The organism is Enterobacter sp. RIT418 (assembly GCF_003057745.1).
Taxonomy (GTDB): Bacteria; Pseudomonadota; Gammaproteobacteria; order Enterobacterales; family Enterobacteriaceae; genus Enterobacter.
Window position 1 is genome coordinate 170,772 of sequence record NZ_QBJD02000004.1, and the last position, 115,343, is coordinate 286,114.

Sequence of the window (115,343 nt, forward strand, 5' to 3'; positions counted from 1 at the left end):
AATAAGAAAAGTAAGTGTATACGCTTACACTCATGTAATGAAATGGTGAATTTTTTGTAAATGATTCTTTCCATGCTCATCTGCTGACTCTTTCTGGACACCTTTCGGGCTTCTCTAATACTCAAGGTGAGGTCAACGTCAGAAGGACACCTGTTATGCGTACCCCCTATTGCGTCGCCGATTACCTGCTGGACCGTCTCAGAGATTGTGGTGCCGATCATCTGTTTGGCGTGCCGGGCGACTACAACCTGCAGTTTCTCGACCACGTTATCGACAGCCCGGATATCTGCTGGGTTGGCTGTGCAAACGAGCTTAACGCCTCCTACGCCGCCGATGGCTATGCCCGATGCAAAGGCTTTGCAGCCCTGCTCACCACCTTCGGCGTGGGGGAGCTCAGCGCCATGAACGGTATTGCCGGAAGCTACGCCGAGCATGTGCCGGTGTTACACATCGTTGGCGCGCCGGGCATGGCGGCGCAGCAGCGGGGTGAGTTACTGCACCACACCTTGGGCGACGGGGAGTTTCGCCATTTCTACCATATGAGTGAACCCATTACCGCGGCGCAGGCGGTGCTGACCGAGCAAAACGCCTGCTTTGAAATCGACCGGGTGCTCACGACGATGCTGCGTGAGCGACGCCCCGGCTATCTGATGCTGCCCGCGGACGTTGCCAAAAAGCCCGCGACGCCGCCCGTCGCGTCGCTCTCCGCCAAACCCCCTCATGCTGACAATGCGTGCCTGCAGGCATTTCGCGACGCCGCGCAGGCCCGGCTTGCTGCGGGCACGCGCACGGCGCTGCTGGCCGATTTTCTCGTGCTTCGCCACGGCCTAAAGCACGCGCTGCAAAAGTGGGTGAAAGAGACCCCGATGGCGCACGCCACCATGCTGATGGGCAAGGGCATTTTTAACGAACGCCAGCCGGGTTTTTACGGCACCTACAGCGGTTCAGCCAGCGTTGACGCCGCCAGGGAGGCCATTGAAGGCGCTGATACGGTGCTCTGCATCGGAACGCGCTTTACCGATACCCTAACCGCCGGGTTTACCCATCAGCTGAGCCTTTCTCAAACTATCGAAGTGCAGCCCCATGCCGCACGGGTAGGGGAGGTCTGGTTTACCGGTATTCCGATGTACCAGGCCATTGAGACGCTGGCAGAGCTGTGCAAGCAGCATGTTCACGATACGTTTATACCCTCCTCCCGGGCCGGTGTTTCGTGGACGACGCCGGACGGGACGCTGACCCAGGAAAGCTTCTGGAGCACGCTGCAGACGTTTATTCGTCCCGGCGACATCATCCTTGCGGATCAGGGTACCTCGGCTTTTGGGGCTATCGATCTTCGCCTGCCAGCGGACGTGAACTTTATCGTGCAGCCCCTATGGGGATCGATTGGCTACACGCTGGCGGCGGCCTATGGTGCGCAAACGGCGTGCCCGGAGCGCCGCACGATCGTGCTTACGGGCGACGGCGCGGCGCAGCTCACTATTCAGGAGCTCGGCTCGATGCTGCGCGATAAACAGCGCCCGATCATTCTGGTGCTGAATAACGAAGGGTATACGGTTGAGCGCGCGATACACGGAGCGGAGCAGCGTTATAACGATATAGCGCTGTGGAACTGGACGCAGATCCCGCAGGCGCTCAGCCTGGATCCGCAGGCCGAGTGCTGGCGCGTCAGTGAGGCAGAGCAGCTGGCGGAGGTGCTGGAAAAGGTGGCGCACCACGAGCGGCTGTCGCTGATAGAGGTGATGCTGCCAAAAGCCGATATTCCGCCGCTGCTCGGGGCGATAACCAAAGCGCTGGAAGCGCGCAATAACGCCTGATTACTTATCCTTCCCTGAAACCATCATCATCGGTTTGCCCGCCAGCAGGAGCCAGGCGGGCAACATCACGATGCACAGCAGTGGGATCAGCGTGGTATCAGGCACCACTGCCGCAGCCATAAACAGGCTCAGCCACGCGTCGCGCGTCACCACCAGAACCAGCCCCAGAATAGAGCAGGAAACGGTAATTGCCGCAGGGACGGCCTCCACGTGCTCGTGCAGCATCAGCCCCAGCGCTACGCCGATAAATACTGCCGGGAAGATACGTCCGCCCCGGAAGCCGCAGGCCGCGGCGACCACCACGGCGGCCAGCTTAATCAGCGCAAACAGCATATAGTCGGAAACCGTGAAGACCTGGCTGAAGGCCATCTGCTGCATTTCATCGAGCCCCTTAAACAGGGTGATATGCCCGCCGATGGCGCCAAGAATGCCTAACATGAACCCGCCCACGCCCAGCATGAGCACCGGATGCTTGAGCTTATGCATCAGGCGATGCAGGCGCGGCAGGCACCACACGGCAACCATGCCCAGCGCGATAGCGATTGCCGCCACGATTGCCCCGCTAAAAATATCCGCAATCTGCATTTGTCCGTAATGCGAGATGGGCAGCGAAAAGTGAGGATGAAAGAAAAGGCTGGTGGTTAATGCCCCCGCGGCCGCGGCCATCAGCGGGGCAAACAGGCGATCCCACAGTGGAATATCGTTATTGCTGCCGAGGGTTTGCGAGAAGATCAGCGCTGCTGCAACCGGCGTGCCGAACAGCGCGCCAATGGTGCCCGCAGAGGCCAGAATCGTCCAGTCCAGCGCCCCCACGCGCGGGAACGCCCGCCCGCCCAGATAGACCGCCAGCGCGATATTGACGGCCATGATCGGGTGTTCCGGCCCCAGGCTGACGCCGCCGGCCAGGCCAACGATTAACGCAATCAGCAGGCCCGGCAGCGCGGACGGCGCAACGGCCTCGCCGATGAGCGGCTCCTGGGCCGGGTCTGGACCGGCGTGTCCTGGGCTGAATCGAATGACAAGCCCAACCGCGAGACCGGTCAGCGTCAGCATCAGAATGGTCCACGCCGGAGAATCTAACGAGACGCCCAGCTGCGTTGGAAGGGTATTCCACAGCACCGACTGCAGAACGGCGGCCACTTTCATCACGATAATTAAAATCAGGCTGGACGCTACGCCGATAATCAGCGCGGGCGGGGCCAGTAGCAGCATGTTTCTGGCTCGCGGATGGAGCATGATGATTTCCTTGTAAAAATCGCGTGACGGTACTTTGCATATTCAGCTTAAGAGAAATGGTGCAAATGGTGCTGAAACGGTAAAGTTATTCTGTGACGAAGATCGATAATCCTGGGGCATTCACCTTCCGGCCGTTGTTGTTATCACGCCTTGAACTTACAGTGTCCCAAAGATTTATTCTGACTTTAGCGGAGCAGTAGAAGAATGACAAAGTATGCTTTAGTAGGTGATGTGGGCGGCACAAACGCGCGTCTTGCCCTGTGCGATGTGGATACAGGCGAAATTTCTCGGGCGAAAACCTATTCCGGGCTAGATTATCCAAGCCTTGAGGCCGTCGTACGCGTCTATCTTGATGAGCACAAGCTGGACGTTGAAGACGGATGTATCGCCATTGCCTGCCCAATCACCGGCGACTGGGTGGCGATGACCAACCATACATGGGCATTCTCCATTGCTGAAATGAAGAAAAACCTCGGCTTTTCCCATCTGGAAATTATCAACGACTTCACCGCGGTATCGATGGCGATCCCGATGCTCAAACCTGAGCATCTGACGCAGTTTGGCGGCACCGCGCCGGTTGAAGGCAAGCCGATTGCCGTTTACGGCGCGGGAACGGGCCTTGGCGTTGCGCATCTGGTGCATGTCGATAAGCGCTGGGTCAGCCTGCCGGGCGAGGGCGGTCACGTTGATTTCGCGCCAAACAGCGAGGAAGAAGGCATTATCCTTGAGGAGCTGCGCGCCGAAATCGGCCACGTATCCGCCGAGCGCGTGCTGTCTGGTCCAGGGCTGGTGAACCTCTACCGCGCGATTGTGAAATCAGACGGTCGTCTGCCGGAAAACCTCAAGCCAAAAGACGTGACCGAGCGCGCGCTGGCGGATAGCTGCACCGACTGCCGTCGCGCGCTGTCGCTATTCTGCGTCATCATGGGGCGCTTCGGCGGCAACCTGGCGCTGAACCTGGGCACCTTCGGCGGCGTTTATATTGCGGGCGGAATCGTGCCGCGCTTCCTCGAGTTCTTTAAAGCGTCCGGGTTCCGCGGCGGGTTTGAAGATAAAGGGCGCTTCAGAAGCTACGTGCAGGACATTCCCGTTTACCTGATCGTGCACGATAACCCGGGGCTGCTCGGCGCTGGCGCGCATCTGCGCCAGGTGCTGGGGCAAATACTCTAAGGTTATATCCCCTCTCCGGTCGGGGAGGGGCGCTGCTTACAGGTGCATGAGCTGGCGGAACTCTTTCACCCTGCTGCGGCTTACCGGCACCTGAAAATCCAGATCCTTCAGGCGCAAAATGTAGGTGTTGTTAAACCAGGGTTCGATCTCGCGGATTTTGTTCAAATTCACGCAAAACGAGCGGTGGCAGCGGAAGAAGTGCGCGGCGGGAAGCTTGCTGCAAAATTCGGTAATGTTCATCGCCATCACGTACGATTCGCGTCGCGTATAGACAAACGTCATTTTCTCGTGTGCTTCGGCGTAGTAAATGTCGTCAATGGGCGTGACGATGATCCGCTCGTCTTTGACCAGATTAATGGTGTCGTTCTCCCGCGCCGTCGGGCTGGCGCTCACCTGCGTCGTCTGCTGCTGCCAGGCCGCCTCCAGCTTTTTCAGCATGCTGATGATGCGCGATTCCTGGTAGGGCTTCAGAATGTAGTCAAAGGCCTCCAGCTCGAACGCTTCAACCGCATGCTCTTTCCAGGCGGTGACGAAAACGATGAACGGCTTATGGGCGAACTGATTAATGTTTTGCGCCAGCAGGACGCCGTCCAGGGACGGGATGTTAATATCCAGAAAAATGGCGTCGACCCGGTTGTGCTGGAGAAACTTCAGCACGTCCAGCCCGTCGTCAAACGTGCCCACAATCTCCATCTGGCTGTGCGTTTTGATAAGCCAGCTCAGCTCTTGTTGAGCCAGAATTTCATCTTCCACGATGATGACTTTCATAGATTACTCCGGCCTAAGGCAGCAGGGATGTTGGCGCAAGCGCGGATGCGCGTTCGTTCGGAACGTAAAAGGCGATCTCGGTGCCGGGCTGAAGGCGGCGAATATGCAGCCCGTCGCCGTACAACAGCTTAACGCGGTGATGCACGTTGAGCAGGCCAATTTTGTTGCCCGGCATTTCGTTTGATTCTACCCGTTCAACCACTTTAGGATCGATACCGTGCCCCGTGTCGCGCACGGAGATGCGCACGCCGTTGCCGCTTTCGGTGACGCTAATGGTGACCACGCCTTTGCCTTTGCACGGCTGAATGCCGTGGACAATCGCGTTTTCGACCAGCGGCTGGATGAGAAGGCTCGGGATCACGCAGTTAACCTCTTCATCGATATCGTAAATAACGGTGAGCTTGTCGCCAAAGCGGGCCTGCTCAATCGCGATGTAATCCTTTATCTGGTAGAGCTCTTTTTTGATGTCGATCTGCTCGTCGTCCTTCAGCTCAATGTTGTAGCGCAGGTAGCGCGACAGATTGAAAATCAGCTGGCGGGCGGTGTCCGGATTCAGGCGAATGGACGAGGAAATGGCGTTCAGCGCGTTGAACAGGAAATGGGGATTTATTTTGCTTTGCAGCGCGCGCAGCTCTGCCTTATTTGCCATCTCGCGCAGCTGCTCCGCGCGCGACACTTCGAGCTGGGTGGAGATAATCTGCGACAGGCCGATAGCCATCTCCTGCAGCGAGGAGGTGATCTGGTGGGCGTGGCAGTAGTAAATCTTCAGCGTGCCCGTCACCACGCCTTTCTCCCACAGCGGGATCACCAGCATGGAGTGGATCTCTGGCGTTCTGTGCGCTTCATCATTGTTTTTAATGATGATTTTCCCGTAGTTAATCGCCTGGCGAGTCGTCGGGCTGATGGTGTCATCGTTGTCGCGATAGTTATGTTCCCCAACGCCGACGTAGGCCAGCACGTGGTCAATGTTAGTGATGGCAACGGCATCGGCGTGAATGTCGCGGCGAATGATATCGCACACCTGGCGCAGCGATTCGGCATTCACGTGGCGGAACAGCGGCAGCGTTTTATTGGCAATGTCGAGCGCCAGCTTTGCCTGCCGCGCCGCGCTGGCCTCTTTTTCACCCTCAACGCTTTGCACCAGCAGCACGATAAAGCCGATGCAGACGCTGCCCAGGATCATCGGTATGCCGATTTTAGACACAATATCGAGGCCCAGCGCGGTGGTCGGGGCCCAGATCACCACCAGGATCATGGTCAACGTTTCGCAAAGCATGCCCGCCGCAATCCCCGCCCGCCAGTGCTGCTTTTTCGGTATTTTGCGGCTAATCCAGCCGGACAATACCCCGGCAATAATGCTGGTGATAAAGCACGGAACCGCGGTCACGCCGCCGATATCAATCAGATAGCGGTGCGTACCGGCAATAACCCCCGTGATAATGCCAACCCACGGACCAAATAAAATCCCGCCGGACATCACGGCGATAATTCGCACATTCACCAGCGAACCCTCAACCGGCACGCCGGACCAGGTGCTGAACAGGGCAAACATCGAGAAGATCGCCGTGACGGCCAGCAGCTCCTTCGGTGAATGGGCCGATTTATGCAGAAGCTCGCGAAACAGGCGGATGCGGATAAGGAAGAAAAGGCAGATCAGCATGAGCGCCGCGCGGTCAAACACGGCGAGAAGCATATTGAAAATTTCGTGCACGAGTGAACCTGGTAAAGCGGGAAAAATCTATAATAAAAAACCTGGCGCAGGATGACCAGCTATCGAGCAGGTTTATCAAATGAGGAAAAACCATAATTTACAAAGGGGATTGAAGGTGTGATGCTGATTTTTCCCCAGGTTTTATCTGTTGAGTGATTGTAGGTAAGTATAAAGATATCAGTGTGTTAATAAATGTGATATCAAAGTGCGCATGCGTGAACAGCGTACCCTTTTTAACGTCAGGTGACTTCCTCTTTTTGATGCGATAAATTTTTTTAACGGGACCACTCGACAGCAGGTTTTTATTCAGGTTACTTTCTAAACATGCCGCATCGGTGGCAGCGTCGCTCGGACGGTCCGGGCGCTAACGTTAATCTGAGGAATCTATGGCTGAGTTCAGTCCTGAACGCCGTTTTACGCGTATCGATCGTCTTCCCCCTTATGTTTTTAATATCACTGCTGAGCTGAAAATGGCTGCGCGCCGGCGCGGCGAAGACATTATTGATTTCAGCATGGGTAACCCTGACGGCCCCACGCCGCCGCACATCGTTGAAAAACTCTGTACGGTTGCCCAGCGTCCGGATACGCATGGCTACTCAACGTCTCGCGGCATTCCCCGTTTGCGCCGTGCTATCTCCCGCTGGTATCAGGACCGTTACCAGGTCGATATCGATCCAGAAAGCGAAGCCATCGTGACCATAGGCTCGAAAGAGGGGCTGGCGCACCTGATGCTGGCGACCCTCGATCACGGCGACACGGTTCTGGTGCCCAACCCAAGCTACCCCATTCATATCTACGGCGCGGTGATTGCGGGCGCGCAGGTGCGCTCCGTGCCGCTGGTGGAAGGGGTGGACTTCTTCAACGAGCTGGAGCGTGCCATCCGCGAAAGCTACCCGAAACCGAAAATGATGATCCTCGGCTTCCCGTCAAACCCGACGGCCCAGTGCGTTGAGCTCGATTTCTTCGAGAAAGTGGTAGCCCTGGCCAAGCGCTACGATGTGCTGGTGGTGCATGATTTGGCGTACGCGGACATTGTGTATGACGGCTGGAAAGCCCCGTCCATCATGCAGGTGCCGGGCGCGCGCGACGTCGCGGTTGAGTTTTTCACGCTGTCGAAAAGCTACAACATGGCCGGATGGCGCATTGGTTTTATGGTGGGGAATAAAACCCTGGTCAATGCGCTGGCGCGTATCAAAAGCTACCACGATTACGGCACTTTTACGCCGCTCCAGGTGGCCGCTATCGCCGCGCTGGAAGGCGATCAGCAGTGCGTTCATGACATTGCCGCACAGTATAAGCGCCGTCGCGACGTGCTGGTTAAAGGGCTTCATGAGGCGGGCTGGATGGTAGAGATGCCGAAAGCCTCAATGTACGTTTGGGCCAAGATCCCTGAACCGTATGCCGCAATGGGGTCGCTGGAGTTTGCCAAAAAGCTGCTACAGGACGCGAAGGTTTGCGTCTCTCCGGGGATTGGCTTTGGCGATTACGGCGACACGCACGTGCGCTTTGCGCTGATTGAAAACAGCGATCGCATTCGCCAGGCGGTGAGGGGGATTAAGAGCATGTTCAGAGCGGACGGGCTGCTTGCCTCCCGAAGCGCTGCCGAGCAACAGCCTGAGGCATAGCCGACAAACAAACAGGAGCCAGTGGCTCCTGTTGTTTTATCGATTTGCTCGGCTAGATCATCAGGGCAAAGGTGCCGGCCCAAACCAATACGATGACCGAAATGCCCATAAAGAAATATTTCACGTTTCATCACTCCGCGTAGCTTACGGTACGCATTAACTGACTAAGTCCACCTGAGTAAAGAGGGTTGAAATTACGCCTGGTCGGGAATAAAGCACGCCCGCCATATTGCTAACCTCAGCCCAGAATTCTGTACTTTCCTGTTGCCAGACGGCGCTAATGTACGCTTAAAAAAACGGGTAGGCAAGAGTGTTTTTATTTAATAATTTCCGTAACTTACGAGTGTCGTGGAACGGCGACAGTTTGATTTCAATGTGCAATAAATTTCGACTGAGCGACGTTAGAGAAATCATTATTCTGCGTGAATACAGGCGATTGAAAAGGTTAGTTTCCTGGAGAAACTAACCTTCAAAACGAAATCAAATATAGAGAGAGGCTTCGCCCGCGGGGCGCGTTTTGAAGCGGCGGTGCATCCACAGATACTGCTCCGGCGCGCGCATGATCTCTTGCTCGATAACCCGGTTGATAAAGGCGGCGGCTTCGCACTCATTTTCGGGGTAGTTTGCCATCTCCGGAGAAATATGCAGACGGTAGCCGGACTTGTCCGCCTTTCTGACCATAGTTACGGTTAACATCGTCGCGCTGGACAGGCGTGAGATGACAAAGGTGCCGTTTGTCGTCGCTACGTCTTTAACCGCGAAGAACGGCGCGAAGCTGCTGCCTTTCCGTCCGTAGTCCTGATCGGGCGCAAACCAGACGGCTTCACCTTTCTTAAGGGCTCCCACCATGCCGCGCAGGTTGTTGCGGCTGATCATGGCTTTGTTGGAGCGCATGCGGCCACGCGTTTGTACCCACTCCATCACCGGGCTGTTGTGGGGCCGGTAGGTTGCCATCATCGGCTGACACAGGCCCATTACGCGACCGCCCAGTTCGAGCGACATAAAGTGAACGCCCACTACCATTACGCCGCGATTTTGCATTTGCGCGCGCTTAAGGTTGTCTAGCCCTTCCACGTCAAACCATTTGCGGACGCGCTCGTCAGGCCAAAACCAGGCCATACCGGTCTCAAGCAGCGCCATACCGATGGATTTGAAGTTTTCAGAAATCAGTTTTTCACGCTGTGCTTCATTATAGTGTGGGAAGCAAAGCTCAATATTCTTGCGGGCAATCGATTCGCGGCGTTTAAGGAAGTGGCGGGAGGTACTGCCCAGCTTAGACCCCAGAAAACGAAGCACCGGATAAGGGAGTTGCACTAACAGCCAAAGGACGCCAAGGCCGAACCATGTAAACCAGTAGCGCGGATGCAGAAAAGCGCGCTTAAATGTGGATTGAGACAAATTAAGGAAACCTTTATGAAGCCGGTAAAAGTAGCGCAACTTTCGCGATACAACGTGCCATTTAGACCGTAAGACAAGGTCATGGTTGCAGGCTTTACCGAACTTTACGGCGTTGCCTGGCCACTTCTGACGTTGGGTGGGCGGCGTAATGTAGCACCGTTATACGCTATGTCCTAACAGATGTTTTTGATTAAAAAAGCGGCAGGTGTGGAGGGGCTTGATTTACCTGAAGATGTTAGCCGTGAAGGGAAAGAAAATCGGAATTTTGGAAGATTTGGCGTAAAAACAGACAGTTAATATCATGCGGATAAATGGTGTCCCCTGCAGGAATCGAACCTGCAACTAGCCCTTAGGAGGGGCTCGTTATATCCATTTAACTAAGGGGACGAGGCGGCAAGAGTATAGCGCTATTTGCACTTTGCGTTAAGCGTATCGCCGCCTGACTGCTCAAAGAGTCACCATTTACGCTGATTTAGCAGCGGATTTCTCCTTTTCAGCCTGTGCCTTGAGTTCAGCCTTGCGTTTATTCGACATGTCGTTGCGGATCTGCGCGTGGCTCAGCAGGGCAAAGATAAAGGTGCCGCCGCAGATGTTGCCCGCTAGGGTGGGCAGGGCAAAGGGCCAGAAGAAGTCGCTCCAGTGCAGCGTACCGTTAAAGACCAGATAAAGGATTTCCACGGTCCCGACCACGATGTGCGTGGTGTCTGCCAGGGCTATCAGCCAGGTCATCAAAATAATCACGACGATTTTTGCGCTGCCGGCTGACGGAAACATCCACACCATCGTTGCGATGATCCAGCCGGAGATAATGGCATTGGAGAACATCTCTAACGGCGTATTTTTCATGACGTCCATGCCGATTTTCACAAACGCATCCCGGGTGGGCTCGTCAAATATCGGCATATACTCAAACGCCCACGCCGCGATCCCCGTGCCGATAAGGTTACCCAGCAATACCACGCTCCACAGGCGCATCAGCAAACCAAAGTTTCCGAGCGTCGGGTTTTGCATCACGGGCAGTACCGCGGTGACCGTGTTTTCGGTAAAGAGCTGCTGGCGCGCCATAATCACAATAATAAAGCCGAAGGTGTAACCGAGATTTTCCAGCAGAAAGCCGCCGGGTATTCCCTCAAGCTGAACGTGAAATATCCCTTTTGCCAGCAGCGATGCGCCCATGGACAGCCCGGCTGCGATGGCTGACCACAGCAGCGCCATTGCGTCGCGCTCCATCTCCTTCTCGCCGTCCTGTCGGATGTGTTCATGAATCGCCATCGCGCGGGAGGGGAGTCGGTCTTCATCCATCTCTATTTTTTCGCCGCGGCTGTTCTCCTCGCTATCAACCTGTACATCTTCATTTTGTTCGTTAATTTTATCTTCACTGATTTCCTTCATAACCGCTCCGGACTAAGGGGACTTTCTTTTAAGCGTAGCGGCTTTCGGCGAAAATCCCGTGGGGTTGCTCTTAAATTGGCGGCAATGACAAGAAAGGCGACACATCGCGCGGAGAGCCATTGTAAAATTACGCGCGAAACGAATTTCAAAAGACAGGCTATGCTGAGATTAGGTGGCGTTAGTTGCTGAGCGTCATTGTGCTCATAGACATCCTGAAGCGTGCTGTTACAATCACTTGCATATTTCAGACGGAGCGGCAAACGCTCCGTTACGGGTGGCAATCGACGATGGCCATACTGAACAGGGAGATTTTTATGAAACTTCGGCTGTCGGCGCTTGCGCTTGGCACAACGATGCTTGTGGGCTGCGCAAGCTCTGGTGAGCAAACCGGACGTTCCGATCCTCTGGAAGGGTTCAACCGCTCAATGTACAACTTCAACTATAATGTGCTGGACCCGTATGTGGTCCGCCCGGTTGCGGTTGCATGGCGTGATTACGTTCCACAGCCCGCGCGTAACGGGTTAAGCAATTTCACCAGCAACCTGGAAGAGCCTGCGGTGATGGTAAACTATTTCCTTCAGGGCGATCCGTACCAGGGGATGGTGCATTTCACGCGCTTCTTCCTGAACTCCCTGTTAGGGATGGGCGGCTTTATAGACGTGGCCGGCATGGCGAACCCGAAACTGCAGCGCGAGCAGCCGCACCGCTTCGGCAGCACGCTCGGGCATTATGGCGTAGGTTACGGCCCTTACGTTCAGCTGCCGTTCTATGGCAGCTTCACGGTGCGTGAAGACGGCGGTGATATGGTGGATACGCTCTATCCGGTGCTGTCCTGGCTGACCTGGCCGCTGTCGATTGGTAAATGGACCGTCGAAGGGATTGAAACCCGCGCGCAGCTGCTTGATTCTGACGGCCTGCTGCGTCAGTCGTCCGACCCTTATATCATGGTGCGTGAAGCCTACTTCCAGAACCACGATTTCATTGCCAACGGCGGCAAGCTGAAGCCGGAAGAGAACCCGAACGCCAAAGCCATCGAGAACGAATTAAAAGATATCGACTCGGAATAAATAAAAAAGGTGAGCAATGCTCACCTTTTTTGATCCCGCCGCGATTAGAACGCGTAGTTGAAGTTGGTGCCGAACAGCCAGGCTTTACCTTCGGACGTGAATTCGTATGGGCCTTCCTGGAACGTTACTTTCTGACCGTGCATGTAAGACACGCCTACGTCGATGGACGCGTCGTCATTGAAGGCATAGGTCGTACCCGCACTTAACCAGAAGCGATCCTGATCCGGGATAGAAATGGAGCGTTTGTCAGCCGGAACCGGGCTGTCGTCAAACGCGATACCGGTACGGAACGTCCAGTTTTTATCCATGTAGTAGGTGGTACCCAGCGCGATGCGGTAAGCATCGTGGAAACTCTCGTCCTTATAGAACAGCGTCTGGCCGTTGCTGCCGGTAGCTTTCAACTCCTGGAACTGGCTCCAGCTGGTGTATGCCAGGCTATAGTGGATCGCCCACTGTGGCGCAACGCGGTTATAACCGGAGATTTCCCACATTTCTGGCAGATGCAGCGACAGTGAGCCAGGAACGGTTTGGTTAGACGTACCCCAAGGGATAGTGGTGCCCGCGCCCGGAACCAGGCCGTTAACCGGGCTCAGGATGCCGCTTTTGTAATCGCCGTCGAAGTCGATTTTAACTTCTGAACGGTAGGTCAGACCCCAGCGGTTGTTTTTATCCAGCTCATAGAGGATACCGGCGTTCCAGCCGTAGCCCCACTCGTCGCCCTTGAGGCTGGCAATTTTATTACTGTTTTTCGGCAGGGCCGCAGTTTGCTCGCCGGAATAACGCTCGATTTTTGCATCGGCATAGACCGCATCAAAGCCCAGACCAAAGCTCCAGCTGTCGTTCAGACGATAGGCGCCGCTCAGGTTCAGGTTCAGCGTGGTCAGATCGGTTTTACCGCCGTATTCGCCAGCCGGGTAGCTGTCCGAAAACTCGGTTGCCAGACCGTAGTTAGAGGTGACGGATGCGCCCCAACCGAACTGTTCATTAATAGGCGCAACGAAGTGCAGGTTTGGCACCCACGCGGTTGGCGCAATGTTGTCTGCTTTCAGGCTCGCGCCCGTGAACGGCGAGTTACCTGAAATGTTGACATCAGGATCGATATAAACGGCACCCGCAGAGAAAGTTGGGCGATCGAACATCATGATCAGCGCAGGGTTACGACTGGCGTTACCTGCGTCATCAGCGATAGCACCTTCCCCGGAATACGCACGGCCAAGGCCAGAGGAAGAAAATTCGTTTAACTGGAAGCCCGCGGACCAGGCGGACGTTGAGACGATTGCCACTGCGACTGCCAGCGCAGTCTTTTTGAACAGGGTTTTCTGGCTCATGACCATAACCTCATTGAGTTATTTTTATTCAATAATTGTTACATACCGTAACAGGAGCGCGAAGTGTAGGGTCTGCGGTATTACATACAAATCAGACCAGTGGCGTGAGTATAGGTCCGACCAGCGTGAATGTTGCAAGTTTGTTTATTAATATTTTCAAACATGTTTCTTGAAACGAGATCTGGTTGGCAAAATTGTGACCAGACCGCTTCATCCAAAAGGGCGAATTTTGTTTTAGATCATTTTTTAGTGTGATATTGGTCACTTATCCGATTTTGCGCCATTAACGGCTGGAGAGAGCTATCGTCGGGGCGTAAAATATCAGCATCGTGTTTATCTCGCGCAGGGCGCGAATACAGAGGAAATTGAGCTATGAGTAAATGCAGTGCTGATGAAACCCCGGTTTGCTGCTGTATGGATGTTGGTACCATTATGGACAACACCGATTGCACCGCGTCTTACAGCCGTGTCTTCCCAAACCGTGCAGAGGCAGACGAAACGCTGGCCGCGCTGACCCAGCGCGCGCGCGACGTGGAATCCGATCCGTGCGAAATCAAGTCCACCTTCACGGAAGTGGAAGGCGGCGTGAAGCTGGATATCGACTTCGTGTTTGCCTGCGAAGCCGAAACCCTGATTTTCCAGCTGGGCCTGCGTTAATTTCTGCTGACTGGTGCCCTCACCCCGGCCTCTCCCACAGGGAGAGGGTGCAAACTCTAAAAACGGTAACCTACGGGTTACCGTTTTGCTTTTACCTGGGGGCATTTTCTTTTTCTTCTCTGTGCCTTAGCTCCCACTTTTTCGTCTCCCCGATTGGCTCAATGTAAAAAAATGGTTAAGACTATTTATCAGGTCAGACCACTTTGGCGCTAACGCGAATTTTTTTACAGGGGAGTGTTATGAGTCAGGCATTACCGCTTACCACCCGACAGGGTGACCGCATTGCCATTGTCAGCGGATTGCGTACGCCGTTCGCCCGTCAGGCGACGGCCTTTCACGGCATACCCGCCGTCGATTTGGGCAAAATGGTCGTGGGGGAGATGCTGGCTCGCAGCGAAATACCGCCGGAGGCGATTGAACAGCTGGTTTTCGGCCAGGTCGTTCAGATGCCCGAAGCGCCAAATATCGCGCGTGAAATCGTGCTGGGTACCGGGATGAACGTCCACACCGACGCCTACAGCGTCAGCCGAGCCTGCGCCACCAGCTTTCAGGCGGTCGCCAACGTCGCGGAAAGCCTGATGGCGGGCACGATTCGCGCCGGGATCGCGGGCGGGGCGGACTCCTCTTCCGTACTGCCGATTGGCGTAAGCAAAAAGCTGGCGCGGATCCTGGTCGACGCCAACAAAGCGCGCACCGCGGGTCAAAAGCTTAAGCTTTTCTCCCGCTTACGCCTGCGCGACCTGATGCCCGTTCCGCCCGCCGTGGCCGAGTATTCCACCGGCCTGCGCATGGGTGACACCGCAGAGCAGATGGCAAAAACCTACGGCATTACCCGCGAGCAGCAGGATGCGCTGGCGCATCGTTCACACCAGCTTGCCGCAAAGGCCTGGTCCGAAGGTCGGCTTGCCGACGAGGTGATGACTGCCTACATACCTCCCTACCGCGAGCCGCTTGTCGAAGACAACAACATTCGCGGCGCGTCGACGCTGGCAGATTACGCGAAGCTGCGCCCGGCATTTGACCGCAAGCACGGGACGGTCACGGCGGCCAACAGCACACCGCTGACGGACGGCGCGGCGGCGGTCATTCTGATGACGGAATCGCGTGCAAAAGAGCTGGGCATCTCGCCGCTGGGCTATCTGCGCAGCTATGCCTTCACGGCGATCGACGTCTGGCAGGACATGCTGCTCGGTCCCGCCTGGTCCACCCCGCTGGCGCTGGAGCGCGCGGGGCTAACGCTCGCCGATCTGACCCTGATCGATATGCACGAAGCCTTCGCCGCGCAAACGCTGGCAAACCTTCAACTGCTGGCGAGCGAGCGTTTTGCCAGAGACGTGCTGGGGCGCGCCCATGCCACGGGCGAAGTCGATCAGAGCAAATTCAACGTGCTGGGCGGCTCTATTGCCTACGGTCATCCTTTTGCCGCGACGGGCGCGCGGATGATCACGCAAACTTTGCATGAATTACGCCGCCGCGGCGGGGGATTTGGACTTGTCACCGCCTGTGCGGCGGGCGGGCTCGGTGCAGCAATGGTTCTGGAGGCTGAATAATGGAACGGCAATCCGCATTTAATTTGACGGTTCGCCTCGATAACGTGGCGGTTATTACCATTGATATTCCGGATGAAAAAATGAATACCCTGAAGGCCGAATTTGGCGTTCAGGTTCGCGCGATGCTAAAGCAGATCCGCGAGAATAAAGCGATTCGCGGGCTGGTGTTTATCTCCGCCAAGCCGGATAACTTTATTGCCGGGGCGGATATCAACATGATCGCCCGTGCGCAAAGCGCTCAGGAGGCGGAAGATCTTGCCCGGCAGGGTCAGCAGGTAATGGCTGAAATTAACGCCCTGTCGATTCCGGTCATTGCGGCGATCCACGGCGCGTGCCTTGGCGGAGGGCTTGAGCTGGCGCTGGCGTGCCACGGCCGAATCTGCACGGATGATGCGAAAACCGTACTGGGCCTGCCGGAAGTGCAGCTCGGCCTGCTGCCTGGCTCCGGCGGGACGCAGCGCCTGCCGCGCCTGGTGGGCGTAAGCACGGCGCTGGAGATGATGTTAACCGGCAAGCAGCTGCGCGCGCGCCAGGCGCTGAAGGTTGGGCTGGTTGATGAGGTCGTGCCGCATTCTATTCTGCTTGAAGCGGCGGTCGAACGGGCATCGCAGGGGCGTCAGGCGAAGCGTCATCTTCCGGTGCGGGAACGCATTCTTGCCGGTCCGCTTGGCCGCGCGCTGCTCTTCAGCGCGGTGAGAAAGAAAACCGAACGCCAAACCAAGGGCAACTATCCCGCAGCGAAGCGAATTTTGGACACGATCGAAACCGGCCTGGCGCAGGGCAGCAGCAGCGGCTATGCGGCGGAAGCGAAAGCCTTTGGCGAACTGGCGATGACGCCAGCGTCGCAGGCGCTGCGCAATATTTTCTTTGCCAGCACGGAGGTGAAAAAAGATCCGGGTAGCGACGCCGAGCCAGCGCCGCTGCGGTCCGTCGGCGTGCTGGGCGGCGGGCTGATGGGCGGCGGCATTGCATTTGTCACCGCCAGCAAAGGCAAGCTGCCGGTACGTATAAAAGACATCAATCCGAAAGGGATTAACCACGCGCTACAGTACAGCTGGCAGAACCTTGATCAAAAGGTTAAGCGCCGCCATATCAAGGCCAGCGAGCGTGATAAAACGCTGGGGATGATTACCGGTACGACGGACTACAGCGGCTTTGCGCATCGCGATCTGGTGATTGAGGCGGTCTTTGAAGATCTGCCGCTCAAGCAGCAGATGGTGGCGGACGTGGAGGCACGCTGCGCGCTGCACACGATTTTTGCCTCTAATACCTCGTCGTTGCCGATTGGCGATATCGCCGCTAAGGCCGCGCGTCCGCAAAATGTCATTGGGCTGCACTTCTTCAGTCCGGTCGAGAAAATGCCGCTGGTGGAGGTCATTCCGCATGCCGAGACCAGCCCGCAAACCGTCTCAACGGTCGTGAAGCTCGCCAAAAAGCAGGGAAAAACGCCGATTGTCGTCGCCGATAAGGCGGGGTTTTACGTCAACCGTATTCTTGCGCCGTATATCAATGAGGCGATGCGCCTGCTGACGGAGGGGGAAAAGATCGAGCATGTTGATGACGCGCTGGTGAAGTTTGGCTTTCCGGTAGGACCCATCCAACTTTTGGATGAGGTGGGAATCGATACCGGCACTAAAATTATACCTGTGCTGGAGTCAGCCTATGGCGAACGTTTTAGCCCGCCTGCAAACATTGTTTCTGCGATCTTGAAGGACGATCGCAAAGGCAGAAAAAATGGCCGCGGTTTCTATCTTTACGCGGCAAAAGGGCGTAAAAGCAAGAAACAGGTCGACCCTTCGGTTTATGGGCTTATTTCGGTTGCCGGGCAGGGGAAACTTTCCGCGGTCCAGTGCGCCGAACGCTGCGTGATGATGATGCTGAACGAGGCGGCGCGCTGCTTTGGTGAGCAGGTTGTCAGAAGCGCGCGCGATGGCGACATCGGTGCCGTATTTGGTATTGGTTTTCCGCCGTTTCTTGGCGGCCCGTTCCGGTATATGGATACGCTGGGGGCGAGTGAAGTGGTTGCTATTCTGCAACGTCTGGCCGCGCAGTATGGTCCGCGATTTACGCCGTGTGACGAATTGTTGCAGAGAGCGGAGCAGGGCCAGACATTTTGGCCTGCAAAGGAAACTGACGTCGTAAACTGAAGTCAAATAAGGGTAAATCCTCGGTGAATGAACCTGTTCTGGCGAAATTGTAAACAGAGATTGACTATACTTACGCCATTGAGGTAAAAAACAGCGTTTCATTCACCGAATGGATCAGGCACAATGCCCGGCCATCGGGTTTTCTACCTCGAAGCAGTTATCGCGGGTAGTCAACGCCGGTGATTCTGGTTAACAAAAGCGGTGCAATATGCAAGTTTTTATCATGCGTCACGGCGACGCGGCACTCGATGCCGCCAGTGACTCAGTACGTCCTTTGACAGTCTGTGGCTGCGACGAATCCCGTCAGATGGCGACCTGGCTCAAAGGCCAAAAAGTGGATATCGAACGCGTTCTGGTGAGTCCGTTCCTGCGTGCAGAACAGACGCTGGATGTGGTAGGGGAATGTATGAACCTGCCCGGCAGCGTAGATGTGCTCCCAGAACTGACGCCATGCGGTGATGTCGGCCTTGTCAGCGCTTATCTTCAGGCGCTGTGCAATGAAGGTGTCGCTTCCGCACTGGTCATCTCCCACCTGCCGCTGGTTGGCTACCTGGTCTCCGAGCTGTGCCCGGGTGAAACGCCGCCGATGTTCACGACGTCTGCCATTGCCAACGTCACGCTCGACGAATCTGGCAAAGGGGTCTTCAACTGGCAGATGAGCCCGTGCAATCTGAAGATGGCGAAGGCTATCTGATGTGACGCGTGACAGGGCGGGGTGCAAAGCTGCTTCCCGCCATTCTGTCAGGGCAGCTCCGGCGGCTGCCACTCCTCAACCTCAATCAACACCAGCAATGCGGCATCTCCGCCGTACTCTTTCGGTGCCTGATGGAAAGCCATCACGTGTGGATGCTGAGCCAGCCACAGCGGCGTCTGCTGCTTAAGAATATGTTTTCCGTGCCCGTGCATGACGCACGCGCAGAAGACGTGTTCGCGACGGCAGGCGGCAATTAACGCCCCCAGCTCCTGCTTCGCCTGCATTTGCGTTAACCCGTGCAGATCGAGAAACAGCTCGGGCGAGTAATCTCCACGACGCAGCTTCTTCAGCTCAAAATGGCTGACGTCTTCGCGCACGTACTTAACGGCGCCCTGGGTGTTGAGCAGCGGCTGAAATTCATCCGAAAAATAGTGGCTGTTATCAGCCTGTTCCTGAAGCAGACGTTTGACCGGCACTTCGGTGACTTTTTTGCGTATCGGGCGATGGACAATGGTGTCCTGCTTAAGCTGACGCGTTCCCGTCATCAGCTGTCGGAAGAGAGCCTGATCCTCCTCGTTAAGCGATGTTTTCTTTTTCATTGGCCTGTCTCATCTCTTATTTCCGATAGTGTACCTGACTAAATGCATTTTTTAACCTCAAGCGGGACGCGTCAGTGCTGATTTATCGCCGTCTTCATGGCAAACTAGCCGCCGAAAATTATGCGAGCATGCCCTGGAGGGAAAAGTGGATAAAATATTTGTCGATGAAGCAGTAAACGAGCTGCATACCATACAGGACATGTTGCGCTGGTCGGTTAGCCGCTTCAGCGCCGCCAATATCTGGTACGGTCACGGTACCGATAACCCGTGGGACGAGGCCGTTCAGCTGGTGCTGCCGTCTCTTTACCTGCCCCTGGATATTCCGGAAGACATGCGCACCGCGCGCCTGACCTCTAGCGAAAAGCACCGCATCGTTGAGCGCGTGATCCGCCGCGTGAACGAGCGTATCCCGGTCGCCTATCTGACCAACAAAGCCTGGTTCTGCGGCCATGAGTTTTACGTTGATGAGCGCGTGCTGGTTCCGCGTTCACCTATTGGCGAGCTGATTAACAACCATTTTGACGGGCTGATTAACCATCAGCCGCAGCACATTCTGGATATGTGTACCGGCAGCGGCTGTATTGCGATTGCCTGCGCTTACGCCTTCCCGGATGCCGAAGTCGATGCCGTTGATATCTCCACCGACGCGCTGGCCGTGACCGAGCACAACATTGAAGAGCACGGCCTGATCCATCACGTTACGCCGATTCGTTCCGATCTTTTCCGCGACCTGCCGACCCTGCAGTACGATCTGATCGTGACCAACCCGCCGTACGTCGATGCAGAAGACATGTCCGATCTGCCGAACGAATATCGCCACGAGCCGGAGCTGGGCCTGGCGTCAGGATCTGACGGCCTGAAGCTGACCCGCCGCATCCTGGCCTGCGCGCCGGATTATCTGACCGACGACGGCGTTCTGATTTGTGAAGTGGGTAACAGCATGGTACATCTGATAGAGCAGTATCCGGATGTGCCGTTCACCTGGCTCGAGTTTGACAACGGCGGTGACGGCGTCTTTATGCTGACCAAAGCACAGCTTCTCGACGCGCGCGAGCACTTCAGCATTTATAAAGACTAATCCAGCGGGCTTCGGCCCGTTTCACAACGCTCACACACAAATAACGACATCGGAGCCGTGATGGCAGGAAACAGTATTGGACAACTCTTCCGCGTGACCACCTTTGGTGAGTCGCACGGTCTGGCACTGGGTTGCATCGTGGACGGCGTGCCGCCGGGCATCGAGCTAACCGAAGCCGATTTACAGCACGACCTTGACCGTCGTCGCCCGGGCACCTCTCGCTACACCACGCAGCGTCGCGAGCCGGACCAGGTTAAAATTCTCTCCGGTGTGTTCGAAGGCCGCACCACCGGCACCAGCATCGGCCTGTTGATTGAAAACACCGACCAGCGGTCCCAGGATTACGGCGCAATCAAAGACGTATTCCGTCCGGGCCACGCCGACTACACCTACGAACAAAAGTACGGTTTTCGCGACTATCGCGGCGGCGGACGCTCTTCGGCACGTGAAACTGCGATGCGCGTGGCGGCCGGGGCCATCGCCAAAAAATATCTGCAGCAAAAATTCGGCATCGTCATTCGCGGCTGTCTGACCCAGATGGGCGACATTCCGCTGGCGATCGGGGACTGGGATCTGGTTGAGCAAAATCCGTTCTTCTGCGCGGATGCTGACAAAATTGACGCGCTGGACGAACTGATGCGCGGCCTGAAAAAAGAGGGCGACTCCATCGGCGCGAAAGTGACCGTGGTCGCTGACGGTGTGCCCGCTGGCTGGGGCGAGCCGGTGTTCGACCGCCTCGACGCGGATATTGCCCACGCGCTGATGAGCATCAACGCGGTGAAGGGCGTGGAAATCGGCGACGGTTTTGACGTGGTTAAGCTTCGCGGCAGCCAGAACCGTGACGAAATCACGAAAGCGGGCTTCCAGAGCAACCACGCGGGCGGCATCCTGGGCGGCATCAGCAGCGGACAGCAGATTATGGCGAACATCGCGCTGAAGCCAACGTCCAGCATTACCGTACCGGGCCACACCATTAACCGCGATGGCGAAGAAGTTGAGATGATCACCAAAGGACGTCACGATCCCTGCGTGGGGATCCGCGCCGTGCCGATCGCCGAAGCGATGCTGGCGATCGTGCTGATGGATCACTTCCTGCGCCAGCGCGCGCAGAATGCGGACGTGACGACCACCATTCCACGCTGGTAAATATGAAAAAAACCGCAATTGCCCTGCTGGCGCTGCTCGCCAGCGGAGCCAGCCTGGCCGCCACGCCGTGGCAAAAAATCACCCATCCGGTGGCGGGCAGCGCGCAGTCAATTGGTGCGTTCTCGAACGGTTGTATCGTTGGAGCGCAGGAACTTCCGCTGCAGTCCGATACCTATCAGGTGATGCGCACCGATCAGCGCCGCTATTTCGGCCACCCCGATCTGGTGCTGTTTATCCAGCGCCTGGGGAATCAGGTGCATAACCTCGGGCTGGGCACGATGCTGATAGGCGATATGGGCATGCCCGCCGGCGGCCGCTTCAACGGCGGCCACGCCAGCCACCAGACCGGACTGGACGTGGATATCTTCCTGCAGCTGCCCAAAGCGCGATGGAGCTCGGCGCAGCTGCTGAAGCCGCAGGCGCTGGACCTGGTTGCGCGAGATGGCAAAAGCGTAGTGCCTTCGCTCTGGTCACAGGATGTGTCGGCGATGATTAAGCTGGCGGCCAAAGATAACGACGTGACGCGGATTTTCGTCAATCCGGCGATTAAACAGCAGCTTTGCCTGGATGCGGGAACCGATCGCGACTGGCTGCGCAAGGTGCGCCCGTGGTTCCAGCATCGCGCGCATATGCACGTGCGTCTGCGCTGTCCGGCAAACAGCCTCGAATGTGAAGATCAGCCGCTTCCACCGCCTGGCGATGGCTGCGGTTATGAGCTGCAAAGCTGGTTTGAGCCGGCCAAGCCTGGGACCACCAAGCCTGAGAAGAAGACACCGCCTCCGCTGCCGCCTTCCTGCCAGGCGCTACTGGATGAGCACGTACTGTAATGGATAATTTCGTCGATCTGTTTATGGTGTCACCGTGGATGCTGGCGGCACTGTTTTTTGTTGCGATGTTAGCCGGTTTTATCGATGCCCTGGCGGGCGGCGGCGGTTTGCTGACCGTTCCGGCGCTGCTGGCGGTAGGCATGAGTCCGGCGCAGGCGCTGGCGACCAATAAGCTGCAGGCCTGCGGCGGTTCGCTCTCGGCGTCGCTCTACTTTATCCGCCGCAAGGTGGTTAACCTCGCCGACCAAAAGCTCAATATTCTGATGACCTTTATCGGCTCCACCTCCGGTGCGCTGCTGGTTCAGCACGTTCAGTCAGACATTCTGCGCCAGATCCTGCCGATTTTGGTGATCTGCATTGGCCTGTACTTCCTGCTGATGCCAAGGCTTGGCGAAGAGGATCGACAGCGTCGTCTGCACGGCCTGCCGTTTGCGCTGATTGCCGGGGGCTGCGTCGGCTTTTACGATGGCTTTTTCGGGCCGGGGGCGGGCTCGTTTTACGCGCTGGCCTTCGTCACGCTCGCCGGTTTTAACCTCGCGAAATCAACGGCGCACGCGAAGGTTTTAAACGCTACCTCTAACGTTGGCGGCCTGCTGCTGTTTATCATCGGCGGCAAGGTTATCTGGGCAACCGGATTCGTAATGATGGCAGGACAATTTTTAGGCGCGCGCGCGGGCTCGCGCCTGGTGTTAAGCAAGGGACAGGAGCTGATCCGCCCGATGATCGTCGTGGTCTCGGCGGTGATGAGCGCCAAGCTTCTTTATGATAGCCACGGACAGGAGATCCTCCACTGGTTGGGGATGAACTAATGAACGGTACGCATAACTACGAACAGCTTATTGAGATTTTTAACGGCTGCTTTGCCGACGATTTTAATACCCGTCTGATTAAAGGCGACGATGAACCGATCTATCTTCCTGCTGATGCAGAGGTTCCGTATAACCGGATCGTGTTCGCGCACGGCTTTTACGCCAGCGGATTGCATGAGATTTCGCACTGGTGCATCGCGGGGAAAGCGCGCCGCGAGCTGGTGGACTTCGGCTACTGGTACTGCCCGGACGGCCGCGATGCGGCTACGCAAGGCCAGTTCGAAGATGTGGAAGTGAAGCCCCAGGCGTTCGACTGGCTTTTCTGCGTGGCGGCGGGTTACCCGTTCAACGTCAGCTGCGACAACCTTGAAGGCGACTTCGAACCTGACCGTATCGTTTTTCAGCGCCGCGTGCACGCGCAGGTGATGGAGTATCTTGAGAAAGGCATCCCGGAACGTCCGGCGCGCTTTATCAAAGCGTTACAAGACTATTACCACACGCCGGAGATCACGGCGGAATGCTTCCCCTGGCCGGAAGATATTTAACTGAGGAAAGAAGATGATCGCAGAATTTGAATCACGCATTCTGGCACTAATTGATGACATGGTGGAACACGCCAGCGATGACGAGCTGTTCGCCAGCGGTTATCTGCGCGGTCACCTGACGCTGGCCGTCGCCGAGCTGGAAGCAGGAGACGATCACTCTGCCGAAGCGGTGCATGGTGAAGTGACCCGCAGCCTGGAAAAGGCGATTCAGGCCGGTGAGCTGTCGCCGCGCGATCAGTCCCTGGTGCTCGGCATGTGGGAAACCTTGTTCCAGAAAGCCAGCCTGACATCATAATTTTTCCCTCTCCCAGCAGGAGAGGGGTAGGGTGAGGGCATCAGGCCGCACCCTGCTTAACCTTCTTCCCCTTCAGCAACTTCCTCACCCACAGCCTGTTCGGATTAATCCCCGCAAGCGTCGTTCTGTCCAGTGGTATCGGCTCGTCGCTCATCTGTGCGGCCAGCACTTCCGCCAGCAGCGGTGCGGTGCATAGCCCACGCGAGCCCAGCCCGCCCAGCATATACAGTTCCGGATAAGCCGGCGCGCTGACCGCGCTATCCCTGGTTTCTGCGAGGTTCTGGTAGACCTCGAGCGTGGCGTCATAGTCCGGCACGCTGCCCGCCATCGGCAGATGGTCACGCGTGGCGCAGCGCACGCCGCAGCGCGCTTCTCCCTCACTCACGTCAACCTCTTTCGCCCATGCCGCGTCCGGGAAGCAGTCGATCAGGCGCTGGCGGTTTTGCTGCTGATCGTCCTCGCTGTAGGCCACGTCAGCCTGGCCGCGATGATAGCTGGCACCGATGCAGTGGTGGCCGTTAGACGGGTTTTGCGGCGTCAGGTAGCCGTCGTAGCACAGCACCTGGCGCAGTTTTCGCAGTTCCGGCGTGGTCGGAATGTGGCTGACCTGGCCGCCGACCGGATAAACCGGCAGCGCTTCCGTCTGCGTGAACCGGCTGATGTGATGCCCGTTTGCCAGTACCACGGCGGCGTGCTGCGCCCGTTTCCCATTGGCAAAATCGAGGACCCAGCGCTCCGAGTGGTTAAGCGCTTCCACCCTGTGGCAATAGTGCACCGTCAGCCCGCGGGACTGCGCAAGGGCAATCGCAGCGGCGGTCAGTTCGGCCGGGCATAGCCAGCCGCCGAGCGGATACTGAATCCCCCCGCAGCCGGTCTTAACCCCGGCGGTTTCAGCAACCTGCTCAGCGCTCACCGCATGGGCGATGGCATCCGGCAGTCCCAGCGACAGCATCTGGTTGATTTTTTGCTGGCTCTTCTCATCCCACCCGAGCTGCGTGACGCCGCACCAGTCGTGAGCAAACGTGAGCGGCAGGGCGTCATACAGGCGACGGGCGAAGGTGAACGCCGCCGGGAAGAACTGAAACAGTGCGGGATCGTGCGCGCTCAGGAGCGGGTAAAGCGCGCCCTGGCGGTTGCCCGACGCGCCGCTTGCCGGAGCCTCGTCCGCGCAGTACAGCGTAACCTGCCAGCCGCGGTGCAGAAGGGCGTGCGAGAGCAGGGCGCTGGCAATCCCGCCGCCAACGATCGCCACCTCGCGGGACGCGCTGGCGTGACGGGCAAACCACGGCGCCTGCGCGGGGATCGCCAGGGTTTGCTCCATGACGCCGACCAGCATGTCGCGCTTGCGGCCAAAGCCCTTGGTCTTCTTCATCGTGAAGCCCGCGGCCTGCAGCCCGCGCCGCACGAATCCCGCCGAGGTAAAGGTGGCGAGCGTGGCGCCAGGGCGAGCCAGGCGCGCCATGGCGGCAAAAAGATGATCGCTCCACATGTCGGGGTTTTTGGCGGGCGCAAAGCCGTCCAGGAACCAGGCGTCCACTTTCTGGTTCATCGAATCGTCAAGCTCGTCCGTGAGCGCATTAATGTCGCCGAGCCACAGGTCCAGCATGACGCGCCCGCCGTCCAGAATAAGGCGATGGCAGCCCCCGATGGCCTGCGGCCACTGGGCCTGCAGCTGCTCCGCCCACTGTGCCAGCTCGGGCCAGCGCTGATGCGCAAGCCGCAGATCGTGCGCGGTGAGCGGAAATTTTTCGAAACTGACGAAATGTAATCTTTGCAGCGTAGCTTCAGGGTGTTGGGCTCGAAACTGGTCAAATGCCTGCCAGAGGGTCAGGAAATTGAGGCCGGTACCAAACCCGCTTTCCGCTACTACAAACAGGCTGCGGGGATGTTCAGGAAAGCGCGCGTTGAGATAATTTCCGTCGAGGAAAACATAACGGGTTTCTTCCAGTCCGTTATCATTAGAAAAATAGACGTCATCAAAATCTCGGGAAACAGGTGTACCCTCAGCGTTAAATTCGAGGTTGGCGGGTTGTATAGCGTTTTGTTTCACGTAAGTTACTCGTCCGACAGGCAGTGGCACGATCTTAACGATGTGGGCGCATTGGTGCAAATTTCCGCAGAAAATGGCTGATCGGACTTGTTCGGCGTACAAGTGTACGCTATTGTGCGACTCGAAACTTACTATAGTGCGACTGACAGAGGTATTGAATGAAACGTGCAGTGATTACTGGCCTGGGCATCGTTTCCAGCATCGGTAATAACCAGCAGGAAGTCCTGGCATCTCTGCGTGAAGGACGCTCCGGGATCACTTTCTCTGAAGAGTTTAAAGATTCTGGAATGCGTAGCCACGTATGGGGTAACGTCAAACTGGACACCACCGGTTTGATTGACCGTAAAGTGGTTCGTTTCATGAACGATGCCTCTATCTACGCCTATCTTTCAATGCAGGAAGCGATCAAAGATTCCGGCCTGAGCGAAGAGACGTATCAGAACAACCCGCGCGTTGGCCTGATTGCCGGTTCCGGCGGTTCGTCTAAAGCACAGGTATTCGGTGCTGACGCGATGCGCAGCCCGCGCGGCCTGAAAGCCGTTGGTCCTTACGTTGTGACCAAAGCGATGGGTTCTGCGGTGTCTGCCTGCCTGGCAACCCCGTTCAAAATTCACGGCGTAAACTACTCCATCAGCTCTGCCTGCGCGACGTCCGCACACTGCATTGGTAATGCGGTAGAGCAGATCCAGCTGGGCAAACAGGACATCGTATTTGCTGGCGGCGGCGAAGAGCTGGGCTGGGAAATGGCCTGTGAGTTCGACGCAATGGGCGCGTTGTCCACCAAGTACAACGAAACGCCTGAAAAAGCCTCCCGTACCTATGACGCGCACCGCGATGGTTTCATCATCGCAGGCGGCGGCGGTATGGTTGTGGTTGAAGAGCTGGAGCATGCTCTGGCGCGCGGTGCGCACATCTACGCTGAAATCGTCGGCTACGGCGCGACTTCCGACGGCGCAGACATGGTTGCACCATCCGGCGAAGGCGCGGTGCGCTGCATGAAGATGGCGATGCACGGCGTTGACACGCCAATCGACTACCTGAACTCCCACGGCACTTCTACTCCGGTAGGCGACGTGAAAGAGCTGGGTGCGATCCGCGAAGTGTTCGGCGACAACAGCCCGGCTATCTCCGCGACCAAAGCGATGACCGGCCACTCTCTGGGCGCGGCTGGCGTTCAGGAAGCGATCTACTCCCTGCTGATGCTGGAAAACGGCTTTATCGCCCCAAGCATCAACATCGACGAGATGGACGAGCAGGCGGCTGGCCTGAACATCGTGACTAAACCAACGGAAGCGACGCTGACCACCGTGATGTCCAACAGCTTCGGCTTCGGCGGCACTAACGCCACGCTGGTGATGCGCAAGCTGAAAGCATAAGTTTTTGAATGTATAGTAGAAGGGAGCCTGAGGGCTCCCTTTTTTATGCTTATTCGGAGCTACGCATGACGGTTGTTACCCCTGCAGAGAAGGCATCCTCTGCGAATGTTTCGCTGTTTCGCATCGCTTTCGCGGTGTTCCTGACCTACATGACCGTGGGCCTGCCGCTGCCGGTTATTCCGCTTTTCGTGCACCAGGAGCTTGGCTATGGCAACACGATGGTCGGCATTGCCGTGGGCATTCAATTTTTAGCCACCGTCTTGACCCGCGGCTACGCCGGACGCCTGGCGGATCAGCACGGCGCGAAGCGCTCGGCGCTGCAGGGGATGTTTGCCTGCGGGCTGGCGGGCGGGGCGTGGCTGCTCGCGGCACTGCTTCCCGTCGAGCCAATGTACAAATTTGCGCTGCTGGTGGTTGGGCGCCTGATCCTCGGCTTTGGCGAAAGCCAGCTGCTGACCGGCACGCTGACGTGGGGCATGGGGCTGGTGGGCCCGTCCCGTTCGGGCAAAGTGATGTCGTGGAACGGGATGGCGATTTACGGCGCGCTGGCGGCCGGTGCGCCGCTTGGGCTGCTGATCCACAGCCAGTTTGGCTTCGCCGCGCTCGCGGGAACGACCATGGTGCTGCCGCTGGTGGCCTGGGCGTTTAACGGCACGGTGCGTAAAGTGCCTGCGCACAAGGGTGAACGTCCCTCCCTCTGGAGCGTCGTCGGACAGATCTGGCAGCCGGGGCTTGGCCTGGCGCTGCAGGGCGTCGGGTTTGCGGTCATCGGCACGTTTGTCTCGCTGTACTTCATGAGCCGGGGATGGGCCATGGCCGGCTTTACGCTCACGGCCTTTGGCGGCGCGTTTGTGCTGATGCGCGTCCTGTTCGGCTGGATGCCAGATCGCTTTGGCGGCGTGAAGGTGGCGGTGGCATCGCTGGTCATCGAAACTATCGGGCTGGTGCTGCTCTGGCAGGCACCCGTAGCGTCCGTTGCGCTGCTGGGCGCGGCGCTAACCGGCTGCGGCTGTTCCCTGATCTTCCCGGCGCTGGGCGTTGAGGTGGTGAAGCGCGTTGCCCCGCAGGTGCGCGGCACGGCGCTCGGCGGCTACGCGGCGTTTCAGGATATCTCCTACGGCGTGACCGGGCCGCTGGCGGGGCTATTAGCCACGTCGTTTGGCTATCCGTCGGTATTCCTGGCGGGGGCGGTTTCTGCGGTAGTCGGGATCGTGGTAACGCTGGTGGCGTTTCGCCGGGCGTAGCCCTTGTTGACCGGTGGCGCTGCGCTTACCGTGCCATCGCAGGCCGGGTAAGGCGCAGCCGCCCGGCGGTTGTTAAGCCACCAGCCAGAAAATCGCGAGCGCAATCATCAGCGCAATAAACATCAGCCCCGGGCGGGCCGACATATTTTTGACCGTTTCCACGATCGGCGCGAACAGCGGGCTGTATATCGGCTGAATGTTGCGTGGCTCCGGCACGCCCGCTTCGCGCTCGGCGCGGCGAACAAAAATCTGGTTGAGCAGATCCTGCACCTGCGAGGTGGTCAGCACCGACTGAGGGGTAACCTGCCATGTCTGCTGGGCATAATCGCGAATGGCGTCGAACTCGCGCGGCTCCAGCGGCTGCTTGAGCGCGGCCTGGAGCGTGTTCAGCGTTGGGGCGCTCTGCGTGCTAAGCGTCTGGCGCGCCTGTAGCCAGGTGACCAGATGAGTAAACTGTTTCGCCGGAATTAATTCTCCCGCCTTCACGCCGGACAGCTCCAGCATGGATTGCCAGATAAGCTTTGTTGACTCGCCTGTGGCGGCGGCAAGCTTGCTCACCATCTGGTTTAGCGTGTTATGTTCCGCCGGCTGCAGCGGGCGCTCCGTGGCCGGGCGCTGCTGCGGCTGAGGAATCGAAAGCTGGTTGCTTTGTAGCAGGGTCAGTACGGTTTTCAGCTGTTCAGGGGTCAGCTGGCTTAGCGCGGTTTGGCCAAACTGCTGGCGAATAAAATCGCTCACGGCCTGGCGGTTATTCCCCTGGCCTAGCAGCTCGGTCAGCTGGGACATAATCTGGCGCGTGTTATGGTTAAGCTGCGCCGTACTCAGACGCTGATTCAGGTTTTGCTCGGCTGCAGGGAAGTGGCGCGACTGCAGGGGCGCATCGTTCCGGAGCCCCAGGTCATGCTTCATTCCGGCCCAGACTTCCGCATTTTGCTGTGAGGTCAGGGCGATCAGGCGGGTGATCAGTCGCTCGAGCACGGTGCGCTGCTGCGTGGAGAGCGGCTGGTCACCTGCGACGTTGGGCGTTACGGAGCCTTCACCCGGAGGGCGAGGCGGCGTACCTGAAATGGGCTGCATCGTCAAAAATCCTTAAAGTCATACTCGGCGTAAACCCGGCTTAGTGATATGCCTGGCTGCGAGATTATGGCACACTTGGCAGGTTTACTTCCTCTCAAACAGGTACTCAGACGTGAAAATCCTCGTTGATGAAAATATGCCTTACGCCCGCGAGCTGTTTAGCCGCCTGGGTGAGGTGAAGGCTGTCCCCGGTCGCCCGATTCCGGTTAGTGAACTTGACGATGCAGACGCGCTGATGGTGCGCTCGGTGACCAGGGTAAATGAGGCGCTGCTCGCCGGTAAAGCGATCAAGTTTGTCGGCACCGCCACGGCCGGGACCGATCATGTGGATGATAAATGGCTCGAGCAGGCGGGTATTGGCTTCTCGGCCGCCCCGGGCTGTAACGCGATTGCCGTTGTGGAATATGTCTTTTCCTCTCTGCTGATGCTGGCCGAGCGCGACGGGTTTGCGCTTAAAGACCGCACGGTCGGTATCGTCGGCGTCGGCAACGTGGGCGGACGTCTGCAAAAACGTCTTGAAGCCCTGGGGATCCGCACGCTGCTGTGCGATCCGCCGCGCAAGGATAATGGCGACGCGGGTGATTTCCGCACGCTGGACGAGCTGGTCGCGCAGTGCGATGTCCTGACCTTCCACACGCCGCTGTTTAAGGATGGCCCCTATAAGTCACTTCATCTTGCCGATGAAGCGCTGATCCGCCGCCTGAAGCCCGGCACGATTTTAATCAACGCCTGCCGCGGCCCGGTGGTGGATAACGCCGCGCTGCTGAAATGTCTGGAAGCGGGGCAAGAGCTGAGCGTGGTGCTGGACGTGTGGGAGCCGGAGCCGGATCTGAACGTCGCGCTGCTTGAGAGGGTTGATGTTGGTACGGCGCATATCGCTGGTTATACCCTGGAAGGGAAAGCGCGCGGCACCACCCAGGTCTTTGAAGCCTATAGCGCGTTTATCGGCCACCCGCAGCAGGTTGCGCTCGACACCCTGCTGCCGGCCCCCGAGTTTGGCCGCATAACCCTGCACGGGCCGCTCGATCAGGCAACGCTGAAAAGGCTGGTACATTTGGTGTATGATGTGCGCCGCGATGACGCGCTGCTGCGTAAAGCGGCGGGTATTCCGGGTGAGTTTGATAAGCTGCGTAAGCACTATCTTGAACGCCGCGAATGGTCTTCCCTGTATGTGATGTGCGATGACGCAACGACAGCGACGCTGCTGCACAAGCTGGGGTTTAACGCCGTTCATCATCCGGCACGTTAATGTCTTCTTAACGCTCCCTGTTGGATACTCCGACAGGGACGCTTTTTTATTTCTGGAGTAAACCACCATGTCTGAAGGCTGGAACATTGCCATTTTAGGTGCCACGGGCGCCGTGGGTGAAGCCCTGCTCGAAACCCTTGCCGAGCGTCAGTTCCCGGTGGGCGAGATTTACGCGCTGGCGCGCACCGACAGCGCGGGTGAACACCTGCGTTTTGCGGGCAAATCCGTCATGGTTCAGGATGCGGCCGAGTTCGACTGGACGCAGGCGCAGCTGGCGTTCTTTGCGGCGGGCGCTGAAGCCACCGCGTCCTATGTTGAAGAGGCCACCAACGCGGGCTGTCTGGTCATCGACCTGAGTGGCCTGTTCTCCCTGGAGCCGGACGTTCCGCTGGTGGTGCCGGACGTCAACCCGTTCGTGCTGGCCGACTACCGCAACCGCAATATCATTGCCGTACCGAACAGCCTCACCAGCCAGCTTCTGACCGCCCTGAAGCCGCTGATCGTCGACGGCGGCCTGTCGCGCATCACCGTTACCAGCCTGCTGTCCGCGTCCGCGAACGGCAAAAAGGCCGTTGACGCGCTGGCAGGGCAGAGCGCGAAGCTGCTCAACGGCATTCCGATTGACGAAGACGATTTCTTTGGCCGCCAGCTGGCGTTCAACATGCTGCCGCTGCTGCCCGACCGCGAAGGCTCCGTGCGTGAAGAGCGTCGGATTGTCGATGAAGCGCGCAAGATCATGCAGGATGACGGCCTGATGATTTCCGCTAACTGCGTACAGTCTCCGGTGTTTTATGGTCACGCGCAGATGGTGGGCTTTGAGGCCCTGCGACCGCTGGCCGCAGAAGAGGCGCGCGATGCGTTTGGCCGCGGCGAAGACATCGTGCTCTCTGAAGAGAGCGAGTTCCCGACGCAGGTTGGCGATGCAACCGGCAGCGCGCACCTCTCCGTTGGCTGCGTGCGTAACGACTACGGCATGCCGGAGCAGGTTCAGTTCTGGTCGGTTGCCGATAACGTTCGCTTTGGCGGCGCGCTGATGGCCGTCAAAATTGCCGAGAGGCTGGTGCAGGAGTATTTGTACTGATGTCCGAGGTGCAATTAAAGCCGGTCCATAAAATTGCCCTCGGCATTGAGTACGATGGCAGTAAGTATTATGGCTGGCAGCGTCAGAACGAGGTGCGCAGCGTCCAGGAAAAGCTGGAAAAAGCGCTCACTCAGGTGGCGAACGAACCCATAAGCGTCTTCTGCGCCGGGCGCACGGACGCTGGCGTTCACGGGACGGGGCAGGTGGTGCATTTTGAAACCACAGCCGTTCGCAAGGACGCCGCGTGGACGCTGGGCGTAAATGCGAATTTGCCTGGTGACATCGCGGTGCGTTGGGTGAAAGATGTGCCCGATGATTTTCACGCGCGCTTTAGCGCCACCGCGCGCCGTTACCGCTATATCATCTATAACCAGCGCCTTCGCCCGGCGATCCTCGGGCAGGGCGTGACGCACTTCTACGAGCCGCTGGATGCGGAACGTATGCAGCGCGCGGCGCAGTGCCTGATTGGAGAGAATGACTTTACGTCGTTTCGTGCGGTGCAGTGCCAGTCCCGCACGCCGTGGCGTAACGTTATGCACATAAACGTCAGTCGTTTTGGCGCGTATGTGGTGGTGGATATCAAAGCCAATGCCTTTGTACATCATATGGTGCGGAATATTGTAGGCAGCCTGATGGAAGTGGGTGCCGGACACCAGCCGGAGAGCTGGATTGCAGACCTGCTGGCGGCGAAGGACAGAACGCTTGCGGCAGCCACGGCGAAAGCAGAAGGACTGTATCTGGTTGCGGTTGACTATCCGGAACGGTTTGACCTGCCAAAACCGCCAATGGGCCCGCTGTTTTTAGCGGACTAAACAACGGTGCAATTAAGGCTTAAACAATATGGACGTAATACGTTTTCTGATTGATTTCATTCTGCATATTGATGTTCACCTGGCGGAACTGGTCGCGCAGTACGGCGTCTGGGTTTACGCTATTCTGTTCCTCATTCTGTTCTGTGAAACCGGTCTGGTCGTTACCCCATTCCTGCCGGGGGACTCCTTGCTGTTTGTGGCGGGTGCGTTATCGGCACTACCGACCAATGATTTGAACGTGCATCTGATGGTGGTGTTGATGGTGATTGCCGCGATTATCGGCGATGCCGTCAACTATACCATTGGCCGGGTGTTCGGTGAGCGTTTGTTCAGTAATCCGGATTCGAAAATTTTCCGTCGCAGCTATTTAGATAAAACCCATGCGTTTTATGAACGTCATGGCGGAAAAACCATTATCCTTGCGCGCTTTGTGCCTATTGTGCGCACATTTGCACCGTTTGTGGCGGGAATGGGGCACATGTCCTATCGTCATTTTGCGATGTATAACGTCGTGGGTGCGCTGCTGTGGGTGCTGTTGTTTACCTATGCAGGCTACCTGTTTGGCGACTTGCCGGTGGTTCAGGAAAACCTTAAGTTACTGATTGTAGCGATTATTGTGCTTTCCGTACTGCCTGGCGTTATCGAAATTATTCGTCACAGGCGCGCGGCAGCAAAACAAGCGAAGTAAATGCACGCTGGCGGTTCGACCACTTTTTTATCCAAAGTTTCGGGCTGTTATGTTTTAATGTGCAACATTCATGGTCTGTTGGAGGCAAAAATGGCATTATTCGCCTCTTACAGCAAAACTGGCATACGACCAGGTTCAGGCAGAAAGGTTATCAATGAGCTGGATTGAACGAATTAAAAGCAACATTACCCCAACGCGTAAAGCGAGCATTCCTGAAGGGGTATGGACGAAGTGTGATAGCTGCGGCCAGGTTCTGTATCGCGCAGAGCTGGAGCGCAATCTTGAGGTGTGTCCGAAGTGTGACCACCATATGCGTATGTCGGCGCGCAACCGCCTGCATAGCCTGCTGGACGAAGGTTCTCTGGTAGAACTGGGCAGCGAGCTTGAGCCAAAAGACGTGCTGAAGTTCCGCGACTCCAAAAAATACAAAGATCGTCTGGCCTCTGCTCAGAAAGAGACCGGCGAGAAAGACGCGCTGGTCGTCATGAAAGGCACCCTGCACGAGATGCCGGTGGTCGCCGCCGCATTCGAGTTCTCCTTTATGGGCGGCTCGATGGGCTCCGTAGTCGGTGCGCGTTTCGTGCGTGCCGTTGAGCAGGCGCTGGAAGACAACTGCCCGCTGATCTGCTTCTCCGCCTCCGGCGGCGCGCGTATGCAGGAAGCGCTGATGTCCCTGATGCAGATGGCGAAAACCTCTGCTGCGCTGGCGAAAATGCAGGAGCGCGGTCTGCCGTACATTTCCGTGCTGACCGACCCAACCATGGGCGGCGTTTCTGCAAGCTTCGCGATGCTGGGCGATCTTAACGTCGCTGAGCCGAAAGCGCTAATTGGCTTTGCCGGTCCTCGCGTTATCGAACAGACCGTACGTGAAAAGCTGCCGCCGGGCTTCCAGCGCAGTGAGTTCCTCATTGAAAAAGGCGCTATCGATATGATCGTTCGCCGTCCGGAAATGCGCCTGAAGCTGGCAAGCATCCTGGCGAAGCTGATGAATCTGCCGTCGCCTCAGCCTGATGAGCCGCGTGAAGGCGTGGTTGTACCGCATCAGGAACCCGAGGCCTGATAACTGAAAAGGGCAGGGCCGGTTGGCGCTGCCCTTTTGCTTTCTAACCGTTAATGACAGCCGGGCATTATGGAAAATAAAAGCATTCCACAAGCCACGTCGCCCCTGGCCGCGTGGCTTTCTTATCTGGAAAACCTGCACAGTAAAACCATCGACATGGGGCTTGAGCGCGTCAGCCAGGTCGCCGCGCGTCTGGACGTGCTGAAGCCTGCGCCATTCGTCTTCACCGTCGCCGGCACTAACGGCAAAGGCACCACCTGCCGCACGCTGGAATCCATGCTCATGGCGGCAGGCTACAGGATCGGGGTTTACAGTTCTCCGCACCTGGTACGCTATACCGAGCGCGTGCGCGTGCAGAACGCCGAGCTGGCGGAGTCGGCGCATACGGCGTCGTTTGCTGAAATCGAAGCCGCGCGCGGAGATATTTCGTTAACGTACTTTGAGTACAGCACCCTTTCCGCGCTGTGGCTGTTTAAGCAGGCGCAGCTGGACGTGGTGATTCTGGAAGTGGGGCTGGGCGGGCGTCTGGATGCCACCAATATGGTGGATGCGGACGTGGCCGTGGTGACCAGCATTGCGCTTGACCACACCGACTGGCTTGGGCCGGACCGTGAAAGCATTGGCCGCGAGAAGGCGGGGATCTTCCGCGTCGGTAAGCCTGCCGTGGTCGGCGAGCCGGATATGCCGTATACCATTGCCGATGTGGCCCTCGAAAAGGGCGCGCGGCTGCTGCGCCGCGACGTTGACTGGCAGTTTGAGGTTCAGGACAGCGGGTGGCGTTTCAGCGATGCGCAGGGCGTGCTGGAAAACCTGCCGCTGCCGCAGGTTCCTCAGCCTAACGCAGCCACCGCGCTGGCGGCGCTGCGCGCAAGCCGATTAAAGGTCAGCGAGCAGGCCATTCATGAAGGCATTCAAAATGCGCTCCTGCCGGGCCGTTTCCAGACGGTGAGCGAATCACCGCGGCTCATTCTCGACGTCGCGCACAACCCGCACGCGGCGGCCTATCTCGCGGGACGTCTCAAATCACTGCCAAAAACCGGGCGCGTGCTGGCGGTTATCGGTATGCTTCATGATAAAGACATTGGCGGCACGCTGGCCTGCATGGAGAGTGTGGTCGATAGCTGGTATTGTGCTCCTCTGGAGGGGCCGCGCGGCGCCACGGCAGAACAGCTGATGGAACATCTCGGTAAAGGCGCTATCTTTGAGAGCGTGGCCCAGGCGTGGCGTGCCGCGATGGCGGATGCGAAACCAGAAGATACCGTGCTGGTGTGTGGGTCGTTCCACACCGTGGCACATGTCATGGAAGTGATGGAGGCGGGGAGAACCGGTGGCAAGTAAGTTTCAGAACCGTTTAACAGGCACGATTGTCCTGGTGGCGCTGGGGGTGATTATCCTCCCGGGGCTGCTCGACGGGCAGAAAAAGCATTATCAGGACGAGTTTGCGGCCATTCCGCTGGTGCCAAAGCCGGGGGATCGTGACGAGCCCGATATGCTTCCGGCCGCAACGCAGGCGCTTCCTGCACAGCCGCCGGAAGGGGCTGCTGAAGAGGTACGCGCGGGCGATGCCGCTGCGCCGTCGCTCGATCCGTCGCGCCTGGCAGCGAGCAGCAGTAACGATATCGATCCGGTTCCGGTTGAACAGTATAAGCCGGTTGAAAAACCGAAGCCGGTAGAGAAGCCTCAGCCGAAACCGCAGCGTGATAATACGGCCGAGCGGCTTGCAGCGGCATCCGAGACGCCGCCTGCAAAACCGGCTCAGCAGGACGTCGCGCCGACGGGCAAAGCCTACGTCGTGCAGCTTGGCGCGCTGAAGAACGCCGACAAGGTCAACGAGCTGGTCGGCAAGCTTCGCAGCGCGGGATACCGCGTTTACACTTCACCTTCGACGCCTGTGCAGGGTAAAATCACCCGCATTCTGGTGGGGCCTGAGGCATCGAAAGATAAGCTGAAAGGCTCGCTGGGCGAGCTGAAGCAGATCTCCGGCCTGAGCGGCGTGGTGATGAACTACAGCGCGAACTAATAAGATCTCTTCCCCTCACCCCGGCCCTCTCCCCAAAGGGGAGAGGGTGAAAATCGCACCGAGCGCGCGTGTAACATACTGCATCGTACAGTTCCCTCTCCCCTCTGGGGAGAGGGTTAGGGTGAGGGGCGTTGAGCATTTTTTCAGCGCCTTTTTTATTTACGCGTGGGAAGGAAATCCCTACGCAAACGTTTTCTTTTTCTGTTAGAATGCGCCCCGAACTGGATGACAGGGCGTAAAATCGTGGGACATATATGGTCTGGATTGATTACGCCATCATTGCGGTGATTGGTTTTTCCTGTCTGGTAAGCCTGATCCGTGGCTTTGTACGTGAAGCGTTATCGCTGGTGACATGGGGTTGTGCTTTCTTTGTTGCCAGTCATTACTACACTTACCTGTCTGTCTGGTTCACGGGCTTTGAAGATGAACTGGTCCGAAATGGAATTGCTATCGCGGTGCTGTTTATCGCAACGCTGATAGTCGGCGCTATCGTGAATTTCGTGATAGGTCAGCTGGTCGAGAAAACCGGTCTGTCAGGAACGGACAGGGTACTCGGGATCTGTTTTGGAGCGCTGCGAGGCGTGCTGATTGTAGCCGCGATACTGTTCTTCCTTGATACCTTTACCGGTTTCTCAAAAAGTGAAGACTGGCAAAAATCGCAGCTCATTCCAGAGTTCAGCTTCATCATCAGGTGGTTCTTTGACTATCTGCAAAGCTCGTCGAGTTTCTTGCCCAGAGCGTAATGCGCTCTGAGATGTGGCTTAACGAGGAAAAGACGAATGTGCGGTATTGTCGGTATCGCCGGTTTCATGCCGGTTAACCAGTCGATTTATGACGCGTTATCGGTGCTTCAGCACCGAGGGCAGGATGCTGCGGGTATCATCACCATTGATGCAAACAACTGCTTCCGTTTACGTAAGGCGAACGGCCTGGTAAACGATGTGTTTGAAGCCCGCCATATGCAGCGTCTGCAAGGTAATATGGGGATCGGTCACGTTCGTTATCCTACTGCTGGCAGCTCCAGCGCCTCTGAGGCTCAGCCTTTCTACGTCAACTCTCCGTATGGCATCACGCTTGCCCACAATGGCAACCTGACCAACGCCCACGAGCTGCGCAGAAAGCTGTTCGAAGAGAAACGTCGCCACATTAACACCACCTCTGATTCTGAAATCCTGCTCAATATCTTCGCCAGCGAGCTGGATAACTTCCGCCACTATCCGCTGGAAGCCGACAACATTTTTGCTGCGGTTGCCGCAACCAATCGTCAAATCCGCGGCGCCTACGCCTGCGTGGCGATGATTATCGGCCACGGCATGGTCGCCTTCCGCGATCCGAACGGTATTCGTCCTTTGGTGCTCGGCAAGCGCGATCTTGGCGACGGGCGCACGGAGTACATGGTTGCCTCTGAAAGCGTGGCGCTGGATACCCTCGGCTTTGAATTTTTGCGCGACGTCGCGCCGGGCGAAGCGGTCTACATTACTGAAAAGGGCCAGCTGTTTACCCGCCAATGTGCCGACAACCCGGTCAGCAACCCGTGCCTGTTCGAATACGTCTACTTTGCGCGCCCTGACTCGTTTATCGACAAAATCTCCGTCTACAGCGCCCGCGTGAACATGGGCACGAAGCTCGGCGAGAAGATTGCCCGCGAGTGGGACGACCTGGATATCGACGTCGTGATTCCTATCCCGGAAACCTCCTGCGATATCGCGCTGGAGATTGCCCGCATTCTGGATAAACCGTACCGCCAGGGCTTCGTGAAAAACCGCTACGTTGGCCGCACCTTCATCATGCCGGGTCAGCAGCTTCGCCGTAAGTCCGTGCGCCGCAAGCTGAACGCCAACCGCGCCGAATTCCGCGATAAGAACGTCCTGCTGGTGGATGACTCCATCGTGCGCGGCACCACCTCCGAGCAGATTATCGAGATGGCGCGCGAAGCCGGGGCGAAGAAAGTGTACCTCGCGTCAGCGGCACCGGAAATTCGCTTCCCGAACGTCTACGGTATCGATATGCCGACCGCGAACGAGCTGATTGCGCACGGCCGCGAAGTGGACGAAATCTGCCAGATCATCGGCGCTGACGGCCTGATTTTCCAGGATCTGAACGATCTGATTGACGCGGTGCGCGCCGAAAACCCGGATATTCAGCAGTTTGAATGCTCGGTGTTTAACGGCGTTTACGTGACCAAAGACGTTGACCAGCAGTATCTCGACTATCTGGATTCGCTGCGCAACGACGACGCGAAAGCCGTCCAGCTGCAGAACGATCTGGAAAGCTTAGAGATGCACAACGAAGGCTAAGGCCTGTGCAGGTGAGGGCGGGCGCCCTCACTTGCAACTCCGCACAAAATCCTGCACAGTCAGCCCTGTAATCAGCAAGGGCGAAATCATGAAAAGACTTATTGTAGGGATCAGCGGTGCCAGCGGCGCGATTTACGGCGTCCGGCTGCTTCAGGTGCTGCGTGATGTTAAAGACGTGGAAACCCATCTGGTGATGAGCCAGGCGGCGCGCCAAACCCTCTCCCTTGAAACCGACTACTCCCTGCGCGACGTTCAGGCGCTGGCCGACGTGGTGCACGATGCCCGCGATATCGCCGCCAGCATCTCCTCGGGCTCGTTTAAAACGGCCGGAATGGCGATCCTGCCCTGTTCAATCAAAACGCTCTCGGGCATCGTAAACAGCTATACCGACTCGCTGGTGACGCGCGCAGCGGACGTTGTGCTTAAAGAGCGTCGCCCGCTTGTGCTGTGCGTGCGCGAGACGCCGCTGCACCTTGGGCACCTGCGCTTAATGACCCAGGCCGCCGAGCTTGGCGCGGTGATGATGCCGCCGGTACCGGCGTTCTACCATCGTCCTCAGACGCTGGGTGACGTGATAAACCAGACCGTTAACCGCGTGCTGGATCAGTTTGATATAGACCTGCCTGAAGATCTCTTTACGCGCTGGCAGGGGGCATAGGGTGTTGCACAAGCAGAGTGCATGAAAAGCCAACGTGCCCTGCTATGGGGCAAAACTGCAACCGCGATCATATCCTCGACATTTAATTCGTTTTTTCCCTTTATCCCTCTCCGGTTCGTTCGGCAGACCTGCTATCTTTCACCATTAAGGCAATATCGCAACGTTTTATTAACATATTTAACGTCTGTTTTTTTATCCGACGAAGATATGGCATAAGACCTGCAAGACAGCCCTGCAACACAACACACAACACAAACCATAATAAAATCACGGTTCTTGAGGGTAAATGTATGAAGAAGACGGTTCTGGCTCTGTCTTTGCTCGTGGGGTTAAGTGCGGCAGCAGGCAGTTATGCAGCGCTTCCACAGACGGTACGTATCGGTACGGACGCGACCTACGCGCCTTTCTCGTCTAAAGATGCAAAAGGGGAGTTCGTTGGGTTTGATATCGATCTCGGAAATGAGATGTGCAAACGTATGCAGGTGAAATGCACGTGGGTGGGCAGCGACTTTGACGCATTGATCCCGTCGCTGAAGGCCAAGAAGATTGATGCCATTATCTCCTCTCTCTCCATCACCGAAAAACGTCAGCAGGAGATCGCCTTCTCTGACAAACTCTACGCGGCGGACTCGCGCCTGATCGCGGCAAAAGGTTCACCAATTAAGCCAACCATCGACTCGCTGAAGGGCAAGCACGTGGGCGTGCTTCAGGGCTCAACCCAGGAAGGCTATGCCAACGCGAACTGGCGTGAGAAGGGCGTAGACGTTGTTCCTTATCAGAACCAGGATCTGATTTATTCTGACCTCACTGCCGGACGCCTCGACGCGGCGTTACAGGATGAAGTGGCCGCAAGCGAAGGCTTCCTGAAGCAGCCGGCGGGCAAAGAGTACGCCTTTGCAGGTCCGTCAGTTAAGGATAAAAAGTACTTTGGTGACGGCACCGGTATTGGCCTGCGTAAAGACGATGCGGAGCTGAAAGCGGCCTTCGACAAAGCCTTTACCGAACTGCGCAAAGACGGGACTTACGACAAACTGGCGAAAAAATATTTCGACTTCAACGTCTACGGTGACTAACGTTTCGACGCAATGCCCCGTTATGGTGCATTGAGGGCTTAAGCGATCCAATATGGTGCGAAGCGTGCACCGTATTGGATCGCAGCGTGCATAGTTAAGCACTAATAATGCAAAAAATTCCGGATGAAAGGCATTATCCTTTGCCTGTCGGAGGGAATTAATGGCACATTAACAGCACCCCGTCGTCGTAAAAAATCCGTATAAAGACAGTTTGTTGAGGATAGATATGAAAAAACTGGTGTTGTCTCTTTCTCTGGTTCTGGCTTTTTCCAGCGCCACCGCGGCTTTTGCAGCAATTCCGCAAAAAATTCGTATTGGTACCGACCCAACTTATGCCCCGTTCGAATCGAAGAATGCGAAAGGCGAGCTGGTCGGTTTTGATATCGATCTCGCCAACGAGCTGTGCAAACGCATCAAAGCGCAATGTACCTACGTCGAGAACCCGCTGGACGCGCTCATCCCGTCGCTGAAAGCCAAAAAAATCGACGTCATTATGTCCTCCCTTTCCATCACCGAAAAACGCCAGCAGGAGATTGCCTTTACCGACAAACTCTATGCGGCCGATTCACGCCTGGTCGTGGCGAAGTCCTCTGACATCCAGCCAACCCTTGAATCGCTTAAAGGCAAGCGCGTGGGCGTCCTGCAGGGCACCACCCAGGAAACCTACGGCAACGAGCACTGGGCGCCGAAAGGGATTGAAATCGTCTCTTATCAGGGCCAGGAAAACATTTACGCTGACCTGACGGCGGGCCGCATTGATGCCGCGTTCCAGGACGAAGTCGCCGCGAGCGAAGGCTTCCTGAAACAGCCGGTCGGTAAAGACTACAAGTTTGGCGGTCCGTCCATTAAGGACGAGAAGCTCTTCGGCGTTGGTACCGGCATGGGCCTGCGTAAAGAAGACAACGAGCTGCGCGAAGCGCTGAACAAGGCGTTTGCAGAGATGCGCGCGGACGGCACATACGACAAGCTGGCGAAAAAGTATTTTGATTTCAACGTTTACGGCGGCTAACCGCCCCGTCAAATAACGTGCGGCCCCTCCCCTAAAGGGAGGGGAAAAGACACGGATTACCACTCACGACACGACAGGGCACGCGGTATGCTGTACGGATTTTCTGGCGTTATTCTACAAGGCGCGCTTGTCACCCTTGAGCTGGCTATCAGCTCCGTGGTACTGGCGGTGCTGATAGGGCTGGCAGGCGCGGGGGCGAAGCTATCGGCTAATAAACCGTTGGCTCTGATTTTTGAAGGCTATACCACGCTGATCCGCGGCGTTCCCGATCTGGTGCTGATGCTGCTGATTTTTTACGGCCTGCAGATTGCCCTGAACGGCGTCACGGATGCGGTCGGCATGGACCAGATCGATATCGACCCGATGGTGGCCGGTATCATCACCCTCGGCTTCATCTACGGCGCGTACTTCACCGAAACCTTCCGCGGTGCCTATATGGCGGTGCCGAAAGGCCATATCGAAGCGGCGACCGCCTTTGGCTTTACCGCGTCGCAGACGTTTCGCCGGATTATGTTCCCGGCCATGATGCGCTACGCGCTGCCTGGCATCGGTAACAACTGGCAGGTTATCCTCAAGGCTACCGCGCTGGTCTCTCTGCTCGGCCTGGAAGACGTGGTGAAAGCCACCCAGCTCGCCGGAAAAAGCACCTGGGAGCCTTTCTACTTTGCGGTAGTGTGCGGCGTAATTTATCTGGTCTTTACGACCGTCTCCAATGGTGTGCTGCTTCTGCTCGAACGTCGCTACTCCGTGGGTGTGAAGAGGGCTGACCTGTGATTGAGATTATTCAGGAATACTGGAAATCCCTGCTGTGGACGGACGGCTATCGCTTTACGGGCGTGGCGATCACCCTGTGGCTGCTGATCTCCTCCGTGGTGATGGGCGGCATTTTGGCGGTGTTTTTGGCGATTGGCCGCGTGTCGAACAATAAATTTATCCAGTTCCCCATCTGGCTGTTTACCTACGTGTTTCGCGGTACGCCGCTCTACGTGCAGCTGCTGGTCTTCTATTCGGGCATGTACACGCTGGAGATTGTGAAAGGCACGGAAATGCTCAACGCCTTCTTCCGCAGCGGCCTGAACTGTACGGTGCTGGCGCTCACGCTAAATACCTGCGCCTATACCACCGAGATTTTCGCCGGTGCCATTCGCTCCGTACCGTACGGCGAGATCGAAGCGGCGCGCGCGTACGGCTTCTCGTCGGTGAAGCTGTATCGCTGCATTATCCTGCCGTCGGCGCTGCGCATCGCGCTGCCCGCCTACAGCAATGAAGTGATTTTAATGCTGCACTCTACCGCGCTGGCCTTTACCGCGACGGTGCCGGACCTGCTTAAGATCGCCCGCGATATCAACTCCGCGACCTATCAGCCGTTTACCGCCTTCGGCATTGCGGCGGTGCTTTATCTGATCATTTCTTACGTCCTGATCAGCCTGTTCCGCAAGGCGGAAAAACGCTGGTTGCAGCACATAAAACCTTCTTCGACGCACTGAGAACTATGATGGCTGAGAACAAATTAAACGTTATTGATTTGCACAAACGCTACGGCGAACACGAAGTGCTGAAAGGGGTCTCGCTGCAGGCGAACGCGGGGGACGTAATCAGCATTATCGGCTCGTCCGGTTCGGGTAAAAGTACCTTCCTGCGCTGCATCAACTTCCTCGAAAAGCCGAGCGAAGGGACGATTGTGGTGAGCGGGCAGAATATTAACCTGGTGCGGGATAAAGACGGGCAGCTGAAAGTGGCGGACAAAAACCAGCTGCGCCTGCTGCGCACCCGCCTGACGATGGTCTTCCAGCACTTTAACCTCTGGAGCCATATGACTGTGCTGGAGAACGTGATGGAAGCGCCGATTCAGGTGCTGGGCTTAAGCAAGCAGGAAGCCCGCGAGCGCGCGGTGAAATACCTGGCGAAGGTAGGCATCGACGAGCGCCAGCAGATTAAGTACCCGGTGCATCTCTCCGGCGGACAGCAGCAGCGCGTCTCTATTGCCCGCGCGCTGGCGATGGAGCCGGAAGTGCTGCTGTTTGACGAACCCACCTCGGCGCTGGATCCGGAACTCGTCGGCGAAGTGCTGCGCATCATGCAGAAGCTGGCCGAAGAGGGCAAAACCATGGTGGTGGTCACGCACGAAATGGGCTTCGCCCGCAACGTCTCTAACCACGTCATTTTCCTGCATCAGGGAAAAATCGAGGAGCAGGGCCATCCGGACGAGGTGTTAGCGAATCCGCAGAGCCCGCGCCTGCAGCAGTTCCTGAAAGGATCGCTGAAGTAGCTTTCTTGCCCGCTGGCGCTGCGCTTGCCGGGCCTGCGGGATGGGTGTTCTCCCTCTCCCCGTGGGAGAGGGCTGGGTGGGGGCATCATAACGCACCGCACTCCAGCCGGTACACCCAGTCGTCGTAGCGCACGCCGTCTATCTCATACGCCTTTTCCAGCACCTGCGTGCGCACAAAGCCCGCTTTCTCCAGCACCCGCACCGATCCGCCGTTGTCCGCCAGCACGTAAGCGTTAATCGCCTTCACGCCGATCTGGCTAAACGCGTAGCCGCATACCGCGCTCAGCGCCTCGCTGGCGATTCCTTTTCCCTGCGCGGCGGGCACTACCGTATAGCCAACATCCGCTTCCTCGCGATTTTCCGTGCTGATCTGCAGGCCTATATCACCGAGCGGCGTGGCGTCGTCGCGCAGGCGGATCACAAAGACGTGGGCGGCGGTAAGGCGCGCGGCAAACACGCGTCGGGTCTCTTTTTCCGGCGCGATGGCGGCCATATAGCGCATGATGCTGCGATCTTCGCGCAGCGTGCGGAAGAACGCCCAGTCAGAGGGTTCGAAAGGAGCGAGGATAAGTCGAGGGGTGGTGATGATTGCCATTGTTACGCCATTTCATCTGAACATGGCGTATCACTGTAACATATTCACCGCACTACATCCCCCAGCGCCTCTTCCAGGTCATACCAGCGAAAGGCAAATCCTGCGGCCTCCAGCCTTTTTGGCAGCGCGCGTTGTCCGCCCAGCACCAGCACCGATGATTCGCCCATCAGCAGGCGGATCGCCGTGGCCGGCACACGCAAAATCGCAGGACGATGCAGGGCGTGACCGAGCGCGTGGGCAAACTGTTCGTTGCGCACCGGGTAGGGGGAAACCATATTGAACGGCCCCCGCAGGTCGTTATCCAGCAGCCAGATAATGCCGTTCACCATATCGTCGATATGTATCCAGGCAAGATACTGACGCCCATTACCGATGGGGCCGCCAAGGCCCATCTTAAACGCGGGGAGCATTTTGCCCAGTATGCCTCCCTTGGGGGCGAGGACGACGCCGGTGCGCAGCAGGCAGACGCGCGTTTTATCGCTCTGCGCGGCGCTGGCGATTTGCTCCCAGCGGGCGCAGAGCTTGTGGGTAAATTCGTTATGCGGCGGTTCTTCTTCCGTCACCACCACTTCGCCGAGATCGCCGTAGTAGCCCGCCGCCGAGCCGGAAATGAGCACCGACGGCGGCGCGTCGCTGTTGCGGATAAGCTCTACCAGCCTTTCGGTAATGTTCCACCGGCTGTGGCACAGGCGCTGCTTTTGCTCCTCGGTCCAGCGCTTGTCGGCAATCGGCTCGCCCGCAAGGTTGATGACGGCGTCGAAGCCGTTAAGATTCTGCTGTTCGGCCAGCCCCTTCCAGATGTCGATCCCCGCCCCCAGCGCCTGACGCGCTTTTTCCGGGCTGCGCGTCACCACCGTGATGTCGTGGTGCAGCGCCTGCAGGCGAGGAATAAGGTGGCGCCCAATCAGGCCCGTGCCGCCGGTCAGCAAAATCTTCATACGACCTCCAGTTTACGCCTCGCGCTGCCAGCTTAACGTCATCGAGACGGAGTCGGCGTAGCGCAGGGCGTGCAGTTTATCGATCTCAACTTCAGCATAAGTGACCCAGTGATGTTCACGTGCGATGTCGAGCACATCCTGAGTTAATTTTTCCAGCAGGTAGAAACGGTTGTTCTCAACGTACCGGATGATGCTTTTGGTAATGGTGCGGTAGTTCAGCGCGTCGTTGATGTCTTCGCTGGCGCGCGCCTTGTCCGCCGGGTAGTGGATCGCCACGTTGATCACGATATCCTGACGGTTGGCGATCTCTTCGTCTTTAATGCCAATGAACGTCCGTAAGCGTAAGTTTTTTATGCGAATAATTGCATCAGGCTGCGACATTGCAGGTCTTCTCCATGTCATTATTTCCTCCATGATACATGAGGAAATAATTTGCGCCCATCTCGCTAAATCTACTGTATTTTCTGCATCGCCCGCGCTGTGGCCGGGCGCGTGCGGATGCGCTCGAACCAGTTGTTGATCGCAGGAAAGGCGGCCAGGTCGATGCGGTGGCGCTCGTGCGTATTGATCCACGGCCAGCAGGCGATATCGGCAATGCTGTAGTGCTCCCCGCCCAGCCAGGGCGTTTTCTCCAGCTGACGGTTAAGTACGCCATAAAGCCGCTGGGTTTCAACCTGAAAGCGCTCAATGGCATACGGGATAGGCTGCGGGGCGTAGGCGGTGAAGTGATGGTTTTGCCCGAGCATCGGCCCCAGCCCGCTCGACTGCCAGAAAAGCCATTGCAGCGTGTGGTGGCGCTCGCGCAGCTCACCGCTCAGCAGCGTACCCGTTTTCTCGGCGAGATAGAGCAGGATCTCCCCGGATTCAAACAGGCTCAGCGGCCTGCCGCCGTCAGCGGGAAGGTGATCGATGATGGCCGGAATTTTATTGTTTGGGGAGATGGCTAAAAACAGGGGGCCGAACTGTTCTCCCTTGCCAATATCGACAGGGATAATGCGGTAATCCAGCTCGGCTTCCTCCAGAAAGAGCGTAATTTTATGGCCGTTAGGGGTAGGGGCATAATAGAGATCTATCATTCTCAACTCCTGTCAGTGCGAAAAGTGATGCCATAACACGAGTATAGGTGCTTGTTGCAGGTCGTGAGTTTTCATCAAGTGACAGCGGGGCAAAGAGATTATATGTTGAGTAAAAACCGATCAGCCGATGAGGATGTTATGAACCAGCCTGCAATAACCCTGTGGTCCGATGCCAGCTTCTTTTCACCATATGTTTTAAGCGCGTACGTGGCGCTGGCCGAGAAAGGGTTGGCGTTTACCCTGAAGAGCATCGATCTGGACCGCGGTGAGCATTTGCAGCCGCAGTGGCAGGGCTATGCCCTGACCCGGCGCGTGCCGGTGCTGGACATTGAGGGCTTTGAGCTGAGTGAATCTTCGGCGATCGACGAGTACCTGGAAGATCGCTTTGCGCCGCCGGAGTGGGAGCGAATCTATCCTCACGATCTGCAAAAGCGCGCGCGTGCGCGTCAGATCCAGGCGTGGCTGCGCAGCGATCTGGTGCCGATTCGCGTGGAGCGCTCTACCGACGTGGTTTTTGCCGGCGTCAAAAAACCAGCGTTAAGCGCGGAGGGGCTGGCAAGCGCCCAAAAGCTGATTGATACCGCCACCTCGCTGTTGGATCACGGCAACCCGAATCTCTTCGGCGAGTGGTGTATTGCGGACACCGATCTGGCGCTAATGCTCAACCGGCTGATCCTCAACGGCGACGCCGTGCCGCAGCTGCTGGTGGACTATGCCGCATTCCAGTGGCAGCGCGCGTCGGTGCAGCGTTTTGTCGCTCTCTCGGCGAAGCGCGCGGGCTGATTCAGCCGGACGCTTACGGTATAATAAGGGCAGTCTGTTTTCTCAAGGAGTAACTGATGAAACTGATGTTTGCATCGGATATCCACGGATCGCTCCCCGCGACCGAGCGCGTCCTCTCGCTGTTTGACCAAAGCGACGCCCGGTGGCTGGTGATACTTGGCGACGTCCTAAACCACGGTCCGCGCAATGCGCTGCCGGAGGGCTATGCTCCCGCACGGGTGGCGGAAAAGCTTAACCCGTACGCGTCCCGCATCATTGCCGTGCGCGGCAACTGCGACAGCGAAGTGGACCAGATGCTGCTGCAATTCCCCATTACCGCACCGTGGCAGCAGGCGCTGCTGGAAACGTGCCGCCTCTTTTTGACTCACGGTCACCTTTTTGGCCCCGACAACCCGCCGCCTCTCGCGGCTGGCGATGTCCTGGTTTATGGCCATACTCATATTCCGGTGGCGGAAAAACGCGGCGAGATATATCACTTTAACCCCGGCTCGGTCAGCATTCCAAAAGGGGGCTATCCGGCGAGCTATGGCATGCTGGTGGATAATTCATTACGCGTTATCGCACTTAATGATCAGCAAGTTATTGCGCAGGTAGCGATTAATCCGTAAGTTACACCTCAACTGCAAACGCGCCGAAAGAGCGCTTAGATAGAGAAGGTTTCCCGATGGTGGAGCAGAGTCATTTGGCGAGTACAGAGTGGGTTGACATTGTCAGCGAAGAGAATGAAGTGATCGCGCAGGCTAGCCGCGCACAAATGCGCGCAGAGCGCCTGCGCCACCGCGCAACGTATATTGTGGTGCATGACGGCATGGGTAAAATCCTGGTCCAGCGCCGCACGGATACCAAAGATTTCCTTCCCGGCATGCTGGACGCCACCGCGGGCGGCGTCGTGCAGGCGGATGAAGTGCTGCTGGACTCCGCGCGCCGCGAAGCCGAAGAAGAGTTAGGCATTGCCGGCGTGCCGTTCGCCGAGCACGGGCAGTTCTATTTCGAAGATGAACACTGTCGCGTCTGGGGCGGACTGTTTAGCTGCGTCTCCCACGGGCCTTTCGCGCTCCAGGAAGAAGAGGTCAGCGAGGTGAGCTGGATGACGCCGGAAGAGATCACCGCGCGCTGCGATGAGTTCACGCCGGATTCGCTAAAAGCGCTAGCGCTGTGGATGACCCGTAACGCGAAAAATGAATCGACGAAGCCTGAGAAAGAGGAAGAGGCCGAGTAGGTCTGAACGCTGGCTGGAAATAAAAAAGGCGACCCGATTACGTGGTCGCCTTTTTTGTGCCCGATTCGGCCTATAAAACCGTAGGCCCGGTAAGCGCGAGCGCCACCGGGCTTTTAGCTTACTGCTGCTGTGAAGACTGAATCGCGGTCAGTGCAATGGTATAGACGATATCGTCTACCAGCGCACCGCGGGACAGGTCGTTCACCGGCTTGCGCATACCCTGCAGCATTGGCCCGATGGAGATCAGGTCGGCAGAACGCTGTACCGCTTTGTAGGTGGTGTTACCGGTGTTCAGATCCGGGAAGATGAACACGGTAGCGCGACCGGCAACCGGCGAGTTCGGCGCTTTGGATTTTGCCACGTCAGCCATCACGGCGGCGTCGTACTGCAGCGGGCCGTCGATCATCAGGTCAGGACGTTTTTCCTGCGCAATACGGGTTGCTTCACGCACTTTCTCTACGTCGCTGCCCGCGCCGGAGGTGCCGGTGGAGTAGGAGAGCATCGCCACGCGCGGCTCGATGCCGAAGGCAGTCGCGGAATCTGCGGACTGGATAGCGATCTCAGCCAGCTGCTCTGCGGTTGGATCCGGGTTGATCGCGCAGTCGCCGTAAACGTAAACCTGTTCAGGCAGCAGCATGAAGAACACGGAGGAGACCAGAGAGCTGCCCGGTGCGGTTTTGATCAGCTGCAGCGGTGGACGGATGGTGTTTGCGGTGGTGTGAACCGCACCGGAAACCAGGCCGTCAACTTCGTCCTGCTCAAGCATCAGCGTGCCCAGCACAACGTTGTCTTCCAGCTGCTCGCGCGCAACGGCTTCGGTCATGCCCTTGCTCTTACGCAGCTCAACCAGACGCGCAACGTAGCTTTCGCGAACCACTTCCGGGTCAACGATTTCGATGCCAGCGCCCAGTTCAACGCCCTGAGAGGCCGCCACGCGGTTGATCTCGTCAGGGTTACCCAGCAGCACACAGGTCGCGATGCCGCGCTCTGCGCAGATAGCCGCTGCTTTAACGGTACGCGGTTCGTCGCCTTCTGGCAGAACAACGCGTTTGCCCGCTTTGCGCGCCAGCTCGGTCAGCTGGTAACGGAAGGCTGGCGGAGACAGACGACGGCTACGTTCGGAGGTCGCGGTCAGGGATTCGATCCAGTCTGCGTTGATGTAGCCCGCAACGTATTCCTGTACTTTCTCAATGCGTTCGTGGTCGTCAACCGGCACTTCCAGGTTGAAGCTCTGCAGGCTCAGGGAGGTCTGCCAGGTGTTGGTGTTCACCATGAAGACCGGCAGGCCGGTCGCAAACGCGCGTTCGCACAGCTTGCTCACGCGCGGATCCATCTCGTACGCGCCGGTCAGCAGGATGGCGCCGATTTCAACGCCGTTCATCGCGGCCAGGCACGCTGCAACCAGCACGTCAGGACGGTCAGCGGAGGTCACCAGCAGGGAACCTGCACGGAAGTGTTCCAGCATGTGCGGAATGCTGCGCGCGCAGAAGGTCACGGACTTAACGCGGCGAGTGTTAATGTCGCCTTCGTTGATTACCGTAGCGTTCAGGTGGCGCGCCATGTCGATTGCACGGGTCGCAATCAGGTCGAAGCTCCACGGCACCGCGCCCAGCACCGGCAGCGGGCTGGATTCCTGCAGGGTTGCCGGGTCAACTTTAACCACTTTCGCTTTAGACGAGTCGTCGAAGATCTCGGACAGGTCAGGACGAGTGCGGCCTTGCTCATCAACCGGAGCGTTCAGTTTGTTAACGATAACGCCGGTGATGTTGCTGTTTTTCGCGCCGCCGAAGCTGCTGCGGGTCAGCTCGATGCGCTCTTTCAGCTGTTCCTGGGTATCGGTACCCTGGGACATCACGAAGACGATTTCTGCGTTCAGCGTTTTCGCGATTTCGAAGTTCAGAGACTGCGCAAACTGGTGTTTGCGGGTCGGCACCAGGCCTTCAACCAGCACCACTTCCGCATCTTGGGTATTCGCGTGGTAGTTGGCGATGATCTCTTCCATCAGCACGTCTTTCTGGTTGCTGGACAGCAGAGATTCAACGTGGCTCATCTTCAGCGGTTCAGCCGCTGGCAGACTGGAGTTCTTGCGAACGATGGAGGTCGTCTGGTCTGGCGCATCGCCACCGGCGCGAGGCTGGGCGATAGGCTTAAAGACGCTCAGACGAACGCCTTTACGTTCCATAGCACGGATCACGCCAAGGCTGACGCTGGTCAGGCCGACGCTGGTTCCGGTAGGGATCAGCATAATTGTACGGGACACGGTTTATCCTCTTTCGTTACCGCCAAACGGGGCGGGCTACAAAACAGCACCGCCAGCATTGCTGGCGGTGTGGAATCAGGCAGTCAGGCGGTTCGCGTCTTGCGCGATGACCAGCTCTTCGTTGGTTGGGATAACCAGCGCAGGACGGGTGCCTTCTTTGTTGATGAAGCCAGACTTGCCGAAGCGGGCAGCCAGGTTACGCTCGTGATCGACTTCAAAGCCCAGAACGCCCAGTTTGCCCAGGGACAGTTCACGAACCATCGCCGCGTTTTCACCGATACCGCCGGTGAAGACTACCGCGTCCAGACGACCGTCCATCAGCGCGGTGTAAGAGCCGATGTATTTCGCCAGGCGGTGGCAGTAAACGTCCATTGCGCGCTTAGCGTCTGCTTTGCTGTCGTAGTTGTCTTCAACGTAACGGCAGTCGCTGGTCACTTCGGTCAGACCCAGCAGGCCAGACTCTTTGGTCAGCATTTTGTTGATGTCATCAACGCTCATGCCCAGGTTGTCGTGCAGGAAGAAGATGATCGCCGGGTCGATGTCACCGGTGCGGGTGCCCATCACCAGGCCTTCCAGCGGGGTCAGACCCATGGAGGTATCAACACATTCACCGTTGCGGATTGCAGAAACGGAACCCCCGTTGCCCAGGTGGCAGGTGATGATGTTCAGCTCTTCAACCGGCTTGTTCAGGGTTTTAGCGGCTTCCTGAGTCACATAGTAGTGGCTGGTACCGTGGAAGCCGTAACGACGAACGCCGTGCTCTTTATACAGGTTGTACGGCAGGGCGTAGAGGTAAGACTCTTCCGGCATGGTCTGATGGAACGCGGTGTCGAACACGGCCACGTTTTTGTCTTTCAGATGTGGGAAGGATTTCAGCGCTTCAGTGATACCGATCAGGTGAGCCGGGTTGTGCAGTGGCGCAAACGGCGCCGCATCTTTGATGCCCTGAATCACGGTCTCGTCGATAATCACAGATTTGGTGTATTTTTCGCCGCCGTGGACGATACGGTGACCAATCGCAGTCAGCTGAGCAGACAGTTCTGGTTTTTGTGCCAGAATAGTGTTAACGATAAAGTTCAGCGCTTCACTGTGAGCGGCGCCTGCACCTAAAGCCGCTTCTTGTTTGCTGCCGTCCATCTTCCACTTGATACGTGCTTCAGGCAGATGGAAACATTCGGCCAAACCAGAGAGGTATTCTTCGCCGTTCAGCGCATCGATGATGGCAAATTTGAGGGAAGAACTACCGCAGTTCAGAACCAGTACTAACTTACTCGACATGGAAGTACCTATTATTGATACGTGGCTAAAAAAACGTCAGTGAGTCTAAAAGCGTAACGCATGATGACCCAGACATTTATGATTAACATCATGTCAGGCGAACTTTCTGGCATGATGGAAGAAATACATATGATTTTATGCCATTTTGAACATTTTTCAGGCAATGGCATAATATGCGATAATTTGACGAGTTAAAGATTCTCGTCTAAGGCCGCATCGGCTGGCACAGGATACCTGATACGCGGTATCGATGACAAAATATTTTGAACGTTGTCATAGCCGGTTGTGGTTTTGCAGAAAAATTTTAATTTTTATACGTGAAGTTGAGGTACAGCCATGTCGACACCCGAAATCCCGCCCGTGAACTTCTTCAGCCTGTTTCGACGGGGGCAGCATTATTCAAAGACGTGGCCGATGGAAAAGCGCCTCGCGCCAATGTTCATTGATAATCGCGCGATCCGCGCCACGCGCTATGCGATCCGCTTTATGCCGCCTGTGGCGATCTTCACGCTGTGCTGGCAAATCGCGCTGGGCGGTCAGCTTGGCCCGGCCGTGGCGACCGCGCTTTTTGCGCTCAGCCTGCCGATGCAGGGCCTCTGGTGGTTAGGCAAACGCTCGGTTACGCCGCTCCCGCCTTCTATTTTACACTGGTTTTACGAAGTGCGCGGTAAACTTGAGGAAGCAGGGCAGGCGCTGGCGCCTGTTGAAGGCAAGCCGGATTACCAGGCGCTAGCCGACACCCTCAAGCGGGCTTTTAAGCAGCTTGATAAAACATTCCTCGATGATTTGTGATTGATCATCGAAACAATGAATAAAAGAAGGCACAGTAACCCCCTGTTACCGTGTCTTTTTTTTCAAGTGCAATGCGCTACAGGAGTCGAAAGATGGAAATGACCCATGCTCAACGTCTGATTTTGTCTAATCAGTACAAAATGATGACTATGCTTGATCCCGATAACGCTGAGCGCTACAGCCGCTTGCAGACCATCGTCGAACGCGGGTTTGGCCTGCAGATGCGCGAGCTGGATCGTGAGTTCGGCGAGCTGAAGGAAGAAACCTGCCGCATCGTTATCGACATCATGGAGATGTACCACGCGCTGCACGTGTCGTGGACCAATCTGATGGACCCGCAGTCCATCGACGAGCGACGCGTGACCTTCCTGGGCTTTGATGCCGCAACGGAAGCGCGCTACCTGAGCTATGTCCGCTTTATGGTTAACACCGAAGGGCGCTATACCCACTTCGATGCGGGCACGCACGGTTTCAACGCCCAAACGCCGATGTGGGATAAATACCAGCGCATGCTGAGCGTGTGGCACTCCTGCCCGCGCCAGTACCATTTAAGCAGCAACGAAATTCAACAAATCATTAATGCCTGACGGAGGTGCGTGTGCAGTGTAAAGGTTTTCTGTTTGATCTGGACGGTACGCTGGTGGACTCGCTGCCGGTAGTGGAGCGCTCATGGTGCCATTGGGCCGACAGGCACGGCATCGACCATCAAGAGGTACTGGATTTTATCCATGGCAAACAGGCCATTACCTCACTGAGACACTTTCTGGCCGGGCGCTCTGAGGAAGAGATTCAGTCAGAGTTTACCTATCTTGAGCAGATTGAGGCTACGGATACGAACGGCATCACCGCGCTGCCGGGGGCGCGCGAGCTGCTGGAGCATCTGAACGAAGCTCAGATCCCGTGGGCTATCGTCACTTCCGGCTCTATTCCCGTTGCCCACGCGCGCCACAGGGCGGCGGGCTTACCGACGCCGGAAGTGTTCATCACCGCCGAGCGCGTGAAGCGCGGCAAGCCGGAGCCGGATGCGTTTCTCCTTGGCGCTGAACTGCTAGGCCTTACTCCCGCTGAGTGCGTGGTAGTGGAAGACGCTGCGGCTGGGGTGCTGGCCGGGCTGAACGCCGGGAGTCACGTCATTGCCATTAACGTTCCGGCGGGGTCTCCCCGGCTGAGTGAGGCGGACTTTGTGCTGGATTCTCTGACGGCACTGGCGGTGTCTAAGGCGCCTGATGGCGTTGTAACCGTCTCGCTAAAAATGTAATCCCATGATTTAGCCCCACGTTGCTGGGGCTTTTTTATGGCAAAATTTAATCTCTTCTCCCTGACAAGGATACGTTGTGAACGGTGAACTGATTTGGGTCCTCTGCCTGCTTTTTATCGCAATCATTCTTTTTGCCACGGGCAAGGTGCGCATGGATGCCGTCGCCCTGTTCGTGATCGTCGCCTTTGTGCTGAGCGGTACGCTTACCCTTTCAGAAGCCTTCTCCGGGTTTAGCGATCCGAACGTCATCCTGATTGCCGCCCTGTTTATTATCGGCGACGGCCTGGTCCGTACCGGCGTGGCGACCGTGATGGGCACCTGGCTGGTGAAGGTGGCGGGCAGCAGTGAAACCAAAATGCTGGTCTACCTGATGCTGACCGTGGCAGGGCTGGGGGCGTTTATGAGCTCGACCGGCGTCGTCGCCATCTTCATTCCAGTGGTGCTCAGCGTCTCCATGCGTATGCAGACCTCGCCGTCGCGCCTGATGATGCCGCTGAGCTTCGCCGGGCTTATCAGCGGCATGATGACGCTGGTCGCCACGCCGCCGAATCTCGTCGTCAACAGCGAGCTGATCCGCGAAGGCCTGGACGGCTTCAGCTTTTTCAGCGTCACGCCGCTCGGGCTGGTCATTCTGGTGTTGGGCATTTTCTACATGCTGCTGACCCGTTTTGCCCTGAAGGGGGAAAAGCAGGATAAAAACAAAGACGGCTGGAAGCGGCGCACGTTCCGCGATCTGATCAAAGAGTACCGCCTCACGGGCCGCGCGCGGCGGCTCGCTATTCGCCCGGGTTCACCGCTGATTGGCCAGCGGCTGGACGATCTCAAGCTGCGCGAGCGCTACGGGGCGAACGTCATTGGCGTGGAGCGCTGGCGGCGTTTTCGTCGGGTCATCGTCAACGTTAACGGGGTATCGGAATTTCGCGCGCGAGACGTTCTGCTGATCGATATGTCCACGGCGGACGTAGACCTGCGCGAGTTTTGCAGCGAACAGCTGCTCGAGCCGATGGTGCTGCGCGGCGAGTATTTTTCAGACCAGGCGCTGGACGTGGGCATGGCAGAAGTGTCGCTGATCCCAGAGTCGGAGCTGCTGGGAAAAACGGTGCGCGAAATCGGTTTTCGTACCCGCTATGGCCTGAACGTGGTCGGCCTGAAGCGCGATGGCGTGGCGATGGAAGGCGCGGTGGTGGACGAGCCCATCCTGCTGGGCGATATCTTCCTGGTGGTCGGCAACTGGAAGCTCATCAGCCTGCTGGGGCAGAAGGGGCGTGACTTTGTGGTGCTCAACATGCCGGTGGAGGAGAGCGACGCGTCTCCGGCCCACAGCCAGGCGCCGCATGCAATATTTTGTCTGGTGCTGATGGTGGCCCTGATGCTAACCGACGAAATCCCTAATCCCGTGGCGGCGATAATCGCCTGCCTGCTGATGGGGAAATTTCGCTGTATTGATGCGGAAAGTGCTTACAAGGCGATCCACTGGCCGAGCATCATTCTCATTGTCGGAATGATGCCTTTCGCGCTGGCGCTGCAGAAAACGGGCGGCGTAGATTTGATCGTGAAGGGGCTAATGGACATCGGCGGCGGTTACGGTCCCTATATGATGCTGGTTTGCCTGTTTGTTATGTGCGCCTCCATCGGGCTGTTTATCTCCAATACGGCGACGGCAGTGCTTATGGCGCCTATTGCGCTGGCGATGGCAAAATCGATGGGCGTTTCACCGTATCCGTTTGCGATGATGGTGGCGATGGCCGCCTCCGCGGCGTTTATGACGCCGGTCTCTTCACCGGTAAACACGCTGGTGCTGGGGCCGGGAAACTACACGTTTAGCGATTTTGTAAAGATTGGGGTGCCATTCACCGTGCTGGTCATGGTGGTGTGCGTGGTGTTGATTCCGATGCTATTCCCGTTCTGATTATATTGCCGGGCGGCGGATGCGCCTTACCCGGCATACGGTCAGAGGGGCGAATCCTGGCTGATCTCATCCAGCGATAAATGGAAGCTCGGCACAAACACCTGCATAAAGTAATCCATCTCATCGCTGCGGCGGGATTCCAGCGTTTTCTCCAGCCGCGTTTTGGCCAGTAAAAATTCGTTGTTCCCCGCGGACAGCTCTTCCAGACACTTCAGGTAAGCGCACAGCGCGTCCGCCTGCTTCACCAGCAACTTCTCCTCTTCCGTGTACTGATGTTCGTCAATGAGCGGCTCAAAAATATCGCGCAGCTCTTCCGGCACCATGTCAATTAGCTTCTGCTGGGCGATTTTTTCAATCGCCTTATATTCCTGGGCAATCTGCGAGTTGAAGTATTTAACCGGCGTGGGTAAATCACCGGTCAGCACTTCTGACGCATCGTGATACATCGCCAGAAGCGCAATGCGTTCGGCGTTGACCTGGCCGTTAAACTTGCGGTTTTTAATCGCCGCCAGCGCGTGGGCGACCATTGCCACCTGAAGGCTATGCTCAGACACGTTCTCCGTGCGCACGTTGCGCATGAGCGGCCAGCGGTTGATTAGCTTAAGGCGGGACAGGTGGGCGAAGAAATGACTCTGACTCATAGGTTACCTTTTGTCTTTACGGCGACAGGCTTCATTGTGCGGGGAGGGGAGGGAAGATGCAAATCGACGGAATGTGCAGGCCGGGTAAGCGCAGCGTTACCCGGCGAGATGACCGTTACTGATGATATCCGGAGAGGAACCGGCCGAAGCGGCTGATTGCCATTTCAAGATCGTCCTCGCGCGGTAGGGTCACGATGCGCACGTGATCCGGCCACGGCCAGTTAAACGCGGTGCCCTGCACCAGCAGCACTTTTTCCTGCAGCAGGAAGTCGAGCACCATTTTCTGGTCGTCGTGAATATTAAAGCGCTTCGCGTCGATTTTCGGGAACATATACAGCGCGCCGTTCGGCTTCACGCAGGAGACGCCCGGAATATTGTTGATCAGCTCCCACGCGCGGTTACGCTGTTCGTACAGGCGACCGCCTGGAACAATGAATTCACTGATGCTCTGGTAACCACCGAGCGCGGTCTGGATTGCATGTTGCGCCGGGACGTTGGCGCACAGGCGCATCGAGGCCAGCATCTCCAGCCCTTCAATGTAGCCTTTAGCGTGTTTTTTTGGTCCGTTCAGCACCATCCAGCCCTGGCGGAAACCGGCCACGCGATAGGTTTTAGACAGGCCGTTGAAGGTCACCGTCAGCAGGTCCGGAGCGAGCGCCGCGATCGAGTGGTGCTGCGCCGCGTCATACAGAATCTTGTCGTAAATTTCATCGGCGAAGATGATCAGGTTGTGCTGGCGGGCCAGCTCAACGATCTCCAGCAGCAGCTCTTTGGAATAGACCGCGCCGGTTGGGTTATTCGGGTTGATGATCACGATGCCGCGGGTGCGCGGCGTGATTTTGGCGCGAATGTCGTCAAGGTCGGGGAACCAGTCGGAGGATTCATCGCAAAGGTAGTGGACCGCTTTTCCGCTGGAAAGCGAGACGGCCGCCGTCCAGAGCGGATAGTCAGGCGCCGGGACCAGCATTTCGTCACCGCTGTTCAGCAGCGCCTGCATGGCCTGCACGATAAGCTCAGAGACGCCGTTACCAATATAGATATCTTCAACGGTCACGTCGCGCATGCCGCGCGCCTGATAATGCTGCATGATGGCTTTACGCGCGGAGTAAAGTCCTTTGGAGTCACAATAGCCTTGCGCGGTGGGCAGGTTACGGATCACGTCAACCAGGATCTCATCCGGCGCTTCAAAACCAAACGGCGCGGGGTTACCAATGTTGAGTTTCAGAACTTTATTACCTTCCTCTTCAAGGCGTTTCGCCTCTTTGAGAACGGGACCGCGGATGTCATAACAGACGTTATCAAGCTTGCTGGATTTTTCGATAGGGGACATGAACTTTTAACCTTTTCGCTATTATTGCCACTCCCTGCCGTGGAAGCTAGCATGGAACAATGTACTCCCACACCGCTGCGTTTTGAAGGGTAGGCAGAGGAAGATTTTGCGCAATAAGCGAAATGTTGTGCAATGTATTTCGCTGCGTTAGTTCGTTTTTTGTGTTTTAAAGTTGTATGTTTAAGGTGTTTTTTGGTTTTTTATGTTTAGAAATTTATTTTTTATTGGATATTCTGCTGTATAAAATAAAATGCTATCCCGGCGGGGCCGGTTGTTACGTCCGGTGATGATTCGTAAAACATGAATGTTCGCCCGCCCAGGACATTAATTGTGCTACAGATATAAACGTTACTCATGTGAAATTAATGTTAAGTGTTATTAATGAATAGTCCTAATCTAAATTAAAGTTTATTTATTATTAACGTGGGAGATGCAACTTTCGATATTTTTATTAAAATGAATTTGGCAGTAGCTTAGCGTCGTTAAATCCCGATAATGCATTAAGACTTATAAATAAAGTGGATTTGAGTTAAGATGCCATAAGGCAAAGTCGGCGTAAGAGTGAACGGTTTTGTATTTCTTACCCGCTTTTCTTAATTAAATGATTGTTATTGTTATGATTATCTTTGGCTGGATTGTGTGAACCGCATCCTGCTACGTTGACAGCGCTGCGACAAAGATGGCAGAAAACGAGTCTTGGCTTTAATGAGATTTACATAAACCTGCACACATCGAATAATTCTTAACGTCTACGAGAATAAAAATTACGTCATGAAACGTGTTTTCTGACGGATGATATAAAGCAGCACAATAACTATCTGTCAGGCAGTCTGCCGGGCCGGGATGCGATAAAATCTTCAGAAGGAATTGTTTACCTGCTACACACAGCTTCAACCCGGGCAGCTCCGAACGAGCAACCTGAAAGTGAAAAAATATGATAAATGCAAATCGTCCGATAATGAATCTCGACCTCGATCTGCTGAGAACGTTTGTTGCGGTCGCCGATCTCAATACTTTTGCAGCAGCAGCCGCTGCCGTTTGCCGTACCCAATCCGCCGTGAGTCAACAGATGCAGCGGTTGGAGCAGCTGGTCGGTAAAGAACTGTTTGCGCGCCATGGCCGCAATAAGCTCCTGACCGAGCACGGTATTCAGCTTCTGGGTTATGCCAGAAAAATACTGCGTTTTAATGATGAAGCATGTATGTCATTAATGTTTAGCAATCTTCAGGGAGTGCTAACGTTAGGGGCATCTGATGAGTCAGCAGACACCATATTGCCTTTTCTTCTCAATCGCGTGAGTTCGGTTTATCCGAAACTCGCGCTGGACGTTAGCGTTAAGCGAAACGCCTTTATGATTGAGATGCTGAAAGAGAATGAAGTGGATCTGGTCGTGACCACGCATCGTCCTGGGCAATTTGATTGCCTGACGCTGCGCACATCTCCGACGCACTGGTATTGCGCCGCGGAGTATGTGTTGCAAAAAGGCGAGCCGATTCCGCTGGTGCTGCTGGACGATCCCAGCCCGTTCCGCGATATGGTGCTTACGGCGCTCAATAAGGCCAATATTCCCTGGCGTCTCGCCTATGTGGCGTCGACCTTACCCGCCGTGCGTGCTGCCGTTAAGGCGGGGCTGGGGGTGACGGCGCGTCCTGTGGAGATGATGAGCCCGGATCTGCGCGTATTGGGTAAAAGCGATGGTCTCCCCGCGCTGCCGGACACGGAGTATCTGCTTTGCCACAATGCTGCCAGCAATAACGATCTGGCAAAAGTCGTGTTCGAGGCCATGGAAAACTATCATAATCCATGGCAGTACGAGCAGATTACCTCCGAAGGAGGGGATGACTCTCTGATCGTTGAGGGGGATTTTGAGTGATTGATTGCTCAAAATTCTCGTAACAAAATGTAAGTGCAAAAAAGAGCCACTCACGTGTAATTCTCGTGAAGTGGTTTTTTTTTGCCATAAATAACCCCTTTACGAAAAAGGGATTATAAAATAACCTCGTATTATCAACGTAGTAAATGATTTTGGCTGTTTGTTGTACGCATTTGGTTCTAACTTCCTTCACAACCCCCTTATGTTAAAAAAGCGGGATATATGTTGCCGTTTTTTTGAGTGAATTAACAAAAGCGTGTCTCAGATCAAGAAAATACTCCTATTTAGGGGGAGGAATCGTTGGCAAATCCTGTCAAAATAGGAGGGTTATTTTTTTTACTTCCAAAACGGACACGATTCAACACCATGCATTTGACGTAAAGTCATGTACCCACCAGGGTTAAAGGGCATGAATTGTTAACGAGAATCGAACGATGTAATTTAATGTGAAGAAACCTTTGTTAAAGTTGACAAAAGGTTATAGAAAGGAGTAAAAAACCCCATCATTTTGCTGTCTATGTCTCATTTCTGACAGTTAGTGTAAGGTTTTTTTGTTCCTCCCCATGAATCGATGTGATGCCTATCTGCCAGCAAGAGCAGTGTCGTCGGTATCACTTTTGATGAGTAAGCAATGAGTATGTCAACATCCACAGAAGTCATCGCTCATCACTGGGCATTCGCAATCTTTCTTATTGTAGCCATTGGCCTGTGCTGCCTGATGTTAGTCGGCGGCTGGTTCCTGGGCGGTCGCGCCCGCGCAAGGCACAAAAACACACCTTTCGAATCAGGTATTGATTCCGTAGGTACCGCTCGCTTACGCCTGTCTGCCAAGTTTTATTTGGTAGCCATGTTCTTCGTCATCTTCGACGTGGAAGCGCTTTACCTTTTCGCATGGTCCACGTCCATTCGCGAAAGTGGTTGGGTGGGGTTTGTCGAGGCCGCAATTTTCATTTTAGTGCTACTGGCCGGTCTGGTTTACCTGGTGCGTATTGGCGCACTTGACTGGACGCCCGCGCGTTCACGTCGTGAACACATCAACCCGGAAAACAGTAACTCTAATCGTCAGCAGTAACAGCGAGGCAATAAGATGGATTATACGCTCACCCGCATAGATCCTAACGGTGAGAATGACCGTTACCCCCTGCAAAAACAGGAGATCGTAACTGACCCCCTGGAGCAAGAAGTCAACAAAAGCGTGTACATGGGCAAGCTCGAGCATGCCATGCACGATATGGTCAACTGGGGTCGTAAGAACTCCATCTGGCCTTACAACTTTGGCCTTTCTTGCTGCTACGTTGAAATGGTGACGTCATTCACTGCGGTGCATGACGTTGCGCGTTTTGGGGCCGAGGTACTGCGTGCGTCTCCGCGTCAGGCTGACCTGATGGTTGTGGCCGGTACGTGCTTTACCAAAATGGCGCCGGTCATTCAGCGTCTCTATGACCAGATGCTTGAGCCAAAATGGGTTATCTCCATGGGCGCCTGTGCAAACTCTGGCGGTATGTACGACATTTACTCTGTTGTTCAGGGCGTGGATAAGTTTATCCCGGTAGATGTTTACATCCCAGGCTGCCCGCCGCGCCCAGAAGCGTACATGCAGGCGCTGATGCTGCTGCAAGAGTCTATTGGCAAAGAACGTCGTCCGCTCTCCTGGGTGGTAGGCGATCAGGGTGTATACCGTGCCAATATGCCGTCTGAGCGCGAGCGTAAACGCGGAGAACGTATTGCAGTCACCAACCTGCGTACGCCTGACGAAATTTAATTTGCGCCTGTGGGCCTGGAGAATACCTTCGCATATCACTACTCAAATAGCGCGAAGCCAGGCTTAACAGTCACCACGGACCATTTGCAATGGTGAACAATATGACCGACTTAACCGCGCAAGAAGCCGCCTGGCAAACACGGGATCATCTCGATGACCCAGTTATTGGCGAACTGCGCAACCGTTTTGGGCCGGATGCCTTTACCGTTCAGGCTACCCGCACCGGGGTACCCGTTGTTTGGGTCAAGCGTGAACAATTACTGGAAGTGGTCGATTTCCTCAAGAAATTGCCAAAACCTTACGTCATGCTGTTTGACTTACACGGCATGGATGAACGTCTTCGCACGCACCGCCAGGGTCTCCCTGCTGCGGATTTTTCCGTTTTCTACCACCTGATCTCAATAGACCGCAACACGGATATTATGCTCAAGGTGGCATTGTCTGAAAACGACATGCATCTGCCGACGATCACCAAACTTTTCCCGAACGCCAACTGGTACGAGCGTGAAACCTGGGAAATGTTTGGCATGACCTTCGACGGCCACCCGCACCTGACGCGCATCATGATGCCGCAGACCTGGACCGGCCACCCGCTGCGTAAAGACTACCCGGCACGCGCCACCGAATTTGACCCGTTTGAGCTGACCAAAGCCAAGCAGGATCTGGAGATGGAAGCGCTGACCTTCAAGCCGGAAGACTGGGGCATGAAGCGCGGCACCGAAAACGAGGATTTCATGTTCCTCAACCTCGGTCCAAACCACCCGTCTGCGCACGGTGCGTTCCGTATTATTCTCCAGCTTGATGGCGAAGAGATTGTCGATTGCGTTCCTGACATCGGCTACCACCACCGTGGTGCTGAGAAGATGGGCGAGCGCCAGTCCTGGCACAGCTACATTCCGTATACCGACCGTATTGAGTACCTCGGCGGCTGCGTCAACGAGATGCCGTACGTGCTGGCCGTTGAGAAGCTCGCGGGTATCGTAACGCCGGACCGCGTTAACGTGATCCGCGTTATGCTTTCTGAGCTGTTCCGTATCAACAGCCACCTGCTGTATATCTCCACGTTCATTCAGGACGTCGGCGCGATGACGCCGGTCTTCTTCGCCTTCACCGATCGTCAGAAAATCTACGATCTGGTGGAAGCGATCACCGGCTTCCGTATGCACCCGGCCTGGTTCCGCATCGGCGGCGTCGCGCACGATCTGCCGCGCGGCTGGGATCGCCTGCTTCGCGAGTTCCTGGAGTGGATGCCGAAGCGTCTGGATTCTTACGAGAAAGCCGCGCTGCGTAACACCATCCTCAAAGGCCGTTCTCAGGGCGTCGCGGCGTATAACGCGAAAGAAGCGCTGGAGTGGGGCACCACGGGGGCAGGGTTACGCGCGACGGGTATTGATTTCGACGTGCGTAAGGCCCGTCCTTATTCTGGCTATGAGAACTTCGACTTTGAAGTCCCGGTTGGCGGCGGCGTTTCTGACTGCTACACCCGCGTGATGCTGAAAGTGGAAGAGCTGCGCCAGAGCCTGCGCATTCTCCAGCAGTGCCTCGATAACATGCCGGAAGGCCCGTTCAAGGCGGATCACCCGCTGACCACGCCGCCGCCGAAAGAGCGCACGCTGCAACATATCGAAACCCTGATCACCCACTTCCTGCAGGTTTCCTGGGGCCCGGTCATGCCGGCGCAAGAATCCTTCCAGATGGTTGAAGCGACCAAGGGTATCAACAGCTACTACCTGACCAGTGACGGCAGCACCATGAGCTATCGTACGCGTATTCGTACGCCGAGCTATGCGCACCTGCAGCAGATCCCGGCGGCCATTCGCGGCAGCCTGGTTTCTGACCTGATTGTGTATCTGGGCAGTATCGATTTTGTTATGTCAGACGTGGACCGCTAATTATGCACGAGAATCAACAACCACAAACCGAGGCTTTTGAGCTGAGTGAAGCAGAGCGTGCCGCCATTGAGCACGAGATGCACCACTACGAAGACCCGCGTGCGGCGTCCATTGAAGCGCTGAAAATCGTTCAGAAACAGCGTGGTTGGGTGCCGGATGGTGCGATCTACGAGATCGCGAAAGTGCTGGGTATTCCGGCAAGCGACGTGGAAGGCGTGGCAACGTTCTACAGCCAGATCTTCCGCCAGCCGGTCGGCCGTCACGTGATCCGCTACTGCGACAGCGTGGTTTGCCACATCACCGGCTACCAGGGCATTCAGGCTGCGATTGAGAAGAAGCTCAATATCAAGCCGGGCCAGACGACGTTCGACGGGCGCTTTACCCTGCTGCCAACCTGCTGCCTGGGTAACTGCGACAAGGGGCCGACCATGATGATTGATGAGGACACTCACAGCCATCTGACGCCGGAAGCGATTCCTGACCTGCTGGAGCAGTATAAATAATGAAAAATATTATTCTGACTCCTGAAACCCATCCGCTGACCTGGCGTCTTCGCGACGACAAGCAGCCGGTGTGGCTTGAAGAGTATCAGGCGAAAAATGGCTATGCCGGCGCGCGTAAAGCGCTGGGCGGCATGGCACCGGACGAGATCGTCAACGCCGTTAAAGACGCTGGCCTGAAAGGGCGCGGCGGCGCGGGCTTCTCCACCGGCCTGAAGTGGAGCCTGATGCCAAAAGACGAATCCATGAACATCCGTTACCTGCTGTGTAACGCTGATGAAATGGAGCCGGGCACCTATAAAGACCGCCTGCTGATGGAGCAACTGCCGCACCTGCTGGTGGAAGGCATGCTGATCTCCGCGTTCGCGCTAAAAGCCTACCGTGGCTACATCTTCCTGCGCGGCGAGTACATCGAAGCGGCGGAAAACCTGCGCCGCGCGATTGCGGAAGCCACCGAAGCGGGCCTGCTGGGCAAAAACATTCTGGGCACCGGTTTTGATTTCGAACTGTTCGTGCACACCGGCGCCGGGCGTTACATCTGTGGTGAAGAAACCGCGCTGATTAACTCCCTGGAAGGCCGCCGCGCGAACCCGCGCTCCAAGCCGCCGTTCCCGGCAAGCTCCGGCGTATGGGGTAAACCGACCTGCGTTAACAACGTCGAAACCCTGTGCAACGTTCCGGCGATCCTCGCTAACGGCGTGGAGTGGTATCAGGGCATCTCCTCAAGCAAAGATGCCGGTACCAAGCTGATGGGCTTCTCCGGCCGCGTGAAGAATCCTGGCGTCTGGGAACTGCCGTTCGGTACGACCGCGCGCGAAATTCTGGAAGACTATGCGGGCGGCATGCGCGATGGCCTGAAGTTCAAAGCCTGGCAGCCGGGCGGGGCAGGGACAGACTTCCTGACCGAAGCCCACCTCGATCTGCCGATGGAATTTGAAAGCATCGGCAAAGCGGGCAGCCGTTTGGGTACCGCGCTGGCGATGGCCGTCGACCACGAGATCGGCATGGTTCCGCTGGTGCGTAACCTGGAAGAGTTCTTTGCCCGCGAATCCTGCGGCTGGTGTACGCCGTGCCGCGACGGTCTGCCGTGGAGCGTGAAGATCCTGCGCGCGCTTGAACGTGGCGAAGGCCAGCCTGGCGATATCGAAACGCTTGAGCAGCTGTGTCGATTCCTGGGGCCAGGCAAAACCTTCTGTGCCCACGCACCGGGCGCCGTTGAGCCGCTGCAGAGCGCGATTAAATATTTCCGCGAAGAATTTGAAGCAGGCATCAAGCAGCCGTTCAGCAATACCCATGCCATCAATGGGATTCAGCCGAACCTGCTGAAAGCGCGCTGGTAAAACAGAATTTTGATTAACGCTCGAATTTAATTCGAGCCAACTGGAAGCATGCTAATGGCTACGATTCATGTAGACGGCAAAGAATATGAGGTCAACGGGGCGGACAACCTGCTAGAAGCTTGTCTGTCGCTCGGCCTTGATATTCCGTATTTTTGCTGGCATCCGGCGCTGGGCAGCGTCGGTGCTTGCCGCCAGTGTGCGGTGAAGCAATATCAGAACGCGGAAGACACGCGTGGTCGCCTGGTGATGTCCTGTATGACGCCAGCCACCGAAGGCACTTTTATTTCGATTGATGACGAAGAAGCCAAACAGTTCCGTGAAAGCGTGGTGGAGTGGTTGATGACCAACCACCCGCACGACTGTCCGGTGTGTGAGGAGGGCGGCAACTGCCACCTTCAGGATATGACCGTCATGACCGGTCACAGCTTCCGTCGCTATCGCTTTACCAAGCGTACCCACCGTAACCAGGACCTGGGGCCGTTCATCTCTCACGAAATGAACCGCTGCATCGCCTGCTACCGCTGCGTGCGTTACTACAAAGATTACGCAGACGGTCAGGATCTGGGCGTGTATGGCGCGCACGACAACGTCTACTTCGGTCGTCCTGAAGACGGCGTGCTGGAAAGCGAATTCTCCGGTAACCTGGTAGAAATCTGCCCGACCGGCGTATTCACGGATAAAACGCACTCCGAGCGCTACAACCGTAAGTGGGACATGCAGTTTGCGCCAAGCATCTGCCAGCAGTGTTCCCTCGGCTGTAACACCAGCCCGGGCGAGCGTTACGGCGAACTGCGCCGTATCGAAAACCGCTACAACGGAACCGTTAACCACTACTTCCTCTGCGACCGCGGTCGTTTCGGCTATGGCTATGTGAACCTGAAAGACCGTCCGCGTCAGCCGGTTCAGCGCCGCGGCGATGACGTGATCACGCTGAACGCCGAGCAGGCGATGCAGGGCGCGGCGGATATTCTGCGCCAGTCGAAGAAAGTCATCGGCATCGGCTCCCCGCGCGCCAGCATCGAAAGCAACTTCGCGCTGCGCGAGCTGGTGGGAGCGGAAAACTTCTACACCGGTATCGCCCAGGGCGAGCAGGAACGTCTGCAGCTGGTGCTGAAAGTGCTGCGTGAAGGCGGTATTCATACCCCTGCGCTGCGCGAAATTGAATCTTACGATGCGGTCCTGGTGCTGGGTGAAGACCTGACCCAGACCGGCGCTCGCGCCGCTCTGGCGGTTCGTCAGGCGGTGAAAGGCAAGGCGCGTGAAATGGCAGCGGCACAGAAAGTGGCCGACTGGCAGATTGCGGCAATCCTGAACATCGGCCAGCGCGCCAAGCATCCTCTTTTTGTGACCAACGTCGACAACACCCGTCTGGACGACATCGCTGCGTGGACCTACTGCGCGCCGGTTGAAGACCAGGCGCGTCTCGGCTTTGCCATTGCACACGCGCTGGACAACAACTCTCCTGCCGTTGAGCTGGATCGCGACCTGCAAAACAAGGTCGATGTGATTGTTCAGGCCCTGGCTGGCGCGAAAAAACCGCTGATTATTTCCGGCACCAACGCCGGCAGCGCGGAGATCGTTCAGGCCGCTGCAAACGTTGCTAAAGCCCTCAAAGGCCGCGGCGCGGACGTGGGGATCACCATGATCGCCCGCGCGGTGAACAGCATCGGTCTGGGCATGATCGGCGGCGGCTCGCTGGAAGAAGCGTTAAGCGAACTGGAATCCGGTTCTGCTGACGCCGTTGTGGTGCTGGAAAACGATCTGCATCGCCATGCTTCTGCCGCGCGCGTTGACGCCGCGCTCTCCAAAGCGCCGCTGGTGATGGTTATCGACCATCAGCGCACCGCGATCATGGACAAAGCGCACCTGGTGCTCTCTGCGGCAAGCTTCGCCGAAAGCGACGGTACGGTGATCAACAACGAAGGCCGCGCGCAGCGCTTCTTCCAGGTCTATGATCCATCTTACTACGACAGCAACACCGTGATGCTGGAAAGCTGGCGCTGGCTCCACTCACTGCACAGCACCGTGCAGAGCCGTGAGGTGGACTGGACGCAGCTGGACCACGTTATCGACGCGGTGGTGCAAAAACTGCCTCAGCTTGCTGGCATCAAAGACGCGGCACCTGACGCAAGCTTCCGCATTCGCGGTCAGAAGCTGGCGCGTGAGCCGCACCGCTACAGCGGTCGCACCGCGATGCGCGCCAACATCAGCGTGCATGAGCCTCGTCAGCCGCAGGACAAAGACACCATGTTTGCCTTCTCCATGGAAGGGAACAACCAGCCGTCTGCGCCGCGCTCTCAGGTTCCGTTCGCATGGGCACCGGGCTGGAACTCCCCGCAGGCATGGAACAAGTTCCAGGCTGAAGTGGGCGGTTCTCTGCGCCACGGCGACCCGGGCGTGCGCCTGATTGAAGCCACCGAAACCGGTCTGGACTTCTTCACCAGCGTACCGGCGGGCTTTGAGGCTCAGGAAGGCAGCTGGCGCATTGCGCCGTACTATCATCTGTTCGGTAGCGACGAGCTGTCCCAGCGCTCACCGGTCTTCCAGACCCGTATGCCGCAGCCGTACATCAAGCTTAACCCGGCGGATGCCGCAAAGCTTGGCGTCAACGCGGGCGCGAACATTGCCTTTAGCTACGACGGCCAGACGATCAGCCTGCCGCTGATCATCTCTGAAAGCCTGACGGCAGGGCAGGTGGGTCTGCCGATGGGCATGCCTGGCATCGCGCCGGTACTGGCGGGTGCGCGTCTTGATAACCTGCAGGAGGCAAAAGCATGAGTTGGTTAACGCCGGATCTTATCGACATCCTGCTGAGCATTCTGAAAGCAGTCGTTATCTTGCTGGTGGTGGTCACCTGCGGCGCGTTCATGAGCTTTGGTGAACGTCGTCTGCTCGGCCTGTTCCAGAACCGTTACGGGCCGAACCGCGTGGGCTGGGGTGGTTCACTCCAGCTGGTGGCGGACATGATCAAGATGTTCTTTAAAGAGGACTGGATCCCGCGCTTCTCGGACCGCGTGATCTTTACTCTGGCACCGATGATCGCCTTCACCTCGCTGCTGCTGGCGTTTGCCATCGTTCCCGTCAGCCCGACCTGGGTTGTGGCTGACCTGAACATCGGCATTCTGTTCTTCCTGATGATGGCAGGCCTCGCGGTTTACGCGGTGCTGTTCGCAGGCTGGTCCAGTAACAACAAATACTCGCTGCTGGGTGCGATGCGTGCTTCCGCGCAGACGCTGAGCTACGAAGTGTTCCTGGGGCTCTCCCTGATGGGCGTGGTGGCGCAGGCCGGTTCATTCAACATGACCGACATCGTCAATAACCAGGCCGACATCTGGAACGTGATTCCACAGTTCTTTGGCTTTATTACCTTTGCTATCGCGGGCGTGGCGGTGTGTCACCGTCACCCGTTTGACCAGCCAGAAGCCGAGCAGGAACTGGCCGACGGTTATCACATTGAATATTCCGGCATGAAGTTCGGTCTGTTCTTCGTGGGCGAATACATCGGTATCGTCACCATTTCCGCGTTGATGGTAACGCTGTTCTTTGGTGGCTGGCATGGCCCGTTCTTACCGCCGTTCATCTGGTTCGCGCTGAAAACCGCGTTCTTCATGATGATGTTCATTTTGATTCGTGCGTCGTTACCGCGTCCTCGTTATGACCAGGTAATGTCCTTCGGCTGGAAAATTTGCCTGCCGCTGACGCTCGTCAACTTGCTGGTAACGGCGGCTGTCATTCTCTGGCAGCAGCCATAAGGGGCTATAGACCATGACCTTAAAAGAATTACTGGTAGGCTTCGGCACCCAGGTACGCAGTATCTGGATGATCGGCCTGCACGCGTTTGCCAAACGCGAAACCCAGATGTATCCGGAAGAGCCGGTATATCTGCCGCCGCGCTACCGTGGCCGTATCGTGCTGACGCGCGATCCGGACGGTTCGGAGCGCTGCGTTGCCTGTAACCTGTGTGCGGTAGCGTGCCCGGTTGGCTGTATCTCCCTGCAGAAAGCAGAGACGGTAGACGGCCGCTGGTACCCTGAGTTCTTCCGCATCAACTTCTCACGCTGCATCTTCTGCGGCCTGTGCGAAGAAGCGTGCCCAACCACGGCGATTCAGCTGACTCCAGACTTCGAGCTGGGTGAGTACAAGCGTCAGGACCTGGTGTACGAGAAAGAGGATCTGCTGATTTCCGGTCCGGGCAAATACCCGGAATATAACTTCTACCGGATGGCGGGTATGGCAATCGACGGCAAAGATAAGGGCGAAGCAGAGAACGAAGCTAAGCCTATCGACGTCAAGAGCCTGTTACCGTAAGGAGAGGGCAATGGAATTCGCTTTTTATATCTGTGGCCTTATCGCCATCCTGGCTACGCTGCGAGTGATTACGCACACCAACCCGGTGCATGCGCTGCTCTATTTAATCATTTCGCTGCTGGCCATTTCGGGCGTGTTCTTCGCGCTCGGCGCGCACTTCGCCGGTGCGCTGGAAATCATCGTCTACGCCGGTGCCATCATGGTGCTGTTCGTCTTCGTGGTCATGATGCTGAACCTGGGCGGCTCTGAAATTGAGCAGGAACGCCGGTGGTTAAAACCGCAGGTGTGGATTGGCCCGGCGATTCTGTCGGCCATCATGCTGGTGGTGATTGTGTACGCCATTCTGGGCGTGAACGATCAGGGCATCGACGGTACGCCGATCGGCGCCAAGACGGTAGGTATTGCCCTGTTCGGCCCGTACGTTCTGGCGGTTGAACTGGCGTCAATGCTGCTGCTGGCGGGTCTGGTTGTGGCCTTCCACGTTGGCCGCGAAGAGCGTGCTGGCGAGGTGCTGAGCAACCGCACTGACGACCGCGCGAAAAGAAAAACGGAGGAGCGCGCATGATCCCCTTAACACATGGACTGATCCTCGCTGCGATTTTGTTCGTCCTGGGCTTAACCGGTCTGGTTATCCGCCGCAATCTACTGTTTATGCTGATCGGTCTGGAAATCATGATTAACGCCTCCGCGCTGGCCTTCGTGGTCGCCGGGAGCTACTGGGGCCAGGCCGACGGTCAGGTGATGTACATTCTCGCCATCAGCCTCGCGGCTGCGGAAGCGAGTATTGGCCTGGCGCTGTTGCTGCAGCTCCATCGTCGCCGCCAGAACCTGAACATCGATTCAGTAAGTGAGTTGCGTGGATGAACATGCTTGCCTTAACCATTATTTTTCCGCTGATTGGCTTCGTGCTGCTGGCGTTTTCTCGCGGCCGCTGGTCCGAGAATCTGTCTGCAACCGTCGGCATCGGCTCTATCGGCCTGTCTGCGCTGGTCACGGCGTATGCGGGTATCGACTTCTTTAACAATGGACGTCAGGCCTTCAGCGTGCCGCTGTGGACCTGGATGTCGGTCGGTGATTTCAACATCGGTTTTAACCTGGTGCTGGATGGTCTTTCCCTGACCATGCTCTCCGTGGTGACCGGCGTTGGCTTCCTGATCCACATGTTCGCCTCCTGGTACATGCGCGGTGAAGAGGGTTACTCCCGCTTCTTCGCCTACACCAACCTGTTTATCGCCAGCATGGTGGTTCTGGTGCTGGCCGATAACCTGCTGCTGATGTATCTCGGCTGGGAAGGCGTGGGTCTCTGCTCTTACCTGCTGATCGGCTTCTACTATACCGATCCGAAGAATGGCGCAGCGGCTATGAAAGCGTTCGTCGTGACCCGCGTGGGTGACGTCTTCCTCGCCTTCGCGCTGTTCATTCTCTACAACGAACTGGGCACGCTGAACTTCCGCGAAATGGTGGAACTGGCACCGGCGCACTTCGCTGCAGGCAACGACATGCTGTGGTGGGCAACGCTGATGCTGCTGGGCGGCGCCGTGGGTAAATCCGCGCAGCTTCCTCTGCAAACGTGGCTGGCTGACGCGATGGCGGGTCCAACCCCTGTCTCCGCGCTGATCCACGCCGCGACCATGGTTACCGCCGGTGTTTACCTGATTGCGCGTACCCACGGCCTGTTCCTGATGACGCCGGAAATTCTGCATCTGGTGGGTATCGTCGGTGCGGTCACGCTGGTGCTGGCAGGCTTTGCCGCGCTGGTGCAAACCGACATCAAACGCGTGCTTGCGTACTCCACCATGAGCCAGATTGGCTATATGTTCCTGGCGCTGGGCGTACAGGCGTGGGATGCGGCCATTTTCCATCTGATGACGCACGCGTTCTTTAAAGCGCTGCTGTTCCTGTCATCCGGTTCGGTGATCCTGGCCTGCCACCACGAGCAGAACATCTTCAAGATGGGCGGACTGCGCAAGTCCATCCCGCTGGTTTACGCTTGCTTCCTGGTGGGCGGCGCGGCGCTGGCGGCACTGCCGCTGATCACCGCGGGCTTCTTCAGTAAGGACGAAATCCTTGCGGGCGCCATGGCAAATGGTCATATCAATCTGATGGTTGCGGGTCTGGTCGGTGCGTTCATGACCTCTCTGTATACCTTCCGTATGATTTTCATCGTCTTCCACGGTAAAGAACAAATTCACGCTCACGCAGGGAAGGGGATTACCCATCACCTGCCGCTGATTGTGCTGCTGGTACTCTCCACCTTCGTTGGCGCGATGATCGTGCCACCGCTGCAGGGCGTACTGCCGGCCACCACCGAGCTTGAGCACGGTCGCGTACTGACGCTTGAAATCACCTCCGGCGTGGTCGCTATCGCGGGCATCCTGATTGCAGCGTGGCTGTGGCTGGGCAAACGCACGCTGGTGACCGCCGTTGCCAACAGCGCGCCGGGCCGCCTGCTGGGCACCTGGTGGTACAACGCGTGGGGCTTCGACTGGCTGTACGACATGATCTTCGTTAAGCCGTTCCTGGGCATTGCGTGGCTGCTGAAGCGCGACCCGCTGAACAGCCTGATGAACATCCCGGCGATCCTCTCCCGCTTTGCAGGTAAAGGCCTGCTGTACAGCGAGAACGGCTACCTGCGCTGGTATGTGGCGTCCATGAGCATCGGTGCGGTTGTCGTGCTGGCGCTGCTGATGGTGTTGCGTTGATCGTTAAGTGAATTTTATTCGAATTCGTTGAAAATCAGGCCCCTGCTGGGGGCCTTAAAAAGGAATGTAAATCGCCATGTTACTACCCTGGCTAATATTAATTCCCTTCATCGGCGGCTTCCTGTGCTGGCAGACTGAACGCTTTGGCGTGAAGATGCCGCGCTGGATCGCGCTGATCACCATGGGATTGACGCTCGCGCTTGGCCTGCAACTGTGGTTGCAGGGTGGCTATTCTCTGACGCAGTCTGCGGGCATTCCGCAGTGGCAGTCTGAGTTCATCCTGCCGTGGATCCCGCGCTTCGGCATTACGATCCACCTGGCTATCGACGGTCTGTCGCTGCTGATGGTGGTGCTGACCGGCCTGCTCGGCGTTCTGGCGGTACTGTGCTCCTGGCGAGAAATCGAAAAATACCAGGGCTTCTTCCACCTGAACCTGATGTGGATCCTGGGCGGCGTGATCGGCGTGTTCCTGGCCATCGACATGTTCCTGTTCTTCTTCTTCTGGGAGATGATGCTGGTGCCGATGTACTTCCTGATCGCGCTGTGGGGCCACAAGGCGTCCGACGGTAAAACGCGCATCACGGCGGCAACCAAGTTCTTCATCTACACCCAGGCGAGCGGTCTGGTGATGCTGATTGCGATTCTGGCGCTGGTGTTCGTGCACCATAACGCCACCGGCGTCTGGACCTTCAACTATGAAGAGCTGCTGAACACCCCGATGTCGCACGGCGTAGAATATCTGCTGATGCTGGGCTTCTTCATCGCCTTTGCGGTGAAAATGCCGGTGGTTCCTCTGCACGGCTGGCTGCCGGATGCGCACTCTCAGGCGCCAACGGCGGGTTCCGTTGACCTCGCGGGTATCTTGCTGAAAACCGCGGCCTACGGTCTGCTGCGCTTCGCGCTGCCGCTGTTCCCGAATGCCTCCGCTGAGTTCGCGCCGATTGCCATGTGGCTGGGCGTGATCGGTATCTTCTACGGTGCCTGGATGGCCTTCACGCAGTACGACATCAAGCGTCTGATTGCTTACACTTCCGTTTCCCACATGGGCTTCGTGCTGATTGCTATCTACACCGGCAGCCAGCTGGCGTACCAGGGCGCGGTGATTCAGATGATTGCGCACGGCCTGTCCGCTGCCGGCCTCTTCATCCTGTGCGGCCAGCTGTACGAGCGTCTGCACACGCGTGATATGCGCATGATGGGCGGCCTGTGGGGCAAGATGAAATGGCTGCCAGCGCTCTCCATGTTCTTCGCGGTGGCGACCCTGGGTATGCCGGGCACCGGTAACTTCGTCGGCGAATTTATGATCCTGTTCGGCAGCTTCAAGGTGGTTCCGATGATTACCGTCATCTCCACCTTTGGCCTGGTATTCGCCTCTGTGTACTCGCTGGCGATGCTGCATCGCGCCTACTTCGGTAAAGCGAAGAGCGAAATTGCTGCACAAGAACTGCCGGGGATGTCGCTGCGCGAGCTGTTCATCATCCTGCTGCTGGTCGTACTGCTGGTGCTGCTGGGCTTCTATCCGCAGCCGATTCTGGATACCTCGCATTCCGCGATGGGTAACATCCAGCAGTGGTTTGTTAATTCTGCTTCTACTACAAGGCCGTAATTCGCCATGACAATAACTCCACAACAACTGATCGCGCTGCTACCGCTGCTGATCGTCGGATTGACGGTGGTGGTTGTGATGCTCTCCATTGCGTGGCGACGCAATCACTTCCTGAATGCGACCCTGTCCGTTTTGGGTCTGAACGCTGCGCTGGTGTCCCTCTGGTTTGTTGGCCAGGCGGGCGCGATGGACGTCACCCCGCTGATGCGCGTTGACGGCTATGCCATGCTGTATACCGGTCTGGTTCTGCTGGCGAGCCTGGCAACCTGCACCTTTGCCTATCCGTGGCTCGAAGGCTACAACGACAACAAAGAAGAGTTTTACCTGCTGGTTCTGATTGCCGCGCTGGGCGGCATTCTGCTGGCGAATGCGAACCATCTGGCCGCGCTGTTCCTCGGCATTGAGCTTATCTCTCTGCCGCTGTTCGGCCTGATTGGCTACGCCTTCCGCCAGAAGCGCTCTCTGGAAGCGGCCATTAAGTACACCATTCTGTCCGCCGCCGCGTCGTCGTTCCTGCTGTTCGGTATCGCGCTGCTGTACGCGCAGACGGGTAACCTTTCATTCATGGCCATTGGCAAGAGCCTGGGCGACGGCATGCTGCACGAGCCGCTGCTGCTGGCCGGTTTGGGCATGATGATTGTTGGCCTCGGCTTCAAGCTCTCTCTGGTGCCGTTCCACCTGTGGACGCCAGACGTATACCAGGGCGCACCTGCGCCGGTTTCTACCTTCCTGGCGACGGCGAGTAAAATCGCCATCTTCGGCGTGGTGATGCGTCTGTTCCTGTACGCGCCGGTGGGCGATAGCGAAGCGGTTCGCGTGGTGCTGGGCATCATCGCATTCGTCTCCATCATCTTCGGTAACCTGATGGCGCTGAGCCAGACCAACATCAAGCGTCTGCTGGGCTACTCGTCGATCTCCCATCTCGGCTACCTGCTGGTGGCGCTGATTGCGCTGCAGAGCGGTGAGATGTCGATGGAGGCCGTAGGCGTCTATCTGGCCGGTTATCTGTTCAGCAGCCTCGGCGCGTTCGGCGTGGTGAGCCTGATGTCCAGCCCATACCGTGGCCCGGATGCTGACTCGCTATTCTCCTACCGCGGCCTGTTCTGGCACCGTCCGATCCTGTCTGCGGTGATGACGGTGATGATGCTCTCTCTGGCGGGTATCCCAATGACGCTGGGCTTCATCGGTAAGTTCTACGTGCTGGCCGTCGGTGTGCAGGCTGGCCTGTGGTGGCTGACCGCCGGTGTGGTTATCGGTTCCGCGATTGGTCTGTACTACTACCTGCGCGTTGCCGTTAGCCTCTACCTGAGCGCGCCTCAGCAGCTCAACCGCGATGCGCCGTCCAACTGGCAGTACAGTGCGGGCGGTATCGTGGTGCTGATCTCCGCGCTGCTGGTGCTGATCTTCGGTATCTATCCGCAGCCGCTGATTGATATCGTTCAGCGCGCGATGCCATTAATGTAAAAACAAAAACCCGCCTCGGCGGGTTTTTTTATGGTTTTCTCCCTCTCCCCGTGGGAGAGGGCCGGGGTGAGGGCATCAGCCCGCACTGAACGAAAAACCCGCCGAGGCGGGTTTTTTTTATGGTTTTCTCCCTCTCCCCGTGGGAGAGGGCCGGGGTGAGGGCATCAGCCCGCACAATCCTAAGCCAGCTGCTTACGACTGATCAGCGGCCCGTCAATCTTCTTCATCGAGCGATCCAGCACCTCTCCAATCACCGACGACAGCTCGTTCAGCTCAAACTTCGCCACGTAGCCGTCGGCCTTCACCTTGCGAATATGGTCTTCGTTGGCGTTGCCCGAAAGCGAAGAGTGGATCACCACCGGAATATCCTTCAGCACCGGGTCAGACTTAATCTTGCGCGTCAGCGTAAAACCGTCCATCTCCGGCATTTCGAGATCGGTCAGCACCAGCGCGATTTTGTCGGTAATCGGCACGCCTTCCGCCTGCGCCTGTGCGGCCAGAACGCCAATCTTTTCCCACGCGTCTTTGCCGGTAATGTGCAGCTGCGCCGGAATGGACATCGCCTCCAGGCCTTTCTCCAGCATTGAGCGCGCGACTTTGGAATCCTCCGCCACGATGGCGACAGCGCCCGGCTTGATGCTGAATTTAGTCGTTTGCAGATTCGTGGCGTGCAGATCGTGGTTCGCCGGGGTGATGTCATACAGGATCTGCTCAACGTCCAGCACCATCGCCAGATCGTTGGTATCGGTCTTTTCGTCCAGACAGGCGATGCTGGTGATGTAACGTCCGCTGACCGCCGTTTCAGCCGCGTGAACCTGCTTCCAGTCGAGACGCATAATGTTCTCAACGGACTCCACGGCGAACGCCTGCACGCTGCGCGCATATTCGGTGATCAGCAGAATGTTCAGGCCGGTTGTCGGCTTGCAGCCCGCGACCGCCGCCAGGTCAATCACCGGGATCACCTGATCGCGTATGTTCACCATGCCCATCAGCGGAGACTTCATGCCCGCAGGCTTCGTGAACTCCGGCATCGGCACGATCTCGCGCAGCTTAAACACGTTAATGCCGAACAGCTCGGATTTGTTTTCGTTCAACGAGGTGCCGAGACGGAACAGCAACAGCTCAAAACGGTTGGACAGGGTTAGATTCGCCCTGTCATCAATATCTTTCTGGAAATTATCCATTCTACCCTCAAGTGAAATGCTGCCCTTTTAATCGTTATCGGCATTCCGGGGGAAAAATGAAGGGCTAAACGCTGACCTGGGTAAAATCGTCAGCCAGCATGCAGTTGTCGAACACCGCCCGGCACTCCGCCAGCAGGCTTTCACCGCCCCGCGCGTCGTAGCGCGAGCTCACGTGAGTCACGATTAATTTTCCCACGCCCGCGTCGCGCGCCAGCTGGGCGGCCTGACGGGTTGAGCTGTGTCCGCGGCCGTTGGCCTTCTCCTCCATTGCCGCTTCGAGCGTGGCTTCATGCACCGCTACGTCCACGCCCTGCGCAAGCAGAAGGGCCGAAGGGCAGGGGGCGGTATCGCCAAAAATAGCCAGCTTTTTACCCGCCTGCGGTGGGGAAAGGTAGTCCCGCCCGTTGACGACGCGCCCGTCCTCCAGCGTCACGGTCTCGCCCTGCTTGAGGCGCTGGAACAGCGGCCCCGGCCTGACGCCGTCGGCGATAAGCGCAGCGGCGTCGAGCGCGCCGGGTCGGTCATGCTCTTCGATACGGTAGCCGTAGCACTCAACGGGATGATTGAGCCGTCGGGCGGTCACCCGGTAGCACTCGTCCTCAAAAACCAGGCCTTCGCCAATCTCCACCACCTCGAGCGGGTAGTCGGTCCACGAGCCGCTAAGGCGCAGCGTGGTTTCGACAAATTCAGCGATGCCCGTGGGGCCGTAGATCGTTAGCGGATGCGCAATCCCCGCCATCGAGCGGCTGCACAGCAGGCCCGGCAGGCCGAACAGGTGATCGCCGTGCAGATGGGTAATAAAAATGTTATCCAGCTTGCCGGGATGCCAGGCGGTACGCAGCAGCTGGTGCTGCGTGCCCTCGCCGCAGTCGAATAGCCACAGCCCCGCCCGCGTCGGATGCTGTAAATCCAGCAGGATGGCGGTCACGTTGCGCGAGCGGGTTGGCACGCCGGCGGACGTCCCCAGAAAAATCAGTTCCATAATGCAATCAGCCCTTTGCCGAATGGGAAGGTGTTTAGTATAACGTGGTGAACCCCAGGAAGGAGACCGACATGATCGAGTGGCAAAATTTACACCATAGCGAGCTGACCGTACCGTCCCTTTACGCGCTCCTCAAGCTGCGCTGCGAAGTGTTTGTTGTTGAACAAACCTGCCCGTATCAGGACATCGACGGTGACGATTTGGTCGGTGAGAACCGCCATATCCTCGGCTGGAAAGAGGGCGAGCTGGTGGCGTATGCGAGGATTCTGAAAAGCGACAGCGACGTCGAGCCCGTGGTCATCGGCCGCGTGATTATCAGCGGTAGAGCGCGCGGTGAAAAGCTGGGCTATCAGCTGATGGAGAAAACGCTGGCAGCCTGTGAAAAAGAGTGGCCGGACAAGGCGTTATACCTCGGCGCGCAGGCCCATCTGCAGGCGTTCTATGCCCACTTTGGGTTTAGCCCGGTGACGGACGTTTACGACGAAGACGGTATTCCACACGTGGGGATGGCGCGGGAAGCGAAGCAGGCGTAATCCGCTGTCGTTGTCTATAGTTAGCGAACTGGTAAACAATCATGGAGAAAAATATGTCATTTCAATCATGGGATACCCGCATCGATGACGACCTGGCGCTGCTAAGCGAAACGCTGGAAGAGGTACTGCGTTCCTCCGGCGATCCTGCCGACCAAAAATATATTGAGCTGAAAGCGCGCGCCGAAAATGCGCTGCACGAGGTGAAAAACCGCGTCAGCCACGCGTCTGATAATTACTACTATCGCGCCAAAAAAGCGGTTTATCGCGCCGATGACTACGTGCATGAAAAACCGTGGCAGGGCATTGGCGCCGGTGCGGCCGTGGGCCTGGTGCTTGGGTTACTGCTGGCCCGCCGCTAGGCGATGGCGTAACGGTAACCACTCCCTATACGTGGGTACTGCTTTTTATTGTCAGTACCCCGTATAATGTGACGTTTTAACAGGGAGAGGTTCGCGTGCTTTCGATGTCCATCGCGCTGGAACGGTTGCGCACCCAGCTTGCGCAAGCGTTGCCCGCTTTACCCGGTTTGCATCATGTCGATGTCTCTTTCCCGTTAAACGACGCCTTCGACCCGCTGGCCTGGCTCGGCTCACAGGCCTGCTACCCGCAGTTTTACTGGCAGCAGCGCAATGGCGATGAAGAACTTGCCGGGCTTGGCGCCGTCGCGCACTTCAGCTCGCTGGCCGACGCCTCCCGCTTTTTGCACTCCCACGACGCGCCCGACAGCACCCGCATCTGCGGGCTTAACGCGTTCAGCCCTGAGCAGGGCAACCTCTTTCTGCCGCGCCTGCTATGGCAGCGCACGGCTGGCGTCGCTACCCTTCGCCTGCAGCTGTGGAGCGAAACCTCTCTCAAGGAAGACGCGCAAAGCGCGCTGGCATTTCTGGCGCAGCTTGGCGAGGCAAAACCCGTTCGTCCCCTGTCGGTTCAGGTGCAGCGCGAAACGCATCTTCCGCAGCGCGCCGAATGGCTGGACCTGATACGCCGCGCCTCGGACGCGATTGCCCAGGGCAATTTTGAAAAGGTCGTGCTGGCCCGCGCTACCGACCTTTACTTTAATCAGCCGGTGAATGCCGCTTCGCTGATGGCGGCCAGCCGCGCGCTGAACCTCAACTGCTATCATTTCTGCATGATGTTTGACGCCGAAAATGCGTTCCTGGGCTCAACCCCGGAACGCCTGTGGCGCAGGCGCGGCATGCTGCTGCGCACCGAAGCCCTGGCGGGCACGGTTGCCAGCCACAGCGACGATAGCCAGGCCCAGCGCCTCGGCGAGTGGCTGATGAACGATGATAAAAACCAGCGGGAAAACATGCTGGTGGTCGAGGATATCTGCCAGCGCCTGCAGCATCACGCCCGGACGCTGGAGGTGCTCCCCGCGCAGGTCGTGCGCCTGCGCAAGGTGCAGCATTTACGCCGCTGCATCTGGACCGAGCTTAAGCAGCCCGACGACGAGCTGTGCCTGAATTTGCTGCAGCCGACCGCAGCGGTCGCGGGCCTGCCGCGTCAGCCCGCGCGCGAATTTATCCAGCGTAACGAACCGTTCGATCGGGAGTGGTACGCCGGATCTGCCGGGTACCTGTCGCGCGAACAAAGCGAGTTCTGCGTGGCCCTGCGCTCGGCGCGCGTGCGCGACGCGGCGCTGCGCCTGTATGCGGGAGCGGGGATCGTGAGAGGTTCTGACCCCGAGCAGGAGTGGCAGGAGATTGAAAACAAAGCCGCCGGCTTGCGCTCTTTGCTCCTTAGGGATTAATACTGAATCGCGCATTCCCGATTCATATCAAAATACCCATTTTTTCTATTATTTATACTGTGTCGTATTCTTGATACTGGACAATCTCATGTCAGTAAGTTCATTTAACCGACGCTGGGCGACGGTGATCCTTGAAGCCCTGACCCGCCATGGCGTCAGGCACGTGTGCATTGCGCCGGGCTCTCGCTCCACGCCACTCACCCTGGCGGCGGCGGAGAACAAGGCATTTATTCACCACACCCATTTTGACGAGCGCGGGCTTGGGCATCTGGCCCTTGGGCTGGCAAAAGTCAGCAACGCGCCGGTGGCGGTGATTGTCACCTCCGGCACGGCGGTAGCGAACCTGTATCCCGCGATCATTGAAGCCGGATTAACCGGTGAAAAGCTGATCCTGCTGACGGCCGATCGCCCGCCCGAACTGATTGACTGCGGCGCCAACCAGGCGATTCGCCAGCCGGGTATCTTTGCGACGCATCCTTCACGGACCGTTTCGCTCCCGCGCCCGACGCAGGATATTCCCGCAAGCTGGCTTGTCTCGACGCTCGATCACGCCATGGGCTCGCTGCGCAGCGGCGCGCTGCACGTTAACTGCCCGTTTGCCGAGCCGCTGTATGGCGAGATGGACGACACCGGGCTGGAGTGGCAGAACGCCCTCGGCGAATGGTGGCAAAGCGAAAAGCCGTGGCTGCGCGAACACACGCATCTTCAAAGCGCGAAGCAGCGCGACTGGTTCTTCTGGCGTCAAAAGCGCGGCGTGGTGGTTGCCGGGCGGATGAGCGCGGCGGAAGGCAGGCTGGCCGCGGAGTGGGCGAAAACGCTGGGCTGGCCGCTGATTGGCGACGTGCTGTCGCAGACCGGACAACCGCTGCCCTGCGCCGATCTCTGGCTGGGTAACGCGAAGGCGGTAACGGAACTTGCGCAGGCGCAGATTGTGGTCCAGCTTGGCTCAAGCCTCACCGGCAAGCGTCTGCTCCAGTGGCAGGCGACCTGCGCGCCGGAAGAGTACTGGCTGGTCGATCCGCTGGAAGGGCGGCTCGACCCGGCGCACCATCGCGGTCGCCGTCTGGTCAGCAACATTGAGAGCTGGCTTGAGCTGCATCCGGCTGAAAAACGCAGCCCGTGGGCGGTTGACGTGCCTGAACTTTCGCGCCAGGCGTGGGAACTGACCAAAGCGCACTGCGACGGGTTTGGCGAGGCCGAGCTGGCGCACCGCATTCGTCGCTATCTGCCGGAGCAGGGACAGCTGTTCGTTGGCAACAGCCTGGTGGTTCGCCTGATTGACGCCTTCTCGAAGCTGCCTGCCGGATATCCGGTGTACAGCAACCGCGGCGCGAGCGGCATTGACGGGCTCATTTCTACCGCCGCGGGCGTTCAGCGCGCCAGCGCGAAATCGACGCTGGCGATCGTGGGCGACCTCTCCGCGCTGTACGACCTTAACGCGCTGGCGCTGCTGCGTCAGGTCTCGGCGCCGTTCGTGCTGATCGTGGTGAATAACAACGGCGGGCAGATTTTCTCCCTGTTGCCGACGCCGCAAAGCGAGCGCGAGCGCTTCTACCTGATGCCGCAAAACGTGCAGTTCGAGCACGCGGCGGCCATGTTTAGCCTGAAGTATCACCGCCCGGAAAGCTGGGACGAACTGGACGCCGCCATGAACAGCGCGTGGCGTCAGCCTGGCGCCACGCTGATTGAGCTGGTGGTGAACGAGGCCGACGGTGCGCAGACCCTGCAAAACCTGCTGGCGCAGGTGAGCCACCTGTGATCCTCGCGGGCGTGCAGCAGGCCGGAAAGCCGGATTATCCCTGGCTGGTTTTTCTGCACGGCTTTTCCGGCGACTGCCGCGAATGGCAGACGGTCGGCGCCTCGCTGAGCGATTATCCCCGGCTGTATCTCGATCTGCCCGGACACGGCGCGTCCGCTGAAATTCGCGTAAGCGAGTTCCAGGAGGTCAGCGATCTGCTTGCCAGAACGCTGCTTAGTTACAACATACTTAACTACTGGCTGGTGGGGTACTCCCTCGGCGGCCGCATGGCGATGTTCCACGCCTGCCAGAGCCCAAAAGGGCTGTGCGGCATCGTGGTTGAAGGCGGTCATCCCGGACTTCTGGATGACGCTTCGCGTCAGGCGCGCCTGGCTTCCGATCGCCGCTGGGCGTCGCGCTTTCGCACCGAACCGCTGGCTGACGTTTTTGCCGACTGGTACCGGCAGCCGGTTTTCGCCTCGCTCAACGAGGCCCAGCGCCGGGAGCTGATTGCCCTGCGCAGCGTAAATAGCGGCGCGAATCTGGCCGACATGCTGGAGGCGACGTCGCTCGGCGCTCAGCCTGATTTACGCCCCGCGCTTCGGGGGCGAAATTTCGATTATATGTATGGCGAGCGTGACGAAAAGTTTGCGGCAATCGCCGCCGAACTGAACGCCACTCGCCATGTTATTCCTCACGCCGGACACAACGCCCATCGGGAAAATCCCGATGCGGTCGCGTCCTGTCTGGCTCAGATACTGCGTCTTCGAATAAAGGACACTCTATGATCTATCCTGATGAACACATGCTGTACGCCCCGGTTGAATGGCAAGACTGCTCCGAAGGCTACACCGATATTCGCTATCACAAATCTGCCGACGGCATTGCCAAAATCACCATTAACCGCCCGCAGGTGCGCAACGCGTTCCGTCCGCTGACCGTGAAAGAGATGATTCAGGCGCTGGCCGACGCGCGCTATGACGACAATATCGGCGTCATCGTGCTGACCGGTGAAGGGGATAAAGCGTTCTGCTCCGGCGGTGACCAGAAGGTGCGCGGCGACTACGGCGGATACCAGGACGATGCCGGTACGCATCACCTGAACGTGCTCGATTTTCAGCGCCAGATCCGCACCTGTCCAAAACCGGTTGTGGCGATGGTGGCGGGCTACTCCATCGGCGGCGGCCACGTGCTGCACATGATGTGCGACCTGACCATCGCGGCGGAAAACGCCATCTTCGGCCAGACCGGTCCGAAAGTGGGCTCCTTCGACGGCGGCTGGGGCGCTTCGTACATGGCGCGCATCGTGGGGCAGAAAAAAGCCCGCGAAATCTGGTTCCTGTGCCGCCAGTACAACGCCCAGGAAGCGCTGGATATGGGCCTGGTGAATACCGTGGTGCCGATTGCCGATCTCGAAAAAGAGACCGTGCGCTGGTGCCGCGAAATGCTGCAAAACAGCCCAATGGCGCTGCGCTGCCTGAAGGCGGCCCTGAACGCCGACTGCGACGGCCAGGCGGGCCTGCAGGAGCTGGCGGGCAACGCCACCATGCTGTTCTACATGACCGAAGAGGGTCAGGAAGGACGCAACGCGTTTAACGAAAAGCGCCAGCCGGACTTCAGCAAATACAAACGGAACCCGTAATGCGTCGCGCGCAGGTTTACCGCTGGCAGATACCGATGGACGCGGGCGTGGTGCTGCGCGATCGGCGGTTAAAAACCCGTGACGGATGCTTCGTTCATCTTCAGGTGGGCGAGCGGGAAGGCTGGGGCGAGGTTTCGCCCCTTCCGGGCTTCAGCCTGGAGTCGCTGGAAGATGCGCAGGCCGCGTTGACGGCCTGGGTTCAGGCATGGCGCAGCGGCGAAAGCCCGTCGTTGCCTGAGATGCCTTCCGTCGCGTTTGGCATCAGCTGCGCGCTGGCGGAGCTGAACGGTACGCTGCCGGACGCGGCAAACTATCGCGCCGCGCCGCTCTGCACGGGCGATCCGGACGAGCTGTTTGCGCTGCTTTCCGCCATGCCCGGCGAGAAGGTGGCGAAAATCAAGGTCGGCCTCTACGAAGCCGTGCGCGACGGCATGGTGGCCAACCTGCTGCTCGAAGCCATCCCGGATCTGCGCCTGCGCCTGGACGCGAACCGCGCCTGGACGCCGCTCAAGGCGCAGCAGTTCGCGAAATACGTCAACCCTGCGTACCGCAGCCGCATTGCGTTTCTCGAAGAGCCCTGCAAAACGCGCGATGACTCCCGCGCCTTTGCCCGCGAAACGGGGATTGCGATTGCCTGGGATGAGAGCCTGCGCGAGGCCGACTTTGAGTTTGTCGCCGAGCCGGGCGTGAGCGCGGTGGTCATCAAGCCGACCCTCACCGGCAGCCTGGAAACGGTGCGCGAGCAGGTTGCCGCCGCGCACGCGCTGGGGCTGACGGCGGTGATCAGCTCGTCCATCGAATCCAGCCTCGGGCTCACGCAGCTGGCGCGCGTCGCCGCGTGGCTCACGCCGGATACCGTGCCGGGCCTCGACACGCTCAGCCTGATGCAGGCGCAGCTGGTTCGCCGGTGGCCGGAAAGCACGCTCCCCTGCCTGAACGTTGAGGCGCTGGAGCCGCTGCTATGAGCTTTACCGACTGGCCCTGGCGGCACTGGCGCGCGCGTTACGCGGAGAAACCCGCGCTGCGGCTAGGCGATGATACGCTCACCTGGCGGCAGCTTTGCGAGAAGATTGACGGACTTGCCTGCGGCTTTCACCAGCAGGGCGTGGGGGAGGGCGACGGCGTGATGCTGCTCGCCCACAACCATCCGCGCGCGCTGCTGGCGTGGCTGGCGTTGCTCCAGTGCGGGGCGCGCATTCTTCCGGTGAATCCCCAGCTTCCGCGCCCGCTGCTGGACGTGCTGCTCCCGCAGATGACGCTGCGGCATGCGCTGGTGCTGGACGGCGGCTATGACGCGCTTCCGGCGCTGACGCTGAGCGCGACCGCTGGCGCGCACGCCGCGGAGTGGAGCCCGGATCGCCTTGCCTCCATGACCCTGACCTCCGGCTCTTCCGGCCTGCCCAAGGCGGCGGTGCACACCTGTGCTGCCCATCTCGCCAGCGCACGGGGCGTGCTGGCGCTGATGCCGTACGGTCCCGATGACGACTGGCTGCTGTCGCTGCCGCTGTTTCACGTCTCCGGCCAGGGCATTTTGTGGCGCTGGCTAGAGGCGGGCGCGCGCTTAACCGTGCGCGAGAAGCAGCCCCTGGAGCAGGCGCTGCGTGGCTGCACGCACGCGTCGCTGGTGCCGACGCAGCTGTGGCGTCTGCTGAACGCACAGTGCCCGCTCGCGCTCCGGGCGGTGCTGCTCGGCGGCGCGGCCATTCCCGTTGAGCTGACCCTCAGGGCGCGGGAGCAGGGCGTTCGCACGTTCTGCGGCTACGGCCTGACCGAATTTGCCTCAACGGTTTGCGCCAAGGAGGCGGACGGTGAAGCCGACGTTGGCCCCGCGCTGCCGGGCAGAGAGGTGCAGATTGTAGGGGGGGAAATCTGGCTGAAGGCGAAAAGCATGGCGGCGGGCTACTGGCGAGACGGCGCGCTGCTGCCGCTGGTGAATGACGAAGGCTGGTTTGCCACCCGCGATCGCGGCGAGCTTCACGGCGGCCGCCTGACCGTTCTTGGGCGAATGGATAACCTCTTTTTCAGTGGTGGAGAGGGCATTCAGCCCGAAGCGCTGGAGCGCGTGATTGCCACGCACCCGCAGATAAGCCAGGTCTTTATCGTTCCGCTGGACGATGCCGAATTTGGTCAACGCCCGGTGGCGGTGGTGGAGTGCGAGCCGGGAGCGGACGTTGCGCGCCTGCCGGAGTGGGTTAGCGATAAGCTGGCGCGCTTTCAGCAGCCGGTGCGCTGGCTGGTGCTGCCCCCGGAATTGAAAACGGGCGGGATTAAAATCTCCCGCCAGGCGTTAAGGCAGTGGGTTAATGCGCAGCTGAAAGGCTAGTTAGCCGATATCGGGCTGCGCCCTGCGCTGGCGGCGACGCAGCAGGCGCAGCACCGGCGGCACCACGATCACCACGATGGCCATCCCCAGCAGCACCCTGGTCACGCTGCTCTCCCACAGAATCGACATATTGCCGTTGCTGATTGAGAGCGCGCGGCGCAGGTTCTGTTCAAGCATTTCCCCCAGCACGAACCCTAAAATCAGCGGCGACATCGGGAAGTGCATCTTGCGCAGGATATAGCCCAGCACGCCAAGCAGCACCATCAGCACCAGGTCGAAGGTGGTGCTGTGAACCGCATACACCCCCACCGCCGAGACCGCCGCAATCGCGGGTACCAGGAACCACAGCGGAATGGTCAGCATGCGGGTAAACAGCCCAATCAGCGGGATGTTCATCACCAGCAGCATCACGTTGGCAATCAGCAGCGCGGCGATCAGGCCCCAGACGATGTCCGGCTGTTCGGTGAACATCGCTGGCCCCGGCGTGATGTTGTAGAGCGTGAGCGCGCCCATCATCACCGCCGTGGTGCCGGAGCCCGGCACGCCCAGGGTCAGCATCGGAATAAACGAGCCGCAGGCCGAGGCGTTATTGGCCGCCTCTGGCGCAGCGACGCCGCGAATATCGCCTTTTCCGAAGCTATCGCTGTTGCCGCTCAGCTTTTTCTCTGTCATGTAGGTGATGGCGCTTGCGATGGTCGCCCCCGCGCCGGGCAGCACGCCGACGAAGAAACCGATGACCGACGAGCGTAAGGTGGCGCCCACGCACTGCGCCCCCTCTTTGGCATTAAAGAGCATTCGTCCGGTCTTACGGACCAGCGTCTGCCCGCTGCTGGTATGTTCCAGCATCAGTAAGATTTCCGAAACAGAGAACAGGCCAATCACCACGACGATAAACTGCACGCCGTCGGAGAGGTGAACGCTGTCGAAGGTAAAACGATAAACCCCGGTGTTGGCATCCACGCCGACGGTGGCTAAACCTAAGCCAATCAGCGCGGATAAAAACGACTTCAGCGGATTCTGCGCCATCATGCTGCCGAGGCAGGCAATGGCGAATACCATCAGTGCAAAATATTCCGCCGGACCAAACGCCAGCGACCACTCGGCCAGCGCGGGAGCAAACAGAATGATGCCGCCGATCGCAATCATCGAACCGAAGAACGAGCTGACGGCGGAAATCGAGAGCGCCACGCCGCCGCGCCCCTGCTGCGCCATCGGGTAGCCGTCCAGCGCGGTCATGATGGCGGCGGCATCGCCGGGCACGTTGAGCAGAATCGACGATATGCGCCCGCCGTACTCGCAGCCGATATAGACCGTTGCCAGCAGGATCAGCGCGGACTCTGCGGGCAGGTGCAGGGCGAACGCCAGCGGGAGCAAAATCGCCACGCCGTTGATGGGCCCGAGGCCGGGCAGCAGGCCGACGATCGTGCCGACGAAGCAGCCGATCAGGGCGATGACCAGGTTTTCCGGGGTCATCGCTACCGCGAACCCCTGAGAGAGATAGATCCAGGTATCCATAGCGTGCTCCGTTAGTTAAACCATGCGCCGAGCGGCAGGGTCACGTCCAGCAGGCGGTCGAAGGCGTACCAGAGCAAAATGCCCAGTACGACCCCGGAGATCCCCGCCGCAGGCAGCGAGGCGTTAAAAAGCAAACCAATCACCATCGTCAGGATGGCGGTGGCAATCGGGAAGCCGAGCCACTCAAAGCCCCAGGCGTACATCAGCAGGATAATTACCATCACCAGCAGACGTTGCAGCGTGCGGCGTGGCGGCCACTCCACGGTATCCGGATGGCGCAACAGCAGCGCCACCGAACAGAGCAGCATCAGGCCGACAATGCCCATCGGGAAGGGGCGTGGCCCCACGGGTTCATAGCTGTATTCGCTGTGGATTTGCCAGGCGATGAACAGCCCGCCCACGCACAGCAAAAGCCAGATCCCGGCAAAAATGCGATCGCTCATAGCGCCTCCGGTTATTTCGCCAGACCAAAGGCTTTCGCCTGTTCGCGGTAGTCATTCACCTGTTTTTTGACGTACTCGTCCAGCGGCTTGCCGTTCAGGTTGAACTCAAATAGCCCGCGCAGATCGCGCTGCTTTTTGAAGCTCTCGGTCTGCTGAAGTTTGGTAAATTCGTCCACCCACCACTGGTATTCCGCGTCGGTCACCTTCGGCCCGACGAAGAAGCCGCGAATAATCGGCCAGACCAGGTTATAGCCCTGCTCTTTGGCGGTGGGAACGTTCGCCAGCGCGCCCGGCAGGCGCTCTTCGGCAAAGACGGCCAGCACGCGAATTTTATCCCCGCTTAGATACGGCACCATCTCGCTGAGATCGCCGGAGACAGCCTGAACGTGGTTGCCCATTAGGGCCGTCACCGGCTCGCCGCCGCCCTCAAACGCCACGTAGCGCATCTTGTGCGGATCAACCTTCGCCTGCTGCGCCAGCAGCGCCGCCTTCATCCAGTCCTGGCTGCCAATGGAGGCGCCCGCGCCAATCACCACGCTGTTCGGATCTTTTTCCATCGCGCTGAGCAGGTCCTTCAGGGATTTCCACGGGGAGTCCGCGCGCACGGCGATCATGCCGTAGTCTGTGCCGACGGTGGCCAGCCAGCGCACGTCGTCCACGCCGTAGCGGCCAAACTTGCCCTGCGAGAGGTTTAGCAGCGAGCCGCCGGAAAAGGCGACCACCGTGCCCGCTTCCGCAGGACGCTGCGCCACGATGGCGTTATAGGCAACCGCCCCCACGCCGCCGGGCATGTAGGTCACGCGCATCGGTTTTTCGATAGCGCCGGTTTCAAGCAGGCTAACCTGAATCAATTTGCAGGTGAGATCGAAACCGCCGCCGGGCTTGGCGGGGGCGATACATTCGGTGCGGGAGGGCGCGTCCTGCGCCTGGACAGCAGAGGCACTCAACATCAATACGCTTGCAGCAAGGGTAGAAAGTAATTGTTTTTTCATCGTTTATCCTCACGCCGGAGAACCGGGAGTACGGGTACGGGTGTCTTTTTTCTGATTATGTGAACCACCGTGTAGCGGTTCCGTTGCGTGATTGTTAAAACAATAACCTTTCATTTCCCTTTCAATACGACACCAACTTTACAGGATGTGATATGCGTCTCTTACTGGCGGAAGATAATCGTGAGCTGGCGCACTGGCTGGAGAAAGCGCTGGTGCAGGGCGGCTTTGCCGTGGACTGCGTGGGCGACGGGCGGGCGGCCGATCACCTGCTGCAGGGTGAGGACTACGCGGTCGCGATTCTGGATATCGGCATGCCCGGCTTTGACGGGCTGGAAGTGGTGCAGCGCCTGCGAAAGCGGGGGCAAACGCTGCCCGTGCTGTTTCTCACCGCACGCAGCAACGTGGCGGACAGGGTCAAAGGGCTCAATGCCGGAGCGGATGACTATCTGCCCAAGCCGTTTGAGCTGGAGGAGCTGGACGCCCGCCTGCGCGCGCTGCTGCGTCGAAGCGAAGGGCGGACCCAGGAGCGTCAGCGTCTGGGGGAGCTGGAATACGATGATGAAGGCTTTTTCCTGCTGCGCGACGAGCCGCTCTCCCTGACGCCGCGCGAGCTGTCGCTGCTTAAGGTGCTGATGCACCGCCGGACCCGCCCCGTCTCCCGACAGCAATTGTTCGACCAGGTGTTTAGCCTCAACGATGACGTCAGCCCGGAGAGCATCGATCTCTATATTCACCGCCTGCGCAAAAAGCTGAGCGCCAGCGGGGTGCGCATTACCACGCTGCGCGGCCTGGGCTACGTGCTGGAGTGCGGCGATGAGGTGGGCTAAGCCGCAGTCGCTCTATATGCAGCTGCTCCTCTTTCTGGGGCTGCCGCTGCTCCTGCTCTGGGGATTATCGACGTTTAACAGCTACGTCAGCGCGCTGCAGGCGGCAACGCAGGCCTACGACCGCACGCTGCTTTCGTCGGCGCGAACGGTGTCGGAGCGGCTGGTGGTTCACAACGGCAGGCTGGAGGTGAACGTGCCCTGGGTGGTGCTCGACAGCTTTGAGCTAAACATGAACGATCGGCTGTACTACAAGGTGGTGGACCCGGAAGGGCGGGTGATTTCAGGCTTTGACGATCTGCCGAAAATGCCGCCCTCTACCTCGCGCACCACGCTCTATCCGGCGCTGGCGTGGTTTTACCATACCGAGTATCGGGGGCAGGCCATTCGGGTGGCCCGGCTGCTCCAGCCGGTCAACGAGGGAAATATTGTCGGGATGGCGGAAATCTACGTCGCGGAAACCCTGCAATCACGGCGCTACCTCGCCAGCCAGCTGCTCTTCTCTTCGTGGGTCTCTCAGGGGATGCTGGTGCTGCTGACGCTCATCCTCACCGCCTGGCTGCTGCGGCGCGTGCTGCGCCCGATGCGCCAGCTCTCGTCATTGATGGTCCGCCGCGAGCCGGGGCTGCTGGCGCCGCTGCCGGAGCTGCTGCCGTGGTCTGAAACGCGGCTGCTGATCGTGGCCTTTAACCGCTACATCGACAGGCTTCGCGGGGTGTTATCCCGCCAGGAGCGCTTTAGCGCGGATGCGTCTCACCAGCTGAAAACCCCTCTGGCGGTGCTGAAAACGCAGGTCTCCGTCGCCCTGACGCGCGACGACCCCGCGCTTTGGCAGGAGAGCCTGCGGGCGATGAACGTCACGCTGGATAATACCATTCTGTTAACCGAGCGCCTGCTGCAGCTTGCCGCGGTGAAGCGCAAGGAGCAGGGCGAGAAACAGTTTGCGGCCGTTGACCTGGTTCAGGTGGTGCAGAACGGCTGCTTTTCCCGTCTGGCGCAGGCGCGTAGCAAGGGCATTGACCTGGGCTATGACGGGGTTCAGCAGCCGGTGATGATAGAGGGCGATGACGTACTGCTGGGCGAGCTTTGCGCTACCCTGCTGGAGAACGCCATTAAATATACGCCAGAGAACGGCGTGGTAACGGTTTTCCTGCGCCGTGAAGGCGATGCCGTCGAGCTTCGCGTGGAGGACAGCGGCCCCGGCATTGATGAGGCGCTGATGCACCAGGCCATGCTGCCGTTCCACCGGCTGGATAACGTCGGCGACGCGCCCGGCTCGGGCATTGGCCTGGCGCTGGCGAGCGACATCGCCCGGCTTCACCGTAGCCATCTTCACCTTTCGCGTAGCGACACGCTGGGTGGCCTGTGCGTGAAGCTGCGCTTTCTGAGGATGGAATAAGGCCGACAGAATCGAATCGTTACAATCAAATCGTCAGGCGCACACGGAGAGCTTGATCCCTTAGCGGCTCAGGTTAAAATCTCGCGGTTTTGGGACATTTCTCTTTAAATTGTGCGGGATCACGACAATGAAAAAAGTGGCATTAGCGGGCTTAGGCCTGATGTTTGCGTCGACGGCGGCAAACGCAATTTCCTTTAACGGCTCGGCGGGGAAAGAATATACCCACCTGGGCTTTGGCCTGGGGACGGAAACCTCCGGCCTGGCGATGACCGGCGGCTGGACGCATAACGATGACGACGGCGACGCGGCAAGCCTCGGCCTGGGCCTGAACGTTCCGCTGGGGCCATTCCTGGCGACCGTGGGCGGAAAAGGCATCTACACCAACCCGAACAACGGTGACGAAGGCTACGCGGCGGCAGTGGGCGGCGGCCTGCAGTGGAAAATCGGCGACAGCTTCGGCCTGTTCGGCGAGTACTACTACTCACCGGATTCGCTCTCAAGCGGTATCGACAGCTATGAAGAAGCCAACGCCGGCGCGCGCTGGACCATCATGCGCCCGATCACTATCGAAGCGGGCTATCGCTATCTGAACCTGGCGGGTAAAGACGGCAACCGCGACAACGCGCTGGCCGACGGCCCTTACGTAGGCGTGAGCGCCGGTTTCTAATCGCTTCGGCGCGGCGGCCTGCCGCGCCAGTTTATCGCTTCTCCCTTTCCCCGATTGCGCTATAGTGTTTTGACCATAGAAGTGGGAGAACACAATGATAAATGTGGAAATGCTATCCACGGGCGACGAAGTGCTGCACGGTCAAATTATTGATACCAATGCCGCCTGGCTTGCCGACGTATTCTTTGAGCAGGGATTACCGCTAACGCGCCGCAACACGGTCGGCGACAATCTTGAATCGCTGGTGAACATTCTGCGCGAGCGCAGCGAACACGCTGACGTGCTGATTGTGAACGGCGGGCTGGGCCCGACCAGCGACGACCTCAGCGCGCTGGCCGCCGCAACGGCGAAAGGCGAAGGGCTGGTACTCCATGAGGAGTGGCTGGCGCAGATGGAGCGCTTCTTCACAGAGCGCGGCCGCGTGATGGCCCCCAGCAACCGCAAGCAGGCGGAAATTCCCGCCAGCGCCGAGCTGGTGGATAACCCCGTCGGCACCGCCTGCGGGTTTGCCGTTCAGCTTAACCGCTGCCTGATGTTCTTCACGCCGGGCGTGCCGTCTGAATTTAAGGTGATGGTCGAGCAGCAAATTCTCCCGCGCCTGCGCGCGCGGTTTACCCTGCCGGAACCGCCGCTGTGCCTGCGCCTGACCACCTTTGGCCGCTCGGAAAGCGATCTGGCCCAGAGCCTCGACCACCTGAAGCTCCCGCCCGGCGTTTCAATGGGCTATCGCTCCTCGATGCCGATTATCGAACTCAAGCTGACGGGGCCTGCGACCGAGAAGGCCGCGATGCTGGCGCTGTGGCCGGAAGTGCAGCGCGTTGCCGGAGAGAGCCTGATCTTCGAAGGCACGGAGGGGCTGCCCGCGCAGATTTCCCAGGCGCTTCAGGCTCGCCAGCTCAGCGTGACGCTCAGCGAACAGTTCACCGGCGGGCTGCTGGCGCTCCAGCTTTCCCGCGCCGCTGCGCCGCTGCTGGCCAGCGAAGTGGTGCCGTTCCAGCAGGAGACGCTGGCGCAGACCGCGCGCTGGGCGTCCGAGCGCAGGGTGAAGCATTTTGCCGGGCTGGCGCTGTTCGTGGGCGGGCTGGACGACGAGCATCTTAACCTTGCGCTGGCAACGCCGGAGGGCACCCACGCGCTGCGGGTCAAAATGAGCATTACGCGCCACGGCCTGGCGGTGCGCCAGGAGGTGTGCGCGATGATGGCGCTCAACATGCTGCGCCGCTGGCTCGGCGGAAAAGAGGTGGCCAGCGAGCACGGCTGGATTAACGTCGTGGAGTCGCTGTTCGTTGAATGAGGCGTTTGCCGGGGCACTTCCCCCGGCAATGCTTACGTCAGCGCTTTCGCCAGCAGGGTGATGGGGTGTTCGCAGCGCTTGCTGGTGGACATCTCAATCTGCCACTTGCAGGTTTCGCAGTCCGTCACCACCAGATCCGCGCCGCTCTCTTCAATCTGCTGAAACAGCGGAGCGCCGATGGCCTGCGACGTTTCGTAGTTTTCTCGCTTAAAGCCGTAGGTGCCTGCAATCCCGCAGCAGCGTGAATCCAGCACCGTCAGCTCCAGCCCCGGAATCAGCCGCAGCAGCTCCAGCGTGTACAGCGACCAGCCCATTTTCTCCATATGGCACGGCGTGTGATACACCACTTTTAGCGGCAGTGCCTTCAGCGGCAGCGTCTGGCCGGCGTCCAGCCTGCGCCACAAAAAGCGCGTCGCCAGCTCGATATGTTCCCGCAGCCCGGTGTTATCCACGTCCAGCAGGTGCGGATACTCATCGCGCAGGGTAAAGGTGCAGGTGGACGACGTTGCCAGCACCGGAATGCCCCTGTCGACAATCGCCTCGCGCAGCGACGTAACGTTGCTTTTCGCCTGCCTGCGCGCCTTTTCCGTGAAGCCGTTGGCAATGAGCGGCACGCCGCAGCACTTCTCTTTGCTAAGCAGCTGCACGCCGGTGCCCATGGCGTTCAGGACCTTCAGCAGATCTTTCCCCAGCTGCGGATGGTTGTAGTTCACGTAGCAGCCGTGGAAGAAGGCGACCTGGTCGGCGAAGCGCGACTGCTCTGCCGCCACGGTTTTGTACCAGCGGCGAAACGTGCCGTGAGAGTACTTCGGCAGGCTCCGGTGGTGGTCGATTTTAAGCGCCGCGTCCAGCAGCCTGCGCACCGGCTTCAGCGAGGTGGCGGCATTCACGAGCGGCGCGAAGGGCGTCGAGACGCTGCCCATCAGGTCGGTATGGCTGAGAATGGCGTCGCGCAGCGTCGGCTTCTGTTTGCCGTAGCGCGCGCGGGCGCGCTGAATGATATCGCCGATGTTGACGTCGGACGGGCAGGCCACCTCGCAGCGCTTGCAGTTGATGCAGTATTTAAGCGCCTCGTCGTACAGCGCGCCGTCCTTCAGGCGCAGACGCTCGCCGTCCGGCCCGGCCTGTTTAGGGCCGGGATAGCGCGGGTTTACGCCGCTGACAGGGCACACCGTGGTGCAAACCGTGCACTTGATGCAGTTTTCAAAACGGGTCTCGTTCATTGTTCCGCCTCCGCGCGCTGGCTAATTTGTTCCGCGACGTAGAGCGCCGTGAGCGCGCAGACGCCGCCGCCGCAGCCCTGCGCGATAGGATCGTATCCGCCCAGCAGGGAGCCAATGGCGTAGAGATTGCCAGGCGGCGTGCCATCACGCTGCGGGCGCAGCTGTTCATCGACAATGACCCCGAACTGCTGCCAGGGCTGAGGCGCGAAAAAGTCACTTTGATACCAGTCGGCGCGGGACGCGCTCTGGCGAACGTCCAGACCAAGAATGGCCTCGCGAACGCCCTCGCGGCTGCTTATCAGCCCGTTGCTGAAGAAGCTGCCGCTTGCCAGCACCGCATAGCGCGCGCGAAGCGGGATATCCTCATGGTTGCGCGTCCAGATTTCGCTCACGTTATTGTCGGTCATCGTCATTTTTTTCACCTCGTCTCCCGCCATCCACACGCCGCCCTGGGCAATAAACTGCCGCTGAAGCTGGGTATGCAGGCGAATGCCCGGTACGGATGGCGGCAGCGTGGGCAGCAGGCCCAGCGAGCAGGGCAGACGATCCGACAGCCAGCGCCAGAGCTGATTGTCCGTCAGGCCGAAGCAGGCGGGTATGAAGAGCGCGTCGCAGCGTTCGGCGAGCGGGCTAAGCGCCGCCAGCAGCCGCGGCCAGTTCTCCTGCTTATCCAGCAGCCGGGCGATATTCACCGCCCGAAATTCGCTCGGGTTATCGCGCAGCACGTCGAGCTCTGGCAGATCGATCTCTGCCGTTTCGGCGCAAATTCCCTGCTGGCTAAGGGACGCCGCGGCCAGATGCGCCTGAAAATCCAGAAAGCCGCTGATGCCCACGACCAGCACGCGCTCGGCGTTGAGCGGCGCGACGGGGACCTCTTCCGGGCTGAGCCACGCGGATCGCAGGGTGCCAAGCGGCGTCACGCGGCGGTGATTGTGCTCCGCGCTGCCCTGCATCCGCGCGCCGCAGCGCGCCAGCAGGGTTTCGGTTTCGTGGGCCAGCCTGGCCATATTTTCGCTGCCGATGAGGCGGTAGGGATGTTCTGGCGGCAGCGCGTTGACGTCCCGCCCGTCCAGCAGATCCAGCGAGCCGGACGAGAAGTGCAGGGCGCTCTGGCCCCGGCTGACGATGGCGCAGCGGAGCCCCCGCTCGGTGAGCTTAAGCCCGCACAGCAGCCCGGCCAGGCCGCCGCCGATAATCACGGAATCAAATTTCACGGTGTGTCTCCTTCTCCAGGCCGCACAGCCCCTGGTAGACCCAGCGGGTGAACTCGCTTTCGCGCAGCGCGTCGCCCCAGGCGATCGGCTGAATTCCTTTCCAGCGTTCGTTTAAAAAATCGCTGAGCTGCTCGAGGGACTGGGTTGAGGTGGTGACGTTAAAGCGCTGCAGCAGCCCGGCGGCGCGGCAGGCGCACAGCTCGCCCTGACAGGTGCCCATTCCCACGCGCGTGCGGCGGCGCAGGTCGAGCAGGGTATTGACCGTCAGGTTTTCAACGGCGTACTGCACTTCCCCCGCGGTGACGGCCTCGCATTCGCACACCAGGCTGCGGCTCAGCCGCCCGTCGCCCAGCCACGTCGGCGTTCTGTCCCCGTGGCGATAAACCGCGGAGCCGCGCAGCGGGGCGGGGAGCGAGATAATTTTTTGCAGCGTTTTTTCGGTGGACTGGCGAGAGCCGGGCAGCGGCTGTTTGGCCGTGACGCAGGGTTCGCTGTTGCCGAGCTTGCGGCAGACGGCATCGGTTGCCCACTGCGCCATCAGGCGGTAGGTCATCAGCTTGCCGCCGGTAATGGTGATAAAGCCGTCCATGCCGTCGCGCTCCGCGTGGTCGAGCAGCACGATGCCGCGGCTGACGCTGCGCCCGCTCGGATCGTCATCGCTCGCCACCAGCGGACGCACGCCCGCGTAGGCGCGCAGAATGCGCGTTTGCGCCATCGCGGGCGCGAGCTTTTCGCCCTCGCGCAGCAGAATATCGACCTCTTCGGCGGTGACGCGGTTGTAGTCGATCTCGCTGTAGTCAACGTGCGTGGAGGTGGTGCCGATAAGCGAAATGGTATCGCCCGGAACCAGAATGTCCGCGTCCGACGGCTTACGGCAGCGGTTGATGACGTGGTTGTTGATGCGGTGATCGAGAATAAGCAGCGACCCTTTTGCCGGGAACATGCGCAAAGAGACGTCGGCATACTCCGCGATGCGCTGCCCCCAGATCCCCGCCGCGTTGACGACGACGCTGGCATACAGTTCGCCGTGCTCCTGATAGCGCGCGTCGAATACCCGAACGCCGCGAACGATGTTTCCCTCGCGGATAAGCCCGGTGACCTCATGCCCGGTCAGGATGCGCGCGCCGTGCTCGCGGGCGTCCAGCATGTTGGCGGCGGTAAGGCGAAACGGATCGACGGTGCCGTCGGGGACTTTCACCGCGCCGATCAGCGCCGGGTTAACGGAAGGCTCGATTTGGCGGGCGAGGGCCGGGTCAATGGCCTCTGCGTTGATGCCTGCCGTGCGGCAGGCGCTGATAAAGGTCTGCTGAAACGCCAGATCGTCGTCGGGAAGGGTGATGAACAGGCCGCCGGTTGGCTCAATGCAGTGGCGGGCAATACGCTTCAGGATCTGATTTTCAGCTATGCACTCGCGCGCGGATTCGCCGTCCGTGACCGCGTAGCGCGCGCCGCTGTGCAGCAGGCCGTGGTTGCGGCCGGTGGCGCCCGTCGCTATGTCGTGGCGCTCCAGCAGGGTCACGCTAAGGCCCCTGAGCGCGCAGTCGCGGGCGATCCCGGCACCGGTTGCTCCACCGCCAATGATAATCACATCGCTGTAGCGAGGATCGTGAATTGTCATTGTCTTCCCTCATGTTCGTTTTTTTACCATTTAGACACATTGATAGTGTGGTTTGTTTGATTTCGAACATAATCGAGCGCAATTCGAAAATGAAACGTGATTTCATGCGCTATTTTGCGCATATTGTCATATTTCTGTAACAATCTGTGCGTTGATTCACAGTAACAATTCGCATGATTTCTTAACATCGCCGCCTCTCTGGAGTTTGGGGCACAAGAACCCCTGAAAAATTCAACACCTGGCCACGGAGGCTGTCATGCTGAGTATTTTTAAACCTGCGCCGCATCGGGCGCGTCTGCCAGAGGCAGACATCGATCCGCTATACCGCCGCCTGCGCTGGCAAATCTTCCTGGGGATTTTCTTCGGCTACGCGGCGTACTATCTGGTGCGCAAAAACTTTGCGCTTGCCATGCCGTATCTGGTGGAGCAGGGCTTCTCGCGCGGCGATTTAGGCTTTGCGCTGTCGGGGATCTCGATCGCCTATGGTTTTTCTAAATTCATCATGGGCTCGGTGTCGGATCGCTCGAATCCGCGCGTGTTCCTGCCCGCCGGCCTGATTCTGGCTGCGGCGGTGATGCTGTTTATGGGCTTCGTACCGTGGGCCACCTCCAGCATCGCGGTGATGTTCGTGCTGCTGTTCCTCTGCGGCTGGTTCCAGGGGATGGGGTGGCCGCCGTGCGGGCGCACCATGGTGCACTGGTGGTCGCAGAAGGAGCGCGGCGGCATTGTGTCGGTATGGAACTGCGCGCATAACGTGGGCGGCGGTATTCCACCTCTGCTGTTCCTGCTTGGGATGGCCTGGTTCAACGACTGGAAAGCCGCGCTGTATATGCCTGCGTTTGGCGCGATCCTGGTGGCGATTATTGCCTTCGCGCTGATGCGCGATACGCCGCAGTCCTGCGGCCTGCCGCCGATTGAAGAGTATAAAAACGACTATCCGGATGATTACGGCAAGGAGCACGAAGAAGAGCTGACGGCAAAACAGATCTTCATGAAGTACGTTCTGCCGAACAGGCTGCTGTGGTACATCGCGGTGGCGAACGTCTTCGTTTACCTGCTGCGCTACGGCATCCTCGACTGGTCCCCGACCTACCTGAAAGAGGTGAAGCACTTCGCGCTGGATAAATCCTCCTGGGCCTATTTCCTCTATGAATATGCCGGGATCCCGGGCACGCTGCTGTGCGGCTGGATGTCGGACAAGGTGTTCAAAGGCAACCGCGGCGCGACGGGCGTGTTCTTTATGACCCTGGTCACCATCGCGACCGTTGTTTACTGGCTTAACCCGCCGGGTAATCCGGGTGTGGATATGGCCTGTATGATCGTGATCGGCTTCCTGATTTATGGCCCGGTGATGCTGATCGGCCTGCACGCGCTGGAGCTGGCGCCGAAAAAAGCGGCAGGGACGGCGGCGGGCTTTACCGGCCTGTTCGGCTACCTGGGCGGTTCGGTCGCAGCGAGCGCCATTGTCGGCTATACCGTTGACTTCTTCGGCTGGGACGGCGGCTTTATGGTGATGATCGGCGGCAGCGTGCTGGCGGTACTGCTGCTGATCGTTGTCATGATTGGTGAAAAACGCCATCACGCTGAAGTGCTGGCGCGTCGTCAATAAGGAGCATGAAAATGAAATTAACCCACATGGCGACCGGCCTGCTGCTGGCGGGGCTGATGACCGGCTCCGCGCTGGCGGCGGAGAAAATCGTGATTGCCCACCGCGGCGCGAGCGGCTATCTGCCGGAGCACACGCTTCCCGCAAAAGCGATGGCCTATGCGCAGGGCGCGGATTATCTGGAGCAGGATCTGGTGATGACCAAGGACGACCATTTGGTTGTCCTGCACGACCACTATCTTGACCGCGTAACGGACGTGGCCGAGCGCTTCCCGGACCGCGCTCGTAAGGACGGCCGCTATTACGCCATCGACTTTACGCTCGACGAAATCCGCTCGCTGAAGTTTACCGAAGGCTTCGAGATTGAGAACGGCAGGAAGGTGCAGGTCTATCCGGGGCGCTTCCCGATGGGCAAGTCCGACTTCCGTATTCACACCTTCCAGGAAGAGATTGAGTTTGTTCAGGGGCTGAACCACTCCACCGGTAAAAACATCGGCATCTACCCGGAAATCAAAGCGCCGTGGTTCCACCATCAGGAAGGGAAGGACATCGCCGCGAAGACGCTGGACGTGCTGAAGCAGTACGGCTACACCAGCAAAAAGGACAAGGTGTACCTGCAGTGCTTCGACGCCGCCGAGCTTAAGCGCATCAAAAACGAGCTGGAGCCGAAGCGGGGGATGAGCCTCAACCTGGTGCAGCTGATTGCCTACACCGACTGGAACGAAACCCAGGAGAAGCAGCCCGACGGCACGTGGGTGAACTACAGCTACGACTGGATGTTTAAGCCGGGCGCGATGAAGCAGATTGCGCAGTACGCCGACGGCATCGGGCCGGATTACCACATGCTGGTGGCGGAAGGCTCAGCGCCGGGCCACGTGAAGCTGACGGCGATGGTGAAAGAGGCGCATGCCAGCAAGATGCAGGTGCACCCGTATACGGTGCGCGCCGACCAGCTGCCGGACTACGCGACGGACGTCAATCAGCTTTACGACGTGCTGTATCACCAGGCGGACGTGGACGGGCTGTTTACGGATTTCCCGGATAAGGCGGTCGAATTCATTCACCGGAAGTAGGTTTGGTAGGTCGGGTAAGGCGAAGCCGCCACCCGACAATCAGGCTCTGCGGCCTGATGCCCTCACCCTAACCCTCTCCCACAGGGAGAGGGAACCAGGGCAATCACATCTCGATCTCAATATCCCCTTTTGCCCGGCAGCAGCAGGGCAAAATTTCCCCTTCGTTGATAAAGGCCAGCGGTTCGGTCAGCCAGTCTACCTGGCCCGCGACCAGACGGCAGCGGCAGGAGCCGCAATAGCCCGAACGACACTGGTATTCAACTTCTACCTGGTGCGCCTCAAGCGCCACCAGCAGAGAAGGGTGCTCCTCCCGACACAGCACCTCAGTGCCGGAAAGACTTAACGTGACGCGTGACATCAGAGCTGGAAGTCGCTCAGGTCGTCGGTGTTGACTTCAGAATCAATCTGGCCGACCAGGTAAGAGCTGACTTCAACTTCCTGCGGGGCAACCTGCACGTTATCAGACACCAGCCAGGTGTTGATCCACGGGATCGGGTTAGAGCGCGTCTGGAACGGCAGGTCGAGACCGACAGCCTGCATACGGATGTTGGTGATGTACTCAACGTACTGGCAGAGAATGTCTTTGTTCAGGCCGATCATGGAGCCGTCGCGGAACAGGTAGTCTGCCCACTCTTTCTCCTGCTGGGCGGCCAGCACGAACAGGTCGTAGCACTCTTTCTCGCACTCTTTGGCGATCTCCGCCATTTCCGGGTCATCCACGCCGCTGCGCAGCAGGTTCAGCATGTGCTGAGTGCCGGTCAGGTGCAGGGCTTCGTCACGGGCAATCAGGCGGATGATTTTGGCGTTGCCTTCCATCAGCTTGCGCTCGGCAAAGGCGAAGGAGCAGGCGAAGCTGACGTAAAAGCGGATTGCTTCCAGCGCGTTGACGCTCATCAGGCAGAGGTACAGCTGCTTTTTCAGCGCGCGCAGGTTCACGGTAATGGTCTTACCGTTCACGTTATGGGTGCCTTCGCCCAGCAGGTGCCAGTAGCTGGTCATCTCGATCAGCTCATCGTAGTAGTGCGCGATGCCTTCCGCGCGCTTCTGGATCTGCTCGTTGGTGACGATATCGTCAAACACCACAGCCGGATCGTTCACGATGTTGCGGATGATGTGGGTGTAAGAGCGGGAGTGGATCGTCTCGGAGAATGCCCAGGTTTCGACCCAGGTTTCCAGCTCTGGAATGGAGATCAGCGGCAGCAGCGCCACGTTTGGGCTGCGGCCCTGAATGGAGTCCAGCAGCGTCTGGTACTTCAGGTTGCTGATGAAGATGTGCTTCTCGTGATCCGGCAGCGACTGGTAGTCAATGCGGTCGCGGGAGACGTCCACTTCTTCCGGGCGCCAGAAGAAGGAGAGTTGCTTTTCAATCAGCTTTTCGAAGATGTCATATTTTTGCTGATCGTAGCGTGCCACGTTGACCGGCTGGCCGAAGAACATCGGCTCTTTGAGCTGGTCGTTTTTCGTCTGTGAAAAGGTGGTATATGCCATGAGTGTGTCCTGTGGTGTTATTTTCCCCCTCACCCTAACCCTCTCCCCTAAGGGGAGAGGGAACCGTTCGGAGCCATTTTTTCACCCTCGCCCCTGTGGAGAGAGGGCCGGGGTGAGGGGATTTATTAGATCTTACATGCGCCGCTTTCGCAGCCGTCGTCCTGTCACCCTAACCCTCTCCCCCTGAGGGGAGAGGGAACCGTTCGGAGCCATTTTTTCACCCTCGCCCCTGTGGGGAGAGGGCCGGGGTGAGGGGCGTATTATTAGATCTTACATGCGCCGCTTTCGCAGCCGTCGTCCTGAATTGACGGCACCATGTCGTCCTGCGCGTCTTCTGCACCGTCACGGGTGTTGTGATAGTACAGGGTTTTCACGCCAAATTTATAGGCGGTGAGCAGGTCTTTCAACAGCTGCTGCATCGGTACCTTGCCGGACGGGAAGCGCGTTGGGTCGTAGTTGGTATTGGCAGAGATCGACTGGTCGATAAACTTCTGCATGATACCCACCAGCTGGAGATAGCCGTCGTTGTTTGGCATTTCCCACAGCAGCTCGTAGTTGTTCCCCAGCGTTTCGTAGTCCGGCACCACCTGACGCAGAACGCCGTCTTTCGAGGCCTTGATGCTCACGTGGCCGCGCGGCGGCTCGATGCCGTTGGTGGCGTTAGAGATCTGCGAAGAGGTCTCAGACGGCATCAGGGCAGACAGCGTGGAGTTACGCAGGCCGTGGGTTTTAATCGATTCGCGCAGGCCTTCCCAGTCGAGGTGCAGCGGCTCGCTGACGATCCCGTCCAGGTCTTTCTTGTAGGTGTCGATCGGCAGAATGCCTTTCGCGTAGGTGGTTTCATTGAACCACGGGCACGCGCCTTGCTCTTTCGCCAGCTCGTTGGAGGCCTTCATCAGGTAGTACTGAATGGCTTCAAACGTCTGGTGCGTCAGGTTGTTGGCGCTGCCGTCGGAGTAGCGTTTGCCGTTCTTCGCCAGCCAGTAGGCGAAGTTGATTACGCCAATACCCAGGGTACGACGACCCATCGCGCCGCGTTTTGCCGCCGGGATTGGGTAATCCTGGTAGTCCAGCAGGGCATCGAGCGCGCGAACCGCCAGCACGGCCAGCTCTTCCAGCTCGTCCAGGCTCTTGATCGCACCCAGGTTGAACGCGGAGAGCGTACACAGGGCGATTTCGCCGTTTTCGTCGTTCACGTCTTCCAGCGGTTTGGTCGGCAGGGCGATTTCCAGGCACAGGTTGGACTGGCGCACTGGCGCAACCACCGGATCAAACGGGCTGTGGGTGTTGCAGTGGTCAACGTTCTGGATGTAGATACGGCCGGTAGAGGCGCGTTCCTGCATCATCAGGGAGAACAGATCGACCGCCTTCACGCGCTGCTTGCGGATGCTGTCGTCTTTTTCGTATTTAGTGTACAGACGCTCGAACTCGTCCTGATCGGCGAAGAACGCGTCGTACAGGCCCGGGACGTCGGACGGGCTGAACAGAGTGATGTCTTCACCTTTCAGCAGGCGGGTGTACATCAGCTTGTTGATCTGTACGCCGTAGTCCATGTGACGCACGCGGTTGCCTTCCACGCCGCGGTTGTTTTTCAGCACCAGCAGGCTTTCCACTTCCAGGTGCCACATTGGGTAGAACAGGGTCGCAGCGCCGCCGCGCACGCCGCCCTGAGAGCAGGATTTCACCGCCGTCTGGAAGTGTTTGTAGAACGGAATACAGCCGGTGTGGAACGCTTCACCGCCGCGAATTGGGCTGCCCAGGGCGCGGATGCGGCCCGCGTTGATGCCGATACCGGCACGCTGGGAGACGTATTTCACAATCGCGCTGGAGGTGGCGTTGATGGAATCCAGGCTGTCGCCGCACTCGATCAGCACGCAGGAGCTGAACTGGCGGGTCGGGGTGCGCACGCCGGACATGATTGGCGTAGGCAGAGAAATTTTGAACGTCGACACCGCATCGTAGAAACGCTTCACGTAGTCCAGACGGGTATCGCGCGGGTAGTTGGAGAACAGGCAGGCCGCTACCAGAATATAAAGGAACTGGGCGCTTTCGTAGATCTCACCGGTTACGCGGTTCTGAACAAGGTATTTGCCTTCGAGCTGCTTCACCGCCGCGTAGGAGAAGTTCATGTCGCGCCAGTGATCGATAAACCCGTTCATCTGCTCGAACTCTTCTTCCGTATAGTCTTCCAGCAGATGCGTGTCATATTTGCCCAGCTCAACCATTTTCACCACGTGATCGTACAGCTTCGGCGGTTCAAACTGGCCGTAGGCTTTTTTACGCAGGTGGAAAATGGCCAGGCGCGCGGCGAGGTACTGATAGTCCGGCGCGTCGCGGGAGATCAGGTCTGCCGCAGCCTTGATGATGGTCTCATGAATATCAGACGTTTTAATGCCGTCGTAGAACTGGATGTGGGAGCGCAGCTCAACCTGGGAAATCGAAACGTTGTTCAGGCCTTCTGCTGCCCAGTCGAGAACTCGATGGATTTTGTCCAGATTGATACGCTCGGTAGTACCGTCGCGCTTTGTCACCAGCAGACTCTGATTCATGTGGGTTTTACCTGTCCGTGAAATAAAAAAATATCCCCCGTTTATCCACAGATCGGTCTTGTGACTAACTCTGTGGATAAATACTACATATAGGGGGTTTGCGATAAGAAGAACGCTATATGGTGAGTATTCTAGTATCGAATCATTTCAGCACAAGGGTTGATTTTGACGTTAAATTGAGGTTGTGAATGGGTAAAAAAGCCTAAGTCCTCATGCTGTAAGGCCTGGAAGAGATGTCAATAATCTAGAAAAAAAATTCAAAATTTGATCGAGTGCTGATTTCTTCAACGGGTGGGGAAAATTGCGCAACGTGATGTCGCGCAATCTTTATAAGAATAACGGATGACGTTAGTCTTTTTTGGCGGTTGTATGCAACATGTAGTTAACATCTACGCCCGGTGCGAGCTTGAATTTGTCTGTTAACGGATTGTAATGCAGGCCGGTGATGTGTTGCTCCTTGAGCCACGTCTGGTCAACCCAGCCCAGCAGCTCGGCCGGCTTAATGAATTTCTTCACGTCGTGCGTGCCTTTCGGCACCATGCGCAGCACGTATTCCGCCCCGACTACCGCCATGAGCCAGGCTTTGCCGTTGCGGTTGATGGTCGAGAAGAAGACCTGGCCGCCCGGTTTGACGAGTTTTGCACAGGCGTTCACCACCGACTGCGGGTCGGGCACGTGCTCAAGCATCTCCATGCAGGTCACCACGTCGTACTGATGCGCGTGCTTCGCGGCGTGCTCTTCAACGGTTTCCTGCACGTATTCGACCTGGATACCGGACTCCAGCGCGTGCAGGCGCGCAACCTGCAGCGGCTCAAAGCCCATGTCCAGGCCCGTGACGGTTGCCCCTTCACGCGCCATGCTCTCGGCGAGGATGCCGCCGCCGCAGCCGACGTCGAGCACCTTTTTGCCGAACAGGCCGCCGGAACGCTCGGCGATGTAGCCCAGACGCAGCGGGTTAATACGGTGCAGAGGCTTAAACTCACCTTCAAGATCCCACCAGCGTGAGGCGACCGCTTCAAATTTGGCAATCTCTTCGTGGTCAACGTTATGAGCCACCGGGGATTTCTCGGCATTCATGGGCGCTTTTACTCCTTATTTAGCAAGACTTCGGAGTATATCAGCAGACTGGCATGAATAAACGGTATTGGTTTACCTCTCTCATCGCGGCTGTGTTATAATTTGCGACCTTTGAATCCGGGATACAGTAGAGGGATAGCGGTTAGATGAGCGACCTTGCGAGAGAAATTACACCGGTTAACATCGAGGAAGAGCTGAAGAGCTCCTATCTGGACTATGCGATGTCGGTCATTGTTGGCCGTGCGCTGCCGGACGTCCGCGATGGCCTTAAGCCGGTACACCGTCGCGTACTATACGCCATGAACGTATTGGGCAATGACTGGAATAAAGCCTATAAAAAATCTGCCCGCGTTGTGGGTGACGTTATCGGTAAATATCACCCGCATGGTGATACCGCCGTGTACGACACCATCGTGCGTATGGCGCAGCCATTCTCCTTGCGTTACATGCTGGTAGATGGTCAGGGTAACTTTGGTTCTGTTGACGGTGACTCCGCGGCGGCGATGCGTTATACGGAAATCCGTATGTCGAAAATCGCCCACGAGCTGATGGCCGACCTGGAAAAAGAGACCGTTGATTTCGTCGATAACTACGACGGCACCGAACGCATCCCTGACGTTATGCCAACCAAGATCCCGAACCTGCTGGTTAACGGTTCGTCCGGTATCGCGGTCGGGATGGCAACCAATATTCCGCCACACAACATCACCGAAGTGATTAACGGCTGCCTGGCCTATATCGACGATGAAGAGATCAGCATTGAAGGGCTGATGGAACACATCCCGGGCCCGGACTTCCCAACGGCGGCGATCATTAACGGTCGTCGCGGTATTGAAGAAGCGTATCGCACCGGCCGCGGCAAGATTTACATTCGCGCCCGCGCGGAAGTGGAAGCGGACGCCAAAACCGGCCGCGAAACCATCATTGTTCACGAGATCCCGTATCAGGTGAACAAGGCGCGTCTGATTGAAAAAATCGCCGAGCTGGTAAAAGAAAAACGCGTTGAAGGCATCAGCGCGCTGCGCGACGAGTCTGATAAAGACGGCATGCGCATCGTGATTGAAATCAAACGCGACGCGGTGGGCGAGGTTGTGTTGAACAACCTGTACTCCCAGACTCAGCTTCAGGTCTCCTTCGGCATCAACATGGTTGCGCTGCACCATGGCCAGCCGAAGATCATGAACCTGAAAGAGATCCTGAGCGCGTTCGTGCGTCACCGCCGTGAAGTGGTGACCCGTCGTACCATCTTCGAACTGCGCAAAGCGCGCGATCGTGCGCACATCCTTGAAGCACTGGCCGTTGCGCTGGCGAACATCGACCCGATTATCGAGCTGATCCGCCGCGCGCCAACGCCAGCAGAAGCAAAAGCCGGTCTGGTTGCCCGACCTTGGGAGCTGGGTAACGTTGCTGCAATGCTCGAACGTGCGGGTGATGACGCCGCGCGCCCTGAGTGGCTGGACCCTGAATTTGGCGTGCGCGACGGCCAGTACTACCTGACTGAACAGCAGGCCCAGGCGATTCTGGATCTGCGTCTGCAGAAGCTGACCGGCCTCGAGCACGAAAAACTGCTCGACGAGTACAAAGAGCTGCTGGAACAGATTGCTGAACTGCTGCACATTCTGGGCAGCGCCGATCGCCTGATGGAAGTGATCCGCGAAGAGCTGGAGCTGGTCCGCGATCAGTTCGGCGATGAGCGTCGCACCGAAATCACCGCGAACAGCTCTGATATCAACATTGAAGATCTGATCAACCGCGAAGACGTGGTGGTTACCCTGTCTCACCAGGGCTATGTGAAGTATCAGCCGCTCACCGACTACGAAGCACAGCGTCGTGGCGGTAAAGGCAAATCTGCCGCACGTATTAAAGAAGAAGACTTTATTGACCGCCTGCTGGTGGCCAACACCCACGACACGATCCTCTGCTTCTCAAGCCGCGGGCGTCTGTACTGGATGAAGGTCTATCAGCTGCCGGAAGCAAGCCGCGGCGCGCGTGGTCGTCCGATCGTTAACCTGCTGCCGCTGGAAGCGAACGAACGTATCACTGCCATCCTGCCGGTGCGCGAGTACGAAGAGGGCGTAAACGTCTTTATGGCGACCGCCAGCGGCACCGTGAAGAAAACCGCGCTGACCGAGTTTAGCCGTCCACGTTCTGCCGGTATCATTGCCGTCAACCTGAACGAAGGCGATGAGCTGATCGGCGTGGATCTGACCTCCGGTTCCGACGAAGTGATGCTGTTCTCTGCGGCCGGTAAAGTGGTGCGCTTTAAAGAGAACGCGGTGCGCGCCATGGGTCGTACGGCGACCGGCGTTCGCGGCATCAAGCTGGCGGGTGAAGATTCCGTGGTTTCCCTGATCGTTCCGCGCGGCGAAGGTGCAATCCTGACCGTGACGCAGAACGGCTACGGTAAACGTACGGCGGAAAGCGAATATCCGACCAAGTCGCGCGGCACGCAGGGCGTTATCTCTATCAAAGTGACCGAGCGCAACGGTTCCGTTGTTGGCGCGGTGCAGGTAGACGATGCCGACCAGATCATGATGATCACCGATGCCGGTACGCTGGTGCGTACCCGCGTGTCCGAGATCAGCGTGGTAGGCCGTAACACCCAGGGCGTGATCCTCATCCGTACAGCGGAAGACGAGAACGTTGTGGGCCTGCAGCGCGTAGCCGAGCCGGTCGATGACGAAGAGCTCGACTCTATCGACGGCAGCGTCGCGGAGGGCGATGATGAAATCGCGCCGGAAGCGGACACCGACGACGACGTTGCGGATGACGCTGACGAGTAATGTCTCCTGACGTCAAAAGGGCCGGTTTCCGGCCCTTTTCATTTTCAGAAGCAGACAAGTGAACGTTGCGGCAAGCCGCGTTTACCGCTACCTTAACCACATTCTTTTGACCCCGACGGCGGAGCCTCGCCCCTTTGAAATACCTCGTCTCCTTTCGTACCACGCTAAAAGTTTCTCGCTATCTGTTTCGGGCGCTGGCGCTACTGCTTTGGCTGCTGGTTGCGCTTTTCTCGGTGTTTTACATCGTGAACGCGCTGCACCAGAAAGAATCGGAGATCCGCCAGGAGTTTAATCTCAGCTCCGATCAGGCCCAGCGCTACATTCAGCGCACGTCTGACGTTATGAAAGAGCTGAAGTATATTGCCGAAAACCGCCTGAGCGCGGAAAACGGCGTGCTTGCCCTGCGCGGGCGCAGCGACAAAACCGACGTGCCGGACTTCGAGCCGCTGTTCCCGGACTCCGATTGCTCGGCCATGGGCAGCGCCTGGCGCGGTTCGCTGGAGTCGCTCGCCTGGTTTATGCGCTACTGGCGAGACAACTTTTCTGCGGCTTACGATCTCAACCGCGTATTTCTGATCGGCAGCGAAAATCTCTGCATGGCCGATTTCGGCCTGCGCGATATGCCCGTCGAGCGCGACGACGCGCTGAAAAGCCTGCACGAGCGCATTCTGAAATACCGCAATGCTCCGCAGGACGAGCGCGGCAATAATCTTTTCTGGATAAGCCAGGGGCCACGCATGGGCGTGGGCTATTTCTACGCGCTGACGCCGGTCTATCTGGGCAACCGCCTGCAGGCGCTGCTGGGGGTTGAGCAGACTATCCGCATGGAGAATTTCTTCACGCCGGGAAGCCTGCCGATGGGCGTAACCGTGCTGGATGAAAACGGCCATCCGTTGATTTCACTGGCCGGACCGGAAAACCGTCTGAAGGTCGATCCGCACTGGATGCAGGAGCGCTCGTGGTTTGGCTACACCTCCGGCTTCCGCGAGCTGGCGCTGAAAAAAAGCCTACCGCCGTCTTCGCTCAGCATTGTCTATTCCGTGCCGGTGGACATGGTGCTTGAACGTATCCGCATTCTCATCCTCAACGCCATCGTGCTCAACGTGCTGGTGGGGATTGCGCTATTTATGCTGGCGCGCATGTACGAGCGCCGGATCTTTATTCCGGCCGAAAGCGACGCCCAGCGGCTGGAGGAGCACGAGCAGTTTAACCGTAAAATCGTCGCCTCCGCGCCGGTCGGGATCTGCATCCTGCGCACTCAGGACGGCACCAATATCCTCAGCAACGAGCTGGCGCATAACTACCTGAATATGCTGACGCATGAGGACAGGCAGCGGCTGACGCAGATTATCTGCGGGCAGCAGGTTAACTTCGTTGACGTGCTGACCAGCACCCACACTAACCTGCAAATTAGCTTCGTCCATTCACGTTATCGCAACGAGAACGTGGCGATTTGCGTGCTGGTGGACGTGTCGGCGCGCGTGAAGATGGAAGAGTCGCTGCAGGAAATGGCCCAGGCGGCGGAGCAGGCCAGCCAGTCGAAATCCATGTTCCTGGCCACCGTCAGCCACGAGCTGCGCACCCCGCTGTACGGGATCATCGGTAACCTCGATCTGCTGCAAACCAAAGAGCTGCCTAAAGGGGTCGATCGTCTGGTTACGGCGATGAATAACTCGTCCAGCCTGCTGCTGAAAATCATCAGCGATATCCTTGATTTCTCGAAGATTGAGTCGGAACAGCTAAAAATCGAGCCGCGTGAATTTGCGCCGCGCGAAGTGATGAACCACATCAGCGCCAACTACCTGCCGCTGGTGGTGCGCAAGCAGCTTGGGCTTTACTGCTTCATCGAGCCGGACGTGCCGCTCACGCTGCACGGTGACCCGATGCGCCTGCAGCAGGTCATTTCAAACCTGCTCAGCAACGCGATTAAATTTACCGACACCGGGTGTATTGTTCTGCACGTTTGCCGCGCGGGAGATTACCTGAGCATTCGCGTGCGGGATACGGGCGTGGGGATACCGGCCAAGGAGGTTGTCCGCCTGTTCGATCCGTTCTTCCAGGTCGGCACCGGCGTGCAGCGCAACTTCCAGGGCACCGGCCTGGGCCTGGCGATTTGTGAAAAGCTCATCAGCATGATGGACGGCGATATCTGCGTGGACACCGAGCCGGGCATGGGCAGCCAGTTCACCATCCGCATTCCGCTGTATTCGGCGCAATATCCGGCGAAAGCAACGGTTGAAGGACTGAGCGATAAACGCTGCTGGCTGGCGGTGAACAATGCCTCCCTCTATGATTTCCTGACGTCGCTGCTCACCCACAGCGGCGTTCGCGTCGCGCGCTTTGAAGGGCAGACGCCGGATGCGGACGATATGCTCATCACCGACGCGGTGCCGGAGCAAAAGTGGGCCGGAAGAGGCGTGGTGCAGTTCTGCCGCCGCCATATTGGTATTCCCGTTGAGCGCTCACCGGGGGAATGGGTGCACAGCGTGGCCAATCCGCACGAGCTGCTGGGGCTGCTGGCGCGCATTTACAGCGTGGCGCTCGACGAAGGTGAGGGCGCTGCGGCGCTAGCTTCTCCGGAATCTCTGGCTTCGGTTAACGATGACATGATGATCCTGGTGGTGGATGACCATCCGATTAACCGCCGGCTGCTGGCGGATCAGCTTGGCTCGTTGGGCTACCAGTGCAAGACGGCGAATGACGGCGTGGACGCGCTTAACGTCCTAAGCAAAAACCACATTGATATCGTCCTGAGCGACGTCAACATGCCAAACATGGATGGCTACCGTCTGACGCAGCGCATCCGGCAGCTGGGCCTGACGCTTCCGGTTGTTGGGGTAACGGCCAACGCGCTGGCGGAAGAAAAGCAGCGGTGTATTGAATCGGGCATGGACAGCTGCCTGTCGAAGCCGGTAACGCTGGACGTGCTGAAGCAGACGTTGTCTGTTTACGCGGACCGCGTGAGGAAAACGAGAATATAAAAAAGGCCCGAAAGGGCCTTTTATGTTTTCATCCTCTCCCATTGGGAGAGGCGGGGGGATGCATCAGAGAAAGATCAGTCCTTGTCCGTCGCGCTCAGCGTCACGGAGGAGAGATAGTTCAGCAGCGCAATATCGTTGTCCACGCCCAGCTTCATCATGGCTGACTTCTTCTGGCTACTGATGGTCTTAATACTGCGGTTCAGCTTCTTGGCAATTTCCGTTACCAGGAAACCTTCAGCGAACAGACGCAGAACTTCACTCTCTTTTGGCGAAAGGCGCTTATCACCGTAACCGCCAGCGCTGATTTTCTCCAGCAGGCGGGAAACGCTTTCCGGCGTGAACTTCTTACCTTTCTGCAGCGCGGCCAGCGCTTTTGGCAGGTCGGTTGGCGCACCCTGTTTAAGGACAATCCCTTCGATGTCCAGATCCAGTACGGCGCTCAAAATCGCCGGGTTATTGTTCATGGTCAGAACAATAATCGAGATGTCCGGGAAGTGGCGCTTAATGTATTTGATAAGCGTAATCCCATCACCGTACTTGTCTCCGGGCATGGAGAGGTCGGTAATGAGCACGTGTGCGTCTAATTTTGGGAGGTTATTGATAAGTGCTGTTGAGTCTTCAAATTCACCGACTACATTCACCCACTCGATCTGTTCAAGTGATTTGCGAATACCGAACAGTACAATCGGATGGTCATCGGCAATAATTACGTTCATATTGTTCATGTATAAGGCTACCTTGCTACAGCAAGCTTTTGACGTAGGCGTCAATGTCGCTGATGTATTTTTCAATGCCAGAGGCATCTTTCTCACGAATTAGATGTTCCAGCGTTTCACATAACTGCTTGCCGGGAACCAGATTAAGCATGGCAAACACTCCTTTCAGCCGGTGTGCTGTCTGTGCCAGCGCCGCAAAATCATTCGCGGCGGACTCAGTATACAACCGCTTAACATCATCTGGTACTGTATCAACAAAGAGTGAATAGTATCCGCTGGCATGGAGCTCGGCATTTTCATCGCCGCCTAACGGGGACTCCAGAATCTCTTCCTGCGCCAGCTGCTCCTCTATCAGTTGGAGTACAGCGTCCTGCATCGCATTGCTCATATTAAAGTTGACGCGCATCTGGCCAGGGCCGATTTTCCGCACGCCTGGCTCATCATCGCTTAAAAGCAAGCCCGAGGCAGTAAGATTAGACGGATTATCAGTTAAAAATAGATCAAATTGTTGACTTGAGAGCCTTTCGTCCGGGGTGATGCAGGCCGCGCCCCAGTTTTCTAACTGACGCACCACGATATGGCGGATCTCATTCGAAGTAACGTCAACCATCACGACCACGTCGTCCAGCAGGCGCTCTTCGTCCTCTTCCTGCGGGTTAGCGGCCATTTTAACGTGCAGCGAGTAGCGCGTGCCGAGCGACTCGCGGGTCTTAATATTAAGATGGCCGCCAAGCTTGCGGGCCAGCTGATCGCACAGCCAGAAGGTGAGGGCGTTAGCTTTTCCGTAGCGGTCGCTCTGGGTGTCGTTCAGGAACGGGAAGTGCAGATTATCAATTTCGCTGACGGTCACGCCCTCACCGGTATCCAGAATACGGAACGTCAGGCGATCGTCAGCAGACTCATCGGTACTGACTTCCAGGGTGATCTTGCCAATCTGGGTAGTGATCACCGCGTACTGGATCAGCATCAGTAAGATCTTCCGCAGCGCTTCGCGATCGCCGTGGCGTTCATCTGCGGCGGATAAATGGTTGTTGATCAGCAGCTGAAGCCCTTTGCGCCGGATGACCGGCAGCACGTCCGGCACCACTTCATCGATCAGGTCCTGAATAGAGAAGAGGGTAGGCGTGCCCTTCCAGCCGTCGTTCTCAAGCTGGTTAGCAAGCTGAATTTCGTCCACCAGACGGACCAGAGAATCAGCCTGATTCGCCAGCTGGCGACCTTCCGGCGTGCTGAGGGCTGCGGCGCGTTCGGCGAGCGTTTTAAGCGGCTGCTTGAAGGCATCGCCGATATTTTGCATAAACGCGGCGCGGCCCTGCTGGTTCTTCTCGTAAAGCCGCTGCGCCTGCTTGAGCTTTTTATTCACCAGCACTTCGCGGTCCTGATCGCGGATAACGAAAATTTGCGTGCGCGATGCAACCTGGCTGCGGAACTGACGGATTTCGTACAGCTCATTATTGATCGTCGCCTGAATTACCCCCTGATGCTGATCCGCCATGGTGGTGATATTTTGCAGATTCAGGTGAGGTAGAAGGTGATCGGCGATTTTATTACTCATCACCGTGCGGTTGGCTTCCTGATCGTGGACCAGAACGCCCAGGGGCAGCGCGGAGATAATCTCTTCATTGAGCGCGCGCAGCACGCGCAGCTCGTTGCTGGTGCCGGTTGAGACCGCTGAGGATTCGTTTTGACGACCCGTCTGGAAACGAAACGTGCTGTAGCCAAAAAGCGCCAGCGCCAGCAGGCCGATATTCAGCAGTAGCGGCAGCAGAATGTTTTGCAGCGTATCAAGCAGCAGGGTGCCAAAAGGGACCTGCCACACCAGGCGCATGCCGGTTGAGTTAAGGGAGGACGAAATTTCAATCTTCGAGCCGTTAAAGGAAATCGAAACGCTTTCCGCCCCCTCTTTATCAGGCGGCGTGCGCATATTCTGCGTGCTGTTGTCTGGGTCCAGGCGGAAGCTTTCCAGCGGCATATCTGGCGGGATCAGGTCGTTAATCGGCAGATCGAACGCCACCACCGTCGCCAGATGCCCCGGCTGATTGAAGGTCGTGCGCAGCGTGAAGTAGTGGCCGTTTTGCCAGGCGAGACGGCGCAGGGAAGAAAAACTCTCGCGCTCGTCCAGCGCGTTCGCCTGCTGCAGCATTTCTGCCCGGCGGGAATCCACGATGCTGCCGACGGTGGTTTCCTTAAAGCCTGACGAGAGGTCTTTGAGCGGCAGGGTGGAGATCAGGATCATGCTGTTGTCCTGGCCGTTCAGATAGTACATCGACCACGGCACCGTCTCTGCGCCCCAGAGGGTATCGAGATATGAGGACATACGCTGCGTCATCTCAAGCGTTGCGCTGTCGTGCGAGCCAAAAATCAGGGCTTCCGTTTTGCGCTGAGGCTTTTCGAGGTAATAGACGTCCTGCTTCAGGCGCGTCTCCTGCAGGCCATCCCCTGAGGACGTGGCGGGCGCGGCGGCAATATTGTCGTAAATTTGCCAGGTGGCATAACGCCACGTGTCGATGCGCTTGTGTACCGCATGGGTGATATCGACGATTTGATAACTCTTATCCTTAAGCCAGGCGTTAACTGCGCTCTGGATCATCACCCCCATTGTGACGAGCAGGATAACGATCAATAGAAGAAAGAAACGGGTAATGCTCCCCGGTAAAAGAGAGAATTTGCCCGGAGCGGAAGTTTCAGTCTGACTCATTGATATGTTTAACCCATTGTGGCCGCGCGTTAAGGGGGATACGGCAGTATAAAGGGTAATACCTGAAATTCCAGCGTCGTTATGGATGAGGGAAGGACTTTTTCCACGCGGATGACGGGCCTGCCGCTGCGCTTTAAATGTGTACAACGCTGGGCTAACGGTACAAATAAGCGGCAATTAAGGGAAGGGAATAGCACGAATAAACAAGAAATTAAGTTTTTCAGTAAAATTTCATACGCAATGAGTGCCGTGGAGAGATTTAGTTAATAGCCATTATAATTTCGGTTCGGTAGCATAAAAAAAGTCATTTTGCGTAAAGAAAAGTAAAAAAAAACCGAATGCATTGCATTCGGTTCAATTAGGGATAGACAGACATTCAAAACTGAATGACGGTAATAAATAAAGTTAATGATGATAGCGAGAGTTATTTTAGAGAGATCAAGCGATTTTGTTTTGTCATTCAGTGCTCTAAAATAACGCCTTGCAATATATTGATATTAAATGGATTTTAATTTTTATTGATTATCCGTGCGGTATTTTTAATCCTTGCGTGCTTTGTGAAAGTTCCCTCAAATTTACAAATTGAAACATGTTTATAGATAGATGAAACATCTTCAAAGTTTTCGTATCATATTCCTGTTGGATTATTCTGTATTTTTAAGGACAATGAAAGCGCCGACTGGTTAAGAGGGTTGACCAGTAAGCAGTGGTAAATAATAAGGCATATAACAGAGGGTTAAAAAATGAAAGTTAAAGTACTGTCCCTCCTGGTACCAGCTTTGCTGGTAGCAGGCGCAGCGAATGCGGCTGAAATTTACAACAAAGACGGCAACAAATTAGATCTGTACGGTAAAGTTGATGGTCTGCACTATTTCTCTGATGACAAGAGCGCAGACGGTGACCAGACTTACATGCGTCTGGGCTTCAAAGGCGAAACGCAGGTTAACGATCAGCTGACCGGTTACGGCCAGTGGGAATACCAGATTCAGGGTAACTCTGCAGAAAACGAAAACAACTCCTGGACCCGTGTGGCGTTTGCCGGTCTGAAATTCGGCGATGCCGGTTCTTTCGACTACGGTCGTAACTACGGCGTAGTTTACGATGTCACCTCATGGACTGACGTCCTGCCAGAATTCGGCGGCGACACCTACGGTGCTGACAACTTCATGCAGCAGCGCGGTAACGGCTTCGCGACCTACCGCAACACCGACTTCTTCGGTCTGGTAGACGGCCTGAACTTTGCCCTGCAGTATCAGGGTAAAAACGGCAGCGCCAGCGGTGAAGGCCAGACCAACAACGGCCGTGACGAACTGCGTCAGAACGGCGACGGCTTCGGCGGTTCTATCACTTACGATCTGGGCGAAGGCTTCGGTATCGGTACGGCTATCACCAGCTCCAAGCGTACTGACGCGCAGAACAACCTGGCCTACGGCCAAGGCGATCGCGCTGAAACCTACACCGGCGGTCTGAAATACGACGCGAACAACATCTACCTGGCAGCGAACTACACCCAGACCTACAACGCGACTCGCGCCGGTAACCTGGGCTGGGCGAACAAAGCGCAGAACTTCGAAGTGGTTGCACAGTACCAGTTCGACTTCGGCCTGCGTCCATCCGTGGCGTACCTGCAGTCTAAAGGTAAGGACCTGGAAAACGGCTACGGCGACCAGGACCTGCTGAAATATG

General features: G+C 57.8%; 101 protein-coding genes and 1 tRNA gene (1 of these 102 only partly in view). 69 read left to right on the plus strand and 33 right to left on the minus strand.

The window, feature by feature from the left end; all coding sequences use genetic code 11:
• The first annotated feature begins 155 nt into the window (after positions 1–155).
• Positions 156–1,814, plus strand: coding sequence for an indolepyruvate decarboxylase (ipdC, locus tag DBY73_RS06160; RefSeq protein ID WP_112010305.1), 1,659 nt, complete (start codon positions 156–158; stop codon positions 1,812–1,814).
• Here the strand turns inward: ipdC and DBY73_RS06165 are convergent, their stop codons facing one another.
• Complete coding sequence (locus DBY73_RS06165) at positions 1,815–3,050, minus strand: ion channel protein (RefSeq protein ID WP_112010306.1); 1,236 nt, start codon at positions 3,048–3,050, stop codon at positions 1,815–1,817.
• 204 nt (positions 3,051–3,254) lie between these two features.
• On the opposite strand from DBY73_RS06165, the gene glk reads away from it, so the two are divergent.
• The gene (glk, locus tag DBY73_RS06170) at positions 3,255–4,220 is read left to right on the plus strand and encodes a glucokinase (protein WP_112010307.1); all 966 of its coding nucleotides are present in this window, start codon (positions 3,255–3,257) and stop codon (positions 4,218–4,220) included.
• 36 nt (positions 4,221–4,256) lie between these two features.
• Here the strand turns inward: glk and DBY73_RS06175 are convergent, their stop codons facing one another.
• Positions 4,257–4,988, minus strand: coding sequence for a LytTR family DNA-binding domain-containing protein (locus DBY73_RS06175; protein WP_112010308.1), 732 nt, complete (start codon positions 4,986–4,988; stop codon positions 4,257–4,259).
• Between the two features lie 13 nt (positions 4,989–5,001).
• A complete protein-coding gene (locus DBY73_RS06180) occupies positions 5,002–6,699 on the minus strand; it encodes a sensor histidine kinase (protein WP_112010309.1) in 1,698 nt (565 codons plus the stop codon).
• Positions 6,700–7,085: 386 nt separating this feature from the next.
• Between DBY73_RS06180 and alaC the strand changes: the two genes are divergently transcribed.
• Positions 7,086–8,324: an alanine transaminase gene (alaC, locus tag DBY73_RS06185; protein WP_112010310.1), complete on the plus strand. Its 1,239-nt coding sequence runs from the start codon at positions 7,086–7,088 to the stop codon at positions 8,322–8,324.
• A 52-nt stretch (positions 8,325–8,376) separates the two neighbouring features.
• On the opposite strand, the gene ypdK is transcribed toward alaC, so the two are convergent.
• From ypdK to DBY73_RS06205, 4 genes are all read right to left on the minus strand, one after another.
• On the minus strand, positions 8,377–8,448 hold the full coding sequence (gene ypdK, locus DBY73_RS06190) for a membrane protein YpdK (RefSeq protein WP_099458937.1): 72 nt from the start codon (positions 8,446–8,448) through the stop codon (positions 8,377–8,379).
• 356 nt (positions 8,449–8,804) lie between these two features.
• Positions 8,805–9,722 (minus strand): kdo(2)-lipid IV(A) palmitoleoyltransferase, encoded by a 918-nt coding sequence (lpxP, locus tag DBY73_RS06195; protein WP_112010311.1) that lies wholly within the window; start codon positions 9,720–9,722, stop codon positions 8,805–8,807.
• A 312-nt stretch (positions 9,723–10,034) separates the two neighbouring features.
• Positions 10,035–10,109 (minus strand) — tRNA-Arg (locus tag DBY73_RS06200).
• Between the two features lie 75 nt (positions 10,110–10,184).
• Complete coding sequence (locus DBY73_RS06205; protein ID WP_112010312.1) at positions 10,185–11,114, minus strand: formate/nitrite transporter family protein; 930 nt, start codon at positions 11,112–11,114, stop codon at positions 10,185–10,187.
• A 314-nt stretch (positions 11,115–11,428) separates the two neighbouring features.
• On the opposite strand from DBY73_RS06205, the gene mlaA reads away from it, so the two are divergent.
• On the plus strand, positions 11,429–12,181 hold the full coding sequence (gene mlaA, locus DBY73_RS06210; RefSeq protein ID WP_112010313.1) for a phospholipid-binding lipoprotein MlaA: 753 nt from the start codon (positions 11,429–11,431) through the stop codon (positions 12,179–12,181).
• A gap of 44 nt (positions 12,182–12,225) precedes the next feature.
• On the opposite strand, the gene fadL is transcribed toward mlaA, so the two are convergent.
• Positions 12,226–13,509, minus strand: a complete 1,284-nt coding sequence (gene fadL / locus DBY73_RS06215; protein WP_112010314.1) for a long-chain fatty acid transporter FadL — start codon at positions 13,507–13,509, stop codon at positions 12,226–12,228.
• A 372-nt stretch (positions 13,510–13,881) separates the two neighbouring features.
• Here fadL and DBY73_RS06220 point away from each other — a divergent pair, with 372 nt between their 5' ends.
• The 4 genes from DBY73_RS06220 (at position 13,882) to sixA (ending at position 18,557) form a co-directional block, all read left to right on the plus strand.
• Positions 13,882–14,166: a YfcZ/YiiS family protein gene (locus tag DBY73_RS06220; protein ID WP_112010315.1), complete on the plus strand. Its 285-nt coding sequence runs from the start codon at positions 13,882–13,884 to the stop codon at positions 14,164–14,166.
• Between the two features lie 239 nt (positions 14,167–14,405).
• A complete protein-coding gene (gene fadI, locus DBY73_RS06225; RefSeq protein WP_112010316.1) occupies positions 14,406–15,716 on the plus strand; it encodes an acetyl-CoA C-acyltransferase FadI in 1,311 nt (436 codons plus the stop codon).
• Positions 15,716–17,863 carry a fatty acid oxidation complex subunit alpha FadJ gene (gene fadJ, locus DBY73_RS06230; protein ID WP_112010317.1) on the plus strand — a complete coding sequence of 716 codons (2,148 nt, stop codon included), beginning with the start codon at positions 15,716–15,718 and terminating at the stop codon, positions 17,861–17,863. Before fadI ends, fadJ begins: the two co-directional genes overlap by 1 nt.
• Before the next feature lie 208 nt (positions 17,864–18,071).
• On the plus strand, positions 18,072–18,557 hold the full coding sequence (gene sixA, locus DBY73_RS06235; protein ID WP_112010318.1) for a phosphohistidine phosphatase SixA: 486 nt from the start codon (positions 18,072–18,074) through the stop codon (positions 18,555–18,557).
• Positions 18,558–18,604: 47 nt separating this feature from the next.
• Here sixA and smrB read toward each other — a convergent pair whose 3' ends face one another.
• A complete protein-coding gene (gene smrB, locus DBY73_RS06240; RefSeq protein ID WP_112010319.1) occupies positions 18,605–19,156 on the minus strand; it encodes an endonuclease SmrB in 552 nt (183 codons plus the stop codon).
• A gap of 145 nt (positions 19,157–19,301) precedes the next feature.
• On the opposite strand from smrB, the gene prmB reads away from it, so the two are divergent.
• From prmB to DBY73_RS06270, 6 genes are read left to right on the plus strand one after another with little or no spacing between them, the layout of a single operon-like run.
• Positions 19,302–20,234, plus strand: coding sequence for a 50S ribosomal protein L3 N(5)-glutamine methyltransferase (gene prmB, locus DBY73_RS06245; RefSeq protein ID WP_112010320.1), 933 nt, complete (start codon positions 19,302–19,304; stop codon positions 20,232–20,234).
• A gap of 60 nt (positions 20,235–20,294) precedes the next feature.
• A complete protein-coding gene (aroC, locus tag DBY73_RS06250; RefSeq protein WP_112010321.1) occupies positions 20,295–21,380 on the plus strand; it encodes a chorismate synthase in 1,086 nt (361 codons plus the stop codon).
• Positions 21,381–21,382: 2 nt separating this feature from the next.
• Positions 21,383–22,207, plus strand: a complete 825-nt coding sequence (gene mepA / locus DBY73_RS06255; protein WP_112010322.1) for a penicillin-insensitive murein endopeptidase — start codon at positions 21,383–21,385, stop codon at positions 22,205–22,207.
• Complete coding sequence (locus tag DBY73_RS06260; protein ID WP_112010323.1) at positions 22,207–23,016, plus strand: sulfite exporter TauE/SafE family protein; 810 nt, start codon at positions 22,207–22,209, stop codon at positions 23,014–23,016. The genes mepA and DBY73_RS06260 overlap by 1 nt, the downstream gene beginning before the upstream one ends.
• A complete protein-coding gene (locus tag DBY73_RS06265; protein ID WP_112010324.1) occupies positions 23,016–23,561 on the plus strand; it encodes an elongation factor P hydroxylase in 546 nt (181 codons plus the stop codon). The genes DBY73_RS06260 and DBY73_RS06265 overlap by 1 nt, the downstream gene beginning before the upstream one ends.
• A gap of 13 nt (positions 23,562–23,574) precedes the next feature.
• A complete protein-coding gene (locus DBY73_RS06270; RefSeq protein ID WP_112010325.1) occupies positions 23,575–23,856 on the plus strand; it encodes a YfcL family protein in 282 nt (93 codons plus the stop codon).
• Between the two features lie 40 nt (positions 23,857–23,896).
• Here the strand turns inward: DBY73_RS06270 and mnmC are convergent, their stop codons facing one another.
• Entirely contained in the window at positions 23,897–25,906 is a 2,010-nt protein-coding gene (mnmC, locus tag DBY73_RS06275; RefSeq protein WP_112010326.1) for a bifunctional tRNA (5-methylaminomethyl-2-thiouridine)(34)-methyltransferase MnmD/FAD-dependent 5-carboxymethylaminomethyl-2-thiouridine(34) oxidoreductase MnmC, read from the minus strand.
• Positions 25,907–26,064: 158 nt separating this feature from the next.
• On the opposite strand from mnmC, the gene fabB reads away from it, so the two are divergent.
• Both fabB and DBY73_RS06285 read left to right on the plus strand, forming a co-directional pair.
• Entirely contained in the window at positions 26,065–27,282 is a 1,218-nt protein-coding gene (fabB, locus tag DBY73_RS06280) for a beta-ketoacyl-ACP synthase I (RefSeq protein ID WP_112010327.1), read from the plus strand.
• 65 nt (positions 27,283–27,347) lie between these two features.
• Positions 27,348–28,526 carry an MFS transporter gene (locus tag DBY73_RS06285; protein ID WP_112010328.1) on the plus strand — a complete coding sequence of 393 codons (1,179 nt, stop codon included), beginning with the start codon at positions 27,348–27,350 and terminating at the stop codon, positions 28,524–28,526.
• Positions 28,527–28,598: 72 nt separating this feature from the next.
• Here DBY73_RS06285 and flk read toward each other — a convergent pair whose 3' ends face one another.
• Complete coding sequence (gene flk, locus DBY73_RS06290; protein ID WP_112010329.1) at positions 28,599–29,603, minus strand: flagella biosynthesis regulator Flk; 1,005 nt, start codon at positions 29,601–29,603, stop codon at positions 28,599–28,601.
• Between the two features lie 112 nt (positions 29,604–29,715).
• On the opposite strand from flk, the gene pdxB reads away from it, so the two are divergent.
• From pdxB to hisP, 15 genes are all read left to right on the plus strand, one after another.
• The gene (gene pdxB / locus DBY73_RS06295; protein WP_112010330.1) at positions 29,716–30,852 is read left to right on the plus strand and encodes a 4-phosphoerythronate dehydrogenase PdxB; all 1,137 of its coding nucleotides are present in this window, start codon (positions 29,716–29,718) and stop codon (positions 30,850–30,852) included.
• A gap of 67 nt (positions 30,853–30,919) precedes the next feature.
• A complete protein-coding gene (locus DBY73_RS06300) occupies positions 30,920–31,933 on the plus strand; it encodes an aspartate-semialdehyde dehydrogenase (protein ID WP_112010331.1) in 1,014 nt (337 codons plus the stop codon).
• Positions 31,933–32,745, plus strand: a complete 813-nt coding sequence (gene truA, locus DBY73_RS06305) for a tRNA pseudouridine(38-40) synthase TruA (RefSeq protein ID WP_112010332.1) — start codon at positions 31,933–31,935, stop codon at positions 32,743–32,745. The genes DBY73_RS06300 and truA overlap by 1 nt, the downstream gene beginning before the upstream one ends.
• A 28-nt stretch (positions 32,746–32,773) precedes the next feature.
• Complete coding sequence (locus DBY73_RS06310) at positions 32,774–33,433, plus strand: DedA family protein (protein ID WP_112010333.1); 660 nt, start codon at positions 32,774–32,776, stop codon at positions 33,431–33,433.
• A 154-nt stretch (positions 33,434–33,587) separates the two neighbouring features.
• On the plus strand, positions 33,588–34,493 hold the full coding sequence (gene accD, locus DBY73_RS06315) for an acetyl-CoA carboxylase, carboxyltransferase subunit beta (protein ID WP_112010334.1): 906 nt from the start codon (positions 33,588–33,590) through the stop codon (positions 34,491–34,493).
• A gap of 69 nt (positions 34,494–34,562) precedes the next feature.
• Positions 34,563–35,831, plus strand: a complete 1,269-nt coding sequence (gene folC / locus DBY73_RS06320; RefSeq protein WP_112010335.1) for a bifunctional tetrahydrofolate synthase/dihydrofolate synthase — start codon at positions 34,563–34,565, stop codon at positions 35,829–35,831.
• Positions 35,821–36,513 (plus strand): cell division protein DedD, encoded by a 693-nt coding sequence (gene dedD / locus DBY73_RS06325; protein ID WP_112010336.1) that lies wholly within the window; start codon positions 35,821–35,823, stop codon positions 36,511–36,513. Before folC ends, dedD begins: the two co-directional genes overlap by 11 nt.
• Positions 36,514–36,767: 254 nt before the next feature.
• Positions 36,768–37,256: a colicin V production protein gene (gene cvpA / locus DBY73_RS06330; protein WP_045327894.1), complete on the plus strand. Its 489-nt coding sequence runs from the start codon at positions 36,768–36,770 to the stop codon at positions 37,254–37,256.
• Between the two features lie 36 nt (positions 37,257–37,292).
• A complete protein-coding gene (gene purF, locus DBY73_RS06335) occupies positions 37,293–38,810 on the plus strand; it encodes an amidophosphoribosyltransferase (protein ID WP_112010337.1) in 1,518 nt (505 codons plus the stop codon).
• 88 nt (positions 38,811–38,898) lie between these two features.
• The gene (locus DBY73_RS06340; protein ID WP_112010338.1) at positions 38,899–39,468 is read left to right on the plus strand and encodes a UbiX family flavin prenyltransferase; all 570 of its coding nucleotides are present in this window, start codon (positions 38,899–38,901) and stop codon (positions 39,466–39,468) included.
• A gap of 290 nt (positions 39,469–39,758) precedes the next feature.
• On the plus strand, positions 39,759–40,541 hold the full coding sequence (argT, locus tag DBY73_RS06345; RefSeq protein WP_112010339.1) for a lysine/arginine/ornithine ABC transporter substrate-binding protein ArgT: 783 nt from the start codon (positions 39,759–39,761) through the stop codon (positions 40,539–40,541).
• A gap of 226 nt (positions 40,542–40,767) precedes the next feature.
• Positions 40,768–41,550, plus strand: a complete 783-nt coding sequence (hisJ, locus tag DBY73_RS06350; RefSeq protein WP_003861421.1) for a histidine ABC transporter substrate-binding protein HisJ — start codon at positions 40,768–40,770, stop codon at positions 41,548–41,550.
• Positions 41,551–41,637: 87 nt separating this feature from the next.
• The gene (locus DBY73_RS06355; RefSeq protein ID WP_112010340.1) at positions 41,638–42,324 is read left to right on the plus strand and encodes a histidine ABC transporter permease HisQ; all 687 of its coding nucleotides are present in this window, start codon (positions 41,638–41,640) and stop codon (positions 42,322–42,324) included.
• Positions 42,321–43,037 carry an ABC transporter permease gene (locus DBY73_RS06360; protein WP_008502590.1) on the plus strand — a complete coding sequence of 239 codons (717 nt, stop codon included), beginning with the start codon at positions 42,321–42,323 and terminating at the stop codon, positions 43,035–43,037. Before DBY73_RS06355 ends, DBY73_RS06360 begins: the two co-directional genes overlap by 4 nt.
• 8 nt (positions 43,038–43,045) lie before the next feature.
• Positions 43,046–43,819 (plus strand): histidine ABC transporter ATP-binding protein HisP, encoded by a 774-nt coding sequence (gene hisP / locus DBY73_RS06365; protein ID WP_112010341.1) that lies wholly within the window; start codon positions 43,046–43,048, stop codon positions 43,817–43,819.
• Between the two features lie 85 nt (positions 43,820–43,904).
• Here the strand turns inward: hisP and DBY73_RS06370 are convergent, their stop codons facing one another.
• From DBY73_RS06370 to yfcG, 4 genes are all read right to left on the minus strand, one after another.
• Entirely contained in the window at positions 43,905–44,414 is a 510-nt protein-coding gene (locus tag DBY73_RS06370; RefSeq protein ID WP_112010342.1) for a GNAT family N-acetyltransferase, read from the minus strand.
• A 44-nt stretch (positions 44,415–44,458) separates the two neighbouring features.
• Complete coding sequence (locus tag DBY73_RS06375; protein ID WP_112010343.1) at positions 44,459–45,352, minus strand: TIGR01777 family oxidoreductase; 894 nt, start codon at positions 45,350–45,352, stop codon at positions 44,459–44,461.
• A 12-nt stretch (positions 45,353–45,364) separates the two neighbouring features.
• A complete protein-coding gene (gene folX / locus DBY73_RS06380; RefSeq protein ID WP_112010344.1) occupies positions 45,365–45,733 on the minus strand; it encodes a dihydroneopterin triphosphate 2'-epimerase in 369 nt (122 codons plus the stop codon).
• A gap of 71 nt (positions 45,734–45,804) precedes the next feature.
• Positions 45,805–46,428, minus strand: coding sequence for a GSH-dependent disulfide bond oxidoreductase (gene yfcG, locus DBY73_RS06385; protein WP_112010345.1), 624 nt, complete (start codon positions 46,426–46,428; stop codon positions 45,805–45,807).
• Positions 46,429–46,566: 138 nt separating this feature from the next.
• Here yfcG and yfcF point away from each other — a divergent pair, with 138 nt between their 5' ends.
• Genes yfcF through yfcD form a run of 3 tightly spaced genes read left to right on the plus strand, consistent with a single transcriptional unit; the run spans position 46,567 to position 48,430 of the window.
• Complete coding sequence (gene yfcF, locus DBY73_RS06390; protein WP_112010346.1) at positions 46,567–47,211, plus strand: glutathione transferase; 645 nt, start codon at positions 46,567–46,569, stop codon at positions 47,209–47,211.
• 56 nt (positions 47,212–47,267) lie between these two features.
• A complete protein-coding gene (yfcE, locus tag DBY73_RS06395; RefSeq protein ID WP_146745750.1) occupies positions 47,268–47,819 on the plus strand; it encodes a phosphodiesterase in 552 nt (183 codons plus the stop codon).
• A 56-nt stretch (positions 47,820–47,875) separates the two neighbouring features.
• On the plus strand, positions 47,876–48,430 hold the full coding sequence (gene yfcD / locus DBY73_RS06400) for an NUDIX hydrolase YfcD (RefSeq protein ID WP_112010348.1): 555 nt from the start codon (positions 47,876–47,878) through the stop codon (positions 48,428–48,430).
• Between the two features lie 118 nt (positions 48,431–48,548).
• On the opposite strand, the gene pta is transcribed toward yfcD, so the two are convergent.
• Positions 48,549–50,690: a phosphate acetyltransferase gene (gene pta, locus DBY73_RS06405; protein ID WP_112010349.1), complete on the minus strand. Its 2,142-nt coding sequence runs from the start codon at positions 50,688–50,690 to the stop codon at positions 48,549–48,551.
• Between the two features lie 75 nt (positions 50,691–50,765).
• Entirely contained in the window at positions 50,766–51,968 is a 1,203-nt protein-coding gene (gene ackA / locus DBY73_RS06410; protein WP_112010350.1) for an acetate kinase, read from the minus strand.
• Between the two features lie 336 nt (positions 51,969–52,304).
• Between ackA and yfbV the strand changes: the two genes are divergently transcribed.
• The 4 genes from yfbV (at position 52,305) to DBY73_RS06430 (ending at position 55,927) form a co-directional block, all read left to right on the plus strand.
• Complete coding sequence (yfbV, locus tag DBY73_RS06415) at positions 52,305–52,760, plus strand: terminus macrodomain insulation protein YfbV (RefSeq protein ID WP_112010351.1); 456 nt, start codon at positions 52,305–52,307, stop codon at positions 52,758–52,760.
• A gap of 92 nt (positions 52,761–52,852) precedes the next feature.
• Positions 52,853–53,347 (plus strand): YfbU family protein, encoded by a 495-nt coding sequence (locus DBY73_RS06420; RefSeq protein ID WP_112010352.1) that lies wholly within the window; start codon positions 52,853–52,855, stop codon positions 53,345–53,347.
• A gap of 11 nt (positions 53,348–53,358) precedes the next feature.
• Entirely contained in the window at positions 53,359–54,018 is a 660-nt protein-coding gene (locus DBY73_RS06425) for a sugar phosphatase (protein ID WP_112010353.1), read from the plus strand.
• A 76-nt stretch (positions 54,019–54,094) separates the two neighbouring features.
• The gene (locus DBY73_RS06430; RefSeq protein WP_112010354.1) at positions 54,095–55,927 is read left to right on the plus strand and encodes an SLC13 family permease; all 1,833 of its coding nucleotides are present in this window, start codon (positions 54,095–54,097) and stop codon (positions 55,925–55,927) included.
• 41 nt (positions 55,928–55,968) lie between these two features.
• On the opposite strand, the gene yfbR is transcribed toward DBY73_RS06430, so the two are convergent.
• Positions 55,969–56,568 carry a 5'-deoxynucleotidase gene (yfbR, locus tag DBY73_RS06435; protein WP_112010355.1) on the minus strand — a complete coding sequence of 200 codons (600 nt, stop codon included), beginning with the start codon at positions 56,566–56,568 and terminating at the stop codon, positions 55,969–55,971.
• A 115-nt stretch (positions 56,569–56,683) separates the two neighbouring features.
• On the minus strand, positions 56,684–57,898 hold the full coding sequence (alaA, locus tag DBY73_RS06440; protein WP_112010356.1) for an alanine transaminase AlaA: 1,215 nt from the start codon (positions 57,896–57,898) through the stop codon (positions 56,684–56,686).
• Positions 57,899–58,832: 934 nt separating this feature from the next.
• Here alaA and lrhA point away from each other — a divergent pair.
• From lrhA to nuoN, 14 genes are all read left to right on the plus strand, one after another.
• Entirely contained in the window at positions 58,833–59,771 is a 939-nt protein-coding gene (gene lrhA, locus DBY73_RS06445; RefSeq protein ID WP_112010357.1) for a transcriptional regulator LrhA, read from the plus strand.
• A gap of 631 nt (positions 59,772–60,402) precedes the next feature.
• On the plus strand, positions 60,403–60,843 hold the full coding sequence (gene nuoA / locus DBY73_RS06450; RefSeq protein ID WP_112010358.1) for an NADH-quinone oxidoreductase subunit NuoA: 441 nt from the start codon (positions 60,403–60,405) through the stop codon (positions 60,841–60,843).
• Between the two features lie 15 nt (positions 60,844–60,858).
• Positions 60,859–61,533: an NADH-quinone oxidoreductase subunit NuoB gene (nuoB, locus tag DBY73_RS06455; protein WP_006176515.1), complete on the plus strand. Its 675-nt coding sequence runs from the start codon at positions 60,859–60,861 to the stop codon at positions 61,531–61,533.
• A gap of 89 nt (positions 61,534–61,622) precedes the next feature.
• On the plus strand, positions 61,623–63,425 hold the full coding sequence (nuoC, locus tag DBY73_RS06460) for an NADH-quinone oxidoreductase subunit C/D (protein ID WP_112010359.1): 1,803 nt from the start codon (positions 61,623–61,625) through the stop codon (positions 63,423–63,425).
• Between the two features lie 2 nt (positions 63,426–63,427).
• Positions 63,428–63,928 (plus strand): NADH-quinone oxidoreductase subunit NuoE, encoded by a 501-nt coding sequence (gene nuoE, locus DBY73_RS06465; RefSeq protein ID WP_006176513.1) that lies wholly within the window; start codon positions 63,428–63,430, stop codon positions 63,926–63,928.
• Positions 63,928–65,265: an NADH-quinone oxidoreductase subunit NuoF gene (gene nuoF / locus DBY73_RS06470; protein ID WP_006176512.1), complete on the plus strand. Its 1,338-nt coding sequence runs from the start codon at positions 63,928–63,930 to the stop codon at positions 65,263–65,265. Before nuoE ends, nuoF begins: the two co-directional genes overlap by 1 nt.
• A gap of 54 nt (positions 65,266–65,319) precedes the next feature.
• The gene (gene nuoG / locus DBY73_RS06475) at positions 65,320–68,043 is read left to right on the plus strand and encodes an NADH-quinone oxidoreductase subunit NuoG (protein ID WP_146745751.1); all 2,724 of its coding nucleotides are present in this window, start codon (positions 65,320–65,322) and stop codon (positions 68,041–68,043) included.
• Positions 68,040–69,017, plus strand: coding sequence for an NADH-quinone oxidoreductase subunit NuoH (gene nuoH / locus DBY73_RS06480; RefSeq protein ID WP_112010361.1), 978 nt, complete (start codon positions 68,040–68,042; stop codon positions 69,015–69,017). The genes nuoG and nuoH overlap by 4 nt, the downstream gene beginning before the upstream one ends.
• A gap of 13 nt (positions 69,018–69,030) precedes the next feature.
• Positions 69,031–69,573: an NADH-quinone oxidoreductase subunit NuoI gene (nuoI, locus tag DBY73_RS06485; protein WP_010433353.1), complete on the plus strand. Its 543-nt coding sequence runs from the start codon at positions 69,031–69,033 to the stop codon at positions 69,571–69,573.
• Positions 69,574–69,583: 10 nt separating this feature from the next.
• Complete coding sequence (gene nuoJ / locus DBY73_RS06490) at positions 69,584–70,138, plus strand: NADH-quinone oxidoreductase subunit J (protein WP_112010362.1); 555 nt, start codon at positions 69,584–69,586, stop codon at positions 70,136–70,138.
• The gene (nuoK, locus tag DBY73_RS06495) at positions 70,135–70,437 is read left to right on the plus strand and encodes an NADH-quinone oxidoreductase subunit NuoK (protein ID WP_006176506.1); all 303 of its coding nucleotides are present in this window, start codon (positions 70,135–70,137) and stop codon (positions 70,435–70,437) included. Before nuoJ ends, nuoK begins: the two co-directional genes overlap by 4 nt.
• Complete coding sequence (gene nuoL / locus DBY73_RS06500; protein ID WP_112010363.1) at positions 70,434–72,275, plus strand: NADH-quinone oxidoreductase subunit L; 1,842 nt, start codon at positions 70,434–70,436, stop codon at positions 72,273–72,275. Before nuoK ends, nuoL begins: the two co-directional genes overlap by 4 nt.
• 76 nt (positions 72,276–72,351) lie before the next feature.
• Complete coding sequence (gene nuoM / locus DBY73_RS06505) at positions 72,352–73,881, plus strand: NADH-quinone oxidoreductase subunit M (RefSeq protein WP_112010364.1); 1,530 nt, start codon at positions 72,352–72,354, stop codon at positions 73,879–73,881.
• Positions 73,882–73,887: 6 nt separating this feature from the next.
• Positions 73,888–75,345 carry an NADH-quinone oxidoreductase subunit NuoN gene (gene nuoN / locus DBY73_RS06510; protein ID WP_112010365.1) on the plus strand — a complete coding sequence of 486 codons (1,458 nt, stop codon included), beginning with the start codon at positions 73,888–73,890 and terminating at the stop codon, positions 75,343–75,345.
• Between the two features lie 179 nt (positions 75,346–75,524).
• Here nuoN and DBY73_RS06515 read toward each other — a convergent pair whose 3' ends face one another.
• The gene (locus DBY73_RS06515; RefSeq protein ID WP_112010366.1) at positions 75,525–76,529 is read right to left on the minus strand and encodes a chemotaxis protein; all 1,005 of its coding nucleotides are present in this window, start codon (positions 76,527–76,529) and stop codon (positions 75,525–75,527) included.
• Between the two features lie 64 nt (positions 76,530–76,593).
• The gene (rnz, locus tag DBY73_RS06520; RefSeq protein WP_112010367.1) at positions 76,594–77,511 is read right to left on the minus strand and encodes a ribonuclease Z; all 918 of its coding nucleotides are present in this window, start codon (positions 77,509–77,511) and stop codon (positions 76,594–76,596) included.
• A 71-nt stretch (positions 77,512–77,582) separates the two neighbouring features.
• Here rnz and DBY73_RS06525 point away from each other — a divergent pair, with 71 nt between their 5' ends.
• From DBY73_RS06525 to menE, 8 genes are all read left to right on the plus strand, one after another.
• Entirely contained in the window at positions 77,583–78,044 is a 462-nt protein-coding gene (locus DBY73_RS06525) for a GNAT family N-acetyltransferase (RefSeq protein ID WP_112010368.1), read from the plus strand.
• A 53-nt stretch (positions 78,045–78,097) separates the two neighbouring features.
• Positions 78,098–78,403, plus strand: coding sequence for a stress response protein ElaB (elaB, locus tag DBY73_RS06530; RefSeq protein ID WP_112010369.1), 306 nt, complete (start codon positions 78,098–78,100; stop codon positions 78,401–78,403).
• 95 nt (positions 78,404–78,498) lie between these two features.
• Positions 78,499–79,794, plus strand: coding sequence for an isochorismate synthase MenF (gene menF / locus DBY73_RS06535; protein WP_112010370.1), 1,296 nt, complete (start codon positions 78,499–78,501; stop codon positions 79,792–79,794).
• Positions 79,795–79,882: 88 nt separating this feature from the next.
• Entirely contained in the window at positions 79,883–81,553 is a 1,671-nt protein-coding gene (gene menD / locus DBY73_RS06540; protein ID WP_112010371.1) for a 2-succinyl-5-enolpyruvyl-6-hydroxy-3-cyclohexene-1-carboxylic-acid synthase, read from the plus strand.
• A complete protein-coding gene (gene menH, locus DBY73_RS06545) occupies positions 81,550–82,320 on the plus strand; it encodes a 2-succinyl-6-hydroxy-2,4-cyclohexadiene-1-carboxylate synthase (RefSeq protein ID WP_112010372.1) in 771 nt (256 codons plus the stop codon). Before menD ends, menH begins: the two co-directional genes overlap by 4 nt.
• Entirely contained in the window at positions 82,317–83,174 is an 858-nt protein-coding gene (menB, locus tag DBY73_RS06550; RefSeq protein WP_080328564.1) for a 1,4-dihydroxy-2-naphthoyl-CoA synthase, read from the plus strand. The genes menH and menB overlap by 4 nt, the downstream gene beginning before the upstream one ends.
• Positions 83,174–84,139: an o-succinylbenzoate synthase gene (gene menC / locus DBY73_RS06555; RefSeq protein ID WP_112010373.1), complete on the plus strand. Its 966-nt coding sequence runs from the start codon at positions 83,174–83,176 to the stop codon at positions 84,137–84,139. The genes menB and menC overlap by 1 nt, the downstream gene beginning before the upstream one ends.
• Positions 84,136–85,497: an o-succinylbenzoate--CoA ligase gene (gene menE / locus DBY73_RS06560; protein ID WP_112010374.1), complete on the plus strand. Its 1,362-nt coding sequence runs from the start codon at positions 84,136–84,138 to the stop codon at positions 85,495–85,497. Before menC ends, menE begins: the two co-directional genes overlap by 4 nt.
• Here the strand turns inward: menE and DBY73_RS06565 are convergent, their stop codons facing one another.
• From DBY73_RS06565 to DBY73_RS06575, 3 genes are read right to left on the minus strand one after another with little or no spacing between them, the layout of a single operon-like run.
• Positions 85,498–87,012 (minus strand): tripartite tricarboxylate transporter permease, encoded by a 1,515-nt coding sequence (locus DBY73_RS06565; RefSeq protein ID WP_112010375.1) that lies wholly within the window; start codon positions 87,010–87,012, stop codon positions 85,498–85,500. It lies immediately after the preceding gene.
• Positions 87,013–87,023: 11 nt separating this feature from the next.
• Positions 87,024–87,455: a tripartite tricarboxylate transporter TctB family protein gene (locus DBY73_RS06570; protein WP_112010376.1), complete on the minus strand. Its 432-nt coding sequence runs from the start codon at positions 87,453–87,455 to the stop codon at positions 87,024–87,026.
• Between the two features lie 11 nt (positions 87,456–87,466).
• The gene (locus tag DBY73_RS06575; RefSeq protein WP_112010377.1) at positions 87,467–88,447 is read right to left on the minus strand and encodes a tripartite tricarboxylate transporter substrate binding protein; all 981 of its coding nucleotides are present in this window, start codon (positions 88,445–88,447) and stop codon (positions 87,467–87,469) included.
• Positions 88,448–88,599: 152 nt separating this feature from the next.
• On the opposite strand from DBY73_RS06575, the gene tctD reads away from it, so the two are divergent.
• From tctD to DBY73_RS06595, 4 genes are all read left to right on the plus strand, one after another.
• On the plus strand, positions 88,600–89,274 hold the full coding sequence (gene tctD / locus DBY73_RS06580; protein WP_112010378.1) for a transcriptional regulator TctD: 675 nt from the start codon (positions 88,600–88,602) through the stop codon (positions 89,272–89,274).
• Entirely contained in the window at positions 89,261–90,670 is a 1,410-nt protein-coding gene (locus tag DBY73_RS06585) for a sensor histidine kinase (protein ID WP_112010379.1), read from the plus strand. The genes tctD and DBY73_RS06585 overlap by 14 nt, the downstream gene beginning before the upstream one ends.
• 127 nt (positions 90,671–90,797) lie before the next feature.
• Positions 90,798–91,337, plus strand: a complete 540-nt coding sequence (locus DBY73_RS06590; RefSeq protein WP_112010380.1) for a YfaZ family outer membrane protein — start codon at positions 90,798–90,800, stop codon at positions 91,335–91,337.
• Between the two features lie 94 nt (positions 91,338–91,431).
• On the plus strand, positions 91,432–92,631 hold the full coding sequence (locus DBY73_RS06595) for a nicotinamide mononucleotide deamidase-related protein YfaY (RefSeq protein WP_112010381.1): 1,200 nt from the start codon (positions 91,432–91,434) through the stop codon (positions 92,629–92,631).
• Between the two features lie 32 nt (positions 92,632–92,663).
• Here the strand turns inward: DBY73_RS06595 and glpC are convergent, their stop codons facing one another.
• The 3 genes from glpC to glpA are packed head-to-tail and all read right to left on the minus strand — an operon-like array spanning position 92,664 to position 96,686.
• Positions 92,664–93,854: an anaerobic glycerol-3-phosphate dehydrogenase subunit GlpC gene (glpC, locus tag DBY73_RS06600; protein WP_112010382.1), complete on the minus strand. Its 1,191-nt coding sequence runs from the start codon at positions 93,852–93,854 to the stop codon at positions 92,664–92,666.
• The gene (gene glpB / locus DBY73_RS06605) at positions 93,851–95,068 is read right to left on the minus strand and encodes a glycerol-3-phosphate dehydrogenase subunit GlpB (protein WP_112010383.1); all 1,218 of its coding nucleotides are present in this window, start codon (positions 95,066–95,068) and stop codon (positions 93,851–93,853) included. Before glpB ends, glpC begins: the two co-directional genes overlap by 4 nt.
• Complete coding sequence (glpA, locus tag DBY73_RS06610) at positions 95,058–96,686, minus strand: anaerobic glycerol-3-phosphate dehydrogenase subunit A (RefSeq protein WP_112010384.1); 1,629 nt, start codon at positions 96,684–96,686, stop codon at positions 95,058–95,060. The genes glpB and glpA overlap by 11 nt, the downstream gene beginning before the upstream one ends.
• 256 nt (positions 96,687–96,942) lie before the next feature.
• On the opposite strand from glpA, the gene glpT reads away from it, so the two are divergent.
• Together glpT and glpQ are read left to right on the plus strand one after the other, a co-directional pair.
• Positions 96,943–98,295, plus strand: a complete 1,353-nt coding sequence (gene glpT / locus DBY73_RS06615) for a glycerol-3-phosphate transporter (protein WP_112010385.1) — start codon at positions 96,943–96,945, stop codon at positions 98,293–98,295.
• 11 nt (positions 98,296–98,306) lie between these two features.
• A complete protein-coding gene (glpQ, locus tag DBY73_RS06620) occupies positions 98,307–99,365 on the plus strand; it encodes a glycerophosphodiester phosphodiesterase (RefSeq protein ID WP_112010386.1) in 1,059 nt (352 codons plus the stop codon).
• 103 nt (positions 99,366–99,468) lie between these two features.
• Here glpQ and yfaE read toward each other — a convergent pair whose 3' ends face one another.
• From yfaE to ubiG, 4 genes are all read right to left on the minus strand, one after another.
• Positions 99,469–99,723: a class I ribonucleotide reductase maintenance protein YfaE gene (gene yfaE / locus DBY73_RS06625; RefSeq protein ID WP_008500234.1), complete on the minus strand. Its 255-nt coding sequence runs from the start codon at positions 99,721–99,723 to the stop codon at positions 99,469–99,471.
• Positions 99,723–100,853 carry a class Ia ribonucleoside-diphosphate reductase subunit beta gene (gene nrdB, locus DBY73_RS06630; RefSeq protein WP_112010387.1) on the minus strand — a complete coding sequence of 377 codons (1,131 nt, stop codon included), beginning with the start codon at positions 100,851–100,853 and terminating at the stop codon, positions 99,723–99,725. The genes yfaE and nrdB overlap by 1 nt, the downstream gene beginning before the upstream one ends.
• A gap of 263 nt (positions 100,854–101,116) precedes the next feature.
• Positions 101,117–103,402 (minus strand): class 1a ribonucleoside-diphosphate reductase subunit alpha, encoded by a 2,286-nt coding sequence (gene nrdA / locus DBY73_RS06635; protein ID WP_112010388.1) that lies wholly within the window; start codon positions 103,400–103,402, stop codon positions 101,117–101,119.
• A gap of 348 nt (positions 103,403–103,750) precedes the next feature.
• Positions 103,751–104,479 (minus strand): bifunctional 2-polyprenyl-6-hydroxyphenol methylase/3-demethylubiquinol 3-O-methyltransferase UbiG, encoded by a 729-nt coding sequence (gene ubiG, locus DBY73_RS06640; protein ID WP_100168266.1) that lies wholly within the window; start codon positions 104,477–104,479, stop codon positions 103,751–103,753.
• Positions 104,480–104,625: 146 nt separating this feature from the next.
• Here ubiG and gyrA point away from each other — a divergent pair, with 146 nt between their 5' ends.
• Both gyrA and rcsC read left to right on the plus strand, forming a co-directional pair.
• Positions 104,626–107,262 carry a DNA topoisomerase (ATP-hydrolyzing) subunit A gene (gene gyrA, locus DBY73_RS06645; RefSeq protein ID WP_112010389.1) on the plus strand — a complete coding sequence of 879 codons (2,637 nt, stop codon included), beginning with the start codon at positions 104,626–104,628 and terminating at the stop codon, positions 107,260–107,262.
• Positions 107,263–107,396: 134 nt separating this feature from the next.
• On the plus strand, positions 107,397–110,243 hold the full coding sequence (gene rcsC, locus DBY73_RS06650) for a two-component system sensor histidine kinase RcsC (RefSeq protein ID WP_112010390.1): 2,847 nt from the start codon (positions 107,397–107,399) through the stop codon (positions 110,241–110,243).
• A 74-nt stretch (positions 110,244–110,317) separates the two neighbouring features.
• Here the strand turns inward: rcsC and rcsB are convergent, their stop codons facing one another.
• Both rcsB and rcsD read right to left on the minus strand, forming a co-directional pair.
• Positions 110,318–110,968, minus strand: a complete 651-nt coding sequence (gene rcsB, locus DBY73_RS06655) for a response regulator transcription factor RcsB (protein WP_003859405.1) — start codon at positions 110,966–110,968, stop codon at positions 110,318–110,320.
• Positions 110,969–110,984: 16 nt separating this feature from the next.
• Positions 110,985–113,657 (minus strand): phosphotransferase RcsD, encoded by a 2,673-nt coding sequence (gene rcsD / locus DBY73_RS06660; protein WP_112010391.1) that lies wholly within the window; start codon positions 113,655–113,657, stop codon positions 110,985–110,987.
• Positions 113,658–114,400: 743 nt separating this feature from the next.
• Between rcsD and DBY73_RS06665 the strand changes: the two genes are divergently transcribed.
• Positions 114,401–115,343 carry the 5' portion of a porin OmpC gene (locus tag DBY73_RS06665; protein WP_112010392.1) on the plus strand. Its footprint extends 149 nt past the window's final position, so 943 of the gene's 1,092 nt are visible here — the first part of the coding sequence; the start codon lies at positions 114,401–114,403; its stop codon lies off the right edge, out of view.

Coding starts and splice junctions, on each gene's coding strand:
- fadI (WP_112010316.1), top strand. CDS start 14,406: ATGAGTCAGGCATTACCGCTTACCACCCGACAGGGTGACCGCATTGCC.
- DBY73_RS06515 (WP_112010366.1), bottom strand. CDS start 76,529: ATGGATAATTTCCAGAAAGATATTGATGACAGGGCGAATCTAACCCTG.
- tctD (WP_112010378.1), top strand. CDS start 88,600: ATGCGTCTCTTACTGGCGGAAGATAATCGTGAGCTGGCGCACTGGCTG.
- nuoL (WP_112010363.1), top strand. CDS start 70,434: ATGAACATGCTTGCCTTAACCATTATTTTTCCGCTGATTGGCTTCGTG.
- DBY73_RS06260 (WP_112010323.1), top strand. CDS start 22,207: ATGGATAATTTCGTCGATCTGTTTATGGTGTCACCGTGGATGCTGGCG.
- DBY73_RS06285 (WP_112010328.1), top strand. CDS start 27,348: ATGACGGTTGTTACCCCTGCAGAGAAGGCATCCTCTGCGAATGTTTCG.
- DBY73_RS06590 (WP_112010380.1), top strand. CDS start 90,798: ATGAAAAAAGTGGCATTAGCGGGCTTAGGCCTGATGTTTGCGTCGACG.
- nuoF (WP_006176512.1), top strand. CDS start 63,928: ATGAAAAATATTATTCTGACTCCTGAAACCCATCCGCTGACCTGGCGT.
- nuoG (WP_146745751.1), top strand. CDS start 65,320: ATGGCTACGATTCATGTAGACGGCAAAGAATATGAGGTCAACGGGGCG.
- alaC (WP_112010310.1), top strand. CDS start 7,086: ATGGCTGAGTTCAGTCCTGAACGCCGTTTTACGCGTATCGATCGTCTT.
- menE (WP_112010374.1), top strand. CDS start 84,136: ATGAGCTTTACCGACTGGCCCTGGCGGCACTGGCGCGCGCGTTACGCG.
- elaB (WP_112010369.1), top strand. CDS start 78,098: ATGTCATTTCAATCATGGGATACCCGCATCGATGACGACCTGGCGCTG.
- DBY73_RS06575 (WP_112010377.1), bottom strand. CDS start 88,447: ATGAAAAAACAATTACTTTCTACCCTTGCTGCAAGCGTATTGATGTTG.
- lrhA (WP_112010357.1), top strand. CDS start 58,833: ATGATAAATGCAAATCGTCCGATAATGAATCTCGACCTCGATCTGCTG.
- DBY73_RS06175 (WP_112010308.1), bottom strand. CDS start 4,988: ATGAAAGTCATCATCGTGGAAGATGAAATTCTGGCTCAACAAGAGCTG.
- sixA (WP_112010318.1), top strand. CDS start 18,072: ATGCAAGTTTTTATCATGCGTCACGGCGACGCGGCACTCGATGCCGCC.
- rnz (WP_112010367.1), bottom strand. CDS start 77,511: ATGGAACTGATTTTTCTGGGGACGTCCGCCGGCGTGCCAACCCGCTCG.
- folC (WP_112010335.1), top strand. CDS start 34,563: ATGGAAAATAAAAGCATTCCACAAGCCACGTCGCCCCTGGCCGCGTGG.
- glpA (WP_112010384.1), bottom strand. CDS start 96,686: ATGACAATTCACGATCCTCGCTACAGCGATGTGATTATCATTGGCGGT.
- nuoB (WP_006176515.1), top strand. CDS start 60,859: ATGGATTATACGCTCACCCGCATAGATCCTAACGGTGAGAATGACCGT.
- yfcD (WP_112010348.1), top strand. CDS start 47,876: ATGGTGGAGCAGAGTCATTTGGCGAGTACAGAGTGGGTTGACATTGTC.
- menD (WP_112010371.1), top strand. CDS start 79,883: ATGTCAGTAAGTTCATTTAACCGACGCTGGGCGACGGTGATCCTTGAA.
- yfbR (WP_112010355.1), bottom strand. CDS start 56,568: ATGAGTCAGAGTCATTTCTTCGCCCACCTGTCCCGCCTTAAGCTAATC.
- DBY73_RS06595 (WP_112010381.1), top strand. CDS start 91,432: ATGATAAATGTGGAAATGCTATCCACGGGCGACGAAGTGCTGCACGGT.
- fadJ (WP_112010317.1), top strand. CDS start 15,716: ATGGAACGGCAATCCGCATTTAATTTGACGGTTCGCCTCGATAACGTG.
- folX (WP_112010344.1), bottom strand. CDS start 45,733: ATGTCGCAGCCTGATGCAATTATTCGCATAAAAAACTTACGCTTACGG.
- truA (WP_112010332.1), top strand. CDS start 31,933: ATGTCCGAGGTGCAATTAAAGCCGGTCCATAAAATTGCCCTCGGCATT.
- nuoC (WP_112010359.1), top strand. CDS start 61,623: ATGGTGAACAATATGACCGACTTAACCGCGCAAGAAGCCGCCTGGCAA.
- hisJ (WP_003861421.1), top strand. CDS start 40,768: ATGAAAAAACTGGTGTTGTCTCTTTCTCTGGTTCTGGCTTTTTCCAGC.
- nrdA (WP_112010388.1), bottom strand. CDS start 103,402: ATGAATCAGAGTCTGCTGGTGACAAAGCGCGACGGTACTACCGAGCGT.
- DBY73_RS06570 (WP_112010376.1), bottom strand. CDS start 87,455: ATGAGCGATCGCATTTTTGCCGGGATCTGGCTTTTGCTGTGCGTGGGC.
- purF (WP_112010337.1), top strand. CDS start 37,293: ATGTGCGGTATTGTCGGTATCGCCGGTTTCATGCCGGTTAACCAGTCG.
- fabB (WP_112010327.1), top strand. CDS start 26,065: ATGAAACGTGCAGTGATTACTGGCCTGGGCATCGTTTCCAGCATCGGT.
- ackA (WP_112010350.1), bottom strand. CDS start 51,968: ATGTCGAGTAAGTTAGTACTGGTTCTGAACTGCGGTAGTTCTTCCCTC.
- DBY73_RS06265 (WP_112010324.1), top strand. CDS start 23,016: ATGAACGGTACGCATAACTACGAACAGCTTATTGAGATTTTTAACGGC.
- mepA (WP_112010322.1), top strand. CDS start 21,383: ATGAAAAAAACCGCAATTGCCCTGCTGGCGCTGCTCGCCAGCGGAGCC.
- yfbV (WP_112010351.1), top strand. CDS start 52,305: ATGTCGACACCCGAAATCCCGCCCGTGAACTTCTTCAGCCTGTTTCGA.
- yfaE (WP_008500234.1), bottom strand. CDS start 99,723: ATGTCACGCGTCACGTTAAGTCTTTCCGGCACTGAGGTGCTGTGTCGG.
- menB (WP_080328564.1), top strand. CDS start 82,317: ATGATCTATCCTGATGAACACATGCTGTACGCCCCGGTTGAATGGCAA.
- DBY73_RS06585 (WP_112010379.1), top strand. CDS start 89,261: ATGAGGTGGGCTAAGCCGCAGTCGCTCTATATGCAGCTGCTCCTCTTT.
- nuoN (WP_112010365.1), top strand. CDS start 73,888: ATGACAATAACTCCACAACAACTGATCGCGCTGCTACCGCTGCTGATC.
- DBY73_RS06525 (WP_112010368.1), top strand. CDS start 77,583: ATGATCGAGTGGCAAAATTTACACCATAGCGAGCTGACCGTACCGTCC.
- ipdC (WP_112010305.1), top strand. CDS start 156: ATGCGTACCCCCTATTGCGTCGCCGATTACCTGCTGGACCGTCTCAGA.
- menC (WP_112010373.1), top strand. CDS start 83,174: ATGCGTCGCGCGCAGGTTTACCGCTGGCAGATACCGATGGACGCGGGC.
- DBY73_RS06270 (WP_112010325.1), top strand. CDS start 23,575: ATGATCGCAGAATTTGAATCACGCATTCTGGCACTAATTGATGACATG.
- yfcF (WP_112010346.1), top strand. CDS start 46,567: ATGAACCAGCCTGCAATAACCCTGTGGTCCGATGCCAGCTTCTTTTCA.
- DBY73_RS06205 (WP_112010312.1), bottom strand. CDS start 11,114: ATGAAGGAAATCAGTGAAGATAAAATTAACGAACAAAATGAAGATGTA.
- glpT (WP_112010385.1), top strand. CDS start 96,943: ATGCTGAGTATTTTTAAACCTGCGCCGCATCGGGCGCGTCTGCCAGAG.
- rcsD (WP_112010391.1), bottom strand. CDS start 113,657: ATGAGTCAGACTGAAACTTCCGCTCCGGGCAAATTCTCTCTTTTACCG.
- smrB (WP_112010319.1), bottom strand. CDS start 19,156: ATGAAAAAGAAAACATCGCTTAACGAGGAGGATCAGGCTCTCTTCCGA.
- fadL (WP_112010314.1), bottom strand. CDS start 13,509: ATGAGCCAGAAAACCCTGTTCAAAAAGACTGCGCTGGCAGTCGCAGTG.
- ubiG (WP_100168266.1), bottom strand. CDS start 104,479: ATGAATGCCGAGAAATCCCCGGTGGCTCATAACGTTGACCACGAAGAG.
- nuoA (WP_112010358.1), top strand. CDS start 60,403: ATGAGTATGTCAACATCCACAGAAGTCATCGCTCATCACTGGGCATTC.
- DBY73_RS06375 (WP_112010343.1), bottom strand. CDS start 45,352: ATGAAGATTTTGCTGACCGGCGGCACGGGCCTGATTGGGCGCCACCTT.
- nuoM (WP_112010364.1), top strand. CDS start 72,352: ATGTTACTACCCTGGCTAATATTAATTCCCTTCATCGGCGGCTTCCTG.
- nuoH (WP_112010361.1), top strand. CDS start 68,040: ATGAGTTGGTTAACGCCGGATCTTATCGACATCCTGCTGAGCATTCTG.
- hisP (WP_112010341.1), top strand. CDS start 43,046: ATGGCTGAGAACAAATTAAACGTTATTGATTTGCACAAACGCTACGGC.
- cvpA (WP_045327894.1), top strand. CDS start 36,768: ATGGTCTGGATTGATTACGCCATCATTGCGGTGATTGGTTTTTCCTGT.
- DBY73_RS06300 (WP_112010331.1), top strand. CDS start 30,920: ATGTCTGAAGGCTGGAACATTGCCATTTTAGGTGCCACGGGCGCCGTG.
- accD (WP_112010334.1), top strand. CDS start 33,588: ATGAGCTGGATTGAACGAATTAAAAGCAACATTACCCCAACGCGTAAA.
- glk (WP_112010307.1), top strand. CDS start 3,255: ATGACAAAGTATGCTTTAGTAGGTGATGTGGGCGGCACAAACGCGCGT.
- yfcG (WP_112010345.1), bottom strand. CDS start 46,428: ATGATAGATCTCTATTATGCCCCTACCCCTAACGGCCATAAAATTACG.
- DBY73_RS06420 (WP_112010352.1), top strand. CDS start 52,853: ATGGAAATGACCCATGCTCAACGTCTGATTTTGTCTAATCAGTACAAA.
- DBY73_RS06355 (WP_112010340.1), top strand. CDS start 41,638: ATGCTGTACGGATTTTCTGGCGTTATTCTACAAGGCGCGCTTGTCACC.
- glpQ (WP_112010386.1), top strand. CDS start 98,307: ATGAAATTAACCCACATGGCGACCGGCCTGCTGCTGGCGGGGCTGATG.
- flk (WP_112010329.1), bottom strand. CDS start 29,603: ATGCAGCCCATTTCAGGTACGCCGCCTCGCCCTCCGGGTGAAGGCTCC.
- nrdB (WP_112010387.1), bottom strand. CDS start 100,853: ATGGCATATACCACCTTTTCACAGACGAAAAACGACCAGCTCAAAGAG.
- DBY73_RS06220 (WP_112010315.1), top strand. CDS start 13,882: ATGAGTAAATGCAGTGCTGATGAAACCCCGGTTTGCTGCTGTATGGAT.
- alaA (WP_112010356.1), bottom strand. CDS start 57,898: ATGTCCCCTATCGAAAAATCCAGCAAGCTTGATAACGTCTGTTATGAC.
- argT (WP_112010339.1), top strand. CDS start 39,759: ATGAAGAAGACGGTTCTGGCTCTGTCTTTGCTCGTGGGGTTAAGTGCG.
- DBY73_RS06310 (WP_112010333.1), top strand. CDS start 32,774: ATGGACGTAATACGTTTTCTGATTGATTTCATTCTGCATATTGATGTT.
- nuoE (WP_006176513.1), top strand. CDS start 63,428: ATGCACGAGAATCAACAACCACAAACCGAGGCTTTTGAGCTGAGTGAA.
- DBY73_RS06340 (WP_112010338.1), top strand. CDS start 38,899: ATGAAAAGACTTATTGTAGGGATCAGCGGTGCCAGCGGCGCGATTTAC.
- yfcE (WP_146745750.1), top strand. CDS start 47,268: ATGAAACTGATGTTTGCATCGGATATCCACGGATCGCTCCCCGCGACC.
- DBY73_RS06565 (WP_112010375.1), bottom strand. CDS start 87,012: ATGGATACCTGGATCTATCTCTCTCAGGGGTTCGCGGTAGCGATGACC.
- mlaA (WP_112010313.1), top strand. CDS start 11,429: ATGAAACTTCGGCTGTCGGCGCTTGCGCTTGGCACAACGATGCTTGTG.
- rcsB (WP_003859405.1), bottom strand. CDS start 110,968: ATGAACAATATGAACGTAATTATTGCCGATGACCATCCGATTGTACTG.
- nuoK (WP_006176506.1), top strand. CDS start 70,135: ATGATCCCCTTAACACATGGACTGATCCTCGCTGCGATTTTGTTCGTC.
- DBY73_RS06370 (WP_112010342.1), bottom strand. CDS start 44,414: ATGGCAATCATCACCACCCCTCGACTTATCCTCGCTCCTTTCGAACCC.
- nuoI (WP_010433353.1), top strand. CDS start 69,031: ATGACCTTAAAAGAATTACTGGTAGGCTTCGGCACCCAGGTACGCAGT.
- DBY73_RS06165 (WP_112010306.1), bottom strand. CDS start 3,050: ATGCTCCATCCGCGAGCCAGAAACATGCTGCTACTGGCCCCGCCCGCG.
- aroC (WP_112010321.1), top strand. CDS start 20,295: ATGGCAGGAAACAGTATTGGACAACTCTTCCGCGTGACCACCTTTGGT.
- glpC (WP_112010382.1), bottom strand. CDS start 93,854: ATGAACGAGACCCGTTTTGAAAACTGCATCAAGTGCACGGTTTGCACC.
- nuoJ (WP_112010362.1), top strand. CDS start 69,584: ATGGAATTCGCTTTTTATATCTGTGGCCTTATCGCCATCCTGGCTACG.
- gyrA (WP_112010389.1), top strand. CDS start 104,626: ATGAGCGACCTTGCGAGAGAAATTACACCGGTTAACATCGAGGAAGAG.